Here is a 112,674-nt window from a genome sequence, read left to right on the forward strand (position 1 = left end):
GACGGCGCGCCGCCGCTGCCGGCCGTGGCGCCGGCGCAGTACGGCACGCTGTGGGCCTACGGTCCGGCGCGCACGCCGGCCATGGCCGCCATCCATGCCAGCAAGTGGGGCACCTTGTACCCGGCGGCGCCGGCGCTGGCGGCGCCGGCCTGGCCGGCGGCCGGGCCTTACCATGTGGCCAGCTACGGCACGGCGCCGCTCGGCGTGCCCGGGCGCAAGGAGCGGCGCCTGCTGCACGTGCCCCTGCTGGCGTGCCCGATCGCGGCCGGCACCCAGGTGCAGGGCACGGTGCTGGCGGTGGCGCGCTTCCTGCTGACCGCGCGCGCCTCGGCCAGCGCGGTGCCGGCGGAGTTCGCCGGCATCCTGGGCCCGGCCGAGACCGCGGCCCTGGCGACCGACGTGGAGCTGCTGCAATGAAGCGCCGCCGCTGCCGGGGCGTCGCCCTGATCGAGCTGGTGGCCGTGCTGGCGGTCTGCGTGCCGCTCTTGCTCGGCATCCTGTATTACGGGCGCATGGCGATGGATGGCGCGCTGCTGGACCGGGCGGCCAGCGACGCGGCGCGCTACCTGGCCACCCTGCCGCCCGAGGAGTTGCGCGACAGCGCGCGGCGCGCCGTGGTGCTGGCCAATGCCCAATCCATGCTGGAGCAGGCGCTGCAGGCGTCCGGCCTGGCGCTGCAGGACTTGCAGGTCGACTACCGTTGCGGCCTGAATAGCTGCAGCATGGTGACCCCGAGCAACCCCCTGGCGTCGATCACCGTGATCGCCGTCCTGCAGTACCGCGCCACTTTGTTCGGCATGCCGCAGGTGGTGGAACTGCGCGCGCAAGCGGAGGCCGGCCGTGACAACTAGCGCGCCGCGCCAGCACGGCGCCACCCTGCTCGAATTCGCGCTGGCGCTGCCGGTCTTCCTGCTGCTCATGCTGGGACTGATCGAGTACGGCCGCCTGATGTTCGTGTGGAACGCGCTGCAGGAGGTGAGCCGGCGCGCCGCGCGCGGCGCCGTGCTGAGCGATTTCAGCGACGCCGCCGCCATGCAGCAAGTGCGCCTGCGCGCGCTGCTGCGCGTGGACCAGGACGCGCTGCCGCTGGCGCCGGCTGTCAGCAGCGCCAATATCCGCATCGAGTACCTGTGGATGGACGCCGCCGGCAACCTGGCGCCGCTGCCGCTGCTGCCGGCCTGCCCGCTGGCCAACCGCATCAACTGCGCGCGCGACGCGCAGGGCCCCGCCTGCATCCGCTTCGTGCGCGTGCGCCTGTGCGGCGCCGGTCCCGCCTGCGCGCCGCTGCCGTACGCGGGGCTGCTGCCGGCACCCTATCTACCGGTGCCGCCCCACCTGCCGGCGGCGACCACGCTGGCGCCGGCCGAGTCGCTCGGCTATGTGCCGGGCCAGGCGCCGTGCCCTTGAACCCCGCCAGCAAAGGAGATCCCATGAAAGCCCTGTTGATCAGCCCTGACGAGCAGTTGCAGGCCGACCTGGCGGCGCAAGGCTCGGCGCGCCTGCCGGTGCTGCAGCTGGCGGCCACCCGGCACGACCTGCGCGACGCGCTGGCGCGCCTGCTGCCGCAGCCGCCCGAGCTGGTGCTGTTCGACGCCAGCCAGGTGGAGCCGGCGCAGGCCGAGCTGCTGGAACCGCTGGCGCGCCAGTACCCGGAGGCCTCCTTCATCCTGCTGACGCGGGCGCCGCAGCACGAACTGCTGATCCGCGCCATGCGGGTCGGCATGCGCGAGGTGCTGCCGCTGCCGCTGGTGCACCGCGCCCTGCACGAGGCGCTGGACCGGATCGAGGTGGAGCGCGGCGTGACCGCCATGCGCGAGGGCAAGGCGCTGGCCTTCATCGCCTGCAAGGGCGGCAGCGGCGCCACCTTCCTCGCCACCAATTTCGGCTATGCGCTGGCGGCGCTGGCCGGGCGCAAAGTGCTGCTGCTCGACCTGCACGGCCAGTTCGGCGACGCCACCTTGTATGTCTCCGACCAGAAGCCGGCCATGACCCTGTCCGACATCTGCAGCCAGATCGGGCGCCTGGACGCCGCCTTCCTGGAGTCGTGCCTGGTGCACGTGGCGCCCGGCTACGGCGTGCTGGCGGCGGCCGACGACCCGGCCCTGGCGACCCAGATGAAGCCGGAGCACATCGACGCCATCCTGCGCGTGGCGCGCCAGCACTACGACTACGTGCTGCTGGACGTGGGGCGCCAGATCGACGCCCTGTCGCTGCGCGCGCTGGACCAGTCGGACGCGATCTACCCGGTGCTGCAGCTGGCGCTGCCGGACATCCGCGACGGCCGCCGCCTGCTCGACATCTTTCGGTCGCTGGGCTATCCGGCCGGGCGCACGCGTCTGATCGTCAACCGCTACGAGAAGGGCGGCAAGCTGCGCCTGGCCGACCTGGAGCAGGCGCTGGGGGCGGAGGTGCTGCACACCGTGCCCAACGACTACCTGGCCGCCACCGACTCGGTCAACCAGGGCGTGCCCCTGCTGCAGCTGGCGCGCAGCAGCCCGCTGGCGCGCAGCCTGGCCGAGCTGGTGGAAGCGGTCACCGCGCGCCGCCTGCCCGAGAGCAAGGGCTTGTTCGACCGCCTGTTCGGGCGCGCCGAAACCGAACACTGAAAGGAGCTTGCCATGAGTTTGCGAGAAAGCCTGGCCCTGGCGCGCGACGAGCACGCCGCCGCCAGCGCGCCGGCGCTGGCCGACGGCGCCTACCAGGAGCTGAAGAAATCCATGCACCAGATGATCCTGGAGCGCATCGACCTGGAGCGCCTGAAGCGCCTGACCCCGGAGCAGTTCAAGCACGAGCTGGCGCTGCTGGTGGCGCGCATCGTGGACGACGAGCGCATCGCCTTGAACCAGGGCGAGCGCCACAAGCTGGTGCTGGACATCCAGAACGAGATGCTGGGCTTCGGCCCGCTGGAGCCGCTGCTGGCCGATCCCGGCGTGTCGGACATCCTGGTCAACACCCACGCCCAGGTCTATGTCGAGCGCACCGGGCGCCTGGAGCTGACCGGCATCACCTTCCACGACAACACGCACCTGATGAAGATCATCGAGAAGATCGTCTCGCGCGTCGGGCGCCGGGTCGACGAGTCGAGCCCGATGGTCGACGCACGCCTGCCGGACGGCTCGCGCGTCAACGCCATCATCCCGCCGCTGGCGGTGGACGGGCCGATCCTGTCGATCCGCCGCTTCGCGGCGCAGCCGCTGATGATGGACAAGCTGCTCGAGTTCAAGAGCCTGACGCCGCCCATGGCCGAGGTGCTGAAGGCGCTCGGCCAGGCGCGCCTGAACATCCTGATCTCGGGCGGCACCGGCAGCGGCAAGACCACCCTGCTCAACGTGCTGTCCGGCTTCATCCCGGCCAGCGAGCGCATCGTCACCATCGAGGACGCGGCCGAACTGCAGCTGCGCCAGCCGCACGTGGTGCGGCTGGAAACGCGCCTGCCCAACGTGGAGGGCAAGGGCGAGGTGACGCAGCGCGCCCTGGTGCGCAACGCGCTGCGCATGCGGCCCGACCGCATCATCCTGGGCGAGGTGCGCGGGGCGGAGGCGATCGACATGCTGCAGGCCATGAACACCGGCCACGAGGGCTCCTTCGCCACCATCCACGCCAACTCGCCGCGCGACGCGCTGTCGCGCCTGGAGAGCATGGTCGGCATGGCCGGCGCCAACCTGACGGCGCGCACGGCGCGCCAGCAGATCTGCTCCGCCATCACGGTGGTGATGCAGCTGTCGCGCCTGACCGACGGCACGCGCAAGCTGGTCAGCCTGCAGGAGGTGACCGGGATGGAGGGCGAGACGGTGGCCATGCACGAGATTTTCCGTTTCGAGCAGACCGGGGTCGACGCCCAGGGCCGCGTGCTGGGCCACTACTACGCCACCGGCGTGCGGCCGCGCTTTGCCGAGCGCCTGCGCATGTTCGGGGTGCCGGTGGCGGACACGCTGTTCGACCCGGGCCGGGTCTACGAGTAGGCGGGAGGCACCATGGAACTGGATCTTGCCTGGAGCGGTTTTGCCGTGCTGCTGTTCGCCGCCGTGATTTGCCTGTGCGAGGGGGCCTGGCTGTGGTGGAGCGGCAAGCATGGCAGCGGCGCGCGCCGCGTCGCGCTGCGCCTGCGCCTGATGTCGGGCCGCAGCGACACGGCGGGCGCACGCATCAGCATCCTCAAGGAGCGCCGCTATGCGGACACGCCGGCGCTGGAGCGCCTGCTGCAGCGGGTGCCGCGCATCGCCGCGCTGGACCGGCTGCTGCTGCAGGCCGGGCTGCGCTGGCAGGTGGCGCGCTTTCTGGCGCTGCAGGGCCTGGCCCTGCTGGCGGCGTGGCTGCTGCCGGCCATGCTGCGCCTGCCCGGCGCGGCCGCCGCCGTGCTGGGCGCGCTGTGCTGCGCGGCGCCGCTGGCCATGCTGCTGCGGGCGCGCGCGGCGCGCATCCGCCGCGTCGAGGCGCAGTTGCCGGAGATGGCCGACTTCCTGGCGCGCGCACTGCGCGCCGGCCACTCCTTCGCCAACGTGCTGCAGATGGCGGGCGACGAGGTGGCCGATCCCCTCGGCGGCGAGTTCCGTGCCACCTATGAGGAGATCAATTACGGCGTCACCATGCACGACGCCTTGCACCACCTGGCCGGGCGCGTGCCGCTGACGGATTTGCGCTACCTGGTGATCGCGGTGCTGATCCAGCGCGAATCGGGCGGCAACCTGGCCGAGCTGCTGGACAATGTATCGCGCATGACCCGCGCGCGCCTGCAGCTGCAGGCCCAGGTGCGGGTGCTGTCGGCGGAGGGCCGCATGTCGGCCTGGATCCTGACCCTGATGCCGCTGGTCATGCTGGCCGGCATGCACCTGACCAATCCCGCCTACAACGCCGTGCTGTGGCAGGACCCGGCCGGCCAGCGCCTGCTGTGGTACGGCGCCGGCGCCATCGCGCTGGGCGCGCTGTGGATGCGCACCATCGTCCGGGTGCGCGCATGAACGGCGTCGACCTCCTGTTGCTGCTGCTGGTGTTCGTGGTGGTGGCCTGCCTGGCGCTGTGGGCCATGCTGGCGCTTTCCAGCGGGCCGTTGCGCGAGCGCCTGAAGTCGTTTACCGCGCCGCCGCAGGCCGCGCCGCTGGCGGGGCCGGGCGAGTGGATCGAAAAGGTGGCGCGGGTGGCCGAGCCGTTCAGCCGCCTGTCGCTGCCGGAGGAGGGCTGGGAGCGCTCGGCGCTGCGCACGCGCTTCATGAACGCCGGCTGGCGCCACCCGTCGGCGCCGCGCCTGTACTTCGCGGCCAAGACCGTGCTGGCCCTGGGCTTGCCGGCCCTGGTGGCGCTGCTGCTGGCGGCCACGCCGCACAACAGCAAGCAGTGGCTGCTGCTCCTGTGCGCCGGCGCCGGCATCGGCTACTACCTGCCCAACGGCGTGCTGGCGCGGCGCGCGCAGCGCCGCCAGCGCGATATCTTCGAATGCCTGCCCGATGCGCTGGATTTGCTGACCATCTGCGTCGAGGCCGGCCTGAGCATGGAGCGCGCGCTGGCCAAGGTGGCGGGCGAGATCCACATCAAGAGCCTGGCGCTGGCGCAGGAGCTGCAGCTGGTGCTGATGGAGCTGCGCGGCGGCTTCTCCAAGGAGCGCGCCTTGCGCAACTTCGCCTTGCGCAGCGGGGTGGAGGACGTGGATGCGCTGGTGGCCATGCTGGTGCAGGCCGAGCGTTTCGGCACCAGCATGGGCGACTCGCTGCGGGTGCATGCCGACAACCTGCGCCGCAAGCGCGCGGTGGTGGCGCAGGAGGCGGCGGCCAAGGTGGCGCTCAAGCTGCTGTTCCCGTTGATCTTCTGTATTTTCCCGGCGCTGATGATCGTGTTGTTGGGACCGGCGTCGATCCAGCTCAAGACGGTGTTCAAGCCCGCGCTGCATGCCGGGCGTTAGGAGGCGATATGCGTACAACGATGGTGCTGGCCTGCGCGGGTGCGCTGGCGGCGTGCAGCTGGCCGGTGACGCCGCCGGCGCCGGACCCTGTGGTGGCGGCGCCGAGCGCGCCCGCGCTGCGGGCGCTGGCGGAGCAGGGCCGCTACGGCGCCGCCATCGCCTTGCTGGAGGCGCAGGCGGCGGGCGGCGGCGGGCGCCCGTCGGCAGCTTTGCTGGGCGACCTGGGTTACGCCTATTACCTTGACGGGCGCCTGCTGCCGGCGGTGGCGGCGCTGGAACGCGCTTGCCTGATGGAGCCGGGCAATGCGCTGGCGTGGGAGCGCCTGGCCGCGCTGCTGGAGGCCGGCGGCGAAACCGGGCGCGCGCTGGCGGCGATGCGCCATGCGCGGACGCTGCGCGAACTTGCGGCAGCGCCGGCGCCGGCGGATACAGCGGCGGCAGCGCAGGAGGCGGGCGCGCTGTGGCCGGTGGACATGGCGCGCGTCGAGGTGCGCCAGGTCGGCGCTGGGCTGGTCGCGGTGGCGCGGGTGGAAGCGCGGCCGGCTGCGGCCACTGCGCCGGCGGGCGGCCAGCGGCTGGAGGTCAGCAACGGCAACGGCGTGCGCGGCATGGCGGCGGCGGTGGCGCGCCGCTTGCGGGCGGAGGGCATGCAGGTGGTGCGGCTGACCAACACGCTGCCCTTCAATGTGGCCGAGACGCGGGTCGAGGTGGGCGGCAGTGGCAGTGCGCAGTTGCGCATCGTGCTGGGGCGCGACCTGGCGCCGGCCATGCCGGAAATAAAAAAGCCGCCTGCGGTTAGCAGGCGGCAAGCACCGTGAAACGAATCACGAGTTGGTGGGAAATCGTTGCATCAGTTCCAGGACACGCTGCCCAGGCCGCGCGCCGTCGACTGGCGGTTGGTCGGCTTGCCGTAGACCGTGGCCGAACCCATGCCGCTCAGGCGCAGGTTGGCGGAAGTTTTCGCGTTGAACGAGGCGCTGCCAAGGCCGGTCATGTCGGCGTCCACGTTCTCGCTGTGCAGCTGCCTGGCATCCAGGCTGCCGATGCCGCCCAGCTTGGCGTACAGGTTCTTGCTCTGGCCGGAGATCAGGATCTGCCCGGCGCCTTTCAAATTCAGGTCGACCGTTTCGGCCTGGGTCTCGCTCAGCGACAGGCTGCCCACGCCGGTCAGGCGCGCATCGACTTTCTTGAAGCGCGAGGCCACGTTCATGGCGCCGGCGCCTTCCAGGGAGAGGCGCACTTCGTCGCCGTCGAATCCCTTCACTTCCGCCGAGCCGACGCCGGCGGAGACCAGCTCACGCAGCTGCGGCAAGGACAGTTCCGCCTTCAGGTTGCGGCTGCCCAGGTGGATGCCGCGCATATTCTCGGTCCCGATGCGGATGGTGTCGCCGCTCTGGGTCACCGTAATCTTCTGGATGTAGCGCTTGTCGCCGGAAACCAGCAGCGCAGGCGCGCCTTGCTTCAGCTTCAGGTCGACGATGCCGTCCAGTACAACTTTCACGGCGCGGCCATCAACAGTGCGTGCTTCGGAGATGATCTCGTCCGCTTGGGCGGCGCCGCCGGTGGCGAGCAGGGCGGCGGTGATCATCGAGGCGGTGAAGAACTTTTTCATGTTGGGGCTCCGTGAGTAGGACGTTTGCTTCTGCTTACAGTGCAGCTTTTTCCGCTGCGGTCAGGCGCTTGGCTTTCACCGTCACCACCGGCATCTCGGCGACGTTCGCCTTGACGATAATGGCGGCCGGGGCCGGGGCGACGTTTTTCAGCGGGGCGGCAGCGGTTGCGAAGCCGGTTGCGCTGATCAGGGCGACTGCGCCAAGGAAGATGAATTCCATGTTTTTTGCGATGTTCATTTTGCTCTCCATTCGGTTGGGGTTAAGTTCATTTCGTCTTTCGATGGTTGAACTATAGAGGCGTGCCGCGTCAAGCACTATCGCCTTGCGACGAAATGCTGAAAACGCGACCTGAAATGCAAGAAACGGGGTTAAAGCAGGTTTACAGCAAGGCGGCGATGGCCATGCCCATCTCGGTGGTGGAGGCAGTCCCGCCCATGTCGGGCGTGCGCGGGCCCTGTACCAGCACGGTTTCAATGGCGTGCATGATGGCGTCGTGCGCCTGCACGTAGCGCGCGTCGCCCTTGCCGAGGAAGTCGAGCATCATGGCGCCGGACCAGACCATGGCGACCGGGTTGGCGATGTTCTGGCCGTAGATGTCGGGCGCCGAGCCATGCACCGGCTCGAACAGGGAGGGCAGGGTGCGCTCCGGGTTCAGGTTGGCGGAGGGGGCGATGCCGATGGTGCCGGCGCAGGCCGGCCCCAGGTCGCTCAGGATGTCGCCGAACAGGTTGGACGCGACTACCACATCGAAACGCTCGGGGCTCAGCACGAAGCGCGCCGCCAGGATGTCCACGTGGTACTGGTCCCAGCGCACGTCGGGGTAGTGCGCCGCCATCGCCTTCACCCGCTCGTCCCAGTAGGGCATGCTGATGGCGATGCCGTTGGACTTGGTGGCGGAGGTCAGGTGCTTTTTCGGGCGCGAGCGGGCCAGCTCGAAGGCGAATTGCAGGATGCGGTCGACGCCCTTGCGCGTGAAGACCGCCTCCTGCAGCACGAGCTCGCGCTCGGTGTGCTCGAACAGGCGGCCGCCGACTGCCGAGTATTCGCCCTCGGTATTCTCGCGCACCACATAGAAGTCGATATCGCCCGGCTTTTTCCCGGCCAGCGGGCAGGGCACGCCCGGCATCAGGCGCACCGGGCGCAGGTTGACGTACTGGTCGAACTCGCGCCGGAACTTGATCAGCGAGCCCCACAGTGAGATATGGTCGGGCACCGCGTCCGGCCAGCCCACCGCGCCGAAGTAAATCGCATCGAAACCCTTGAGCTGGTCGAACCAGTCGGCCGGCATCATCTGGCCGTGCTCCCGGTAGTAGTCGCAGTTGGCCCACGCGAAGGTGGTGAACTCGAGTTGCAGGCCAAAGCGCGCTGCGGCGGCGCGCAGGACGCGCAAGCCTTCCGGCATCACTTCCTTGCCGATACCGTCGCCGGCGATGACGGCAATGCGATGGGTGCTCATGCGGCGTCCATTTCCTCGACCGGCGCGGTGCGCATCCACTGCACCAGCGGCCAGGCGTCCTTAAAGGCGGCGGCGATCATGGGCAGCAGCTGTTCCGGTTGGTTGAGCGGCAGCTGGAGCTCCTGGTAGACGAAGAAGCTCTTCAGCTTGATGAACTCGATGTGCTGATGGGCGGGATCGAAGCCCTTGGGCGGGCGCTGCAGCTTGTGTTCGTCGGTGATGCTGCCGTAGCGCGCCTTGAGCGCCTTGTTGTGCAGGGCTTTCTTAAAGCCGGCCGCGTCGTTGACCATATGCTGGCGCAGCGCCTTCAGGCGGTGCGGCGGCGGCAGGTATTCGCCGGCGCCAATGCCCAGCACGCCGTCCGGGCTGATCTGGAAATACCAGGTCGGCCCGCCCGCCATGCTGGGGCGGCGCATATCGTTGGGCGCGATGGCGGCCGAGAAATGGGTCTTGTAGGGGCGCTTGTCGTGGGCAAAGCGCACGTCGCGGTTGATGCGGAACATGGCCTTCTTCGGGTTGCAGAACTTGACCTGGGCGTCGAACTTGCCCAGCTCCCCGATGACCTGGGTCACCAGTTCAAGGAATTCCTCGCGCAGGATGTCGTAGCGCGGCTTGTTCATCACGAACCAGGGGCGGTTGTTGTTGTCGGTCAGTTCCGCCAGGTAGCGGGTCAGGTCGCGCAGGTGCATAACTATTTCTTGGCGAGGGGGCGTTTGCCCACCGTGAGTTGGAGGTCGCTTTCGCGGCTTTTGCGCAGGATGCGCATGGTCGACTGGCCGCCCGGCGTGAGCTGGGCGATCAGGTTCAGCATTTCATTGGTGTCCTTGACCGGCTTGCCGTCCACCGACAGCAGGATGTCGCCCGGGCGCATGCCGGCCTTGTCGGCCGGGCCGTTGCGCACCACGCCGGCGATGATGGCGCCGGAGTCGCGCTGCAGGCCGAAGCTGTTGGCCAGTTCCGGTGTGATCTCCTGCGATTCGACGCCGATCCAGCCGCGCACCACATGGCCGTCCTTGATGATCGCTTCCAGCACATTGCGCGCCGTGCTGACCGGGATGGCGAAGCCGATGCCGACCGAGCCGCCGCTCTGCGAGTAAATGGCCGAGTTAATGCCGAGCAGCCTGCCCTGGGTGTCGATCAGGGCGCCGCCCGAGTTGCCGAAATTGATGGCGGCATCGGTCTGGATGAAATTTTCGAAATGGTTGATGTGCAGGTTGTTGCGGCCCAGGGCGGAAATGATGCCCATGGTGACGGTCTGTCCCACGCCGAAGGGGTTGCCGATGGCCAGCACCACATCGCCCACCTTGGCCTGTTCCACCTCGCCCAGGGTAACCGAGGGCAGCTTGTCCAGGGTGATGCGCACCACGGCCAGGTCGGTTTCGGGGTCGGTGCCGACCAGTTTGGCAGGCGCCTTGCGCCCGTCCGGCAGCACCACCTGGATTTCCTCGGCCGCCTCCACCACGTGGTAGTTGGTCAGGATATAGCCCTGCGGGCTGACGATGACGCCGGAGCCCAGGCTGTTCTGGTCATCCTCTTCCTCGCGCTCGAAGAAGCGCTTGAAAAACGGGTCGCGCGCCAGCGGGTGGCGCTTGCGCACGGCTTTCGTGGTCAGGATGTTAACAACGGCCGGCATGGCGCGGTCGGCGGCGGTGCGGAAGGAGCCGGGCGCCGGCGCGGCCGCTGCTGCGCTGACGGCTGGCGTGGCGGGGGCCAGGGCGGTACCGCGCCGCCCCACGGCCGTATACACAAAGTACAGTGCCAATGCGATGGTCACCGTTTGTGCAAACAATAACCAGAGTTTTCGCATGGCTGCTGTGCTACAAAATGGAGGTTAACTCCTATTTTCGCAAAGAATCGCGAATTTCGCGCAACAACACAATATCTTCCGCCGGCGGTGCCGGTTCGGCCGGTGCGCTGGCCGGGGCTTCGTCGCGGCGCAATTTCGCCACCAGACGCACCATTTGGAAAATAACAAAGGCCAAAATGATGAAATTCAGCAAAATCGTAAAGAAATTGCCGTAAGCCAATACCGCGCCCAGTTTTTTGGCTTCCACCAGGCTCAAACTGGCGGCCTGGCCGTTAAGCGGAACGTAATAATTGGCGAAATCGAGGCCGCCAAGCAACATACCAATCGGTGGCATGATGATATCGGCCACCAGCGAATCGACAATTTTGCCGAAGGCCGCGCCAATGATGACACCGACCGCAAGGTCGACCACATTGCCCTTCATTGCAAAGTCTTTAAATTCTTGCAACATTGCCATACCAGATTCTCCCGGAAAGTTCATGGATTTGGATCAACTTTGCTGGAAAAATATAGAACGCGCAAGGGGGCGCAAAATGGGGACGGCTTGGCGCATTGCAAGGTTTTGCTTTAAATCGTGACTTCACTCCTTTATAATTTAAGGTTGCTAGAAGCTTTGTTAACTGTCTAATAAAGATTTCAGATTTTTGACTGATTGGGGTTAGTATGAGTAACGAAAAGCAGGTCGATTCCAGCCGTCGCGGGCTGCTCGTCGCCACGTGTGCGGCGGGTGGTGTGGTCGGTTTGGGCGCTACTGGCGCCCTGGTAAGCACGTTCCAGCCTTCCGAGCGCGCTAAAGCGGCGGGTGCTCCAGTAGAAGTGGACATCTCCACGCTGCAACCCGGCGAAATGAGGACCGTCGAGTGGCGCGGCAAGCCAGTCTGGATCCTGAAGCGTACGCCCGAAATGGTCGAGTCGCTGAAGAAGACCGACAAGGACGTGGCCGACCCGAACTCCGAGCGTACTCCGGACATGCTGACGCCCGAATACGCCCGCAATCAGTACCGCTCCATCAAGCCAGAAATCCTGGTCGCGGTGGGCATCTGCTCCCACCTGGGCTGCTCCCCATCGACCAAATTCCAGACCGGCGCGCAGCCTTCGCTGCCGGATGACTGGGCCGGCGGCTTCCTCTGCCCATGCCATGGTTCCACCTTCGACATGGCCGGCCGCGTGTTCAAGAACAAACCTGCTCCTGACAACCTGGAGGTGCCGCGCCACATGTTCGTGGGCGACGCCAAGATCATCGTCGGCAAAGACGAGAAAGGCGAGGCGTAATTCATGGGCGCTTTCAAGGAAACCAAATTCCCGGCCGACGCACCTGCCGCGCAAAAAGCGCTGGGCTGGGTCGACGACCGTTTCCCGCTGACCAAACTGTGGAACGACCAGTGGGGCAAGTACTACGCTCCCAAGAACTTCAACTTCTGGTACATCTTCGGCTCGCTGGCCATGCTGGTGCTGGTGCTGCAGATCGTCACCGGCATCTTCCTGACCATGCACTACAAGCCGGACGCCAACCTGGCGTTCGCCTCGGTCGAATACATCATGCGCGAAGTGCCATGGGGCTGGCTGGTGCGCTATATGCACTCGACCGGCGCCTCGGCCTTCTTCATCATCGTCTACCTGCACATGACGCGCGGCCTGATGTACGGTTCCTACCGTAAGCCACGTGAGCTGATCTGGCTGTTCGGTTTCGCCATCTTCCTGTGCCTGATGGCCGAAGCCTTCTTCGGCTACCTGCTGCCATGGGGCCAGATGTCGTACTGGGGCGCACAGGTGATCGTCAACCTGTTCGGCGCGATTCCGCTGATCGGCCCTGACCTGTCCCTGTGGATCCGCGGCGACTACGTGGTGTCCGACGCGACCCTGAACCGCTTCTTCGCCTTCCACGTGATCGCCATCCCGCTGGTCCTGCTGGGCCTGGTGGCGGCGCACTTGATCGCGCTGCACGAAGTGGGCTCGTCCAACCCGGACGGCATCGAAGTCAAGGAAAACCTGGGCCCGGACGGCCACCCGGTCGATTCGATTCCTTCGCACCCTTACTACACCGTGCACGACCTGTTCGGCGTATCGGTCTTCCTGACCATCTTCTCGGCCGTGGTGTTCTTCGCGCCGGAAATGGGCGGTTACTTCCTGGAATACAACAACTTCCTGCCAGGTGACTCGCTGAAGACCCCGCCGCACATCGCGCCGACCTGGTACTTCACGCCGTTCTACTCGGTGCTGCGCGCCACCACCGCCGACTTCATGTGGGTGCTGATGGGCGCAACCGTTGCCTACGTGTCCTTCGTGTGGCTGAAATCGCGCCTGTCCTTCATGGTCAAGTCGGCAATCGCCGCGATTGGCCTGGTGGCCGTGGTCGGCATGTTCCCATGGGCGCTGGACGCCAAGTTCTGGGGCGTGGTGTTCTTCGGCGGTTCCGTGGTGATCCTGGCCTTCCTGCCATGGCTGGACCACTCGCCGGTGAAGTCGATCCGCTACCGTCCGCAAGGCCACAAGTACCTGTACCTGGGCCTGGGCGTGGCATTCGTGGCCCTGGGTTACCTGGGCGTGCAGGCACCGAGCCCGGTTGGCACCATCGTGTCGCAAGTGGCGACCCTGTACTACTTCGCGTTCTTCCTGCTGATGCCATGGTGGAGCACCATGGGCACGTTCAAGAAAGTGCCGGATCGCGTCACTTTCCATCCGCACTGATTGACCAAGCAGAACGCTAAGCAAAGGACTAATAAATGATCTTTTCCAAGAAACTGCTGGCCCTTCTGGCCCTGGTACCTGCGCTGGCCTTCGCCAGCGAAGGCGGCCACCCACTGGACAAAGCACCGGACCGTTCGACCAACATGGCTGCGCTGCAAAACGGCGCCAAGCTGTTCGTCAACTACTGCCTGAACTGCCATAATGCGTCGAGCATGCGCTACAACCGCCTGCGCGACCTGGGCCTGACCGAAGAGCAGATCAAGAACAACCTGCTGTTCACCGGCGAGAAAGTGGGCGAGTTGATGACCACCGCCATGCCGGCCAAGGACGCCAAGGCCTGGTTCGGCACCGTGCCGCCGGACCTGTCCGTGATCGCGCGCGCCAAGGCCGGTCCGGGCGGCAGCGGTAGCGACTACCTGTACACCTACCTGCGTACCTTCTACAAGGACGACACCCGTCCTACCGGTTTCAACAACCTGGTGCTGCCGAACGCTGCCATGCCTCACGTGCTGTGGGACTTGCAGGGCGTGCAGGAAGCCAAGTTCGTTGAAGTGGCTGATCCGCACGATAAGGCCAAGAAGATCCACAAGTTTGACGGCTTCACCATCGTCAAACCGGGCACCATGACCAAGCTGGAGTACGACACTGCGGTGGCCGACCTGGTCGGCTACATGGAGTGGATGGCCGAGCCAGCCGCACAGAAGCGCAAGCAGCTGGGCGTATGGGTCCTGATCTTCATGACTATCTTTGCTCTGCTGGCATGGCGCCTGAACGCGTCGTACTGGAAAGAAGTCAAATAATTGCTTGCGCCGGCTTGTCCGGCGCGTGTTTGCGCCGCCTGGCCTGTGCCGGCGGCCCAACTGGGGTGAACCGTTCGCGGCTTCGCCCCCTTTGTTTCTAAGGAACTGCAAAAAATGATGGTTCTCTATTCGGGCACCACTTGCCCATTCTCCCAGCGCTGCCGCCTGGTCCTGTTCGAAAAAGGCATGGACTTTGAAGTGCGCGATGTTGACCTGTTCAACAAGCCGGAAGATATTTCGACCATGAACCCGTACGGCCAGGTCCCGATCCTGGTCGAGCGCGAATTGATCCTGTACGAATCGAACATCATCAATGAGTACATCGATGAGCGCTTCCCGCATCCGCAGCTGATGCCGGCCGATCCGCTGATGCGCGCCCGTGCCCGCCTCATGCTGTTCAACTTCGAGAAAGAGCTGTTCGTGCACGTGCACACGCTGGAAAGCGAGCGCAACAAGGCGAACGACAAGAGCCATGACAAGGCCCGCGCGGAAATCCGCGACCGCCTGACCACCCTGGCGCCGCTGTTCCTGAAGAACAAGTACATGCTGGGCGACGAGTTCTCCATGCTGGACGTGGCCGTGGCCCCGCTGCTGTGGCGCCTGGACCACTACGGCATCGAGCTGTCGAAGACCGCCGCGCCATTGATGAAGTACGCCGAGCGCATCTTCTCGCGCCCGGCCTATATCGAAGCGCTGACTCCGTCCGAGAAAGTAATGCGCCGCTAAGGCGGCCCCTGCGGCGCGCCTTCCCGGCGCGCCGCAACTTATAGTTGTGAACATGGCAGAAATCTCCACCAAGCCCTACATGCTGCGCGCCATTTACGAATGGTGCACCGATTGCGGCTATACCCCCTACCTGGCCGTCAAAGTCGACGGCGCGACCCAGGTGCCGATGGAATACGTCAAGAAAGGCGAGATCGTCCTCAATATCAGCTTCGGCGCCACCTCCGGCCTGAAGATGGATAACGACGCGATCCATTTCCACGCCCGCTTCGGCGGCGTGTCGCGCGAAATCTACGTCCCGGTCAATAATGTGATGGCGATTTACGCCAACGAGAACGGCCAGGGCATGGCCTTCGAGCCACTGCTGGACCAGGCGCCCGCCCCGCGCGCGCCGACCGAGGTGGAAGAAACCGCGGCCCCGGCGCCGACCCTGGCCTCGGTGCCGACCGCGTCCGCCCCGCGCAGCGTGGACGACAACGATCCGGACGATGGCGGCGAGCCGCCAAAGAAAGGTGGCCGTCCTACACTGACCCGCATTAAATAGCGTATAATCGCGGCGAAAGTTTTACAGCCGGCTTAGCTCATCAGGTAGAGCAGTTGATTTGTAATCATCAGGTGGCGGGTTCGAGTCCTGCAGCCGGCACCAGCATCACGAAAGCCCAGCCCTTGCCGGCTGGGCTTTTTCATTTCCTGAGTGACTTTCACGATTTTCTATTTGTTGATTCAGCAAGCTCACCTTCCTTAAAATTGCTCGCCGACCAAAAGCGGCTTTTTCTCCAGACGAAGTACAACCTCAGAAAGGTGGGAACGAGAATGAAGAAGGCAGTTTTCGCAGTATTGGCAGTCGCGGCGATGGCCGCAGGGGCTTCCTATTCCTATGCGCGTCCAGCGTTCGGCCATGAGTACGATGTGGTCGATGCGGCCGGCAATGTAATCGGCGGCGCGGAGTTCACCTGCAGCGCGCGCTGGTATACCTGGGGTGACCAGAACGGCACCCGGGTGCTGGTGAATAGCTACGAGTGCTGATTACAGCTATAACAAGGGGAAACGAAATAAAAAAATCAGTTCTCGTAGCACTGGCCCGTGTTGAAGTGCTGCGCTTTCCCTGCTATTAAGCGGGGCAAGGTTGAGCGGAAGGCCCACCTTGGTGGGCCTTTTTTATTTCAGCGGCGACGTCCGGCGAGCAGCCGGTCGAGTGCGATGGGCCCGCCGCCCTGGGCGATGATGGGCAGCAGCAGGGCTGCCCATCCCAGGTGGGTCGGCCAGGCTTGGGGGTAGACGAAAAGCTGGATGACGGCGGTCATGCCGAGCAGGCCGAGGGCGGCGCTGCGCGTGAACAGGCCGACCAGCAGCAGCAAGGGCAGGGCGTGTTCGGCCAGCGTCGCGAGCTGGGCGGCGGCTTCGGGCGGGATCAGGGGCAGCATGTACTCGTAGCGGAATAGCTCGATCGTGGAGTCCTTGAGCGTGAACCAGCCTTCGACCTTGGTGCGGCCGGAGAGGAAGAAGATGGCGGCGACGGCGGCGCGCGCGGCCAGCAGTTGCAGCGATGCCGGCAGCAGGCGTGCTGCGATTGCGGGCAGGGCGGCGAGGCCGGTCCCGGCGGCATTGCCGGCTTCGGCCGGGGCGGGGGCGAAACGTGTGTTCATGGTGGTCTCCTTTGGAATGGTCAGGTGCGCCATTTGGCTTGGCGCACCAATTGGGCGGCGGCGTCGGCGATTTGCTGCGGTGTGGCGTGCTCGTCCAGCACGCGGCCAAGCACGCGCGTGGGGCGCAAAGCCAATGCGGCGTTGACTGCGGCGGCGGCGCCGCCGGTGCCGACGAAAACGGCTTCGGGTAGATGCAGGCGGTCGAGGAAGCTGAGCAGGTCGTGGCCGAGTTCCCGCGCGGCTGCCTCGCGCAATTGCGGCAGCAGGACGTGGAAGCCTTGCGCGGCAAGCAGGGTGGCGCTTGCGGCATGCTGCGCGAGGTGCTGGTTGTGGGCGAGGGCGATTACGATGGGGCGGCCCTCTTCAGGGCCGGTGGCGTGGTAGCCCGGGGCGGTGCCGGCGGCGGCGACGGCGCGCAGGGCGTCGGCGGCGCTGCCCAGCGGCAGCACTGCGCCGGCGAGGGCGGGCGCGAAGGCGAGGCTCGCGCTGCCGGCGATGCCGCTGAGGGCTGCAAGCAGGAAGAGGCGGCGTTTATCATTCATGGAAGACTCCGGTAATCAGTTCGCTGCCGAGCCAGTCGGCCAGCATGGCGCCTGCGGCGGCGATGCCTTGCTCTTCGCCCAGGCGGTCGACCAGCAGGAGGCACAGGCCGCCAAAGCTGCCATCGTGTTGCAGGTGGCGCAGCGCGGCGTACTCGATTGCGTCGAGCGCGCGCAGGCGCGTGACGAAGCCTTGCCGCCAGACGAGCAGGCCGCCGGGTGCCGGCAGCATTGCGCTTTCCGGCATCGGCCCGGGCGCTGCGGCGCTGAGGGCGAGCCAGAGGTCGGCGGCGTTGCTGCTGGCGGTACGCAGGTGCATGGTGGGCGTCGCTTGCAGGCGTGCGCGGTCCCAGTCGGTGCCGGCCAGCGCTGCTGCCGTGACGGGGGCGGCGTCGGGGCCGACGAAGGCCTGGCCCAGCGCGTGCTCGATCCAGGCCAGTTCGTGCAGGTCGGGGTTGTCGGGGAATAGCGCTTGCAGCGTGGCGCAGAAATCGTCGGCGTAGGCGTCCAGCGTCCAGGCGTGGGGCGGGTGCGCGCGGATGTGCGCCGCCGCCGCATGCAGGAAGGCTTGTTCGCCGATGAAGGCGCGCAGCAGCGGGTAGCTCTGTTCCAGGCAAGCAAGCAGCTGGGCGCGGTAGTTGTTCAGGTAGACGGCGTGGCCCGGCGCGTTTGCGGCAGCATCGCGCGTGAGCATGGCGTGAAACCCTTGCTGGAGATCGGCCAGGTTCATGCTGCCTCCCTGTGCGCAGCCAGGCGGCGCGCGATGTTCAATTCATCCAACAGGTCGGTCAGCGGCGGGATGTCGCCATCGCGTTCGATCATGGTGGCGACGCCGCTGCAGCGCTCGATGGTGTGCGCGTAGAGCGACCAGACGGCGTCGTTGACGGCGCTGTCGTGGGTATCGACCAGCAGGCCGTTGCCCTGGCTGTGGCCGGCCAGGTGGATTTGCCGTACGCGCTCCATCGGTATGCCGCGCAGGAAGTCGAGCGGGTCGAAACCGTGGTTGCTGGCGCTGACGAAGACGTTGTTCACATCCAGCAGCAGGCCGCAGCCGGTGCGCTTCGCCATGGCGGCGATGAACTCCCATTCGCGCATGGTCGATTCGGCATAGGCCAGGTAGCTCGAGGGGTTCTCGACCAGCATGCTGCGGCCCAGCGCCTCCTGCGCCTGGTCGATGTTGTCGCAGATGGCGTCCAGCGCCTCCCGCGTGTAGGGCAGGGGCAGCAGGTCATGCGAGTTGAAGCGGCCGATGCGCGACCAGCTCAGGTGGTCGGAGACGAACAGCGGTTCCACCTCGTCGACCAGGGCGCGCAGGCGTTCCAGGTAATCGGCGCGCAGGCCGTCGGCGGAGCCGAGCGACATCGACACACCATGCAGCGCCACCGGATAGCGCTCGCGCACGCGGCGCAGGATATCGCGCGGCTGGCCGCCAGCGACCATGAAGTTCTCCGAGATCACTTCGACGAAATCGACATCGACCTCGCCTTCCAGGAAATCGCGGTAGTGCTCGCGGCGCAGGCCGAGGCCAAAGCTAGGTGCTTGCATGGTGTGCCTCCGTCAACGGTTTACTTCTTCTCGGTCAGGGTGCCGCCCAGCGCCTTGCATTCGCTGGGCGTCTTCACCACGACGCCGTGGCCCTTGCATTCGTTGAGGCCTTTGCAGTCGTTCTTGGCGGTGGCGCACAGGCTGGTGCCCTTGCAGCTGTTGATGCCGTAGCAGCGGCCCGGCTCTTCCTTCGCTTTTTCTGCGGCGAAGGCGGGCGCGGACAAAGCGGCGGAAGCGAGGGCGATCAGGGCGGCGGCGCCGGCCAGGCTGGCGCGGGACTTGGTGGTGATGGTCATGGCATTTCTCCTTGGTTTAGTTGACGCTGAGCGCAGCGTCTTCGATGACTTTCGCAACCGCTTCCGGCTGCGAGACTTGCACTGCATGGCTTGCTGCGATTTCGGTGACCTTGGCGCCGGCACGCTGGTACATCCAGCGTTGCAGCTCCGGGCTTACCAGCCGGTCCTGCGTGGCGACGATGGCGTAGCTCGGCTTCTGGCGCCACGTGGCGAACCAGCTCGGCGTCCCCATCAGCACATTGCTGACCGGGACCTGCGCGGCCGCCATGAAGTTGACGCGGTTCGGCGTCAGGTCGGCTGCCAGGTCGGCTTGGAATGCCGCGCGGTCGTAGAACAGGAAGCCGGCGCGGTCCGGCCGCGCGCCTTCGCCGGCGGCGGGCATGGAGGCCAGCAGTTGCTGCGGGTTCTCGCCCACTTCGGGCATCAGCGCAGCCACATAGACCAGGGCCTTGACCTTGTCGCCGGTGGCGACATTCGACATCACGGCGCCGCCGATGCCGCTGCCCACCACCACCACCTTGCCGAACTGCTGGAAGATCGCTTTGCGGGCAATGGCAATGTCGTCGTCCAGCGAGGTATGCGGCAACTGGGCCACCGTGACGTTGAAGCCTTTCAGGCGCAGCGTGTCGTGCACCACGCGCCAGCTCGATGCGTCGAGGAAGGCGCCGGGCACGATGACGATGTTCTTTGCCGCTGGAGCTGGTTCCGGCGCCGTGGCCGGCGCGCCCGCCTGAGCGCCTGCGGTGAGGGCCAGCGCAACGGCTGCTGCGAGGGCGCACTTCATTGCTTCACCGGCTTCAGCGAGCCGTAGCCTTTAGGGGTCTTGATGCTGGTGCAGGTGCCTTTTTCGACCAGCGTCCAGGCGTCGCCCTGGAAATCGACTTTGGAGGTGCCAGCGCACGAGCTGCCGGGGCCGGCGGAGCAGTCGTTCTGGCCGGCTTTTGCCACGCCATAGCACTTCTCCATTTCCTTTTTCGGTTCAGCCGCGCTGGCCGTTGCGCACAAGGCGATAGCCAGGGTGGCTGCGATACTTGCGTAAGTGGTTTTCATAATCTTGGTCTCCTTGGTTAAGGTGTGACCAGATTACGGGGGCAGTGTGTATCGCTTGTGTCGGCCGGGTGGGCCGTGATGGCGCGGAATGTATCTGGCGCGCGGCCAGATACATTGGCATACAAAAATGTCCTACGGCAGGGTGCCGACGTCCACTGTTGGCGCCTGGCCGGTGGCTGGGCGCGTGAAGTATTGGCCGGTGGCGACGTTCGGGCTGAAGAAGCCGCCGTTGCGCAGGTAGAACTGGCCGTCCTGCAGGCCGCCCGCGTAATCCAGGCGTTGGGCGTTGTTGGCGGTGGCGTCCCCCGTGAAGCGCGCCGTCACCAGCTCGGTCCAGGCGCCGCTGGTGCTGCGCGCCCACTGGTTGTTGAGCAAGACGCGCCGTTCCAGGTAGCCCTTGGTGTCGAGGAAGTTCTCCAGGAAGGAGTAGACCCCCGCGTGGTAGGTCGTGGTGGCGGGGCGCTTCCAGGTGGCGATGAAGCGCCAGGCATTGGTCTCCGGCGCAAAGAACCAGGCCGAGAAGTCGGTGGCGCCGGCGCCGTCCGGAGCGGCGCGCGTGATGAAGCGGTAGGTGTTGCCGGCGACCCAGTTGTACAGCAGGTAGGATTGGCCGCCCGTGCCTTCGCCGCCGAAGCCATTGTCCACGACGTTCGGACCTTTGCGCACCAGGGTGGTCTTGGCGCCGTTGTCGGCGTCCCAGATCGAGAACAGCACGCGGCGCTCGGTCGGCGAGTTGACCTGGATGCCGAAGTAGCCGCCGTTAAAGCCGTTCGACATGAAGTAGGAGCCGATCTTGTCCTCCCCTGCCGGCACCGTCATCTCGTTGTAGAAGTACTCGGTGTTGGCGGGCACGGTATAGCCCATATGGACCGATGGGCCGCGGCGCGACCAGTAGTAGTTGGCGGCATCGTTGGCATAGTTCAGCGGCGCAGCTGTACTGACACGCAGCTCGGAAACGTCGCCGAAGTAGGCGCCGGATTTGCTGATGCCCTGCAGGTCCACACGCACATAGCCGGCGGCAGCCACGTTGATGGTGCCGATGGCGTAGGTCTTGGTATTGCCCTTGGTCAGGTTGAACTCGAATGGCGTGCCGTTGGCGGTGACGCGGATCCTGCTGCTATTGCTGCCGGACAGGCGCGCGTCGAGCGCGAGCGTGGCGCTGCCTGGCGCGGCCATGCGGAACCACAGGCTGGTAACCGTGCCGGTGCTGGTCCAGTTGGCCAGGCCGTTGCTGTTGATGGTTTCCGTGGCGCCGGGGCCGGCGCTGGTGACAAAGGCGTTGCCCGCCAGGGCCACCACGACGCCGCCGGCCGCCGGGGTGGTTTTTTTCAGCAGGGTATCGAAGCCGGCAGCTTGGGCGGTGGCTAGCGAAAACGCAAGAATGGCTAGTGAAATCCTTCGTTTCATCATGTGTCTCCTTTCAATTATCGGGTAAATCGAAAGGTAAACTACGACGACTCGAAAGTTAACGCAAGAACTGTGTGATCCGTGCGCTGTCGATCCGTTGCGCCAGCTTGCGGCCCTGGCCGCGCAGCCGTTCCAGCGCCTCGTCAATCTCCACCGGGCGCGGTTGCAGCGGTGCCAGCGCACGCGCCAGCTTGGGCAGCAGTTCGCGCTGCAGGAAGCGCTCGCCCATCTGGCTCAGTTGCCATGCCACCGCCCCCAGGCTGAGGAAGAAGGCGATGATAAAGCCGGTATCCATGTTTTCCGGCGCCTGCTGGCGCAGCGCCATCAGCACCACCACGCAAAAGGCGAAGGCGCCGCCGATGGCCCACCACACCTCGCGGTCGAGGCGGGTGGCCGACTCGTACTCGTCGAGCGCATCGGCCTGCAGGCGCAAGGCGGCATCGAGCTGGCGCCGGCGCTCGCCCTCGTCCATCAGCAGCGGCGCTTCGCGCATGCGTGCGGCGGCGGCCAGCGCATCGGCATGGCGGATCGACAGGTGGGGATTGGTGGTCTGTTCGAGCTGGGCCAGCGGCAGCTGTTCAGCGCTGAGCTGGCGGTAGTGCGCCACCTCCAGCGGCAACACCGTGCCGCAATCGCAGCAGGTGCGCTGGTAGCCCGCCAGTTCGCCCTTCGAGACGGTGACGTAGTACAGGTGCCAGGCCATACCGATGCGCTGCACGGCAAAAGCGCGCGTGGCGTGGCACACGGGGCAGAAGTCGGCCACGTAGCCGGCATGGGTGTAGACCGGCTTCTTGCCCCAAACGAAAATCATGCGGTATCTCCTGTGTCGGTTCGCCCGGCCATTATAGATGTGCGCCGCCTAGTGGTCCCCCAGCTCATGCGGCAACGCGCCGCTAATCATGATTTCGATCCACTGGGCCAGTTGCTCGGAAGAGGCCTGTTCAATGCGTTCTGCGACATTGCTGGGAACTGGTCCGCTATGGTGCGCGATTAATAGCTGCACGATGCGGCGCCTTTCCGCGAGCTTGGCGTCGGCCCGGCCCTGTGCGAGGCCTTGTTCGCGACCTTGTTCGAGACCTTGCTTGAGACCTTTAGCAAGGCCTCTTTCCACTGCCTGGAATTCGAGTAAGTGCTCGAAGTCCCTGAACTTGTGTTCGAACATCATATAAATTTCCTCCAGACTGCATTCGGGTGGAAGTCCCTGCATATCAAATGTGGTGCCGAGCTGGCGCTTGACCCAGCTCGCAATGGTGCGCGACAGGTCAGGGTTTTGCTAGCGGCGTGCCCAGATCGCAAGCGTGGCAAGCTGGGGCACAATCTGGAAAGTTCGCTCATCTGCCTGCTCGATTTCCAATATGGCACGCATCAGCGGTGACGCATTGTGTCGATCCACCATTTCGTATTTTAGTTCCGGTTGGAGCGCTTCCAAGTAGGGATCCGATTGCGGACGAAGCGGCGTGAGCTCGGTCGCGGCGGTCCACGGCGAGCGGCCGCTATACAGCACGACCGGCAGCAGCAGGCGTAGGAGATCATACGCAGCGCCATGAATCTCTCGGGCCGGGCCTGGAACTCTACCAACATGTAGATACTCGGTCGCGTGCTGCGATGGATGCACCAGACGATATCGTCATGGCGCTGCTTGCGCTCGCCGTTAATGTACCTGGCGTTGACGCGTTCCATGTCGCCAGGCCGGGGGGACTGCAGGGCGCAGCGCAGCAGTTCGCACGCCATCTCCGGGAAAGCGAACAGTTGTTTGAAATCGATATCGCTGCCAGTGGCCATGCCCCAGTCTAAGCCTGGGCGCCTGGCTGGACTTTGGCGCCGCGCAAAGGCGGCGCGTGTCAGGCGGCGGCTTTTTCCTCGCGCAGCTCGCGGCGCAGGATCTTGCCGACGTTCGACTTGGGTAGGGTGTCGCGGAACTCGATGTGCTTGGGCTTTTTGTAGGCGGTCAGCTGCTGCCTGCAATAGTCCATCAACTGTTCGCGGGTGAGGGCCGCGTCCTTGCGCACGACGAACAGCTTGACCGCCTCGCCCGAGCCGGCATCCGGCACGCCAATGCAGGCGCATTCGAGCACCATGGGGTGGGCGGCCACCACGCACTCCACCTCGGTCGGGTAGACGTTGAAGCCGGACACCAGGATCATGTCCTTCTTGCGGTCGACAATGCGCACATAGCCGCGTTCATCCATGATGCCGATATCGCCCGACTTGAAGTAGCCGGACGCCGTCATCACGGCCGCCGTTTCACTCGGCCTGCGCCAGTAGCCGGCCATGACCTGCGGGCCGCGGATGGCGATCTCGCCCGGCTGGCCGAATGGCAGCGGATTGCCATCATCGTCGAGGATTGCCACGTCGGTGGAAGGCACCGGCAAGCCAATGGTGCCGCTGAAGCCCCGCTGGTCGGTGCGGCACAGGGTGGCGGTGGGCGCGGTTTCGGACAGGCCGTAGCCCTCCAGGATCGGGCTGCCGGTCGCCTGCAGCCAGCGCTCGCTGACCACCTGCTGCACCGCCATGCCGCCGCCAAGCGTGATGCGCAGGCCGGAAAAATCGACCCGCTCCAGGCCCGGTTGGTTGAGCAGGGCATTGAACAGGGTATTCACGCCTGGGAAGAAGTGAACCCGGTAGCGCGCCAGCTCTTTGACGAAGCCCGCCATGTCGCGCGGGTTGGGCACCAACAGGTTCAGCGCGCCCCAGCGCGCGCCCATCAGCATGCAGGCGTTCAGCGCGAGGATGTGGTACAGCGGCAGCGCGCACACCGTCACCACTTGCCCCTGCGCGCGGATATCGGCCAGCGCCGGCGCGGCCCAGGCGTCGTTCTGCAGCATATTGGCGATGACGTTGCGATGCGTCAGCATGGCGCCTTTCGAGAGGCCGGTGGTGCCGCCGGTGTACTGCAGGAAGGCGATGTCATCGTGGCCCAGCTTCACGCTTTGCAACGCCTGGCCGCTGCCGGCGCGCAGGGCGGCGCGAAATGGCAGCGCGCCCGGCAGCGCAAACCGTGGCACCAGTTTCTTCACCCTACGCACCGCAAAGTTGACCAGCGCGCCTTTGCCGAAACCCAGCAGGTCGCCCATGCTGGCCACCACGATGTGTTTGATATGCGTGCGCGGCAGCACCTTTTCCAGGGTGGTGGCGAAGTTCTCCAGGATGAAGATCGCCTCCGCGCCGGAATCGATCAGCTGGTGTTCCAGCTCGCGTGCGGTGTAAAGCGGGTTGACGTTGACCACCGTATAGCCGGCGCGCAGCACGGCCGCCACGGCGACCGGGTATTGCAGCACGTTCGGCAGCATCACCGCGACGCGCGCGCCGCTGGCCAGGCCGCGCTGCTGCAGCCAGGCGGCCAGATGGCGCGAGTGCTGTTCCCACTCCCGGTAGCGCATGGTACTGCCCATGCAAGCGTAAGCGTTTTGCCCTGCGTAGCGGGCGAATGATTCCTCCAGCAGCGCCGGCAGCGAGGGGTATAGATCGGGGTCGATGGTGGCGGGAATGCCATCCGGGTAGGAATGCAGCCAGGCTTTTTCAGTGCTCATGCGGTCTCCTCTTTTATGCGCAGCAATGCGTGCGTCTTGTCATCGGCGCCGGGGCCGGCCAGCGTCGCGATCTGTTCCGGCGGCAGCGCGCGCCCATCGGCCGCCAGGATGGCGACGCCGGCCACCGGCAGGCCGGTTTTCTTCTCCACCAGCGACAGGCGCGCGCCCTGCGGATTGGGCGCCCATGCTTCGCCCCACAGCGTCAGCGCCGCCAGCACCGGCGCAAGCGCGCGGCCCTTGGCCGTCAGGCGGTAATGCACGATGCGCGCGTCGTCGGCCGCGGCCTGGCGCAGCAGGATGCCGTTGTCCACCAGCTTGCCCAGGCGCTGCGCCAGGACACTGGTGCTGATGCCCAGGTGCTGCTGGAATTCCTGGAAGCGGCTCATGCCGCAAAAGGCGTTGCGCAGGATGACAAAAGTCCACCATTCGCCGACCTGTTCCAGGGTCTGGGCGATGGGGCAGTTCATGCCTTCGAAGGAATTCTTGCTCATGCATTTACTTTATGGCAATTCACTTCGGTAAAGCAAGCGATTTTTTGCGAAAAATGGCGCCGCGCCGGCGCCAAGGGGCTTACTGCTTGAAGATTTTGCCGGCCGCCATGACGAACGGCACCTGCTTGAGCACTTTGACATCCTTGAGCGGGTCGCCATTGACAGCGATGATGTCGGCCGCCTTGCCCGCCTCCAGGGTGCCGGCCACGGCGGACACGCCCAGCAGGTCGGCGGCATTCACGGTGGCGGCCTTGATTGCTTCCGCCGGGGTCATGCCGAATTCCACCATGTACTCGAACTCGTCGGCATTGCGGCCGTGCTTGGAGACGCCGGCATCGGTGCCAAAGGCGATCTTCACGCCGCTCTTATGCGCCAGCTTGAACGACTTGCCGGTGATGCCGATGCGCCATTTGATCTTCTCCAGCACGTTCGGCTCGTAAGCGTTCGGGTTGGCGGCCAGGCGCTCCTTGTAGCCGTTCACGGTGGACATGGTGGACACGTAGTAGGCGCCGGATTTCAGGAACAGCTTCACGCTCTGCTCGTCCAGCAGGGTGCCGTGCTCGATCGAATCGGCGCCCATGGCCAGCGCCAGGTCGACGCCATCCTTGCCGTGCGCGTGCACCGCCACTTTCTTGCCGTACAGGTGGGCGGTCTCGATCAGGGCCTTGGCTTCGTCGTCGAACATCTGCTTGCCGACGCCGGCGCCGATCTTGCTGTTCACGCCGCCCGTGGTGGCGATCTTGATCACGTCCACGCCGCGGCCCACTTGCAGGCGCACCGCCTTGCGGCACTCTTCCACGCCGTCGCACACATTGTCGGTATGGATGCCTTCCTGCACCCAGTCGGCGTAGCCCAGGCGGCCGTCCATATGGCCGGAAGTGGCGGAAATCGAGGTGCCGGCATCGATGATGCGCGGGCCCTTGACCCAGCCCTTGTTGATGGCGTCGCGCAGCGCCAGGGTAATGCCGTCGCGGCTGTCGCCCAGGTTGCGCACGGTGGTGAAGCCGGCGTTCAGGGTCTTGCCGGCGTTCTGTTCCGCCTCGTAGGCCCAGGCGGCGGCATTGGTGGTGACATTGGCCAGCGCGCCTTCGGTGCCGGCGCGGTCGGACACCAGGTGCACATGGCTGTCGATCAGGCCTGGCAGCACGAACTGGCGGCGCAGGTCGATCACGCTGGCGCCCGGATAGCGCTCGGCGCCCACAAAGCCGTCCAGCACGGCCTGGATCTTGCCATTTTCCACCACCAGGGTGGAATTGCCGCGCGGCGCCTGGCCTGGTTTGTCGAGCAGGGTGCCGGCCTGGATCAGGGTCGGGGCGGCGGCGGCGGCGCCGCAGGCGAGGGAAAAGGCAGCGGCGAGCGCGGCGCGCACGGCAGTCGAAGTCGGCATGGCATTCCTATCAGGGTGAAAGTTCATGAATGTAGCACGCCGCCCGGCCCGTGTGTTCCGCAGCGCAACACGATGCTCTGTTGTCAATTCCGCTATTTATCGTTAGTCTGTTTGCACAATTACCAACTGTCTGTGGAGGACAAGAATGCAAAAACTGGGTGCGGAGTTTATCGGGACGTTCTGGCTGGTGCTGGGCGGTTGCGGCAGCGCGGTGCTGGCGGCGGCGTTTCCCGGCGTGGGCATCGGGCTGCACGGGGTGTCGCTGGCGTTCGGCCTGACGGTGCTGACCATGGCCTACGCGATTGGCCATATCTCGGGTTGCCACCTGAATCCGGCGGTGTCGGTGGGGCTGTGGCTGGGCGGGCGCTTCCCGGCCAAGGACCTGCCGGGCTATATCGTGGCGCAGGTGCTGGGCGCGATTGCGGCGGGCGGCGTGCTGTACCTGATCGCCAGCGGCAAGGCCGGTTTTGATGTGGCGGGCGGTTTCGCATCCAACGGCTATGCCGAGCATTCGCCGGGCGGCTATAGCCTGGTAGCGGCGCTGGTGACCGAGGTGGTGCTGACGGCCTTGTTCCTGGTGGTGATCCTGGGCGCGACCGATGCGCGCGCGCCGGCCGGGTTCGCGCCGATTGCGATTGGCTTGTGCCTGACCTTGATTCACCTGATTTCGATTCCGGTCACGAATACGTCGGTCAATCCGGCGCGCAGCACCGGCGTGGCGTTGTATGTTGGGGACTGGGCGGTGGCGCAGCTTTGGTTGTTCTGGGTGGCGCCGATTGTGGGGGCGGCCCTTGGCGCGGGGATGTATCGCGTTATTGGCCGCAAGTAAAAAATTCGGGGTCAAAATTCCTGACCCCTGCGGAGGCATTATGGCGCTACCACATGCAATTTCGGGACAGGCGGTGCGGGTTGGGCTGGCGGCGGGGGAGGGACTGTCGCAGTTTTCTTCGATCGCGCTGGCGAAGACGGAACACCTGGAGCTGATCCGGATGACGGTGCCGGCGGGGCGGGCGCTGCCGGCGCATGCCGTGCGCGGGCAGATCACCTTGCAGTGCCTGGTGGGGGAGGTGGCGTTCGATGCCCATGGGCGCACCACCATCCTGCGGACGGGCGAGTTGCTCTATCTGGAAGGCGGCGCGCCGCATGGCCTGCGGGCGAACGCCGACTCCCTGTTGCTGCTGACTATTTTGCTGTCGGATTAAAGCTTTCGTAGCGCGGGTCGCGCGCCAGCAGGCCTTGCACCAGCTCGGCCGGTTGCAGGCCGTCGAACAGCACGCTGGCGACGGCGTTGGTGATCGGCATTTCCACGCCCAGGCGGCGCGCCAGCTCGCGTACCGCTTTGGCGCAGGGCACGCCTTCGGCCACATGGCACAGTTCCTTGACCACCGTGTCCAGCGACTTGCCTTGCGCCAGGCCGAGGCCGACGCGCCGGTTGCGCGACAGGTCGCCGGTACAGGTCAGGATCAGGTCGCCCATGCCGGTCAGGCCCATGAAAGTTTCGATCTTGCCGCCCAGCGCAGTGCCGAGGCGGGTAATCTCGGCCAGGCCGCGCGTGATCAGCGCGGCGCGCGCGTTCAGGCCCAGGCCCATGCCGTCCGCCACGCCGGTGGCGATGGCCAGCACATTCTTCACCGCGCCGCCCACTTCCACGCCGACGATGTCTTCGCTGCAGTAGACGCGCATGGTGCCGCCATGCACGATGCCCACCACCAGCCCGCACAGGGCGGCGTCGGTGGAGGCGATGGTCAGGGCGCACGGCAGGCCTTTCGCCACTTCCTGCGCGAAGGAGGGGCCGGACAGGGCGCCGGCCGGCACGCCGTCGCCCAGCACTTCGCGCGCGATCTGGTGCGGCAGCATGCCGGTGTCGTATTCAAAGCCCTTGCACAGCCAGACGATGTTCGGGATGGCCTTGCCTTTCAGCGCCTGCAGCAGCGGGCGCAGGCCGGCCACCGGGCAGGCGGCGATCAGCAGGCCGTCCTGGCCCACGTGGGCCACGGCGGCGTCGAAATCGGCCGTCACCTGCAGCGCCGGCGGGAAAGGATAGCCCTTCAGGTAGTGGGTGTTGTCGCGCGCCGCCGCCATGTCGGCCATGGCGGCGCCATTGCGGCCCCACAGCAGCACGTCGTGGCGGGCGGCGACGGCGATGGCCACCGCCGTGCCCCAGGCGCCCGCGCCCAGCACGCTGATTTTGCGATTGTTCATTAATTGCCCCAGATTTCCGAGCTGCGCACGTAGCCCACCAGGCCGTCGCGGTGGCGCACCTTGGTCCAGCCGTTGCTGGCCGGTTCCGCCAGCTCCAGCAGCACGCCCTTGTCGGCGGTGAAGACGACAGGCGCGCTGTCCTCGGCGCTGCCGCGCACTTTGGTGTTGGCGCCGCGCACGATCACATTGCGCTGCTTGCTCAGGCCCTTGGCCTCAGTCCAGGCCAGGTCGCCGGCCACATCGCGCACCTTGACCCATTCGCCGTAGGTCAGCACGATTTCCAGCGGCGCGCCCGACGGCACGATGTACTGCTTGGCGGCGCGGGTGGACGGCGCGCCGTACAGCACGGCAGGATGGGCCCCCACCGACCGGAAGTCGAGCGCCTGGGCGCTGGCGCAGGCCAGCAGCGGCAAGGCAATGGCGACAATGCGGCTTAAATTCATGGAAAAGACTCTTAAAAATGCGCAAAGGCCCACGGGGGCCTTTGCATTTTTGAGGGGCCGTGCCCCCCAATAGTATCGCAGAACGATTACTGCACGGTTGCGGTGCCTTCGACCGGGGTCGCGGCGCCGTCAGCGGCTTGCTGCTGGGCGGCGATGGCGGCCAGGCGCTGCTGGTAGAACACTTCGAAGTTGATCTCGGCCAGGTGGATCGGCGGGAAGCCGGCACGGGTGATCATGTCGGCGATGTTCGAACGCAGGTACGGGTACACAATGTTCGGGCAGCCGATGCCCAGCAGTGGGTCCAGCTGTTCGGCTGGGATGTTGCGGGCTTCGAAGATACCGGCTTGCTTGCCTTCAACCAGGAAAGCGACTTTGTCGTTGACCTTGGCGGTCACGGTCACGGTCACGGTGGACTCGAAGATGCCTTCCGACAGCGGTTCGGCGCCAACATCCAGTGCCACTTCGATCGACGGGGCTTCTTGCTCCAGGAAGATCGCTGGGGAATTCGGCTGTTCCAGGGACATGTCTTTCAGGTAGACGCGTTGGATTTGGAACACGGGTTGCAGGTTTTCTTCAGACATGGAACGCTTTCGTATCAGTTATATAGTTAATGCTTGTCCAGGGACAGCCCAAGTCAAACGCGACGGCAATTGTAGCAAAAATGATTTATTTCCAAACGTTTTGCCGACCTGTTCGTTGTATTTGGGGACGTTTAACCTTTTAACAAGGGGTCCAGTCCGCCGGCCTGGTCCAAAGCATATAAATCGTCGAAACCGCCGACATGGGTGTCGCCAATATAAATTTGCGGCACGGTGCGGCGGCCAGTCTTTTCCATCATCAGCTGGCGCTGCGCCGGATCGAGGTCGACGCGGATCTTGTTGATCGCGGTCACGCCCTTGCTCTCCAGCAGGCGTTCGGCGCGCACGCAATACGGGCACACCAGGGTGCTGTACATGGTTACGTTGGCAGTCATGGCCGCTCCTTACTTAGTCAATGGCAGATTTTGTGCCTTCCAGGCGTTAATGCCACCTTCCATCACGACAACGTCGGAGAAACCGGACTTTTCCAGCATGCGGGCGGCGCTGAAGGCGCTGATCCCTTTATCGCACACCACCACCAGGGTCTTGTTCTTGAACTTGTCCAGTTCACCCATGCGGTTGCCCAGTTCGGCCAGCGGAATGTGCTTGGAATCGATGATACGGCTTTCCGCCTTGTCCTTGGCGCGCACATCGAGCACTCCGGCTTTGCCACGGTTGATGAGCAGGGTGACCTCGGTGGGCGAGGCCTTTTTACCGCGTTGCATCAGGGCTGGAAAGAGCAGGGCGCCGCCGGACAACAGGACGATGGCGATCAGAAAAATATTGTCGAGGAAGAATTTCACGGTAATCCAGTTATTGGAATGGTTGAATTGAATGCCAGCATTATAAAATAGATGCTTGTTCGTGGCTTCGGCGGCGATTTTCGCCACGCATTTACCAATTCCTCACTCTTTAGATATTGCTCTATGTACAAGATCGTTTTCATGCGTCATGGCGAGTCCACCTGGAACCTGGAAAATCGCTTCACCGGCTGGACCGACGTGGACTTGACTGAAAAAGGTGTCAACGAAGCTAAATCCGCTGGCAAAATCCTGAAAGACGCCGGCTTCTCCTTTGACCTGTGCTACACCTCCGTCCTCAAGCGCGCCATCCGCACCCTGTGGCTGACGCTGGACGAGATGGATGAAATGTACGTGCCGATCAAGCACGACTGGCGCCTGAACGAGCGCCATTACGGCGCCCTGCAAGGCCTGGACAAGGGCGAAACCGCCGCCAAGTTCGGCGATGCGCAAGTGCTGGTATGGCGCCGCAGCTACGATATCCCGCCGCCGGCGCTGGAAGCCGGCGACGACCGCGCCTCCTTCAACGACCCGCGCTACGCCGGCCTGCCGAAGGACGCCATCCCGCTGACCGAGTGCCTGAAAGACACCGTGGCGCGTGTGATGCCGGCCTGGAACGATGAGATTGCGCCGGCCATCAAGTCCGGCAAGCAAATCCTGATCTCGGCCCACGGCAACAGCCTGCGCGCCCTGATCAAGATGCTGGACGGTATCAGCGACGAGGAAATCGTCGGCCTGAACATCCCGAACGGCCAGCCCCTGGTGTACGAGCTGGATGCCGACCTGAAGCCGATCAAGTCCTACTACCTGGGCGACCCGGCCGCCATCGCCGCCGCGCAGGCAGCCGTGGCCAACCAGGGCAAGGCCAAGTAAGCCCCCATGGCAGTAGCTCCGACCCGCCGCGCGCGCGCGCGGCGCGCTGTGTCGTCTTCGGCGCTGGCCTTGCTGCTGGCGCTGGGCACCGTCTACGGCGTGCCGGCGGCGCACGCCGCGCCCAAGCCGACCGAACGCAGCAAGCAAAAAGCCGCTGCCGAGACGGAACGCGCGGCGCTGGCGCGCAAGCTGGCCAACCTGAAGGCTGAAATCGGCAAGACCGAGAGCGCCAAGGAGGACGCGGCCGACACCCTGGCCGAGTCGGAGGAAGCCATTTCCGACGCCAACCGCACCTTGCGCGAACTGGCGGCCGAGCAAAGCCAGTTGAACGGCAAGGTGGGCGAACTGGCCGCCGAGCAGCTGCGCCTGTCCGCCACCGTGGCGGCGCAGAAGCAGCAGCTGGCCAAGCTGCTGCGCGAGCAATACGTGGCCGGCAACGAAGACCGCATCAAGCTGCTGCTGTCCGGCGACAATCCCAACCGCATCAACCGCGAACTGCAACTGATGGCCTATGTGTCGCAGTCGCAGGCGCGCCTGCTGGAGTCCTTGCGCGCCAACCTGAAAAAGGTCGAGGACAACCAGGCCGCGGCGCAGAACGCCAAGCAGGAGCTGGACGAAATCGCCGAGGAAGAGCGCCAGCAGAAAATCAAGCTGGAACAGGAGAAGGGGCGCCGCGCCGCCACCCTGGCCACGCTGTCGAAAAAACTGGTCACCCAGCGCAAGGAAGCGGGCCGCATGGAGCAGGATGCCCAGCGCCTGGACAACCTGGTGGACCGCCTGAACAAACTGATTGAGGAGCAGGCGCGCATCGCCGCCGCCGAAAAAGCGCGCCAGGAAAAGCTGGCCGCGGAACGCGCCGCCAAGGCCAAAGCCGACGCCGAAGCGCGTGCCCTGGCCCGCGCCAAGGCGCAGGCCGAGCGCGAGCGCCTGGCGCAGGAAGCGAAAAAAGCCGGCAAGCCGGCGCCCAAGCCACTGCCGGTGGAGGAGGAGCCGAAGGTGGCCGCCAAGCCGGAGCCGGCCCAGGGTGGCGAGGTGCGCGACGAAAAATCGCCGCGCCCGTCCGAAGTGGCGCTGGCGCCGGTGGTGCCGGACGGCGTGTTCGCCAAGCTCAAGGGTCTGCTGCCGCTGCCGGTGGCCGGCAAGGTGGAAAAGCGCTTCGGCAGCAAGAATGCGGACGGCGTGGCCTGGAAAGGCATGGTGGTGAAGGCCGGCGGCGGCGCCGAAGTGCGCGCCGTGGCGGCGGGCCGCGTGGTGCATGCCAACTGGCTGCGCGGCTACGGCAACTTCATCATCGTCGACCATGGCGGCCAGTATTGGAGCGGCTACGGCTACAACGAGGCGCTGCTGAAGCGCGCGGGCGATGTGGTCAAGGCGGGCGAGGTGATCGCCACCGTCGGAAATACCGGCGGCTACGAAGAATCGGGTTTATACTTTGAAATGCGCCACCAGGGCAAGCCGATAGATCCGGCCGGGTGGGTCAAGTTCTAGCGGCGGAAAGCAATCAATGGGCAACAAAACAAAGAGTCTGGGCCTGGTTGGCCTTGGTATGGTGGCCGGCATCGCCGTCTCGATGCAGTTTTCCGCCCTGGCGCAAAGAGCCGGCACCCCCTTGCCGCTGGATGAATTGCGCACCCTGTCCGAGGTTTTCAGCCTGATCAAGTCCGACTACGTCGAGCAGGTGGACGACAAAAAGCTGCTGCAGGACGCCATCGCCGGCATGGTCTCCTCGCTCGATCCCCATTCCGTCTACCTCGATAAGACCGCCTTCAAGGAGATGCGCGAGTCGATCCACGGCAAGTTTGTCGGCATCGGCATCGAGGTCGGCATGGAGGACGGCTATATCAAGGTGGTGGCGCCGATCGAGGATTCGCCCGCCTGGCGCGCCGGCATCAAGGCCGGCGACCTGATCACCCGCCTCGACAGCCAGCCGCTGAAAGGCCTGTCGCTGGACGAGGCGATCAAGAAAATGCGCGGCGAGCCGCGCTCCAAAGTGGTGCTGACGGTGTCGCGCAAGAGCGAAGACAAGCCGCTGCTGATTCCCATCGTGCGCGAAGAAATTCGCGTGCAGAGCGTGAAACTGAAGATGGTGGAGCCGGGCTACGCCTGGCTGCGCATCTCACAGTTCCAGGAGCCGACCGTGGAGGACATGGCGAAGAAGCTGACCGCCCTGCATGCCAAGGAGCCGAACCTGAAAGGCCTGGTGCTGGACCTGCGCAACGATCCGGGCGGCGTGGTGCAGGGCGCGGTCGGTGTCTCGGCGGCGTTCCTGCCGAAGGACGCGCTGGTGGTGTCCACCGACGGCCAATTGGCCGATTCCAAGCACGCCTTCCACGCCTCGGCGCCAAATTACGCCAACCGCAGCGGCGCCGACCCGCTGGCCAAGCTGCCGGCTGCCTTCAAGACCGTGCCGATGGTGGTGCTGGTGAACGGCGGCTCCGCCTCCGCCTCCGAAATCGTAGCCGGCGCGCTGCAGGACTACAAGCGCGCCATCGTCATGGGCAGCCAGACGTTCGGCAAGGGTTCGGTGCAGACGCTGCGCCAGATCACGGCCGATTCGGCCGTCAAGCTGACCACGGCGCGCTACTTCACGCCGCACGGCCGCGCCATCCAGGCCAAGGGCATCGCGCCCGACGTGCTGGTGGATGAAACGGCGGAGGGCGACCCGCTCAACGCCCTGCGCCTGCGCGAGGCCGACCTGCAGAAGCACCTGGCCAACGGCGCCGGCGAGGAGGACGCGCCGGGCCGCATCCGCCGCGACGAGCTGGAAGAGGAACAGCGCCTGCTGGCGGCGGCGAAAAAGCAGAAACCGGTGGAATTCGGCAGCAAGGACGACTTCCAGCTGGCACAGGCGCTGCGCCACTTCAAAGGGCTGCCGGTGCAGACCGCCAAGCCCGAGCTGGCCGCCAAATAAATGAACGACCAGCAGCTGCTGCGCTACTCGCGCCACATCCTGCTCGATGAAATCGGCATCGAAGGCCAGCAAGCCCTCTTGCAGGGCAGGGCGCTGGTGATCGGCGCCGGCGGCCTGGGTTCGCCGGCCGCGCTCTACCTGGCGTCGGCCGGCATCGGCCACCTCACCATCGTCGACCACGACAGCGTCGACCTGACCAACCTGCAGCGCCAGATCGCCCACACCACCGAGCGCGTGGGCCAGCCCAAGGCCGAGTCGGCGCGCACCACCCTGAACGCCATCAATCCCGAATGCCATGTCAACGCGCTGGTGGAACGGATGGACGACGCGCGCCTGGCCACCCTGGTGGCGCAGCACGACGTGGTGCTGGACTGCACCGACAATTTCAGGACGCGCCATGCCGTCAACCGCGCCTGCGTGGCGCACGGCGTGCCGCTGGTCTCCGGCGCCGTGATCCGTTTCGACGGCCAGGTATCCGTGTTCGATCCGCGCCGCGCCGAGGGTCGCGCCCCCGGCCCTTGCTACTCCTGCCTGTTCCCGCAAGACCAGCCGTTCGAGGACGTGGCCTGCTCCACCATGGGCGTGTTCGCGCCGCTGGTGGGGGTGGTCGGCGCCATGCAGGCGGCCGAGGCGCTCAAGCTGCTGATGGGCGTGGGCGAATCGCTGGCCGGCCGCCTGCTGCTGCTGGACGGATTGCGCATGGAGTGGAACAGCATTAGCATCACCCGCAACGAGGCCTGTCCCGTCTGCGGGACATCACATTCATAACGAGGAGATCCATCAATGAAGCGCGTTTCCGCCGTCCTGGCGCTGGCCATTGCCAGCGCGTTTGCCCAAGCCGCCGTGACCCAGACCACGCGTTACGTCATCATTTCCGAGAACAACGGCAAGCAGATGGGCGAGCAAGTGGTGGAGAACCACGACGACGGCCTGACCAAGGTGCGCTTCATTTACAAGGACAACGGCCGCGGCCCGGAACTGACGGAAGAGTTCCGCCTGGGCGCCGACCGCACCATGACCGCCTACCACGTCAAGGGCAACTCGACCTTCGGCGCGGTGGTCGATGAAAAATTCGAGCGCAACGGCGGCCAGGCGTCCTGGGTCTCCACCACGGAAAAAGGCGCCAGGGAGGTGCGCGGCCCGGCCCTCTACGTGCCGCTCAACAGCAGCTTCGAAGTCGCCTCGCGCGCCATCTCGGCCCTGGCCGCCGCGCCGGGCCGCAGCCTGCCGCTGCTGCCGAGCGGCACCCTGACCCACAAGGTGCTGGACGAGATGGAAGTGAGCGGCCCGGGCGGCAAAAAGCAATCCGTCGAGCTGATCGCGCAGACCGGCATCGGCCTGAGCCCGCAGTTCATGTGGGCCACCAAGGGCGCCCAGCCGGAACTGTTCGCGGTGGTGGTGCCGGGCGTGTTCGTGGCCGCCGTCGACGGCTGGCAGGGCAACGGCAAGGCGCTGGCCGAGCGCCAGAAGAAGGCCGAAGCGCAGATGCTGAACGACCTGGCCGCCAAGCTGCAGCACCCGCTGCAAGGCCTGACCGTGGTGAAGAATGCGCGCATCTTCGACAGCAACAAGGGCAGCGTGGGCGCGCCGTCCGACGTGTACGTGCTGCGCGGCCGCATTTCCGCCATCCTGCCGGCCGGCGCGCCGGTGCGCGGCGCGGTCAACGAGATCGACGCCGCCGGCCGCATCATGCTGCCCGGCCTGTACGATATGCACGCCCACCTGGGCCGCTGGGAAGGCGCGCTGCACGTGGCGGCCGGCGTGACCACGCTGCGCGACCTGGGCAACGACAACGCCCAGCTGCAAATGATGATCGACGAGACCGCCGGCGGCAAGCTGCTGGCGCCGCAGATCGTGCCGACCGGCTTCCTGGAAGGCGAAAGCCAGTACTCGTCCAACGGCGGCTTCGTGGTCAAGACGCTGGAGCAGTCCAAGCGCGCCATCGACTGGTACGCCGGGCACGGCTACCCGCAGCTGAAGATCTACAACTCCTTCCCGAAAGAGATCCTGAAGGAGACCGTGGCCTACGCCCACCTGCGCGGCATGCGCGTGTCGGGCCACGTGCCGGCCGGCCTGCGCGCGCAGGAAGCGCTGGACGCCGGCTACGACGAGCTGCAGCACATCAACCAGGTGATGCTGAACTTCCTGTTCAAGCCGGGCGTGGAAACGCGCAGCCTGGAGCGCTTCTACCTGCCGGCAGAGAAGGTGGCGGGCCTGGACTTCAATTCCAAGGCGGTGAAGGACTTTGTCGCCACCCTCAAGAAAAAGCAGATCGTGGTCGACCCGACCCTGGCCACCTTCGCCTTCCTCAAGCAGAAGGACGGCGATGTCAACGAGCCATGGGCCGCCGTCAAGGACAATATGCCGCCGGACGTGGCGCGCGGCTTCCACGTCGGCACCATGAAGATTGCGGACGCCGCCACCCAGGCGCGCTACGAGAAGTCCTACGCCAAGATGGTGCAGTTCGTCGGCACCCTGCACAAGGCCGGCGTGCCGATCGTGGCCGGCACCGACGACCTGGCCGGCTTCACCCTGCATTCCGAACTGGCGCTGCTGGTCAAGGCCGGCCTGACCCCGGCCGAGGCGATCCAGGTGGCGACCCGCAACGGCGCGCGCTATACCCGCACCAGCGCCGACCGCGGCAGCATTGAAACCGGCAAGCTGGCAGATCTGGTGCTGGTGGACGGCGACCCGACCAAGAACATCGAGGACCTGCGCAAGGTGGCCGCCGTGATCACGCGCGGCCACATCATCTATCCTAAAGAGGTGGACCAGGCGCTCGGCATCAAGCCTTTCGTCGAGCAGGTGCCGCTGGTGAAGCCGCTGGAGGCGGTGCCGGCTAATATCGCCGGCTCCAACGAGGGCATGTTGCGCCAGATTGGCGCGATTGGCCGCAAGCACGATTGAATCACTTATACTGCCAGTTTAATTTTTCGTGAATCTTATGCAAAAACCAAGCCGAAAACCAAGCAAGCTCCGATCGGGCGGTTTTACCCTGATCGAAATCATGGTGGTGGTGGTCATCATGGGCGTGCTGGCGGCCCTGGTGCTGCCTAAGGTGCTGGACCGCGTTGGCCAGTCCAAGACGGCCGCCGCCAAAGTCGAGATTTCGACCGTGATGCAGGCGCTGAAGATGTATAAGCTGGACAACCAGCGCTACCCGACCACCGAGCAGGGCCTGCAAGCGCTGATGACCAAGCCGACCGCCGGCCCGGCCGCCAACGGCTGGAAGGCGCCGTACCTGGAAAAAATGCCGAAGGACCCATGGGGCAACCCGTACCAGTTCCTGTCCCCGGGCGTGAAGGGTGAAATCGATGTGTTCTCCTATGGCGCCGACGGCCAGCCAGGCGGTACCGGCGACGATGCTGATATCGGCTCCTGGGAAATCTAAGGCGCGCGGTTTCACGCTGATCGAGCTGCTGGTGGTGCTGGTCATCATCGGCCTCACGCTCGGCCTGACCGTGATGAGCGCCGCGCCGACCCAGGCGCAGGCCATGCAGAAGGAGGCGGCGCGCATCGCCCTGCTGCTGCAGCTGGCGCGCGATGAAGCCATCGTGCGCAACCGGCCCATTGCTTTCGAGGCGGGGCCGGACAGCTATCGCTTCCTGGTGCGCAACGAACGCAGCTGGGAAACCCTGCCGCAGGACGACCTGCTGCGCGAGCGTCCCTTCCAGGCCGGGCCGGTGACCCTGTTGCTCGACCCGCCGCCCAATGTGCCGGGCAGCATGCGCATTGTTTTCGGGCGCGAGCCGGTGGACCGTCCCTTTGTCCTGACCCTGGCCAGCGGCGACGCGCGGGCCACCATCCGCGCCGACGGCGTCGGCCATTTCACGGTGGACTGAAGAATGCGGCAACGAGGCTTTACCTTGCTGGAAGTGCTGGTGGCGCTGCTGATCGTCGGCACCGCGCTGGGCGCCGCCCTGCGCGCCATGGGCAGCCTGACCCAGAACAGCGAAGGCCTGCGCAGTGCCATGATGGCCACCTGGTCGGCCGAGAACCGCCTGGTGCAGGTGCGCCTGGCCAAGGGCTGGCCGGCGACCGGCAAGACCACCTTCGAGTGCCCGCAGGCCGACCTCAATTTCATTTGCGAAGAAGAAGTGATCGCCTCGCCCAACCCGCGCATGCGCCGGGTCGAGGTGAGCGTATTCGAAGCCAGCGCGCCGCAGCGGCGCATCATCAAGCTGGTGCAACTGGTGCTGCAAGAATGAAGAACGCGCGCGGCTTTACCCTGGTGGAACTGCTGGTGGCGATCACCGTGCTGGCGATCGTCGCCGTGATGGGCTGGCGCGGGCTGGACGGCATCGTGCGCTCGCGCGAGCAGCTGACGCAGAATATGGAGCAGACGCGCGGCATCCAGCTCACCTTCGCCCAGATGCAAAGCGACCTGGAACAGATCGCCGACAAGGGCCTGCTGCGCCAGCGCCCGAATATCATGGCCGACAGCGGCCGCCTGGTCTTCATCCGCACCGTGCTGGCGGAGAATGCGGCGTCGCAGTTGCAAGTGGTGAGCTACCTGATTCACGAGGGCGTGCTGGTGCGGCGCGAGTCGCGCCTGACGCGCGACCTGGTGCAGCTGCAAGCCTTGTGGCAGGCCGCCCTGGGTGATGCCAGCCCGCAGGGCGCGGTGGCGCTGCAGAGCGGCGTGACCAGCATGGACGTGCGCGTATGGGAGAGCGGCAGCTGGAAAGCGGCTGGCAATTCGTCGACCGCGTTCAGCGACGTTACGCCTGGCGGCGCCGGTGGCGCGGGCGGGGAGGGTGCGGATGGCGCCGTTGTGGGCGGCCCGGGCAGCGGCGGCATCGGAGGCGGCGGCCCCGGCGGCACCGGCACCTCTGGAGCGGTGCGGGCCCCGACCGAAGGCCCGACCGGCCTGGAAATGACGCTCCTGATCCGAGGCCAGTCCGTGCCCCTGACCAAAGTATTCCTGCTGGGGGCCGTATGAAACCACGCTTCCCGGCGCGCCAGCGCGGCGTGGCTGTTGTTACCGCGCTACTCCTGACCACCCTGGCCGTTTCCATCGTGGCCAGCTTGTTCTGGCAGCAGCAGGTGCAGGTACGCTCGATGGAAAACCAGCGCCTGCACTTCCAGACGCGCTGGATTCTGCGCGGCGGCCTTGATCTGGTGCGGCTTATCCTGCGCCAGGACCTGATGGACAACCGCATGGTCACGCGCGCCGACGGTATCTGGGCCACCCCGCTGGCGGAAACCCGGCTGGACCAGTTCGTGGAGCGCGAACGGATCGAGGGCGAAACCTTCGACGCTTCAATTTCAGGACAGACTTACGACGCGCAGTCGCGCTACAATCTTGCGAATCTTGCCATCGTGGGCGGGGCCGGCGGCATCAACCGCGCCCAGTTGGCGGTCTTCACGCGCCTGCTGCAGAACCTGCAGCTCAATCCAGCGCTGGCGCAGGTGGTGGCGACCCAGGTCGCGCGCAGCGAAGGCGCCGGCCTGCTGGCGCAATCCGGCCCGCCCCAGCCGAACGTGCTGCCGGTGCAGGCCGGCAATGGGCAACCGATGAAAATGCTGCGCCCGGAGGACCTGCTGTCGGTGGCCGGCTTCGACCAGAAGGCCATCGAGAAACTGCGGGAATTCGTGGTCGTGCTGCCGCAGGCGCAGACCCCGATCAATGTGAACACCGCCCCGGCCGAATTGCTGGGGGCACTGGCGCCGGGCATGGCGACGGCGGAAGGGCAGGCGCTGCTCGCGGCGCGCAAGCGCACGCCGTATATGAACAAGCAGGCGTTCGAGGCGCAAATGACGTCGCTGGGCAAGACCCTGCAGCCGGATGTCGAGGTGGACACGCGCAGCGACTACTTCCTGGTGCTGAGCCGGGTCAAGCTGGACCGGGCGGAGCTGATGTCCTGGTCGCTGGTGCACCGCGCGCAAAACGGCACGCAGATCGTCTGGATCCGGGAAATCTAAGGGAAATTAGGGAATAGGGAAGGCAAGCTTTGACAACACTCTACATTCGGTATCCGGCCCGCGCCGCAGCCGCCGACAGCGGCGTGCCGGCCAGCTGCCAGTTCGCCCTGGTGGGCGACGGCGGCAATGTGATGCAGCAGGGCGCCGGCGCCCTGGGCAACCTGGGCGAACTGGTGTCCGGCGCGCGCCGCGTGGTGCTGCTGCTGGCCGCCGCCGATGTCTCGCTGCTGAAGGTCAAAGTCCCGCCGCTGTCGGGCGCCAGGCTGAAATCGGCGCTGCCGCACCTGGTGGAAGAGCAGGTGCTGGGCGACCCCGCCGACTGCGTGCTGGCGCTGGCGCCTCCCGCCAACGGCGACAGCGACGAGCGCGTGGTGGCCGTGGCCAACCGCGCCTGGCTGGAAGTGCTGGTGAAAGCCCTGGTGGCGCAAGGCGCGCAAGGCGTATCCGCGCTGCCGGTGCAATTGTGCCTGCCGCTGGCGCCGGGCAGCGCTTCCGCCGCGCTGGGCCTGGACGACGCCGGCCTGGAACTGACCCTGCGCAGCGCCCCCTACGAGGGTCTCGGCCTGACCCTGCCGAACGCCCCCGAGCCGGCGCTGCACACCCTGCGCGCGCTGGCCGGCGACGCGCCGGTCACGCTGTACGTGGCGCCGGCGCAGCGCGCCGAGTATGCCGCCGCCGCGGCCAATGTGGCGGGCATCACCCTGGAAGAAGACAACTGGATACACCGCGTCGCCGCCGCCAAGGCCGTGACGCTCGACCTGGCGGCCAGCCTGGGCGCCGCCAGCGGCGCCACCGCCCGCGCCTGGGCGCGCTGGAAATGGCCGTATCGCATCGCCGTGGCCGTGGTCGTGGTCAATATCGTCGGCCTGAACTGGGAATTCATGCGCCTGAAACGCGAAGCTGCTACCGTGCGCCAGAACATGGTGCAGGTATTCCGCGCCGCCTACCCGAACCAGCCGGTGACGGACGACCCGGCGGCGCAGATGCGCCGCAATATCGCCGTTGCGCGCGCCGGCAGCGGCGGCGGCAATGCCGATGATTTCACCAATATAAGCGCCGCCCTGGGCGAAGCGCTGGCCGTGCTGCCCAACCGCGAAGTGGTAGCCGGCGTCGATTACAAGGACCGCAGCATGACCGTCAAATTCAAGCCGGGCAGCGTCGACGCCAATGCGCTGGCGCAGATGCAGGCGGCCCTGGCGCAGCGCAAGCTGTCCGCCAGCGAGAGCGGTCCCGGCGTGTGGCTGGTGAAAGCGGGAGGCAAGTAATGGCGAGCCTGAACGACACCCTCAACGGCTACCGCGCCCGTGCCGCGGCATGGTGGAGCGTGCGCACCGAGCAGGAGCAGCGCATGCTGTCGATCGGCGGCGCCGTGGTCGCCTTCGGCCTGGTCTACGGCATCTTGATCGACCCGGCGCTGACAGGCCGCGACAAGCTGCAACAGGAGCTGCCGAGACTGAACCAGCAAGTGGCGGAACTGCAGGCCCTGGCCGGCGAGGCGGCGCAATTGGCGGCCAACCCGCCGGTGCAGCCGCAGCCCCTCGCCAAGGACGGTGTGGCGGCCACGCTGCAAGCGAACGGCCTGACGCCGCAAAACCTTGCCGTCACCGGCGACTACATTAAAGTGGAATTCAAGGGCGTGCAGTTTGCCGCCCTGGTGGGCTGGCTCGACACCATGCGCCGCGAGCAGCGCGTCGCCGTGCAGGAAGGGCAGGTGACGCAGCAAGGCCCGGCCGGCCAGGTGGACGCCAACCTGACCCTGCGCCAGGAAACGGTTGCCCGATGAAGCGAGCGGTATTGTGGCTGCTGGCGATTGCCCTCAGCGCGGGCCTGACCGTGCTGGCCTTCCTGCCTGCGAGCTGGATGGGTCAACTGGTCGAAGCGCAGAGCGGCGGCCGTTTGACCCTGGGCGATGCGCAAGGTACGCTGTGGCGCGGCTCCGCCTTTATCGGCGGCGCCGCCAGCAAGGATGGCGCGGTCACCCCGCTGCTGCCGGGCCGTTTCAGCTGGCGCCTGTCGCCGCTGGTGGTGTTCGGCAGCGTCGACATGGAATTGCAGAACCCGGACGCGCTGACGCAGCCGGTGTCGCTGCGCGGCGGCTGGAGCAGCTGGGAAGTCAGTCCGGCGGCATTGATGCTGCCGGCCGACGGACTTGCCGGACTGGGCGCGCCGCTCAACACGCTGGCGCCAAGCGGCCGCATGAAGTTGTCCTGGACCTCGCTGCAGATCGAGCGCGCGGGCCAGGCGGTGGCGCTGCGCGGCCGCACCACGCTGGAAATGCAGGACATGGCGTCGCGCCTGTCGCCATTGAAACCGCTGGGCAGCTACCAACTGGCCTTCGACTGGCAGGGGCAGCAAGCCGCGCTGGCACTGAGTTCGCAACGCGGCCCGCTGCTGTTAAGCGGTGCCGGGAAATTCGAGCATGGCCGCTTGCAGTTCTCCGGCCAGGCGGAAGCCGCAACAGGATACGAAGACCAGCTGGTCGGCCTATTGAACATGCTGGGCCAGCGCAAGCCGAACAGCGTTAAAAACGTCATTGCACTAGAGTTCCGATAATGAAAAAACATACTGCAAGCCCAAAATCCTTCCCGGCGCTGCGCCGCCTGAGCGCCGCCGCGATGCTGTGCTGTGCGCTGGCGCCCGCCGCGGCCCCCGTCACGGCCTGGGCCCAGCCCAATGACGAAGCCGCGCTCAACTTTGTCGGCGCCGATATCGAATCGGTCATCAAGGCGGTCGGGCACTACACCAACATCACCTTCCTGATCGACCCGCGCGTCAAGGGCACCATCAGCCTGGTGTCGGAAAAATCGATCACCAAGTCGCAGGCCTTCTCGCTGCTGGCCTCCGCGCTGCGCCTGCAAGGCTATGCCATCGTCAGCGGCGACGGCTACGCCAAAGTGGTGCCGGAAGCGGAAGCCAAGCTGCAGGCCTCGCCGACCGTGGTGGGCGGCACCAAGAGCCCGCAAGGCGACCAGGTGGTGACCCAGATCTTCCACCTGAACCACGAGAACTCGGCCAACCTGGTGACGGTGCTGCGGCCCCTGATCACGCCCAACAACACCATCAACGCCAACCCGGGCAACAACACCCTGGTCATCACCGACTACGCCGACAACCTGAAGCGCCTGGCCAAGATCATCGCCTCGCTGGACGCGCCGTCGGCGGCCGACCTGGACGTGATCCCGGTGCGCTACGCCATCGCCAGCGACCTGGCGGCCATGATCAACAAGCTGCTGGAACCGGGCGCCGGCGGCGATTCCGGCCGCGTCAACCTGGTGCCGGACCCGCGCACCAATTCGCTGGTGGTGCGCGCGCCGTCGGCGGCGCGCGCCAACCTGGCCAAGTCGCTGATCGCCAAGCTGGACCAGCCGACCGCGCAGGCCGGCAATGTGCACGTGGTCTACCTGAAGAACGCGGAAGCGACCAAGCTGGCGGAAACCCTGCGCGCCGTGGTGTCCGGCGACACCAGCGCCGCCGGCGGCCAGGCGGGCGGCCTGGCATCGCTGGGCGGCGGCAATAGCGGCACCGGCCAGATAAACCAGTCCGGCATGGGCCAGACGAGCCAGGGCGGCAACCAGAGCGGCGGCCCGAGCAATCCGGCCCTGAGCGGCAGCGGCAACCGCAGCGGCGGGACGACATCAGGCGGCGGCGGCCAGGCCGGCTTCATCCAGGCCGACGCCACCACCAACACCCTGATCATCACCGCGCCGGAAGCGGTCTACCGCAACCTGCGCACCGTGATCGACCAGCTGGACGTGCGCCGCGCCCAGGTCTATATCGAATCCATGATCGTCGAGATCAATGCCAACAAGCTGTCCGAATTCGGCGTGCAGTGGGCTGGCCTGAGCGGCAACGACGGCAGTACTTACCGCGTCGGCGGCGGCACCACCTATACCCGGGCCGGCAACAGCAGCATGGTCAACCTGGCTGCCCTGATCGATGGCAAGTCTGGCGCGCAGCCGCCGAGCGGCGGCCTGACGCTGGGCATCTTCAAGCAGCTGGCGAACGGCAAACTGGGCCTGGGCGCCGTGGCGCACGCGCTGGGCACCGACGGCGACAGCAATATCCTGTCGACGCCGAACATGCTCACGCTGGACAACGAAGTGGCCACCATCAAGGTCGGCCAGAACGTGCCGATCGTGACCGGTTCGTTCACCACGACCTCGGGCACCAACAACAACCCGTTCCAGACCGTGGACCGCAAGGACATCGGCATCACCCTGAAAGTGCGGCCGCAGATTTCGGAAGGCGGCACCATCAAGCTGGCGATCTACAACGAAAGTTCGAGTATCGACGACGTCACCAATACCGCCGGCCTGATCCTGAAGAACCGCGTCATCGAAACCAATATCATCGCCGACGACGGCCAGGTGCTGGTGCTGGGCGGCTTGATCCAGGACGATGCCAACGACGGCGTCGACAAGGTACCCGGCCTGGGCGACCTGCCGCTGATCGGCCACCTGTTCAAGTACCAGAAACGCGAACGCAAGAAGACCAACCTGATGGTGTTCCTGCGCCCGGTGGTGGTGCGCAACCGTGAGCAGGGCATGAACCTGACCGCCGACCGCTACGACTACATGCGGGCCACCCAGCAGGCGGCCATGCCTGAACCGAGCATCACGGTGCAGAGCCTGGGCGCTGCCATGCTGCCGGAACTGCAGGACGGCAAACCAGTCGGCAGCGGCCAACTGGCCAAACCGATCGCGCCGGCCGCGCCGTCCGTGCCTGAACAGAAACAGCAACAGTAAAAGCGAGCAATGAGCAACCTCCTGCCTTACGCCTTTGCGCGCGACTTCCTGGTGCTGGCCCAGCCCAGCAGCGAAGCCGAGCACGCGGTCGATGTGATGATGTCGAATGCGACGCCGGCTTCCGCCATTGCGGAAGTGTCGCGCCGCTTCGGCCGCATCAACCTGAAACACCTGTCGCGCGCCGACCTGGAAGCGGCCATCGCCACGGCCTATGCCAGCGCTTCCGGCGATGCGTCGCAGGTGGCGGAGGAATTCGATGCCGACCTGGACCTCACCAAGCTGCTGCAGGATGTGCCGGCCATCGAGGATTTGCTGGAGTCGTCGGATGACGCGCCGGTGATCCGCATGATCAACGCGCTGCTGACGCAGGCGCTGCGCGACGGCGCATCCGACATCCATATCGAACCGTTCGAGCAAACCTCGGTGGTGCGCTTCCGCGTCGACGGCGCGCTGCGCGATGTGGTGCGCCCGCGCAAGGCGATCCACGGCTCGCTGATTTCGCGTATCAAGATCATGGCGCAGCTGGACATCGCCGAGAAGCGCCTGCCGCAGGACGGCCGCATCACGCTGCGCGTGGGCGGCAAGCCGGTCGACGTGCGCGTCTCGACCCTGCCGACCGGCCACGGCGAACGCGCCGTGCTGCGCCTGCTGGACAAGGAAGCGGGCCGGCTCGACCTGTCGCACCTGGGCATGAGCGAAAAGATGATGGGGCAGTTCAATAGCCTGATCAACCAGCCGCACGGCATCGTGCTGGTCACCGGGCCGACCGGTTCGGGCAAGACCACCACCCTGTACGCCGCGCTGTCCATGCTGAACAACACCTCCACCAACATCATGACGGTGGAAGACCCGGTCGAATACGACCTGCACGGCGTGGGCCAGACCCAGGTCAACGCGCGCATCGACATGACCTTCGCCAAGGCCCTGCGCGCCATCCTGCGCCAGGACCCGGACGTGATCATGATCGGCGAGATCCGCGACCTGGAAACGGCGCAGATCGCGGTGCAGGCATCGCTCACCGGCCACCTGGTGCTGGCGACCCTGCACACCAACGACGCCGCCGCCGCCGTGACCCGTTTGCTGGACATGGGTATTGAACCGTTCCTGCTGTCGTCCTCCCTGCTGGGCGTGCTGGCGCAGCGCCTGGTGCGCAAGCTGTGCCCGAGCTGCAAGAGCTTCGACGGCGCGCAATGGAAGGCGGTCGGCTGCGAACATTGCGGCCACACCGGCTACCAGGGCCGCGTCGGCATCTACGAGCTGCTGCAGACGGACGACAGCATCCGCGCCCAGATCCACGACCGCAGCTCGGAAGCGGAGATCCGCGCGGCGGCGCAAAAGCACGGCATGAGCACCATGCGCGAAGACGGCGAGCGCTGGCTGCAGCAGGGCGTCACCACGCAGGCCGAATTGCTGCGCGTGGCGAAGGACTAAGCGATGCCGGCTTTCCGTTATGAGGCCGTGGATGCGGCGGGCGCCAGCAAGAAGGGCGTGGTCAATGCCGACAGCGCCCGTTCCGCGCGTGCCGACCTGCGCTCGCAGGGCCTGGTGCCGATCAAGGTGGACGCCATCTCGGCCCAGGTGGACGCCAGCGGCGCCACCGCGCGCCGCGGCTTCGGCGAAAAGCTGAGCACCAACGAGCTGGCGCTGTTCACGCGCCAGCTAGCCAGCCTGCTGGAAGCCGGCCTGCCGCTGGAGCAGGCTTTCACCGCTTTGCTGGAGCAGGCCGAGCGTCCCTATGTGCGCGACCTGGTGGCCTCGATCCGCTCGGAAGTGATGGGCGGCGCCTCGATGTCGGACGCGCTGTCGCGCCACCCGCGCGACTTCCAGGAAATCTACCGCGCCCTGGTGGCGTCGGGCGAGCAGATCGGCCAGCTGTCGCGCGTCCTGTCGCGCCTGGCCGACTACATCGAGCGGCGCAACGCCCTGGTGCAGAAGGTCAAGCTGGCCTTCACCTACCCGGCCATCGTCACCGTGGTGGCCTTCCTGATCGTGATCTTCCTGCTCACCTATGTGGTGCCGCAGATCGTGTCGGTGTTCGCCAACACCAAGCAAAAGCTGCCGCTGCTGACCGTGATCATGCTGGCCATCTCCGACTTTGTGCGCAACTACGGCTTCGCCATGCTGGGCATTGCGGTGGCGGCCGGCGTAGTAGTGCGCAAGATGCTGCAGAACCCGGACGTCAAGCTGCGCTGGCATACCTGGCTGCTGACGGCGCCGCTGTACGGCAAGTTCGAGCGCAGCCTGAACACCTCGCGCTTCGCCAGCACACTGGCCATCACCACCGGCTCCGGGGTGCCGATCCTGCGCGCGCTGGAAACCAGCCGCGATACGCTGTCGAATGTGGCCATGCGCCAGCTGGTCGAGCAGGCCAGCGACTCGGTGCGCGAGGGCGCCAGCCTGGCGCGCTCGCTGTCGGCGCAAAAACACTTCCCGCCGATGCTGATCCACATGATCCGCGCCGGCGAAATCACGGGTGAATTGCCCGCCATGCTGGACCGCGCCGCCAGCGCGCAGGAAGCGGACCTGGAGCGCCGCACGCTGACCATTGCCGGCCTGCTGGAGCCGATGCTGATCCTGGCGATGGGCGTGGTGGTGCTGCTGATCGTGCTGGCCGTGCTGATGCCGATTATCGAAATCAACCAGCTGGTGCGCTGATACTGGAGAATTGAATTGAAACGTTTGCCTTTGATTAGCAGTGTGGCCGCGGTGGCGCTGTTGTCCGCCTCGCTGGCCTACTGGGGCATGCAGCTGTTTAAGCCGAAGCAGCGCCCGATCGCTGCGGTGCCCATGGCGCAGGCGCCGGAAGCGAGCCTGGATGCGGCGCGCGGGCTGTTCGGCGGGAATACGGCGGTGGCTGCGGTCAGCAATTTCCAGCTGCGCGGCGTGGTGGCCGATACGCGCGGGCGCGGCAGCGTGGCGATTATTTCGGCCGATGCGCAGCCGGCCAAGGCCTTCCCGGTCGGTGCGGAAGTGGCGCCCGGCGTGAGCGTGAAGGAGGTGCAGGCGCGCCATGTGATCCTGCTGGAGGGTGGGGTGCAGAAGCGCCTGGAGCTGATGGCGGATGCCGGCGGTAGCGCATCGCTGGCGATGCCGCCGCCGATGGAGCAGCCGCAACCCGTGCCGATGCCGCCGCCTCCGCCGCAGCAGATGGTGCCGGCGCCGCCGCCGGTGCAGATGGCGCCGGCCCAGCCGCCGACCACCTCGGCGCAACCGACGGGCGGGGCGCCGCAGACGCGATGAAGGGGCTGGCGCTAGCCTTGGTCCTTTGCGCGGGCTTTGCCGGCGCCGCCGAACCCCGGCAAACCGGGGTCGGACCCGAGGGTCCGACCCTTGGGTCTGACCCTGCAGTACCGGGTTCAGCCCGCCCCAAAGTCGCCCTGGTATTAAGCGGCGGCGGCGCGCGCGGTTTCGCCCACGTCGGCGTCCTGCGTGCCCTGCAGGAAATGCGCATCCCGATCGACCTGGTAGTCGGCACCTCGATGGGCAGCGTCATCGGCGGCGCCTGGGCCGCCGGCGCGTCGCTCAAAGACCTCGAAAAGATGGCCGCCACCACCGACTGGGACAGCGTGGTGGCCGACCGCCCGGCGCGCGACGAGCTGCACTTCCGCCGCCGCGACGAAGACATCCTTCTGCCATCGCGCATCGAATTCGGCATTACCCTGAAAGGCGTGCAAGGCCCGCCCGGCGCAGCCGGCAACGCCGCCCTGGAAATGGCCCTGCAACGCCTGCTGCCGCCCGGCACGCGCGACCTGCCGGTCAGCCAGCTCCCGCTGCCGTTCCGCTCGGTCGCCTCCGACCTGCTGACCGGCGAGCTGGTGGTGCTCGACAACACCCCCCTATTCCAGACCATGCGCGCCTCGCTCGCGGTGCCGGGCGTGTTCGCGCCGGTGCGCATCAAGGACCACCTGGTGGTGGATGGCGGCCTGGTGCGCAACCTGCCGGTCGACATGGCGCGCGCCATGGGCGCCGACATCGTCATCGCGGTCAATGTCGGCACCACCCTGGCGCCGGAAAAAGAACTGGGCAGCGCGCTGGGCGTCGCCAACCAGATGCTGCAGATCCTGACCGAGCAAAACGTGCAGCGCTCCCTGAGCGAATTGCGCAAGGACGACATCCTGATCGCGCCCAAGCTCGATGGCGTCAGCTTCCTCGACTTCTCCACCTGGGACAAGGCCATGAAAGCCGGCGAAGCCGCCGCGCGCGAACTGCAGCCGCGCCTGGCCGCGCTGGCGCTGCCGGAGCGCGAGTACGTCAGCCGGGAGAGCCTGCGCCTGGCCACGCCGGCCGATACCGACCGCGCGGTCAAGCTGGCGAAAGTGCAGGTGCAGGGCACGCGCGACGTGAACCCGGAAGTGCTGATCAGCCAGTCCGGCCTGGAACCCGGCCAGCCCACCACGCGCGAGCAGGTGCGGCAGGCGGCGGTGGCACTCTACGGGCGCGGCGATATGGCGCGCGTGGAAACGGATATCGACGACCTGGATGGCGAGCGCACCGTCACCATCCGCGCCACCGAGGCGGAATGGGCGCGCAGCCGCATGCGCGTGGGCCTGGAGCTGACCAGCGATTTCCGCGACTCGAACGATTTCGCGATCAAGGTGATGCATGTGCGCTCGGCGCTGAACAGCTGGGGCGGCGAGATCCGCACCGAAGGTCGGCTCGGTAATGAGCGCGGCCTGGGCGTGCAGTGGTGGCAGCCGCTGGGTGCGGGCGGCAAGTGGTTCTTCATGCCGTCGGCGCAGATCGGCAAGATTGCGGGCGATATCTTCGTCAAGCAGCAGCGCATGGCGCGCGTGTCGTACAGCGCGCGCAGCGCGTCGCTGGCGCTGGGGCGCCAGTTTGGCAACTGGGGCGAGCTCTCCTTCGGCGTGTCGCGCCAGGCCTACTCGGTGCGGCCGGTGATACCGCAGGACCCGACGGCGGAGGTGGCGCGCAAGTACGACAGCACCACCTTTGCGCGCTTCCGCGTCGATACGCTCGATTCGCTGGCGTTCCCGACGCGCGGGACGCTATTGACCATCGGGCGCCAGCGCACGCCGGGCAGCGGGCAGGGCGTGGGCACGGCGGCTTCCAATTGGAGCGCGACGGTGCTGCAGGCGTTCCGGGTCGATAACTGGGCGGGACATGTGTCGCTGGAGTGGGCCAAGGCGCAGGCGGGGGCGTCGCCGGTGGCGCTGGGCGGTTTCCTGCGCTTGTCGGGGACGCCGACCAATTCGATCCAGGACCCGACCCTGATGCTGGGGCGGGTGGTGCTGGCGCGCCGCATTGCTTCGCTGCCGAGTGCTTTCGGCGGGACCATGCGGGCCGGCTTCTCGCTGGAGGCGGGCGGCGGATTCGACCGCGCGTCGGATGCGACGGGACGGGCTTTGAAGCAGGCCGGGAGTGCGTTCTTGTCGGTGGAGACCAGGTTTGGGCCGCTGTTCCTGGGGGCGGGCGCGACGCGCGAGGGGGAGCAGACGCTGTATTTGTTCCTGGGGCCGGTTTGGTAGAAACCCGGCACACCAGGGTCAGACACAAGTGTCTGACCCTGTCTAAGCAACGGTTGGTGGTGCGGGTTGAGGTCTTTGACGTTCAGCGAAGATCAACAGCGCACAACCGGAACCATCGGCCGCCGAACTGACAGGGTCTGACCCTGCGGGTCAGACCTTGGTTTACCGGTTATCGTCCTCATCCCCACGCAGCTTCTTTTCAATCAGCTGCTTGCCAGCCTGCCGCTCCGCCGTAGTCCGGCTCTTATCATGCGGCCCGGCCGCGCGCGCCTTGGCCAGTGCCGCAATCGGATTGCGCGGCTTGCCAAAGTTTTGCGACGGCTCGACGCGGATCCGCATCTTCTGCCGCGTGGCCAGTGCCTTGTTTGCCATTACAGTACGTAGCGCGACAAATCTTCGTTGACCGCCAGCGCATCCAGCCGCTGGTTCACATACGCCGCATCGATCACCACCTGCTGCGCGCCGCTCTCGGTGGCGGAATAGGAGATCTCCTCCAGCAGCTTCTCCATCACGGTGTACAAGCGGCGCGCGCCGATATTCTCGGTGCGCTCGTTGACCTGGTAGGCAATCTCCGCCAAACGGTTGATGCCATCCGGCGCAAAGTCCAGCTGCACGCCTTCGGTGGCCAGCAGCGCCTCGTACTGCTTGGTCAGGCAGGCATCGGTGCTGGTCAGGATGCGCTCGAAGTCGGCAATCGACAGCGACTCCAGCTCGACCCGGATCGGGAAGCGGCCCTGCAGCTCCGGGATCAGGTCCGACGGCTTGGCCAGGTGGAAGGCGCCCGACGCAATGAACAGGATATGGTCGGTGCGCACCATGCCGTACTTGGTGTTGACGGTGGTGCCCTCCACCAGCGGCAGCAGGTCGCGCTGCACGCCGGCGCGCGAGACGTCGGCGCCGCCCACTTCCGAGCGGGTGGCGATCTTGTCCACCTCATCGAGGAAGACGATGCCGTTCTGCTCCACATTGGACAGCGCGATCTTCTTCATCTCGTCTTCGTTCACCAGCTTGGCCGCTTCCTCGTCGAGCAGCAGCTTCATGGCTTCCTTGATCTTGATCTTGCGCGCCTTCTTGCGGCCGCCGCCCATGCCGGAGAACATGGACTTGATCTGTTCCGTCATTTCCTCCATGCCGGGCGGCGCCATGATTTCCATGGTCGGGCTTTGCTCGGCCAGCTCGATCTCGATTTCCTTGTCATCCAGCTCGCCCTGGCGCAGGCGCTTGCGGAAGGTCTGGCGCGTGGTGTCGTCGCTGCGCGGCTCGGTGCCGGTGGCGGCGAAGCCGAAGTCGCGCGGCGGCGGCAGCAGGATGTCGAGCACGCGGTCTTCCGCCGCGTCCTCGGCGCGCGCGCGCACCTTGGCCATTTCGCTCTGGCGGGTCTGCTTTACGCCGATTTCGATCAGGTCGCGGATGATGGTATCGACATCGCGCCCCACGTAGCCCACTTCGGTGAACTTGGTCGCTTCCACCTTGATGAAAGGCGCGTCGGCCAGCTTGGCCAGGCGGCGCGCGATCTCGGTCTTGCCGACGCCGGTCGGGCCGATCATCAGGATGTTTTTCGGGGTGATCTCGTGGCGCAGCGGCTCTTCCACCTGCTGGCGGCGCCAGCGGTTGCGCAGCGCGATGGCGACGGCCTTCTTGGCCTTGCCCTGGCCGACCACATGCTTGTCGAGTTCGCCGACGATTTCTTGAGGGGTCATGTTCATGCTGGGTCCAGGGTTTCGATGATGTGGTTCAGGTTGGTGTAGATGCACAGCTCGCCGGCGATGGTCAGCGACTTTTTCACGATCTCGGCCGGGGAAAGGTCGGTGTTCTGCGCCAGGGCCAGGGCGGCCGACTGGGCATAGCTGCCGCCCGAGCCGATGGCGCCGATGCCGCCCTCCGGCTCCAGCACGTCGCCGTTGCCGGTGATCACCAGGGTGGCCTCCTTGTCGGCCACCAGCAGCATCGCCTCCAGGCGGCGCAGCACGCGGTCGGTGCGCCAGTCCTTGGCCATTTCAACCGAGGCGCGCAGCAGGTGGCCCTGGTGTTTTTCCAGTTTCGCTTCAAAACGGTCGAGCAGGGTAAAGGCATCGGCGGTGCCGCCGGCAAAGCCGCACAGCACCTTGTTCTGGTACAGCTTGCGCACCTTGCGCGCGGTGCCCTTCATGACGATATTGCCAAGCGTAACCTGGCCATCGCCGCCAATCGCGACCTCGTTGCCGCGACGCACGCACAGGATGGTGGTGCCGTGAAATTGTTCCATATGTTAATGCCTTTGAATGGGAATTAACGCGGCATTTTGGGGCGCGAGCCCCAAAATTCAATATTTCCGACCAAATGGGGACGAATCAGTACTTGTGCGGGAACAGCCGCGCTATATCAGCATAGCCCAGTAAACGCATCAGCGCCGCCACCAGGTGGTTCAGGTCGCGGAACTCGATGCGGCGCTCGCCGCCGTTGGAGAGCTCGGCAATCTTCGATTGCAGGGCGCTGGCGGCGCCGAACTCCATGCGCGCCAGGCGGCTGCAGTCGAACACCAGCACCGGGTACTGGCCGGCGTATTCGTCAATGGCGGCCAGCAGCTTGCCGGCGTCGCCTTCGATCACGGCCGGCAGCATGAAGCGGTCGGAGGCGCCGGCCGTGGCCTGGCGCGGGGCGTTGGCGACCTTGCTCGGGGCGACGAAGGGCGGCGGCGACACCTCGAACGTGACGCAGTAGTCCATCGAGGATTCCTCGAAGTCTTTTTCGCGGTTGAGCAGGCGCAGCAGCTCAAGATAGAGCAGCCAGGGCGCTTCGCCGTCGTCGCGCTTGCCGATGGTGAGGATGGCGCGCACCTGGTCGGCCAGCTCGGTGGCGCCCACCACCAGCAGTTCGCGTTCGCCGCCCTGGACTTTCTTGAGGGCGGCCAGCAGCAGGGCGCAGCCTTCCGGATCGACGCCGTTGACGCGCGAGAAATCTAGGCGCAGCGGCAACTTTTGGTTCATGCTGTCCAGGCGCTCCAGCTGCGGTGCGGCCGCGGCGTTCAGGATGCCGGCCAGGGCCAGGGTCGGGGCCACGCCGGAATAGCCGGTGGCCACCGGCGCTTCGCTGGCGGCGCCGGCCGGGGGCACCCAGGAGGGCGGCGAGGTTTCGTACTGGCTGGCGTAGTCGATCGAGATGTTCTCGAACGATTCCTGCCGGCCCAGCACCTGGTACAGGTCGAACAGCATCCACCACACGGTGCGGTCCTGCGCCGCGTCCGGCAGGCTGCCCAGCAGCATCTGCTCGGCCACTTCGGCCTGGCCGTTCGAGTACAGGATGGCGATCTCTTCCACGATGGGCGCGCTTTCGGCGGCGGCCGCTTCCAGCGGCACGTCCTCGTCGCCCAGCAGTTCGGTGGTGTACTGGTCCAGCATGGGCAGCGTGGCGCCGTCGTTGCTGGCGGCAGCCGGCTGCAGCGGGCGTGGGCGGCGGGCCCAGACCGGTTCCGGTTCATTGAAGATGTCGGCCGCCATCGCCGCCTCAATGGCGTCGATCTTCATGGCGGTGGCGCGCGCGATCTCGCGCTGCAAATCCGACTGCTGGGCGCGCTGGCGCTCCAGTTCGCTGTTCGCGGCCAGGCGTGCAGCGCTATCGTCCTCATCTGAGACGACTTCGTCGGCTTTGCCTTTTTTGAAAATGGAGAACAGTCCCATAGGATCACTAGTGTAGCCCAAGGGAAAAAAATAAGGGCGTCCCGTAGGAGAGAGGTGCAAGAAAAAAGCACGCCGCGGCGTGCTTTTTTCCGCTTGCGCCTGAATCAGTCGCCGTACAGCTTCTGTTTCAGTTCGCGGCGTTGCTGGGCTTCCAGCGACAGGGTCGCGGTTGGCCGGGCGATCAGGCGTGGGATGCCGATCGGCTCGCCGGTTTCTTCGCAATAACCATAGTCGTTATTGTCAATCGCCTGGATCGACTGCTGCACTTTCTTCAGCAGCTTGCGCTCGCGGTCGCGGGTACGCAGTTCCAGTGCGTGTTCTTCCTCGATGGTGGCGCGGTCGGCAGGGTCTGGCACCAGCACGGTTTCGCGCAGGTGTTCGGTGGTTTCGCCAGCGTTCTTCAGCAATTCTTTTTCAAGGTTTTGCAGCTTGTTCTTGAAAAACGCCATCTGGGCCGGGTTCATATAGTCCTTCTCGCTCATTTTCAGAATTTCTTCTTCGGTGAGCAGGACTTCTGCGGCAGGGGTCGATTTATTTGCTTTTGTCATGACTTCGCTTACCTTCGATACGACAGGGTTTTCAGATTTGCAGCGCTGTGGTGCTTCAAAAAGCGCCCTAGTTTATACCAAACACTGTTCAAGGCCAGTAATAAAGATGTCTTTTGGCAGATTTTTACCAATAAACACCATTTTGCTGGCGCGTGTCTCGTTTTCGCCCCATTTGGCGCCCAGGTCGCTGCCCATCAGCTGGTGCACGCCCTGGAACACGACCTTGCGTTCGGCGCCCTGCATCAACAATACGCCTTTGTAACGCAACATGCGAGGACCGTACACATCAACGAGACCGCCCAGGAATTCATCGAGTTTGGCCGGGTCGAACGGGCGCTCGCTCTTGAACACGAAGGCCGCGATATCGTCGCTGTGATGGGAGTGGTGGTGGTCGTGGCTGCAGTGCTCGCCATGCGCATGGTCATGGCCGTGTCCATGGTCATGGCCGCAGTGCTCGTCGTGCACATGTTCTTCCTCGGCCAGGAAGTCGGGGTCGATCTCCAGCTTTTCATTCAGGTTGAAGCCGCGCAGGTCCAGCACCTCGCTCAGCGGCGCCTTGCCGAAATCGGAGCGGCTGATCGGCGCGCGCGGGTTGATGCGCTTCAGGCGCGCGCTCAGGGCGTCGACAGCGGCGGCGTCCACCAGGTCGGTCTTGGACAGCAGGATCTTGTCGGCGAAGCCAACCTGGCGCTGGGCTTCCTCGTGCTGGTCGAGCTGCTGCATGGCGTGGCGCGCATCCACCACCGTGACCACGGCGTCGAGCATGTAGTTAGCGCCCACTTCCTCGTCGACGAAGAAGGTCTGCGCCACCGGGCCCGGATTGGCCAGGCCGGTGGTTTCAATCACCACGCGGTCGAACTGGATTTCGCCGGCGGCGCGCCGTTTGGCCAGCTCGGATAAGCCGATAATCAAATCGCCGCGCACGGTGCAGCAAATGCAGCCGTTATTCATTTCCACGATTTGCTCGCGCGATTCCTGCACCAGGATTTCGTTGTCGATATTCTCCTGGCCGAATTCGTTTTCGATGACGGCGATTTTCATGCCGTGCTCTTCGCGCAGGATGCGGTTCAGCAGCGTGGTTTTGCCGGCGCCCAGAAAGCCGGTCAGGATAGTGGTGGGAATCATTGCCATATTCGTACTCGCTGCATTTGGAATCGGTCGATTATGCCGGAAATTTTTTTATTGTGGCAAATGCGGTTCGTGAGCCAGATCAAGCTTGCGCCTATTTAATTTTAGCCCGTGGATGGGCCTTGTCATAGACCAGGGCCAGGTGCTGGAAATCCAGGGCGGTGTACACCTGGGTCGAGGTGATGCTGGCGTGGCCCAGCATCTCCTGCACGGCGCGCAAGTCGCCCGAGGATTGCAGCACGTGCGAGGCGAAGGAGTGGCGCAGCATGTGCGGGTGCACCGGCACCGGCGCGCCGGCCTGGATGCCGTGCGCCTTCAGCCGCAGCTGCACCACGCGCGGCGTGACCCGCTTGCCGCGTTCGTTGACGAAGAGGGCGCTGCTGCCGTCGGCCGGGGCCGGGCGCACCGCCAGCCAGGCCTGCAGGGCGTCCAGGGCGGCGCTGCCGACCGGCACCCGGCGCATCTTGCCGCCTTTGCCGGTGACCACCACTTCGGCGTTGTCCAGCTCCAGCCAGCCGAGCGAGGCGGGCTGGCCGGCGCCGGCCTTGCGGAATTCGCGGTCCAGGCCGGCCAGCTCGGAGACCCGCAGGCCGCTTGAATACAGCAGTTCGAACATGGCGCGGTTGCACAGCTGGGCCGGCGCGTTGGCGCCGGCGCTGGGCGTGGCCGGAGCCACCAGCTGCACCGCGTCGTCCACCGACAGGGCCTTGGGCAGGGTCTTGGCGCGCTTGGGGGCGCGCACGCCTTCCACCGGGTTGAGCGGCAGGGCGCTATGCTGGCCGAGCCAGGCGAAAAAGCCGCGCCAGCCGGACAGCTTGCGCGCGATGCTGCGCGCGTCCAGGCCGCGGCTATGCAGCTGGGCCGCGTAGCGGCGGATATCGAAATGGGTCAGGGCGTCCCAGGCTTTGCCGTCGGACAGGGTGGCCAGCTCGCGCAGGTCGCGGCCATAGGCGGCGACCGTGTGCGCGGACAGCTTGCGCTGGCTGGCCAGGTGGGCCAGGTAGGCGTCGGCCTGCTGCAGTTTGCCGTCGCCCGTGCTGCCCATGGCGGCTTAGGCCAGCACCGGCGCCAGCGCGACGCTGGCGGTTTCGCCGATATGCACCAGGAAGTCGGTCGCCATCAGCGAGGTGAAACGTTCCGGGTCCGGCGAACCCATGATCAGCAGGCCGAAGGCGGCGCCTTTGCTGCCCGGCTTGCGCAGCGGCAGGATCACGGTCGACTTGATGTGCTCGGCGTCGTCGAGCCAGCGCACGGCTTCGAAATCGTTGTTGCTGCCGCAGTAAGGCGCTTGCAGGCTGTTGGCGAACAGGCGCGCATCTTCCGACACGCCGCTGGCGAACCATTCGTCGGCGAATTCCGGCGCCACATTGAACAGGCGCAGGGTGGCGGCCGGCACGTGGAAGCTGTCGACCAGGCCTTGCGCCACGGCGCGCGGCACTTCGGCATCGCGGCGCACTTGCAGCAGCGCCTGGTTCCAGCTGTGGAAGCGGTTGGCGATGGTGGCGTTTTCCTGGGCGTGGCGGGTCAGGTCGGACAGGCGCAGCTCCAGCGCCTTGTACTTGTCGCGCATGACTTCCATCTGGCGTTCTTGCAGCGATACCGCGCGGCCGGTCAGGGGACTGGACAGTTTGACGTCACCCAGCAGGTTGGCGTGTTCTTCGAAGAAGTGGGGATTGTCGGCCAGGTACTGCGCGACGATTGCGGAATCCAGGGTGTCGGTCATTGTTGATGTCACATCGAATGTTGCAGGCGCGGACATTTTAACCGGGAAACCGAGCAACCGGGGTCAGAGCCCAAGGGTCTGGCCCCGGTTTCGCGGTTTAGAAGTTGTGATGAATCCCCAGCGCGTAATGGTTCTGGTTCATATTGCTGCTGGCCGGCGCCGTGCTAGTCGGCACCTTCTTCTGCGACAGATCCAGGTAGAGGTAGGTGCGCGGCGAAATATTGTGCTCGTAGCCGACCGAGATTTCCTTGGTCTTCACCTCACCATCGGTATCGCGCTGACCATAACCGAAGCGCACCAGGCCCACGCCCACGTTGTAGTTGGCGCCCAGCACCCACGACTTCATGGTGTCGTTGATGGCGCGGATATGGCTCATATCCTGGCGGCCATAGCTGCCCATCAGTTTCAGGGCCGGGATCGGGCGGTAGTATGCGCCGACCGAATGCCATTTCACCTCGGTCGAGTTGCGCTCGGAGCCGGCGTACACCGCGTACTGCGGCATGGTGCCCGGCGCGGAATAAGTGGCGCTGACCGAGTAAGGGTAGGCCTGGGCGCGCGAGCCGGCCGGATACTGCGGCGCCACGGTCGTGCCGCGGCCGACGATGGCGGTGGCCAGGCCGTTGTTTTCCTTGCTGCCCAGGTTGAGGTTGAGCTGGAAGCCGTTGAAGACCGGCGAGTTGTACCAGAGCGCATTGGCAAAACGGTTGCCCGAGTTGCCGGCGGCGCCCAGCGGGTCGGAACCGCTGCCCGAGACGGCGGCGCGGTAGCCGGCCACCATCAGGTCGGTCTGGAAGCCGGCCACGTTCGGCATGCCGGACCATGGCTCGAACTGGGTGGTGGTTTCCTGCAGCGAGGTCAAGGCACGGCCCAGGCGCACGGTCCCGAAGCCGCCTTGCAGGCCGACCCGGCTTTGACCCTGGAACAGGGGACGCGTGCTGCGTTCGATATTGCCGGTATCCACCTCGTAGCGGATTTCCAGGTGGAACAGGGCTTTCAGTCCATTGCCCAGGTCTTCCTGGCCACGGAAACCGAGTTTGCTGTTGTCGCGTCCACCTTCCTGGATGGCGGTGTTGGCGGAATTGCTGGTCTTGTGAATCCCGGCATCCAGGGTGCCGTAAATAACCACGTTGGATTGCGCAAAGGCAGCACCGCTGAAAGCACCCATCAAGGCCATGGCCAATAACGATTTCTTCATGTGTTCGTCCTTTTTATCAATGAGACCGGGGATATGCATGGTTATACGATAAGTGCATAAAGCGCCCAGTTCCGGGGACTTGGTCATTTATCCGCACTAAAAAGGGTCAAAACCGTCCAAAGCGGGGCGCGTTGTTGTATTTTTGAAACGCTTGCTACCCTGCTCATAGAGTGTAAGGAAGCCGCAAGGAAGGGCTGTCACATTTGCGCTATATCAAAAAGTCTGGGAGTTGTGCGCCTGCAATTTGGCGCACCGCTACACTGGGCAAGCAGCTTTTTCCTTGGAAACCGGATAGATCGATGGCAAATCGAGAAGAGCTGGTGATTATCAGGGGAGCGCGGTCAGGAGACGCCGCCGCCCAGTTGGCGCTGGGCAAACTCTACCTGTTTGGCGGGGCCAGCCTGCCACAGAACGTGCCGACTGCTTTGCATTGGCTAAGCCGCGCCGCGGACCAGGGCGAGGCCGAGGCCTGGCACCTGATCGGCGCCTACATTCCCTTTGAGGTCGCGCACGCCGCGCGCGCCCAGGCCTTGCCGTGGCTCGTCCGCGCCGCGCAGGCGGGCGTGCCGGATGCCGCGCAGACCTTGGCGCAGCTGCGTGCCGCCGAGCCGGCGCCGATGCCGGCCGTGCCGCCTGTGGCCAAGGCCGGGGCGGTGCCGGGCGCGGCGTGGCCGGCCGGGGCACACAGCGCGGCAGCCCTGCCGGGCAATTCGGCTGGCGGGCAGGCGCGCGAAACCGCTGCGCCGCACGTTGCCGCGCCTGGCCCGGATGGCGTGCCGGACGCTGGCGAACTGCTGCGCCAGCGCACAGTGGCGGCGCAAGCTGGCGATCGCGCTGCCCAGCTGGCGCTGGGCCTGCACCTGGCGCGCATGAATAGCGAAGGCGACCGCGTGGAACCGGGGAATGGCACCGTCAATTTCAAGCGCGCCCTGCGCTGGCTGGCGCAGGCCGGCGAGCAGGGCCTGGCCGACGCCTGGTTCGCCATGTCGCGCATTTACATCCGTCCCGAGTTTTCCCAGCGCAGCGCGAGCGAGGCGCATGCCTGCCTGGAGCGCGCGGCGGATATGGGGCATAGTGCCGCCCAGCTGGAATGCGGCATCCATGCCTGGCGCGCCCGCCGTGGCGCGCAGGACAATGATGTGCGCGCGCTGTACTGGCTGCAGAAAGCCGCGGCGCAAGGCAGCGCGGAAGCGCAACAGGCGCTGGAGCGCATTGCGCCGTCCTTGCCGCCTGCCAGTTGGGCCGATCCGTTGCTGCCCATGCTGACGCGCGAGCTGCTCGGCAGCCAGCCTTTGCTGGCGGCGCGGATCGAGCTGGCGGCCATGTTCCGCCTGACCCGGGCCGAGGCCTTGCTATTGGATGTGAAGGCGGCCGACCAGGGCCATTGCCTGGTGGTGGATATCCGCGCCAGCTATGGGCGCAGCAAGCGCCGGCTTGTGCTGGTGCGCACGGCGGCTGAGCGGCAGAAGCTGGACCGCATCGTGCGCGTGTTCGAGCAGGTGGGGGCGGATGTGGAGGGGAATTACCGGCAGCGCTTGTATCGGCTGAAGAGCTGGCTGGGGGCGGGGTTGATGGCGGCTGCCTGAAACCCGGTAAACCGGGGTCAGACCCATAGGGTCAGACCCCTGACGGTCTCGGGGCCTGTGGCATGGAAAGGGTCTGACCCTTCGGGTCAGACCCTGGTTTACCGGGTTTAAACGGTGATCTCGCCTTCGAACACGGTGACGGCGGGGCCGGTCAGGTACACCGGCTGCCCCTCGCCCGCCCACGCAATCGACAGCTGCCCGCCGCGCGCATCGACCCGCACTGGCGAATCCAGCAGGCCGCGACGGATGCCGGCCACCGCCGCCGCGCAGGCGCCGGTGCCGCAGGCCAGGGTTTCCCCGGCGCCGCGCTCGAACACGCGCAGTTTGACGTGCTGGCGGTTCACCAGCTGCATGAAGCCGGCATTGACGCGGCGCGGAAAACGCACATGGTGCTCGATCAGCGGCCCCATCAGCTCAACCGGCGCGGTATCCACATCGGCCACCACCTGCACCGCGTGCGGGTTGCCCATCGACACCACCGACACCTGCACCGTCTCGCGCTGGCCGCCCAGTTCCAGCACCAGCGGCCACAAGGTTTCGCGCCCTTCCGGCTGGCCCTGCAGGCCTTCCGCATCGAACGGCACCAGGGCCGGCTCCAGCACCGGCGCCCCCATATCGACAGTGACGCTGCCGTCATCCTCCAGGCGCGGCGAGATGATGCCGGCCAGGGTTTCCACCGTGATCTGGCGCGCGGCGGTCAGGCCCTTTTCCACCACGAATTTGACGAAGGCGCGCGAGCCGTTGCCGCACTGCTCCACTTCGCCGCCATCGTTGTTGAAGATGCGGTAGCGGAAATCGCAGCCCGGCACACTGGACTTCTCCACCACCAGCATCTGGTCGGCGCCCACGCCAAAGCGGCGGTCGGCCAGCGCCTGCCATTGGGCGGGCGTGAAGTCGACCTGCTGGTTGATGGCGTCGATGACCACGAAGTCATTGCCGGCGCCGTGCATCTTGGTGAATTTCAGTTTCATCGTTTGTTGGTATAGAAGGAAGGTTCGCCTTCCGGACGCGTCTTGAAGCGCTTGTGGGTCCAGAAGTATTCGGCAGGCGCTTCTTTGATGCGTTCTTCAATAAATGCATTCATACGGCGCGTTGCCGCGACCATATCGGTTCCCGGGTAATTCTCCCACACCGGGTAAAACTTCACACGGTAGCCGGCGTAATCGGGCAGGAAGGTGGCGATCACCGGCATCACCTGGCCGCCGGTGGCCGCGGCAATGCGGGCGGTGGCGGTCAGGGTGGCGGCGGGCACGCCGAAGAAGGGCACGAACTCGGCATCCTTGTCGCCAAAATCCATGTCCGGCAGCATGAAATAGGGCAGCTTTTCCTTCAGCGCACGCAGGATCGGCTTGATGCCGTCCTGGCGCGTGAACAGGCGGACCGGCTTGAAGCGCGCACGGCCCATGCGCAGCACTTCATCGAACACCTTGTTTTTCTGCGCCACATACATCGACGAGGCCGACGCTTCCATCGCGATCGCGGCGCCCCCCACGTCAAGGCAGACAAAGTGCGGGCACAGCAGGATGGTCGGCTGGTCGGTCATGGCGGCCACCGGGATCTGGCCCGGCGGCATGCCGGCGCTGGTCTCCACCCGGATCAGCTTGCGCAGGCGCGCCTCCGGCGCCCACCACAGGATCGAGCGCTCCAGCACGCTGCGCGAATAGGCCTGGAAATGCTGGCGCGCCAGGGCGCGGCGCTGCTGTTCGCTGAGTTCCGGCATGGTCAGGCGCAGGTTGGTGAGGGCGATTTCGCGGCGCGCGCCCATCACCATGAAGAGCAGGCTGCCGACCGCCTTGCCGATACGGCCCAGCACCGGCAGCGGCAGCCAGTGCAGCAGCCACATAAAGCCAAGCAGGAACCTCATGCGGCCTCCTGCGCGCCGGGCGCGGCCACGCCGGCCGGCACCTTGTAGCGGTTATAGCTCCAGTAATACTGGGCCGGGCAACGGGCGATCAGCTTTTCCATTTCACGGTTGATGGCACGCGCCTGGGCGGCGGTGTCGCCGTCCAGCGAGCCCTCGAACGGCACGAAGCGCACCACGTAGCCTTTGCCGCCCGGCAAGCGTTCGGCGTACACGATCAGGACGACCGCGTCCCCCAGCTGGGCCATCTTGGCGGGCAGGGTCATGGTGTAGGCGCTGCGGCCGAAGAAGTCGGCCCACACCCCTTCACCTTCCTGCGGCACCTGGTCGGGCAGCAGGCCGATCGGCTGGCCTTTCTTCAGGAACTTGGCCAGCATGCGCACGCCGCTCATGGTGGCCGGCGCCAGCAGCAGGTTCTTGCGCGCGCGGGCGCCTTCGATCAGGGGCTTCATCGCTTCCTTGCGCGGCGGGCGGTACATGACCATCAGCTCGGTGCGGTGAGCGATTTCCTGGGCGGTGATTTCAAAGCAGCCCAGGTGCGGGGTCAGGAAGACGATGCCTTTTCCCTGGTCGAGGTATTGTTGCACCAGCTCCCAGTTTTCCACCGTGGCGCGCTGGGTCACGCGCTGCGGGTCGGCGCACCAGATGAAGGGCAGCTCGGCAATCGCTTTGCCCGCCTCACCCACGGCCGCGCCGAGGTGGGGGCCGAAGCCGGCCTGGGTCATATTGTCGCGCATGCGGCGCCGGTAGGATGGCGACAGCAGGTAGACCAGCCAACCCAGCCCGACACCCAGGGCGTGCAAAATTGGCAAGGGGAAAACGGAGAAAAAGCGGAATATTCTTAACAGCATTTATAAGTTTATAAGAGCAATTTATACGTTGCCCTGCACAAAAATTTTTTAAGAAGCGTAAAATACCACGTTAGAAGCAGCCGCTGAGTTAACAGACAACTTGCGAAGCGGGATATAAGAGTCGCTAAAGCGTCGCAAGCTGCATTGGTTTTGCGACAACAATTTTTTTTGAAACCAAGTAGGAGCTTGCGATGTCCAACGATTTCCTTTTCACCTCTGAATCCGTGTCCGAAGGCCACCCAGACAAGGTTGCCGACCAGATTTCCGATTCCATCCTCGACGCCATCCTGGCCCAGGACCCGCGCGCCCGTGTCGCAGCGGAAACCCTGTGCAATACCGGCCTGGTCGTGCTGGCAGGTGAGATCACCACGTTCGCCAACGTGGATTATATTCAAGTCGCCCGCGATACCATCAAGCGTATCGGTTACGACAATACCGAATACGGTATCGATTACAAGGGTTGCGCCGTGCTGGTTGCTTACGACAAGCAATCGCCCGACATCGCCCAGGGCGTTGACGAAGGTGCCGGCCTGGACCTGGACCAGGGTGCCGGCGACCAGGGCCTGATGTTCGGCTACGCCTGCGATGAAACCCCGGAACTGATGCCAGCGCCGATTTACTACTCGCACCGCCTGGTCGAGCGCCAGTCGCAGCTGCGCAAGGACGGCCGCCTGCCTTGGCTGCGCCCGGATGCCAAATCGCAGGTCACCCTGCGCTACGTCGACGGCCGCCCGGTGGCGGTGGACACCGTGGTGCTGTCGACCCAGCACGCGCCGGAAATGAGCCACTCGCAGATCGAAGAAGCGGTGATCGAAGAGATCATCAAGCCGGTGCTGCCGACCGCGTGGATCAAGGACACCAAATTCCTGGTCAACCCGACCGGCCGTTTCGTTATCGGCGGCCCGCAGGGCGACTGCGGCCTGACCGGCCGTAAGATCATCGTCGACACCTACGGCGGCGCGGCCCCGCACGGCGGCGGCGCGTTCTCCGGCAAGGATCCGTCGAAAGTTGACCGTTCCGCCGCCTACGCGGCGCGCTACGTGGCCAAGAACGTGGTGGCCGCCGGCCTGGCGCGCCAATGCCAGGTGCAGGTGTCGTACGCCATCGGCGTGGCACGCCCGATCAACATCACCGTGTACACCGAAGGCACCGGCGTGATTTCGGACGACAAGATCGCCGCGCTGGTGGCGGAGCACTTCGACCTGCGCCCGAAAGGCATCGTGCAGATGCTGGACCTGCTGCGCCCGATCTACGCCAAGACCGCCGCCTACGGCCACTTCGGCCGCGAAGAGCCGGAGTTCACCTGGGAACGCACCGACAAAGCCGCCATCCTGCGCGCCGCCGCCGGCCTGTAATCCCACAGCCGGGCCCGTGTCCACCATGGGGTCAGACCCCAAGGTGGACACGGACTCGGCCAGTAGTGCTACAATTTCCCCCTCTCCGAGGAGCGCTGCGACCAGCTAGCCTGGCCAGGCTCGGAACATCAACACCGCGCTCACGTTTCTTTTTTCAACACACTGAAAGGAGGGCGTGATGAACGCCGTACTCAAAGACTCCAAAGACTACATCATCGCTGACATCGGCCTGGCCGCATGGGGCGAAAAAGAGATCAAGATCGCCGAAACGGAAATGCCGGGTCTGATGGCAATCCGTGAGGAATTCGCCGCTGCGCAGCCGCTGAAAGGCGCCCGCATCACCGGTTCGCTGCACATGACCATCCAGACCGCCGTCCTGATCCGCACCCTGGAAGCCCTGGGCGCGCAAGTGCGCTGGGCCTCCTGCAATATCTACTCGACCCAGGACCACGCCGCCGCCGCCATCGCAGCCGTCGGCACCCCGGTCTTCGCCGTCAAAGGCGAAACCCTGGACGAATACTGGGACTACACGCACCGCATCTTCGAATGGCCGGGTGAAGGCGTGTACTCCAACATGATCCTGGACGACGGCGGCGATGCTACCCTGCTGCTGCACCTGGGCGCGCGCGCCGAGAAGGATATCTCCGTGCTGGCCAACCCGGGCTCGGAAGAAGAGATCTGCCTGTTCAACTCCATCAAGGCCCACCTGGCCAAGGACGCGACCTGGTACTCCAAGCGCCTGCCGCACATCCTGGGCGTGACCGAGGAAACCACCACCGGCGTGCACCGCCTGTACCAGATGCACAAGGACGGCAAGCTGGCCTTCCCGGCGATCAACGTGAACGACTCCGTCACCAAGTCCAAGTTCGACAACCTGTATGGCTGCCGCGAGTCCCTGGTGGACGGCATCAAGCGCGCTACCGACGTGATGGTGGCCGGTAAGATCGCCGTCATCGCCGGCTACGGCGACGTGGGCAAGGGCTCGGCGCAAGCCATGCGCGCCCTGTCGGCGCAAGTCTGGGTGACCGAGATCGACCCGATCTGCGCCCTGCAGGCGGCGATGGAAGGCTACCGCGTGGTGACCATGGATTACGCCGCTGAACACGGCGATATCTTCGTGACCTGCACCGGCAACTACCACATCCTGACCGAAGCGCACATGCTGAAGATGAAGGACCAGGCGATTGTCTGCAACATCGGCCACTTCGACAACGAGATCGACGTTGCGGCGCTGAAGAAGTACCAGTGGGAGAACATCAAGCCGCAGGTGGACCACGTGATCTTCCCATCCGGTAAGCGCATCATCCTGCTGGCCGAAGGCCGCCTGGTGAACCTGGGCTGCGGCACCGGCCACCCTTCGTACGTGATGTCGTCCTCGTTCGCCAACCAGACCATTGCGCAGATCGAGCTGTTCGCCAACACCAAGGCCTATCCGGTCGGCGTGTACACCCTGCCGAAACACCTGGACGAGAAAGTGGCGCGCCTGCAGCTGAAGAAGCTGAACGCGCAACTGACCACGTTGACCGAAGAGCAGGCGGCGTACATCAACGTGAAAGTCGAAGGCCCTTACAAGCCTGATCACTACCGCTACTAAAACCCTGTAAACCGGGGTCAGACCCAAGGGTCAGACCCTGTTTGCGGCACCGGTAATGGATGGGTCAGACCCTTGGGTCTGACCCGGATTTGCCGGGTTATCAAATCGAGCAAACACCCATGCGTTTAGTCCTCACCTGGCTCATCAATGCCGCCGCCCTGCTGGCGGTGCCTTACCTGATGCACTCGATCGACGTCACCAGCATCGGCGCCGCCTTGGTGGCCGCCCTGGTGCTAGGCCTGGTCAACACCCTGGTGCGCCCCGTGCTGCTGTTGCTGACATTGCCCGTCACCATGCTGTCGCTCGGCCTGTTCATCTTCGTCATCAACGGCTTCATGTTCTGGCTGGTGGCGAAAGTGGTGGACGGCTTCCATGTGGACAGCTTCGGCTACGCCATCCTCGGCGCCTTGCTGTACAGCGTGATCTCCTGGGCCTTGTCTACCCTCCTGTTGAAAGACAAAGATGGCTAACCATAATTTCAGTATCGAGTTCTTCCCGCCCAAGACGGCGGAAGGGGCGGAGAAGCTGCGCGTCACGCGCGCCAAACTGTCCGAGCTGCATCCCAAGTACTTCTCCGTGACCTTCGGCGCCGGCGGTTCGACCCAGCAGGGCACGCTCGACACCGTGCTGGAGATCATGGCGGCCGGCGAAGAAGCCGCGCCCCATCTGTCCTGCGTGGGCGGCACGCGCGAATCGATCCGCGCCATCCTGCAGCAGTACAAGTCGCACGGCATCAAGCGCCTGGTGGCGCTGCGCGGCGACCTGCCGTCCGGTTACGGCATGTCGGGCGAATTCCGCTATGCCAATGAGCTGGTGGAGTTCGTGCGCGCGGAAACGGGCGACTGGTTCCATATCGAAGTGGCGGCCTATCCCGAGGTGCATCCGCAGGCGCGTTCGTCGCAGGACGATATGAACGCCTTCGTGCGCAAGGTGAAGGCGGGCGCGGACGCGGCGATTACCCAGTATTTCTATAACGCCGACGCCTACTTCCACTTTGTCGATGCGGCGCAAAAGGCGGGTGTGGATGTGCCGATCGTGGCGGGCATTATGCCGATCACCAATTACACGCAGCTGATGCGCTTCTCGGATATGTGCGGGGCGGAGATTCCGCGTTGGGTGCGCTTGAAGCTGGCGTCGTTCGGCGATGATTCGGCCTCGATCAAGGCCTTCGGGCTGGATGTGGTCAGCGACTTGTGCGAACGGCTGCTGGCCGGCGGCGCACCGGGCTTGCATTTCTACTCGATGAACCAGGCTGTCGCGACGACGGCCTTGTGGCAGCGGCTGGTCTAAAACCGGAAAACCAGTGTCAGGCACAAGTGCCTGACACTCAAGTGTCTGACCCCGTGGGTCAGACACTGGTTTACCGGTTCTAGTCCTCAGTAATAATCCGGTCCAGCGCCACATCGTGCCCATCGCTGCCGAAATCGGCAGCCAGGCAACGATACGCCACCCCAACCGTGGCCGGCCGCGGCGCGCGCGCCAGGGTGCGGTCATAAAACCCCCCGCCATAGCCCAGCCGATACCCCTGCAAGTTATACCCCAGGCACGGCACCAGCAGCGCCGGCGGATATTCCGCCGCCAGCCGCAAGTGCGCCGGCACCGCCACCCCCATCTTATCCTTCACCATCGGCTCGCCGATGTCCCATTCCGCGAACGCCAGCGGCGCATGCTTCTCCAGCACCACCGGCAGCAGCAGCTTCACCCCAAGGCCAGCCAGCTCAGCATAACACGCGTGCAAGTCAGGTTCATCGCGCAGCGGCCAGTACACGCCCACCGCGCCAACACCGGTTTCACGCCACCACTGCACCACCTTCGCACCAATTTCCCGGTCCCACTGCGCGCGGGTTTCCGGCGCCAATGCGCGGCGTATGGAATGCAGATGCTGGCGCAGTTCTGCCTTGCCTGAGGCTGGCTGGCCGTCGGGGTTGCGTGGTATGCTACTTGGGCTGGTCATATCGTGAATTACCTTGAGAGTCGTACATTGATTTCCACCTCGAAATGGATAGCCGGCGCACTGATGGTCGCAGCATGCGCCGCCTCGCCACTGGCCTGGTCGCAGGATAACGCAAGCAACAGCCGCAAGGAAGATGATGCGTTCCTGCTGCTGCGCGACGCCGTGCGGCGCGACGACGCTGCCAAGGCGGAGTTCTACGCTGCGCGCCTTGCCGACTACCCGATTCCTTCCTACGTCGATTACTACCGCCTGAAGGCCCGCTTCAGGGACGTGTCGAACGCCGAGGTGCGCGCCTTCCTGAAAACCTATGACGGCAGCGCGATCGCCGACCGCATGCGTAACGACTGGCTGCTGGAGCTGGGCCGCAAGCGCGAATGGGCCACCTTCGATGAAGTGTTCCCGCAATTCGTGCTGCAGGACGACACCCAGGTCAAATGCTACAACCTGCTGTCGCGCCTGACCAAAGGCCAGAACGTGGCCGCCGAAGCGCGCGTGCTGCTGATCTATCCGCCCAGTTACGGCGAAGGCTGCGGCGCGCTGATCGCATCGCTGGCGCAGACCGGCCAGTTCACGCAGGAAGACTTGTGGCACCAGGTGCGCCTGGCCGGCGAGACCAATGCCACTGGCCCCGCCAAGCGCACCATCATCCTGCTCAACGGCTCGGACGTGAAAATGGGCCAGGCGGTGGATTTGCCGACGCTGGCGCTGGCCAAGGGCCCCGGCGTGACGCGCGCCGACCACGAAACCTTCCTGGTGGCGGTCGGGCGCGGCGCCCGCTCCAGCATGAAGATCGCCAAAATGGCGCTGGAAAAAGCGGAACCGAAACTCACGCCGCAGGAACGCGCCATCGGCTGGGCCAACCTGGCCCTGGTGGCGGGCTACTCGGTGGCGCCGGAGACGGCGCAGTACTGGGCCAAGTCGGCCGGCGCCCCGCTGACCAACGATCAGATGCAGTGGAAGACCCGCATCGCCCTGCGTGAGCGCGACTGGAAAACCGTCAAGGCCACCATCGCGGGCATGCCGCAGCATTTGCGGCGCGACCCGGCCTGGGTGTATTGGAGCGCGCGCGCCACTGCCGCCGAAGCAGGCCACAATACGCCGGAAGTGCTGGCCGCCTACCGCAGCATTGCCGACCAGTCCAGCTACTACGGCATCCTGGCCGGCGAGGAAGTGGGCCAGCTGGTGACCATCCCGCCGCCGGGCGTCGCGCCGACGCCGGCCGAAATGGCCGCCATCGCCGCCAACCCCGGCCTGCAGCGCGCCCTCAAATTCTTCGACATGCGCCTGCGTTTTGAAGGCACGCGCGAGTGGAACTGGGAAACGCGCCGCCTGAACGAGCGCGAACTGATCGCCGCCGCCGAATTCGCGCGCGAGAAGCATGTGCTGGACCGCATGGTGTACACCTCCGAGAAGACGCGCGTGCAGGCCGACTACACGCACCGCTACCCGGTGCCGCACGACGACATCATGCAGCCCACCACCAGCACCCTGGGCCTGGACCGGGCCTGGGTGTATGGCCTGATCCGCCAGGAATCGCGCTTTATCATGGACGCTCAATCGTCGGCCGGTGCCTCCGGCCTGATGCAGGTGATGCCGTCCACCGGGCGCTGGGTGGCGCGCAAGATCGGCCTGTCCGACTTCGTGCACGGCATGCTGACCGACGTGAAGACCAATATCCTGCTGGGCGCGAACTACATGAACATGGTGCTGGGCAGCATGGACGGCTCGCAGGTGCTGGCCACCGCCGCCTACAACGCCGGACCGGGCCGCTTGCGCTCCTGGCGCACCCAGTTGAGCAAGCCGATGGACAGCACCATCTTCATCGAATCGATTCCATTCTTCGAAACGCGCGGCTACGTGAAAAACGTGATGGTCAACGCCACTTATTACGCAGCCCTGTTCGAAGGCAAACCGCAATCGCTGAAAGCGCGCCTGGGCCCGACCGTGACGCCCAAAGGCTACACCGAGCAGGAACAACAGGAAGCCACTTACGGCGGACGATAGAGGAGACCGAAGGAAGCCATGCACACCACAGAACTCGACCCGAAACTCGCAGAGACCCTGGCCGCCGCGCGCGAACCCGGCCTGACCCTGGTGATCGGCAACAAGAACTACTCCTCGTGGTCGATGCGCCCGTGGGTGGCGATGAAAGCCTTTAACATCCCGTTCACCGAAGTGCGCGTGCTGCTCGACCAGCCCGACACCTCGCACAATCTCTCGCTGTACAGCGCCAGTGGCCGCGTGCCGGTCCTGCTGGCGGGCGATATGACGATCTGGGACAGCCTGGCCATCTGCGAATACCTGGCCGAGCAATTCCCCGACAAGCCGCTGTGGCCGCGCGACGTGGCGGCGCGCGCGCTGGCGCGCTCGGTGTGCGCCGAGATGCACAGCTCCTTCAGCAGCCTGCGCAGCACCATGTCCATGAATATCAAGGGCAGCTACCCGGGCAAGGGTCGCACCCCGGCCACCCAGGCCGACATCGGCCGCATCAGCGAAATGTGGGAAGAATGCCTGAGCCGCTTCGGCCACAACGAATTCCTGTTCGGCGAATTCTCGATCGCCGACGCCTTCTTTGCGCCGGTGGTGTGCCGCTTCAAGACATACGGCGTGGTGCTGCCGCCCGCGCTGTCGGCCTACTGCGAGCGCATGCGCAGCCATCCAGCGGTCGACGCCTGGATCGCCGGCGCCCTGGCCGAAACCGAAACCGCGCCCCTGCACGACGCGGAGATGCCGGACGATTGATGGGTATGAAGACATACGTGGTTGGCGGCGCGGTACGCGATGCTTTGCTTGGCTTGCCCGTCCAGGACCACGACCATGTGGTGGTCGGCGCCACGCCGGAAGAGATGGTGAAGGCCGGCTACCGCCCGGTGGGCAAGGATTTCCCGGTCTTCCTGCACCCGCAGACGCAAGAGGAATATGCGCTGGCGCGCACCGAGCGCAAGACGGCGCCCGGCTATAAAGGCTTTGTCTTCCACACCTCCAGCGACGTGACGCTGGAAGAAGACCTGGTGCGGCGCGACCTGACCATCAACGCCATCGCGCGCGGCGACGACGGCGTGCTGGTCGACCCCTACCACGGCCAGCAAGACCTGAAAGACCGCATCTTCCGCCACGTCTCCGACGCCTTTGCTGAAGACCCGGTGCGCATCCTGCGCCTGGCGCGTTTTGCGGCGCGCTTCCCCGACTTTAGCGTTGCGCCGGAAACCAATGCGCTGATGCAGCGCATGGTGGAGCAGGGCGAGGTCGATGCCCTGGTGCCGGAGCGCGTGTGGCAGGAAGTCGCGCGCGGCCTGATGGAGCAGAAGCCATCGCGCATGCTGCAGGTGCTGCGCGAGTGCGGCGCGCTGTCGCATGTCATCCCCGAAATCGACGACGGCAGCGCCATCGCGCCAATCATCGACCGCGCCGCCTCGCCGCAGCGGGAGCCGGAGCTTGGCTTGCCGGAACGCTTCGCCGTGCTGCTGTACGACCAGCCCCTGCCGCAAGTCGAGCAAGCCAGCAAACGCTTGAAGGTGCCGACCGAATGCCGCGACCTGGCTGTGATGACGGCGCGCGATCATGCCGCTGTGGCACAGGCGCTTGCACTCGACGCAGCCGCCATGGTCGCCCTGTTCGAGCGCTGCGACGGCTATCGCAAGCCGGCCCGCTTCGCGCAATTCCTGGCTGCGGCCGAATGCGCCGGTCCTGGCCTGGCGCCGCAGCGCGCCTTGCTGGCCCGGGCGCTGGAAGCCGCACGCGGCGTCAATGCCGGCGAGATCGCCCAGCGCGCCGCCGGCCAGCCGCAGCAAATCCCCGAGCTGGTGCGCGCCGCGCGCGTGGCCGCCGTGCGCGCGACGCTGGACGCCAAGGAGCAAGCCGATGACCAGCCTTAATTTCTTCCGCAACCCGCTGCGCGGCCTGTTCGGCGGCGCAGACCGGCCCACCATCCCGATCAAGGAACTGCGCGAGCGCGACCGGCGCCGCATGCTGAAGCACTTCCTGGCGCTGGAGCGGCACGACCGCCTGCTGCGCTTCGGCACCCCGGTAAACGACGAACAGATCACGCGCTACGTCGGCAGCATCGACTTCGACCGCGACCTGATATTCGGCGTGTACAACCGCGTCTTCAAGCTGGTCGCGGTGGGCCACCTGGCCTTCGCCGAGCGCGATGCCGACAAGCACAAGTCCACCGAGAAGGACCAGGTGGCCGAGTTCGGCATATCCGTGCTGAAGTCGGCGCGCGGCCTTGGCATCGGCTCCAGGATGTTCGAACGTGCCAACATCGCCTGCCGCAACAACGACGTCGACACGTTGTATATGCACTGCCTGTCGTCCAACGCCACCATGATGCACATCGCCAAAAAGGCAGGCATGGAGATCCACCGCGACCACGGCGAAGCCGACGCCTACCTCAAGCTCGGCCCGGCCGACCCGGCCAGCGTGCTGCAGGAAGCGATGGAAGAACAGCTGGCATCCCTCGACTACGCGCTGAAAGCCAACGTGCGCGCCGCCAGCAAATGGCTGGATAAGCTGCCTGGGGTAAAATCGGACGATTAACCGGGGAGGCAGCCATGCCGCGCGCCATGCTGACAATTGCGGTCGTCCTGGCCCTGGCTGCGGCAAGGGCCGGTGCCGCGCCGCTCAACTTCTGCATGGAAGACATACCGCAGGCGCCATGGACCATGCCGGACGGCAGCGGCCTGAATATCGAGCTGCTCAAGCGCGTCGCCAAGTTGACCGGCGAGCAGTTCAACTACGTGGCGCGGCCATGGAAACGCTGCGAGGCAGAGACCCGCAGCGGCATCATGGATGGCATGATCGGTCCCTCCGACAACCCGCGTCGCCGCGCCTTCAGCCGTCCGCCGCTCAAGGCCGACGGCACGCAAGACCCGTCGCGCGCCATGTACCACGACCACGTCGACCTGTACCTGCGCGTGGACAGCGGCGCTAGCTGGGACGGCAAGAACCTGCACAACCCACGCAAGATGGTGGTGGCCCAGCGCGGCTACTATATTGTGGAGATACTGCAGGCGCGCGGCCAGACCGTGATCGATACGGCCAAGGCGGCCGAAGACGGGCTAAGGCTGCTGGCCGCCGGCAGCGCCGACGTGGCCGTGCTGATGGGGCGCGATGCGGAAGCCCTGCTGCGCGACGATCCGCGCTACCTGGGCAAGGTGGTGCTGGCGAAGCAGCCCTTCGCCAGCTTCGACTTCCACCTGATGGTGGGCCGCAAGGCGTACGACAAGGACCCCAAGCGTTTCGAGGCGATCTGGAACGCGATCGCCAAGGTGCGCGCGACTACCGAGTACCAGCGCCTGGAGCAGTCGCAGGTGCGCCAGCACGATCACGACTGAGCACCGAACGCATGCCGTAGGCGAAGGCCAGGCCGCTCACATACATCAACACCCCGTACAGCGCGCCGGGCAGGGCGTAGGCGTCGTTCTGCAGCACGCTGCTGCCGATGACCATGGCCAGGGTGCCGTTCTGGATGGCGGTCTCGATGCCGAGCGTGACGGACTGCTGGCGCGACAGGCGGGCCAGCCAGGCCACGCCAAAGCCGCAGGCCAGCATGATCACATTGAGCGCCAGCGCAAACGGCGCCAGGGTGGTGAAGTTGGCGGTCAACAGCGCCCAGTTCTTGGCCACGGCCGCGATCACGATAAGGATGAACAGCACGGAGGCGATCTTGGTGCACACGCCCTCGATGCGCTGGCCGACGACGGGTTTCAGGTGGCGCAGGGTCATGCCGATGGCGACCGGCAGGCCAAGCATCAGCACCATTTGCTTCATCATGGCGCCGACCGGGGCTTGCACCACTTGCTCGCTACCGGCGAAGTGGCCGAGGGCGAAGGAGACCAGCAGCGGCAAGGTGAAAATGGTCAGCACGCTGGCTACGGCGGTGAAGCTCAATGCCAGTGCCACGTCGCCGCGTGCGATGTAGGTGAGCAGGTTGGAGGTGGTGCCGGTAGGGCAGGCGGCCAGGATCATGAAGCCGACCGCGAAGGCGCCGCCGATGCCGGCCACCTTCAGCATGGCGAAGCAGGCCAGCGGCAGCAGCACGAAGTGGCACAACACGCCGACCAGCAGCGCGCGCGGCTGCTTGACGATGCGGCCAAAGTCGGCCGGGGTCAGGCCCAGGCCGAGGGAAAACATGATGAACGCGAGTGCGGCGGGCAGCAGCAGCGATGAAACGATGTCACCTTGCATTACGAAGTCTCCTTAATATAGTAGTCTTGCGTTTTCTACCATACCTCAAACTTCGCGGATGAAGCCATTTTTCTTGATGCACAGTACCAAGCGCCACCCGTCGGCGGTGCTGCTTTTGACCCAACTGGCGGGCATGCTGCTCTACCCATTCCTGGAAACCATGCGCGGCGGCCACACGATCTTCAACCTGTTCGGTATTGTGGTGCTGGTGGTGGCGACGCGCATGGTGCGCCGCACGCCGGGCCATGCGTGGATCAGCGCCAGTATCGCCGGGCCGGTGGTGGTGCTGCTTTGCCTGCAGATGCTGTTTGACATGCCATGGCTGCTGCCCTGGTCGTCGGGGCTGGAGGCGGCCTTCTACTTTTATGCCGCGGTGAGCCTGGTGGCGTACATGATGGAAGACCGCGAGGCGACCACCGACGAACTGTTCGCCGCCGGCGCCGCATTTACCTTGCTGGCCTGGGCTTTCACCCACATTTTTGTGCTGCTGCAGGCGCTGCAGCCGGGCACTTTCGGTTCCGCCGTCAACCCGGCCGACCCGCGCACCTGGACGGAGTTGAACTACCTGAGCTTCGCGCTGCTGTCGAGCACCGGCATCGGCGACGTGATTCCCCTCACGCCCCACGCCCGCGCCATCGCCAGCGTCGAAATGCTGGTGGGGCTGATGTACCTGGCCGCCGTGGTCTCGCGCCTGATCGGCTTTACGCTGCAGTCCAACAAACAGTAGGTTTTATACCAGCGGCAAGGCGGTGGTGTCCTTGATGCGCTGCAGGGCGAAGGAGGATTTCACGTCCAGCACGGCGGGGTGGCGCAGCAGGGTGGCCATCATGAAGCGCGAGAAGTGGTCCATGTCTTCCACGTGCACGCGCAGCAGGTAGTCCATTTCGCCGGTCATGGCGTAGCAAGCCACCACTTCCGGCCATTGCTCCACGGCCACCGCGAAGTCGGCGCGCGGCGAGGTGCCGGTCGGGTTCACACCGAGGGCGCGCGCGTTGCTGTGGGCGGCGGCGTCGCTGTGCTTTTCCAGGCGCACGTTGACGTAGGCCAGCAGGCCGAGGCCGATTTTGTCCGGGTCGAGCAGCGCCACGTACTGGCGGATCACGCCTTCCTCTTCCAGGCGCTTGATGCGGCGCAGGCAGGGGGAGGGGGAGAGGTTGACTTGCTCTGCGACATCCTGGTTCGACAGGCGGCCATCCGTTTGCAATATGGACAAAATCTTGCGGTCAGTTTTATCCAGCGCAATCTTGGTCATAAATTCCTCTTTCAATCGATGTTCTGGCAATATTATTGCTCAATGCGATCGTTGTTGGGAAATGTTTGCAATTAAATGTCGCAGCCCGGGGACTATACTGTGCGCAATTCTAATAGGGAGACGCACCATGAAATTCACCCCATGGGAAAACCCAATGGGCACCGACGGTTTCGAATTCGTCGAGTTCGCCGCACCAGATCCCAAAGCCCTCGGTAAGTTGTTCGAAAACATGGGCTTTACCGCTATCGCCCGTCACCGCCACAAGGACGTGACGCTGTACCGCCAGGGCGATATCAACTTCATTATTAACGCTGAGCAAGATTCCTTCGCCCAGCGCTTCGCGCGCCAGCACGGTCCGTCCGTGTGCGCGATTGCCATCCGCGTCAACGATGCGGCCTTTGCTTACCAGCGCGCGCTGGAATTGGGCGCGTGGGGTTTTGACAACAAAACCGGTCCGATGGAGCTGAACATCCCGGCCATCAAGGGCGTGGGCGACTCCCTGCTGTACCTGGTGGACCGCTGGCGCGGCAAGAATGCGGCCGACGGCAAGCCGACCGGCGCAATTGGCGATATCTCGATTTATGACGCGGACTTCGTGGCCATCGAGGGCGCGAACCCGAACCCGGTCGGCAATGGCCTGACCTATATCGACCACCTGACCCACAATGTGCACCGTGGCCGCATGAAGGAATGGGCGGATTTCTATGAGCGCCTGTTTAACTTCCGCGAGGTGCGCTACTTCGATATCGAAGGCAAGCTGACCGGCCTGAAGTCGAAGGCCATGACTTCGCCTTGCGGCAAGATCCGCATCCCGATCAATGAGTCGTCGGATGACAAGTCGCAGATCGCCGAGTACCTGAACGAGTACCACGGTGAAGGCATCCAGCACATTGCATTGGGGACCGACGGCATTTATCAGTCGGTGCAGGGGCTGCGCGACCAGGGCATCGTGTTCCAGGACACGATCGAGACCTACTATGAATTGGTCAACCGCCGCTTGCCGAACCATGGCGAGAATGTTGAGGAGCTGCGCCGCTTGCGCATCCTGATCGACGGTCATTCGAACGAGTCGGAGCGTGAGCTGCTGCTGCAGATCTTTACCCAGAATGTGATTGGGCCGATCTTCTTTGAGATCATCCAGCGTAAGGGCGACCAGGGCTTCGGCGAGGGCAACTTCCGCGCGCTGTTCGAATCGATTGAGCTGGACCAGATTCGACGCGGCGTGCTGGAAGATCCTTCCAAGTCGGCTGCGTAACCCCGGTAAACCAGGGTCAGACCCAAGGGTCAGACCCTGACACGCGACCGCCGCAGACCGGGGTCAGACCCTCGGGTCTGACCCCGCCTTACCGGGTTAAAAGTATTCCCGGCAACCCCGCATCAAGACGGGGCGCCGTTCACAATTTAAGAAGTTTTGGAGACAACCCTGATGAACGCACCCGTCAAGAGTGGCGAGCTATCGCCAGCGCACGACATCACCCTCGACGATAAGTGGACCCTGGAGCGCGGCCGCGCCTTCATGACCGGCACCCAGGCGCTGATCCGCCTGCCGATGATGCAGCGCGAGCGCGACCTGAAAGCCGGCCTGAACACCGCCGGCTACATCACCGGCTACCGCGGTTCCCCTGTCACCTCGGTCGACCAGACCGCGATGAAGGCCAAGAAGCACCTCGACGCGCACCACGTCAAATTCCACCCCGGTATGAACGAAGACCTGGCGGCGACCGCCGTCTGGGGCACCCAGCAAACCAACCTGTTCGAAGACGCCAAGTACGACGGCGTATTCGCCATGTGGTACGGCAAGGGCCCGGGCGTTGACCGCTGCGGCGACGTCTTCAAGCACGGCAACAACGCCGGCTCCGCCAAGCATGGCGGCGTGCTGGTGCTGGCCGGCGACGACCACGCGGCCAAGTCCTCCTCCACCGCGCACCAGTCGGACCATATCCTGAACGCCTGCGGCATCCCGGTGCTGTACCCGTCCTCGGTGCAGGAATACATCGACTACGGCCTGCACGCCTGGGCCATGAGCCGCTACACCGGCCTGTGGGTGTCCATGAAATGCGTCACCGACATCATCGAATCGGGCGCCGTGGTGGACTTCGACCCGGACCGCGTGCAGATCCAGATGCCGGACGACTTCGAGCTGCCGGCCGGCGGCCTGAATATCCGCTGGCCGGACACCGTGCTGGACATGGAAGTCCGCATGAACACCTACAAGTGGTACGCCGCCCTGGCCTACTGCCGCGCCAATAAGCTGAACAAGATCATCTGGGATGCGCCCAAGCCGAAGATCGGCATCATCACTGCCGGCAAATCCTACCTGGACACGCGCCAGGCGTTGGCCGACCTGGGCATCGACGAGCAAGCCGCCGCCGATATCGGCATCCGCCTGTACAAGATCGGCATGACCTGGCCGCTGGAAGCGGACGGCGTGCACGAATTCGCCAAAGGCCTGGACGAGATCCTGGTGGTGGAAGAAAAGCGCCAGATCCTGGAATACGCGCTGAAGGAAGAGCTGTACAACCTGCCGGACGGCGAGCGTCCGCGCGTGGTCGGCAAATTCGACGACACCGGCGAATGGAGCAACCACGGCAAGACCGGCCACGGCGACTGGCTGCTGCCGGCCACCTATGAGCTGAACCCGGCCCAGATCGCGCGCGCCATCGCCTCGCGTATTGAGCACTACTGCAAAGACCATCCGGTGGCGGCGCGCGTGAAAGAGCGTATCGCCTTCCTGGAAGCGAAAGAGCTGGCGCTGAAAAACCTGCCGGCCAAGGCCAATCCGGAAACCGACCGCATTCCTTACTTCTGCTCCGGCTGCCCGCACAACTCGTCGACCAAGGTGCCGGAAGGCTCGCGCGCCCTGGCCGGTATCGGCTGCCACTACATGGTGCTGTGGATGGACCGCGAAACGTCCACCTTCACCCATATGGGCGCGGAAGGCGTGACCTGGGTCGGCCAGGCGCCGTTCACCAACGAGAAGCACGTCTTCACCAACCTGGGCGACGGCACCTATTTCCACTCCGGCATCCTGGCCATCCGCGCGGCCGTGGCGGCCAAGGTCAACATCACCTACAAGATCCTCTACAACGACGCCGTGGCAATGACCGGCGGCCAGAACGTGGACGGCCCGCTCGACCCTGGCATGATCTCGCGCCAGATCGCAGCGGAAGGCGTGACCCCGATCATCGTTGTCACCGACGAGCCGGAAAAGTACCCGGACGACTACAACTGGGCGCCCGGCGTCACCGTGCGCCACCGCTCCGAGCTGATGGACGTGCAGCGCGAGCTGCGCGACAAGCCGGGCGTGTCGGCCATGATCTACGACCAGACCTGCGCCTCCGAGAAGCGCCGCCGCCGCAAAAAAGGCGAGTTCCCCGACCCGGCCAAGCGCGCCGTGATCAATGAAGCCGTGTGCGAAGGCTGCGGCGACTGCTCCGTGCAGTCCAACTGCCTGTCGGTGGAGCCGCTGGAAACTGAACTGGGCCGCAAGCGCCAGATCAACCAGTCCAGCTGCAACAAGGACTTCTCCTGCGTCAACGGTTTCTGCCCGTCCTTTGTGACGGTGGAGGGCGGCGGCCTGAAGAAACCGAAAAAGGCGGCAGCAGCGGGCGGCGGCGAAGTGCCGGCCCTGCCATCGCCAGTGCTGCCTTCGACTGAGAACCCGTACGGCATCCTGATCACCGGCATCGGCGGCACCGGCGTGGTGACCGTGGGCCAGATCCTGGCCGTGGCGGCCCACGTGGAAGGCAAGGGCGCTATTGTGCTGGACATGTCCGGCCTGGCCCAGAAGGGCGGCCCGGTGATGTCGCACGTGCGCCTGGCGGACAAGCAGTCCGACCTGCACTCGACCCGCGTCGGCACCGGCAGCGCCGACCTGGTGGTGGGGTGTGACCAGATCGTGACTGCCTCGAAGGACGCCTTGTCGCGCATGGGCGAGGGCCGGACCTGGGCCGCCATCAACTCGACCGGCGCCACCACGGCGGCCTTCGTGAAGAACCCGGACTGGCAATTCCCTGGCAACTCGTCGCAAGCCGAGATCAAACGCGCCTGCGGCGAAGCCAACGTGGAATTCGTCGATGCGGGCAAGATCGCCACCGCGCTGATGGGCGACTCCATCGCCACCAATATGTTCATGCTGGGCTACGCCTTCCAGAAGGGCAAAGTGCCGCTCAGCGAAGAAGCGCTGATGAAGGCGATCGAGCTGAATGGCGTGCAAGTGGGCTTCAACAAGTCGGCCTTCAACTGGGGCCGCTACTGCGCGCACGACCCCGCCGCCGTGGCCAAGCTGGCCACCCCGGCCACCGTGATCGAATTCAAGCGCACCCAGACGCTGGAAGAGATCATCGCCAAGCGCGTGGAACTGCTGACCGCCTACCAGGACGCGGCCTACGCCAAGCAGTACAGCGACTTCGTGGCGCAGGTGCAGGCGGCGGAAAGCGCCTTCGGCAGCAAGAAGTTGACCGAAGCGGTGGCCCGCTACATGTACAAGCTGATGGCCTACAAGGACGAGTACGAAGTGGCGCGCCTGCACAGCGACCCGGCCTTCCGCGCGAAGATCGCCAATATGTTCGAAGGCGATTACAAGGTGAAGTTCCACCTGGCGCCGCCGCTGCTGGCGAAGAAGGACAAGGACGGCCACCTGGTCAAGCAGGAATTCGGCCCGTGGATGCTGACGGCCTTCGGCGTGCTGGCCAAGTTCAAAGGCCTGCGCGGTACCGCCCTTGACGTATTCGGCTACACCGCAGAGCGCAAGATGGAGCGCGCCCTGATCGGCGAATACCGCAACACCGTCACCGGCCTGCTGGGCAAGCTGGACGCCGACAACCTGGCCACCGCCGTTGCCATCGCCCGCATTCCGGAAGACATCCGCGGCTACGGCCACGTCAAGGAGCGCCATCTGAAAGCAGCCAAGCAGAAGGAAGCCACGCTGCTGGCCGAGTTCAGCAAGCCGAAGCTCGCATCGCACGCCGCTTAAAAAATGGGGACGTACCCCATTTAATTTGCAACAAAAGCCGGGGAGCAATTCTGTCCCCGGCTTTTTCATAAGCATCTGCGAATTCATTCGTTCAGTAATGAATGTGGAATTGCTAAGGTGGCGCCTCGTCATCAGAGGACCACTTCAATGCAACCACAATACAAACCGAACTCGCTGGCAGCAGGCGTCCTCGCCTTGCTGTGCGGCGTCACGCAGGCCCAGGAAGCCATCACCTCGGCCGTCGTGATTACCGGCTCGCGCATCCCGCGCGCCAGCCTGGAGGGCCCATCACCGGTCACCGTACTGACCGGCGAGGACATCACCAAACAAGGCTACAAGAACGTCTTCGACGCGCTGACCAGCCAGTCGCAGAACAGCGGCTTTGTGCAGGGCGCCGACTTTGGCAACACCTTCACCCCATCGGCCAACGCCATCAGCCTGCGCGGCCTGGGCCCGAACCACACGCTGGTGCTGCTGAACGGTCGCCGCATGGCCGACTTCCCGATTGCCTACGAAGGCACGGTCAACTTCACCAACCTGGCCAACATCCCGTCCAGCATCGTGGAGCGCATTGAGATCCTGAACGGCGGCGCATCGTCGGTGTACGGCTCGGACGCGATCGCGGGCGTGGTCAACATCATCCTGAAAAAGCAGGCCAAGGGCTTCGACATCAATGCCAAGGCCGGCACCACCACGCGCGGCGGCGGCGGCGACAAGCGGCTGCAGTTCAGCGGCGGCCAGAGCTGGGACAAGTTGAACACCGTATTCAGCGTCGAGCTGTCGGAACGCGACCCGCTGTGGAGCGCGGACCGCGACTTCATGGCCAGCCGCACCGGTGTGGCGCCGAGCAGCATCCTGTCGCGCAAGAATGTCAGCACCGGCAAATTCGTCGACCCGGGCGAGACCTGCGCCTCGCTCAGTGATTTGTTTGGCGGCAGCACCGTGAAGTACACCGCCAAGGCCGGCAGCTACTGCGCCAGCCCGAAAGTTGGCCCGACCTACTGGACCACCCAGACCAAGAACAGCAGCCAGAACCTGTTCGGCAGCGCCAATTACGAGCTGTCCGACAGCGCCACCCTGTTCGCCGAGGCGCTGTACGGCCAGAACCGCAGCAGCAACAACACGCGCGGCCCGTCCTGGACTTCGCGCTCGGCCACCGACAGCTACTTCTATAACCAGAACACCAAGACCAACGAAGCCTGGACCCGCTACATCTCGCCGGAAGAGATGGGCGGCGTGGGGCGCTATAACCGCCACTGGGAAGATCAGGTCAGCTCGCTCTCCGTCGGCGTGCGCGGCCAGATCCCGAACTCCACCTGGAACTACGAGGCCGGCTACAGCGCATCGCTGTACAAGAGCCAGAACCACACCCAGCGCGCGCTGGCCAATATCGACACCTTCTTCCTCGGTCCGCAACTGGGCGTGACGGCCGCCGGCATCGCCATCTTCGCGCCCGATCCGGCGCGCCTGGCCAAGCGCCTGACGCCGCAGGAATTCAACAGCATCACCGGCGCTGCGGTCAGCGACGACAAGGCCTGGACCAACACCCTGAGCCTGACCGCCAACGGCGAAGCCTTCCAGCTGCCGGCCGGCCCGGTCAAGGTGGCCGTGGTGGCGGAGCTGGGCAAGCAGGGCTTCGCCAACCGCCCCGATGAGCGCATCAACCAGGGCTACTTCAATACCGTCACGCCGACCGAGATCACGGCCGGCCTGCGCAAGCGCTACGCCGTCGGCGCCGAGGCCGGCATCCCCATCGTGAAAGGGCTGGATGCCACCGTGGCCGGCCGCTACGACCATTACAGCTTCGCCGGCCGCGGCGATGGTCGCTTCACCTACAATGGCGGCCTGGAATGGCGCCCGGCGACGCAGCTGCTGGTACGCGGCAACTACGCCACCAGCTTCCGCGCACCGGACATGAACTACATCTACAAGGCGCGCGGCACCGGCTACTACTCGTCCACCACCGACTACTACCGCTGCGCCAAGGCCGGCCAGCCGCTGGCCGACTGCGACTACGCCGGCTACTCGCCGGGCGCTGACTATGTGCAGACCGGCAGCAGGGACTTGCGCTCTGAGCGCGGCCGCTCGGCCGGCCTGGGCGTGGTATGGTCGCCGAGCGCCGATTTCGACGCCACGCTGGACTACTGGAAAGTGCGCATCGACGACCTGGTCACCAACCTGAGCGCCGATAAGCTGCTGCGCGACGAATCGGATTGCCGCATCAAGGGCGACCTGACCTCGCCCACCTGCGCCGACGCGATCCGCCGCATCGTGCGCTACGCCGACAATGCGCTGACCCGCCCGGGCGAGATCAAGACCATCCACGTCAACCCGATCAACGCGGCATCGACCGAGACCACCGGCATCGACATCAGCGCCAAGTACACCTTGCGCACGGCGGCCTACGGCAACTTCACCGCCAAGGTGAACGCGTCGAAGACGCTGACGCAGGAATCGCGCCAGTTTGTCGGCGACCCGCTGAACGACGACAAGAACGACATCGGCAACAGCGACTGGCGCGACAAGGTCAACACCAGCCTGACCTGGAACGTGGGCGACTGGTCCAGCACCGTGCTGCTGCGCCGCTACGGCAAGATCCCGCGCGGCGACGGCAAGGACTGGCTGACCCCAACCACCTTGGTCAATGCCAGCGTGGTATATAAACTTAGCAAGGCCACCACAGTCTCCGTCGCGGTCAACAACGTACTTGACCGCATCAAACGCGACGACACTGGCGGCTGGCCGTACTACCCGGTCGGTAGTTACAGCCCGGCAGGCCGCCAGGTCTGGCTGGAGCTGAACCACCACTTCGGTGGCTGAGCGGTGAAATAGCCTGTTACAAAATCGGCGCTCCCCGGGGGCGCCGAATCTTATTGCTTACGCTTTATAATGGCACGATGTCCAAGAAGTTTCCCCTGCTGGCCCTAAGTGCCATCCTGGCTGCCTGCGGCAGCGATTCCTCGCCTCCACCTGTCGTGCCGGATCCGCCCACGCCTGAGCCGCCGCCGCCGGTCGTGGTGGAGCCCTCGATGAAATACTTTAACAAGTGCGAGCACCCGCGCACCGGTTCGCCGGACGGGTTCCTGCCTTATCCGGACATGCCGGGCACCCTGGCCGACGAGAAGCGCTTCATCCGCCTGTACCAGGACGAAAACTATCTTTGGTACCGCGAGCTGCCCAAGCTGAATGAGGCCAGCTATACCAATGTCATCGACTACTTCAATGACCTCAAGACCACGGCCGTTACCGCGTCCGGCGCGCCGAAAGACCGTTTCCACTTCACCTATCCAAGCGAGCAGTGGGACGCCATGCAGAAGGGCGCCAACCTTGGCTACGGCATGTCCTGGTCGCGCAATGCCGACGGCAAGCCGCCCCGCACCTGGCGCGTGAGTTACGTCGTGCCCGGCACCCCGGCCGCGCTGGCCGGCATGCAGCGTGGCGACCAATTGCTGGAAGTGGACGGCATCGACTTTGTCAATGCCGGCACGACCGAAGCGGTGGCCAAGCTGAATGCCGCCATTACCCCGGCCAAGGCCGGCGAACAGCACACCATGCGTGTGCTGCGCGGCGCCCAGACGCTGGACTTCACGCTTATTTCCGCGACCATGAATGTGAGTCCGGTGCTGCAGTCGCAGGTGCTCGACACGCCGGGCGGCAAGGTCGGCTACCTGGTGTTCAACTCGCATAACCTGGTGGCGGAGAAGGCCCTGATCGACGCCTTCACGCAGTTCCGCCAGGAGCAGGTGAAAGAGCTGGTACTCGACCTGCGCTACAACGGCGGCGGTTTGCTCAGCATCGCCAGCGAGCTGGCCTATATGATCGCCGGGCCGGCGGTCACCGAAGGCAAGGTCTTCGAGCAGACGCTGGCCAACGACAAGTTCCCGCCACCGACGCCGTTCCTGTTCCAGTCCAAGAGCTATGGCTATGCCGGCGCGCCACGCAACCAGCCCTTGCCCTACCTGGCGCTGCCGCGCGTCGTGGTGCTGGCGGGGCCGGGTACCTGTTCGGCCAGCGAATCCATCGTCAATGGCTTGCGCGGCATCGACTTCAAGGTCGACCTGGTCGGCGGCCAGACGTGCGGCAAGCCCTATGCCTTCACCCCGGCGCCCAACTGCGGCACCACCTACTTCTCGATCCAGTACCAGGGCGTGAACCAGAAGGGCTGGGGCGACTACAGCGACGGCTTTGCCCCGACCTGCGCAGCGACCGACGATTTTGGCCACGCGCTGGGCGACAGGTCCGAAGGCCAGCTGGCCGCTGCGCTGGGCCTGATCGCCAGCGGCGCTTGTCCGGCGCCTGCCGCCGCACGCATGCGCAGTGCGGCGCCAGCGCCGCAAATGGTGCCGGTGCGGCCGGAAGTTACGGAGTTGAAGATTTTGCGATAGGATTCCCGGCATCTTTCAAATTGCCGGAGTCTGTTGATGCTGCGACCTGTACTGTTGCTGTCCCTTTTTGCCGCTTTCCCGCTGGCCCATGCCGCCGCGCCCGACCTGAGCACCGTGGCCGAGCGCTCCGGCTACCAGGCTACCGGCCGCTACGACGAAGTCGAGCGCCTGTGCGCGGCCTACCAGAAGGCCTATCCGAAAGCGGTGCGCTGTTTTTCTTTCGGTGAGACGCCGGAAGGGCGCCCGATGCTGGCCATGGCGGTGTCGCGCGGCGGCGCGCTGACGGCCACGGCGGCGCAGCAGCGCAAGCTGCCGGTGCTGCTGGTGCAGGGCGGCATCCACGCCGGTGAAATCGACGGCAAGGACGCTGGTTTCTGGGCGCTGCGCGAGGCGCTGGACGGCAAGGCTGCCGCCGGCGCGCTGGAAAAACAGGTGGTGCTGTTCGTCCCGGTCTTCAATGTGGACGGCCACGAGCGCTTCGGCAAGAACAACCGCCCCAACCAGCGCGGCCCGGTGGAAATGGGCTGGCGCGTCACCGCCCAGAACTATAACCTGAACCGCGACTACGTGAAAGCCGATGCGCCGGAGATGCAGGCCATGCTGAAGCTGGTGAGCGAGTGGGACCCGCTGGCCTACATCGACCTGCACGTCACCGACGGCGCCAAGTTCCAGCCCGATGTGTCGATCCAGGTGGAGCCGGTGCACGGCGGCGACCCGGCGCTGCAGCCGCTCGGCAAGGCGCTGCGCGATAATGTGATCGCCGACTTGCGCAAGCAGGGCTCCGACCCGCGCCACTTCTATATCTCCTTCGACAAGACCGACCAGCCGGATTCCGGCTTCGTGGACAGCATGTCCACCGCGCGCTTCTCAACCGGCTACTTCCCGCTACGGAACCGCTTCGCCATGCTGGTGGAAACCCACTCCTGGCGCGACTACCCGCACCGCGTCAAGGTCACGCGCAACACCATCGTCTCGCTGATGGAGCAGTTCGCGCAGCACGGCGCGGCCTGGGCCAAGGCAGCGGCGGAGGCCGACGTGCGCGCCGCCAAACTGGCCGAGATGCCGGTCAGCTACAAGACCACCGAGCGCAGCGCGATGATCGACTTCCCGGGCTATGAATACACGCGCACCCCGTCCGAGGTATCGGGCGGCGTGTGGACGCGCTACGACGAAAGCAAGCCGCAGAAATGGACCGTGCCGCTGCGCGAGGAAGTGGTGCCGGACCTGGTGGTGCAAGCGCCGGCCGGCGGCTACCTGGTGCCGGCCGCGCAGGCCGCGCTGCTGGAGCCCAAGCTGAAAGTGCACGGCATCACCTACAAGCGCCTGGCGACGGCGCCCGGCAAGGTGGCGCTGGAAACCTTCCGCGCCGACGAAGCCAAGCTGACCGCCACGTCCTTTGAAGGCCACCAGCTGGCGAGCTGGAAGGGCAGTTGGAAGGCGGAGCAGCGCGAGGTGGGCAAGGGCGCCCTGTTCGTGCCGATCGCGCAGCCGAAATCGCGCCTGGTGATGACCATGCTGGAGCCGCATAACGCCGATTCGCTGGCGGGCTGGGGCTTCTTCAACAACCACCTGGAGCGCAAGGAATACATGGAGGAGTACGTGGCCGAGGAAGTTGCGCGCGAAATGCTGGCGGCCGATCCGGCGCTGGCAGCCGCCTTCAAAGCGCGCCTGGACAGCGACGCTAACTTTGCCAAAAACCCGCGCGCACGGTTGGACTTCTTCGCCCGCCGCCACGCCACCTGGGACGAGCGCCACAACCTCTACCCGGTTTACCGAACGGGAATCGCTTACTAAGAAATCCAAACAAACGGAGTCGGACATCCGGGGGCGGCGCTATGCGCCGCCTTTTTTTTGTCCGCCGCCGCCGCGCTGGCGCTTTCTGAGCAACAGAAAATGCAGATGTGCAAATTCTATTCCGATATTCTTTCTATAACACATTCTCCAACTTTGGCCAACTGATAACAATGGCAGTTGGTCAACCCCATCCCTTCAGTGTCTACTGTTCTTTCCCTTGGCGTTTGTTGGTGATCCCAACGCTGGCAAGGGAAGTGTGCCGACCGTTTTGCCGATTAATGAACTTATCGTGGAAATGCCGGAATCGAATATGTCGCAAACCCTGGATGACGTACGGAAAATCGAAGTCGTGCTGAAGGTGGCCGAGCGCTGCAATATCAATTGCTCGTACTGCTACATGTTCAACAAGGGCAACGAAGAATTTTCCGACCTGCCCGCCTATATCCGGCAGTCGACGGTTGAAGAGATCGCGCACTTCCTCGCCAACGGCGCCCGCGAACTGAATTGCAAGGACGTCAGCATCGGCCTGCATGGCGGCGAACCGCTGATGATCAAGAAAGAGCGCTACGTCGAAATCTGCGAGACCTTTATCCGCATTATTTCACCGGTCGCCAAAATCGACTTCACGATGCAGACCAACGCCGTCCTGGTGGACGACGAATGGATGGAGATCTTCAAGAAATACAAGATCCAGATCGGCGTCAGCATCGACGGCCCGCGCGAATACAACGACCGTGCCCGCCTCGACCACCGGGGCCGGAGCACCTACGACGGCACCTTGCGCGGCATCCGCATGCTGCAGGACGAAGGCACGCACCTGAAGGCCGGGGTGGGCGGGCTGGCCGTGATCGATCCCCATGTCGACGCGAAGAAGATCTATCGCCACATGGTCGACGTGCTGGGGATCCGGAAGTTCGACTTCCTGCTGCCGATCGAGACCCACGATACGTTCGACGAGTCGACCCTGCCGCTGTACGCCAAATACCTGTGCGATGCCTTTGACGAATGGGTTGCCGACGACGATACCAGCATCCGCATCCGGATGTTTACCAATATGCTGTCCTACTTCACGCGCGGCAAGGAGTTCGCGGCGCGTGAGAACCATTACATCTTCAACCGCTGGATCCTGATGACCATCGACAGCAACGGCGGGATCGGTCCGGATGACGCGCTGAAGCCGCTCAACGGCGGCCTGTTCGCCCAGAATGTGCGCGACGTGAGCCTGAAGGAGTTCGTCATGTCGCCGCTGATGCAGGACCTGCGCGCAGCGGAAATGGCCCTGCCGGAAGCCTGCAGCGATTGCGCCTGGCAGACCTACTGCAAGGGCGGCGGCCATTATGGCCGTTTCGCCAACCGATTCAGCCGTCGCAATGGTTTCGACAACCCGACAATTTTCTGCGGCGCGCTGAAGCAGCTCTACGCGCATGCCGCCAAGCGCCTGATCGAGTCCGGCGTCGCCTACGAGCGCGTGGTGGCGTCGCTGGAATACTCGGGCGCACGCCAGCAGTTCGCGCCGGCAGCGATTCGCACCGCCAACGCATCCTTCGGCGGGCGAAAGACGATCCCCATCCACATGGCGTGACGCCGCACGGTGTCGCGCCATCCTGTAGGGCCGGCCTATTCTTCTTGGGTGGTAAGCCGGTTGGTATGTCAACACCCAATTTTTCACTAAGGACTTGAAATGACTGACAAGATCAAATCTGAAGAAGTGGTCAAGGCTGAGCTGGAAATCTCCGGCGCGATCAAAGACCTGGAAAGCCAGAAGGAAGGCTTCCTGGCCCGCCTGTCCGATGACCTGCTGGAGGACGTCAACGGCGGCTCCGTGCACCTGAACGGCCACGGCAACGTCGTAGTGACCTAATAGCTCGACCTCTGGTGGATGGCCGGCACGCCGGCACCGCGCCGCTGCCTGCCAGCCGCCAGAACTCAGCGACAGCATTTGTACTGGATTTTTCCGCCTACTGGAGTAGCGTATGGATCGCAGCAACGTGGACTATAGCCGGGTCATGCAGCCGCAGGAAGACGGCTACGATGTCGAAGCCTTCCTCGCGTTGAAGCAGGCCGACGGTTTCGCCAGGCAAGAGGTGCCCGGCATGTTCCGCGTGTTCGGCCAGCAGGTCGTGGCGGGGCGCTGGCGCCCCCGGCAATTTGAAAACGAAGTGCCGTGCGAAACGGTTTCCCATTATGCGGTGCTGGACGTGGCGACGCGGCAGGCCGCGCCGGCCATGCATACTTCCATTAGCGGACTGCTGGATGTCCTGACCGGCGTCGAGCTGCGCAACAACACCGAGGTGTCCACCCTGTGCCCCACCGCGCGCTATCCCGGCGCCTGGATCGTGCTGACCTCCATTTGCGCCGATCCCGCCGTGGCCTTGCGCGGCATCATCCATGAAATGATGCACCAGAAGCTGATCACCCTTGGCCTGGGTTCGCATCGCTCGTTCCTGGACGGCGGCGAAGCGTTCATCCTGAACGACAAGGAGCAACTGCACCGCTCCATCGTCAACAGCTACGCCGACACCATGCAGCCCTACATGCCGGGGCCGATCGGGCGCCCGATGCTGGCCTGCATCCACGGCTATGCCTCCTTCCTGTCCGCCGCCGCCGCCACGCTCAAGCTGGTGCCGCACGATGCCGGCCGCGCCGCCGCCTATATGCGCTATGTCGGCAAATGGTCGGAACGGCTGGACGACTGCTGGAATGCCATCCGCGACGGCGCGCAAACCACCGAACAGGGCGCGCAGCTGTTGCAAGGGCTGGAAAACTGGACCAGCGAACACCTGCGCGAATACCGCGCCGCGCTGCGCCTGTACGGCGCTGGCACCGAAGTCCAGGCAGCCTAGGAGCCCGCCCGATGCCTAGCCACGCAGCCAATCGCCAGCGGGATCCGGAGCAGGCAGCCAGCCGCCACGTGCTGTGGCTGCGCATCAGCATCTTGCTGGTGATGGTGATCGCCCTGGTGCTGGTACTGATCTCCTACCTCAATTATTCGAACTACCGCAAAGCCTTCCTGGAACAGAACCTGACGCGCAACCTGATCGTCGCCAAGGACGTGCGCCAGACCGTGCTGGGCGGCTTGAATGTGGGGCTGGACCCGGGCGCCAATATGCGCCTGCTGCCGGCCATCGGGGAAGCGGCGCGCGATGGCAGCGGCATCCGCTACATCGGCGTGATCGACGATGCCGGCGCCGTCATCGGCGATGGCGACATCCGCGCCCGCGCCGCCGAGTGGCGCTCGCGCCTGGCGCGCACCGCGGCCGACGCCTACTGGCAGTCCAGCGATGCCGACAGCATGGAGGTGGGTGTCCCGTTTGAGAACAATTTCCACATCAAGTCCGGCGCCGTGGTGGTCGGCTACGACCGGCTGGCGATCGAGGCGGCCGTCAGCGATATGCAGCGCAAGCTGGCGGTCAACGTGGCGATTACCCTGCTGTGCGTGGTGCTGCTGACCTTTGGCGGCGTCTACCTGGTGACGCGCAAGCTGGCCAGCGCGCTGGCCGGCGCCGCCACCACCATCGACGCCGTGGCGGGCAGCAGCGCGCCGGCGCTGCTGGCGGGCGATGTGCTGGGCGCCGAAGCGGCGCAGGAGATCAATGAGTTTGCGGAACTGAGCCAGCGCGTGGTGGGCGGCATCGCCGTGCTCGAGAATGAACTGGCTGCGCGGCGGGCGCTGGCCGCCCTGGGCGACAAGGAGGAGGCATGAAGCAACTGCAGCTGCGCCTGGTGATCCTGTCGGCCACCCTGCTGGTGCTGTCGGCATTGCTGCTGTCGTGGTTTGCCTGGCGTGATTTTTCGCAGGGCCTGCCGCCCGAGATGGCGCGCACGGTGACCACCGTCAGCCATTCGGTGGCGCATGTGATGCAGAAGGCGCATGCCAACGGGGTGCCATTCCATGCCATGACCGGTGTCGAGGAATACCTCGGCCAGGTGCGCGAGAATAACCCCAGCATCGTCTACATGCAGGTCAGCGGCCAGGCCGGCCAGCCGCTGTACCGCAGCGGCTTCGACGCCCTGGCCGAGCAGCCCGCGCTGCACGCCGCTGGCGCCAGCCCCACCGACGCGGTCACCGAGCGCCTTGGTCCCTATTTCAATACCGCGGTGCCGCTGGTGTTCGGCCAGGTGCGGGTCGGCACCCTGCACCTGGGCCAGCGCGCCAGCTTCGTCGAGCAGCAGATGCGCGAAGTCAGCTACGACGTCCTGACCACGCTGGTGGTGGCGGGCCTCATTGCGCTGGAGCTGATGCGCTTCGTGCTGACCTTCGCCATCGCCACCCCGGCCGATGTGATCCGCGTGTTCGTGGCGCGCGTGCGCGAGGGCGATTACTCGCACTACCTGCCGCCCGACCGCCTGGGCGGCATCGGCCAGCTCAATGCCCATTTCAACCGTATCGTGGCCGAGATCAATGTGCGCTGCCAGCGCTTGCCGGCAGCGGCGCGCGCCAGCCTGGCCAAGCTTACGCTGCATGAGCCGGGGGCGCGCCAGACCCTGCATGCGTCGGCGCTGGCACATATCCGCTGGCCATTTTTCCTGCTGATCTTTGCCGATTCGCTGTCGCTGTCCTTCTTCCCGGTCTACGTCGGCCAATTCTATGCGCCGGACATGGGTCTGTCGAAGAGTGTGGTGGTGGGCTTGCCGATTTCCATCTTCATGTTCACCTGGGCGCTGTCGATGCCGTGGGCCGGCATGTGGAGCGACCGTGTCGGCCACCGCAAGGCCTTCGTGGTGGGGGCGGCCATCACCACGGCCGGCCTGGTGCTGACCGCCTTCGCCCAAAGCCTGTACGACCTGCTGCTGTGGCGCTGCCTGACCGCGCTCGGCTACGGGCTGGTATTCATCACGGCGCAAGGCTATGTTGCCAACAATACGCCACCGGCCCAGCGCACGCGCGGCATGGCGGTGTTCCTGTCGAGCTTCTTTGCCGGCTCGCTGTCCGGTTCGGCCATCGGCGGCATCCTGTCGGACCGCCTGGGGCACGGGCCGACCATCCTGCTGTCGGCGCTGCTGAGCGCAGCGGCGGCGCTGTTCGTGCTGCGCTTCCTGTCGCCGGCCAAGCCCGGCGGGGCGGCGCGCCGTTCGCTGGCGCTGGCCGATGTGCAGCGCCTGCTGCGCAATAAGAAATTTGCCGCCATCACCTTCCTGGCGGCGGTGCCGGCCAAGATTGCGCTGACCGGTTTCCTGTACTACACGGTGCCGTTGTACCTGAGCCTGCTTGGCAACAGCCAGTCCACCACCGGGCGCGTGATGATGGCGTACGGCCTGGCCATCATCGTGCTGTCGCCGCTGGCTGCCAAGCTGGCCGACCGCATCGGCCACCTGCGCTGGTTCGTCACCGTGGGCGGCTATGCGGCGGCGCTGGCCATGCTGGTCATCTATGTCAACGACAGCACGCTGGGCCTGCTGATCAGTATCACCCTGCTGGGCATTGCGCATGCGATCGGGGTCTCGCCGCAACTGGCGCTGATCAATGACTTTTGCAAGGAAGTGGTGGCGGAAGTGGGCGCCGGCACCGCCACCGGCATCTTCCGCCTGGTCGAGCGGCTCGGCAACGTGCTGGGGCCGGTGATTGCCGCGCTGCTGATTTCCCACTATGGCTATCGCGGCGCCTTCCTGGGCATCGGCCTGCTGTGCTTCGTCTGCATCACCAGCTTTACTGCGATGTTTTTCTGGTTTGAACGTAACCCATCCCGTGCCGCCAGCGTTGCGGGATAAAGTGTGAAGAGGACCGTCAATGCGTTTGCGTCAACTGTTGTTGCTGGCATTTGTATGTGCAACCGCGGCCGCCAAGGCCGCGCCGGAACCGACGGCGCCTGCCGCGCGGCCGTATCGCATCATGATGATGTTGTACCGGGGCGAGACCGATGCCGAAAAAGGCTTCATGGACTACTTCAAGCGGCGCAAGATCCCGGCCGAGTTCATCATCCGCGACGCCCAGGCCGACCCGGCCCGGATCGCCGAGTTCGTGCTCGAGGCCCGGCAGTCGAAGCCTGACCTGATCTACACCTTCGGCACCACGGTGACGGCCGCGGTGGCCGGGCTGGAAGGCGCCACCGATGCGGCGCGCCACATCACCGACATCCCGATCGTGTTCGACATCGTGGCCGACCCGGTGGGCGCCGGCCTGGTCAGCAGCTTGCAATCGTCGGGCCGCAACCTGACCGGGGCGTCGCACATGGTGCCGCTGCGCGCCCAGTTGCAGGCGCTGGACGCGATGCGCCGCACCCGTTCGCTGGGCGTGATCTACAACCCGAATGAACGCAACTCGGTGCTGGCGGTGCGCGAGTTGGAGAAGACGGCGCCGTCGCTGTCGCTCTCGCTGCAACTGATGCCGCTCAAGGTGGACGGCGCCAAGCAGCCGACCGTGGACGACATCGGGGTGGCGATGCGCGCCCTGGTGGCGCGCAAGCCGGAGTTCATCTATATCCCGTCGGACTCATTCCTGATCAAGCATGCCGGGGTGGCCGTGCGCGCCGCGCATGGCGCCGGCATCCCGGTGTTTGCCGCCACCGAGGCGCCGATCCGCGAGGAGGGCGCGCTGTTCGGGCTGGTCAGCACCTATGCCAACGTCGGCGAGCTGGCGGCCTACAAGGCGGACCAGATCCTGTCGAAGAAGATGGCGCCGGCCCAGATCCCGATTGATTCGCTCAAGCGCTTCACCTATCTGGTGAACATGAACGCCGCCAAGTCGCTCGGCATCTATCCGCCGCTGTCGGTCATGAAGTTCGCCGAGCTGATCACGCCGGCGGCCACCATCGACGCCCGCGAATAGCGCAGGCCGCGCGCCGCCCAGGGCGGCCGCCCCTCTCCCAGATTGAGCTGATCCATGGAACGACCTGATCGCAAGCGGCGCGGCGTGTGCGCCGCGCTGGCAATGGCGCTGGCCGGCAGCCCGGCCGCCTACGCCGCGGCGCCGCCGCTGCGGCTGGTGGACGCGCTGCACCGGGCCTTGTCGGCCAACCCCGACCTGCAAGTGCAGCAGGCGGCCACGGAAGCGGCGCGCGGCCAGCTGCAGCAGGCCACCGGCCAGTTCGATACGGTGCTGGGCGCCGGCGCCGAATATGCGCGCCAGCAGGTGCCCAGCCCCTTGCCCGGCGCCCTGCAGGGCACCACCTATAGCGCCGGCTACCGGGCCGGCGCCCGCAAGCAGTTGCGCAGCGGCCCCACGCTGGGCGCGTCGCTGGACGCCAAGTCCTACCAGGACAGCGCGCTGCCAGGGGCGCAGGCGCCCGCCACGGTGACCCTGGGCGTGACGCTGAACCTGCCCCTGCTGCGCGGGCGCGGCGGGCGCGAGGTGGCGGCCATCGAGGACGCCGCCAGCCTGCAGCTGCAGGCTAGTGAGCTGGCGCTGCGCGACAGCGCGGCGCAGGCCCTGCACCGCACGCTGTCGGCCTACTGGGCCTACGCCATCCAGTTTGCGCTGGAGCAGGTGGCGCGCGACAGCGAGCAGCGCAGCCGCGAGCTGCTGGCCTCCACCCAAAAGCTGGTCGACGCGGCGGAAAAGCCGCGCGGCGACCTGGTGCTGCTGCAAGCCGACCTGGCCGACCGCGTCGCCAGCCGCCAGGCTGCCGCGCTGGCGCTGAGCGAGGCGCGCATTGCGCTGGGCCGCCTGCTGGGCATGGACGGCGCCGCCATCGCCGCCCTGGCCGCGCCGGCCGATGCGCTGCCGGCCATCCTGGCCATCGGCATGCCGGCCGAGGCGCAGCTGATTCAGCTGCGCACAGCCGCCCGGCAGCGCCGCCCGGACCTGGCGGCGCTGGGCGCGCAGGTGGCGGCGGCCCAGCGCCAGACCGAGGCGGCGCAGCACCGCCTGCTGCCCGACCTGAACCTGCAGCTGGGCGTCGGGTATGCCAAGGCGCACGACGGCAGCAACCGCTATCCCTGGTGGGGCGAAGCGGGCCGGGTGCAGCACGGGGCGTCGCTCTCGGCGCGCCTGGTCTACGAATTCCCGCTGCAAAACAATGCGGCGCGCGGTACCTTGCGCGAACGGGCCGCCCAGCTCGAACAGGCGGCGCTGCGGCAGCGCGACCTGGAGGCGGCCGTGGCGGCCGGCATCGACAGTGCGGTCGCCAGCCTGGCCACCCGCTCCGCCCAGCTGCAGGTGGCGCAGCAGGCGCTGGCCCTGTACGAGCGCGCCGTGGGCCAGGAAATGGTGAAGCAGAAGAACGGCATTGCCACCCTGATCGACGTGATCAATGTGGAGAGCCGCTTCATCAACGCGCGCACCAGTTACCTGCAGACCTACCTGGCGTATGCGCAAGCGATGGCGCGCCTGCGCTACGAGAGCGGCACCCTGCTGCCCGTGGCGGGCACCCGCTTCGAACTCGACCCGGCCGAGCTGGCCGGACTGGGCCCGCTGGCCAGCCAGCTGGCGCCGCCTCCCTGATGCAACGGAACCGACCATGACCAACAAAACCATCTTCCGCCAGGTCGCGCTGAACCGCCTGTCGTCCCCCGAAGAACTCGACTGCCTGCTGCAGGTGACCTCGGCCAAGGGCTGGCTGGCGCTGGCCGGCATCGGCTTGCTGCTGGCGACCGTGAGCGTGTGGAGCGTGTTCGGGCGCCTGCCGACCAAGCTGACGGCGCAGCAATGCATCCTGCTCAAGAGCGGCGGCGTCAACCTGTTGACGACGGCGGCCAGCGGCCGCCTGTCCGACCTGTCGGTGGCGGTCGGCGACCAGGTGGCGCGCGGCCAGATCATCGGCCGCGTCGAGCTGCCGGACCTGCTGCCGAAAATCCTGGCCAGCGAGGCGCGCCTGAAAGAGGCGGCGGAACGGCATGCCCAGGTGCGGTCGGTGGCGGCGCAGGCGGCGCTGCTGCGGCAGGCCAGCACGCTGCAGCAGACCCGCAACCTGGAGCAGCAATTGCAGTCGGTGGCGCAGCGCCTGGCGCTGGTCAAGGAACGCATCGAGTCGCAGGGCAACCTGTACCAGCAGGGTCTGATCACCAAGCAGACCCTGCTGGCATCGCAGCTGGAGCAGGCGGCCATCGAAGTCGAGGCGCAGACTCTGCGCGGCCAGCTCAAACAGCTGGAAGTGTCGCGCCTGGAGGCGCAGCGCCAGAGCGACAACGAGGTGGCGCAGGCCGCCAATGCGCTGGAAGATGCCCGGCGCGCGACCGGCCTGCTGGTGCGCGACGCCGAACACCTGACCGCCATCGTCAGCCCGTATTCCGGGCGCGTGCTGGAGGTCAAGGCCAATGAGGGCCAGCTGGTCGAGCGCGGCACCGACATCCTGACCATCGAATCGTCCGGCCTCGACGTCAATGAGCTGGAAGCCTATGTGTACCTGCCGGCCGCCGACGGCAAGAAAGTCCGCGGCGGCATGAAGGTGGAGATCAGCCCCAGCACCGCCAAGCGCGAGGAGTTCGGCTACCTGCCGGCCTTCGTGACTGCCGTGGCCAGCTATCCGTCGACCCAGCAGGGCCTGATGCGGGTGTTCGGCAACGACAAGCTGGTGCAGCAGCTGTCGGGCACCCAGGCGCCGATCCAGATCATGGCCGCGCTCAAGCCGGCCGCCGCCAATGTCAGCCGCTATGAATGGTCGACCCGCAGCGGGCCGCCGTTCGCCCTGCAGAGCAATACGGCCTGTTCGGCGGCGATCACGCTGGCCGAACAACGTCCGGTGGCGCTGGTGATCCCCTTCCTGAAGAAAGTGGCCGGGCTCGAATGAAGGCGCTGCTCGCAACCCTGCAGCGCGCCTGGCGCCGGCTGGCCAGCGCCGGCAAGCGCGGCGTGCACACCCCGTCCGTGCTGCAGATGGAGGCGGTGGAATGCGGCGCCGCCTCGCTGTCCATGGTGCTCAGCTATTACAAGAAGTACATCGCCCTCGAGCAGCTGCGCATCGCCTGCGGCGTGTCGCGCGACGGCAGCAAGGCCAACAACATCCTGGCGGCGGCGCGCCAGTTCGGCCTGCAGGCGCAGGGCTTCCGCGCCGAACCGCAGGGCTTGCGCGCGGTCAGGCTGCCGGCCATCATCTTCTGGAACTTCAACCATTACGTGGTGCTGGACGGGTTCGACGGCGACCAGGTCTACATCAACGATCCCGGCTACGGCCGGCGCACCGTGTCGGCCGCGGAATTCGACCAGTCCTTCACCGGCGTCGTGCTGACCTTCGAACCGGGGCCGCAGTTCCAGCCCTCGGGCCAGCCGCCCAGCCTGTTCGACGGGTTGCGCCGGCGCCTGGTCGGGGCGCGCACGGCGGTCAGTTACCTGGTGCTGGTGGGGCTGGCCCTGGTGCTGCCCGGCCTGGTGATCCCGGCCTTCACTTCGGTCTTCATCGACCAGGTGCTGGTGGGCGGCCTCGACACCTGGGCGCTGCCGCTGATTGCCGGCATGCTGGCCACGGCGGCCGTGCTGGCGGCGCTGACCTGGCTGCAGCGCTACTACCTGCTGAAGCTGGAAATGCGCATCGGCCTGACCACGGCCGCGTCCTTCTTCTGGCACGTGCTGCGCCTGCCGCTCTCGTTCTATAACCAGCGTTCGGCCGGCGACATCGGCGCGCGCGTCGGCATCAACGACGAAGTGGCCAAGATCCTGTCGGCCGACCTGGCCGGCGGCGTGCTGAGCGTGCTGACCGCGCTGTTCTTTGCCGCCATCATGCTGTTCTACGACGTGACGATGAGCCTGCTGACCATCGCCATCGTGATCGTCAATATGCTGGTGTTGCGCTACGTCTCGCAGCGCCGGGTCGAACTGACGCAAAAGCTGGCCATCGACCAGGGCAAGGTGTCCGGCACCTCGCTGAACGGGCTGGCGCTGATCGAGTCGCTGAAGGCATCGGGGGCGGAGTCGGACTTCTTCAGCCGCTGGGCCGGCTACCAGGCGCGCTTGATGAATTCGACCCAGGCCATGTTCCGCAGCTCGATCGCGCTCGACCTGCTGCCCAAGTTCCTGACCGCCGTCAACGGCGCGCTCCTGCTGGGGATGGGCGGCATGCGCGTGATGGACGGCGTCATGACCATCGGCACGCTGGTGGCGTTCCAGGCGCTGGTGGCCAGCTTTACGCTTCCGGTCAACAACCTGGTGGCGCTGGGCGGCAAGATCCAGTCGTTCCAGGGCGATATGGGCCGGCTCGACGACGTGATGCGCTATCCCTGCGAAGACATTGCCGCCATGGACCGCCAGCAGCAGACCGTGGCCAGCGCCAAGCTGGAAGGCTGCCTGGAACTGCGCAACGTCACCTTCGGCTACAGCCGCCTGGGCCCGCCGCTGCTGAAGGATTTCAACCTGCTGGTCAAGCCTGGCCAGCGGGTGGCGCTGGTGGGCGGTTCCGGCTGCGGCAAGTCGACCATTGCCAAACTGGTGCTGGGCCTGTACGAGCTGTGGGACGGCGCGGTGCTGTTCGACGGCAAGCCGCGCCAGGAGTGGCCGCGCTGGCAGCTGCTGAATTCGATGGCGGCGGTGGACCAGGATATCGCGCTGTTCTCGGGCACCGTGCGCGACAACCTGACCATGTGGGACAGCACGGTAGCGCATGCCGTCATGGTGGAGGCGGCCAAGGATGCCTGCATCCACGATGTCATCTCGGCGCGCGCCGGCGGCTATGACGGCGTGGTCGGCGAAGGCGGCGCCAACTTCAGCGGCGGCCAGCGGCAGCGCCTGGAAATTGCGCGCGCGCTGACCGCCAACCCGCGCCTGGTGATCCTGGACGAGGCGACCAGCGCCCTCGACCCGCTGACCGAACAACTGGTCGACGCCAACCTGCGCCGGCGCGGCTGCGCCTGCCTGATCGTGGCGCATCGCCTGAGCTCGATCCGCGACTGCGATGAAATCATTGTGCTCGAGCGTGGCCAGGTGGTCGAGCGCGGCACCCACGACACATTGCTGGCCCTGGATCGCCACTACGCGAGGCTGATGGCAAATGAATAAGCGACACGATCCCAGCCTGGACCAGCAGCTCTTGCAGCGCGGCTGCGAAGGCAGCGCGCGCGGCCTGCAGCTGGTCGGCCCCGGCTTTCCGGCCTGGTTCATCGAATATGGCCGCGTCGACGTGTTCCTGGTGCGCACCGGCGACCATGGCGGCGCGGGCGCGCGCACCCTGCTGTTCTCGGTGGAAGCGGGGCAGTTGCTGTGGCTGCCCGACGATTGCGGCCATGCCAGCCTGCCGCTGGCCCTGATGCCTGCCGCCGACGCCCGTTACCGCTGCATCGCGCGCGATGAGGTGCAGGCGTTGCTGGCTGAGCCGTCGCTGCGCGCCGGCGCGCTGGCGCAGCTTGACTGGCTGGCCGCCAGCATCGCCAGCGGCCTGGCGCCGCGCACCGGCGCGCCGGCCGGGCTGCTGGAGGCGGGCCCCTGCCGCGCAGACCAGGCGCAGGAAATGGCGCCGGCCGCGCCGGGCCTGTGGCTGTGGCCGCAAGCGGGCGCCCTGCGCTATGGCGGCGGCGAGGCGCTGCCGCTGGCGCGCGCGGTACCGCTGCCGCCCAACAGCCGTCTGGCCATGGACGCCGGCAGCGCGCTGGCGGCCGGACCGATCGACACACTGGCGCCGGAGCTGCCGTGCAGCGCGCTGCTGGAGGGCGTGGCCGTGCTGGCGCACCACCTGCACCGCAGCGCCATCGCACAGGCCGAGCAAGCCGATAGCGCCGAGCTGGAGCGGCTGCACACCAAGCGCGCGCGCAGCAGCCGCGCCATGAGCGATGCGCTGGGTTCGCTGGTCACCTTGTTCCACCAGCAGGCACCCGGCATGGCGCCGCTGGAGGGCCGCAACCTGATCCTGGCCGAGTGCAAGCTGATCGGCCAGCGCCAGGGCATCGACTTCAAGCCGGCCGCGGCGCCGCTCGACACCCGCTTCAGCGACCCGGTCAAGGCCATTGCCCAGGCGTCGGGCGTGCGCAACCGCAAGGTGACGCTGAAGGGCGACTGGTGGCTGCAGGACAATGGCCCGCTGCTGGCGTTCAACGACGCCACCTGCATTCCCCATGCGCTGCTGCCGTCGCGCGGCGGACGCTATACCTGGATCGACCCCGGCAGCGGGGAAGAGCGCCCGGTGACGGCGGAGTTCGCCCAAGCGCTGAAGCCGTTTGCCTTTGTGTTCTACACCGGCCTGCCGCCGCAGGCGCTGGCGCTGCGCGACATCGTGCGCTTCCTGCTGCGCAGCGTGCGGCCCGACATCGCCGTGGTGGCGGCCATCGCGCTGGCCAGCGCCTTGCTTGGCATGGCCATGCCGCTGGCCAGCGGCTACCTGTTCGACAGCGTGTTCCCGGCCGCCGACGGCCCGGGCATGGTGCAGGTGGTGCTGATGCTGTTCGTGGCCAGCCTGGCCACGCTGCTGCTGGAAGCGACGCGCGCCCTGACCATGCTGCGCATCGAGGGCAAGGCCAGCAGCGACTTGCAGGCCGCGGTCTGGGACCGCGTGCTGAGTTTGCCGGTGCCGTTCTTCCGCGACTACAGCGCGGGCGACCTGTCGACCCGCATCAACGGCATCAACGAGATCCGCCAGGCGCTGTCGGGCACGGTGATCGCCACCGCCATCAACAGCGCCTTTGCCGCCCTCAACATCTTCCTGCTGTTCTACTACAGCAGCAAGCTGGCCCTGGTGGCGCTGGGCCTGCTGCTGCTGGCGGTGGGCGTCAACCTGCTGATCGGCTATGCAAGTGCCGGCGTCAGCCGCCAGGCGGCCGATGCGCACGGCAAGGTGGCCGGCCTGGTGTTCGAGTACCTGGGCGGCGTGGCCAAGCTGCGCATCACGGGCGCGGAAGCGCGCGCCTTTGCCAACTGGGCCGCCAGCTTCGGCCGCCAGAAATGGCTGGCGCTGCGCGCCGGCAGCCTGGCCAATTGTTCCGCCGTGTTCAATGCCGCCTTCCCGCTGCTGTCGAATGCCCTGCTGTTCGCCTGCATCGGGCTGGCCGATGCCAAGGCCGAGATGGCGCGCCTGTCGACCGGCGACTTCATTGCCTTCAGCGTGGCCTGGACCATCTTCCTCAACGCCGCGTTGGCGCTGGTCAAGACCGGCATCGACCTGCTGCCGCTGGCGGCCACCTACGAACGCACCAAGCCGATCCTGGCGGCGCTGCCGGAGGTCGACGCCAGCAAGCCTTACCCCGGCGCGCTGAGCGGGGCGATCGAGTTGAGCAAGGTGCGCTTCGCCTATGCGGCCGACGCCCCGCCGGTGATCGAGGACGTCTCGCTGTCGATTGCGCCCGGCCAGTTCGTGGCCCTGGTCGGCTCGTCGGGGTCCGGCAAATCGACCCTGCTGCGCCTGATGCTCGGCTTCGAGCAGCCCAGCAATGGCGGGCTGTATGTCGATGGGCAGAACCTGAATGAGATCGATATCGGCGCGGTGCGGCGCCAGATGGGCGTGGTGCTGCAGAGCGGCCGCCTGATGAGCGGCGACATCTTCACCAACATCATCGGCGCCAGCAACCTGACCCTGGAGGATGCCTGGGCCGCGGCGCGCGCCTGCGGCCTGGACCGCGATATCGAAGCCATGCCGATGGGCATGCACACCCTGGTCAGCGAAGGCGGTGCCACGCTGTCGGGCGGGCAGCGGCAGCGCCTCTTGATCGCACGCGCCATCGTGACGCAGCCCAAGATCGTGTTCTTTGACGAGGCGACCAGTGCGCTCGACAACCAGAGCCAGGCCATCGTCAGTGCCAGCCTGGAACAGCTGAAGGCGACGCGGGTGGTGATCGCCCACCGCCTGAGCACGATCATGAACGCCGACTGCATCTACGTGCTCGACAAGGGCAAGCTGGTGCAGTCGGGCACGTACCAAGAATTGATGGCCCAGGACGGCTTGTTCGCCGAACTGGCCAAACGCCAGCTAGCCTGAAGGAGTGCCATGAAGACCGTGCTTGTCCTGTTGTTGACCCTGTTTACCCTGAGCGCGTGCGACCAGGCCTCGCTGGCGCAGCAGCGCAGCGAGCAGCTGGCCGCGCAAAGCGGCGAGATCACGGTGGCGGTGGCCTGGCCGCTGACGTCGAGCAAGGCGACCCTGGCCAAGGGCGTGCAGCTGGCGGCCGATGAAATCAACAGCGGCGGCGGCATCCTCGGCGGACGCAAGCTCAAGCTGCTGTTCAAGGACGATGCCGGATCGCTGAGTACCGGCCGCCAGGTGGCGCAGGAAATTGCCAACGACCCCGGCGTGGCGGCCGTGATCGGCCACCTGAACAGCTACATCACGGCGCCGGCCTCGCTGATCTACGAACGGGCCGGTTTGCTGATGATCACGCCCGGCGCCAGCGGCCAGAAGGTGACCGAGCAAGGCGGCAAGCTGGTGTTCCGCAGCCTGCCCGGCAACCGCGACCAGGGACGCCAGATCGGCGACTACGCGGCGGCCCAGGGTTACCGGCGCGTGGCCATCTATTACATCAAGAACGATTACGGGGTCGACCTGGCCAACTGTTTTGAGCAGCGCGCGCATGAGCTTGGCATGACCGTGGTCGACCGCCAGTCGTACGACATGGGGGGCGGCGACCGCAGCATCACCTTGCGCAACTGGGCCGCGTTCCTGAAGATCGATGCCATTTTCTTTGTCGGCTCGCTGCCGGAGGGCGGCCAGATCATGCGCGACATGCGCGCCGCAGGCCTGCAGATGCCCGTGTTTGGCGGCGCCGGCCTGGACTCGCCGGACCTGATCAAACTGGGCGGCCCGAGTGTCAACGGCACGGTGGTGTTTTCGCTGTTTAACCAGAACGATCCGCATCCGGACGTGCTGGCGTTCGGCCAGCGCTACCAGGCGCGCTACGGCAAGCTGCCCGACGCCACGGCGGCGCAGGGCTATGACACGCTGAAGCTGCTGGCCCATGCCATGACGGCTGCGCGCAGCACGGCGCCGATCGAGGTGGCTGCCGCCTTGCGCGCCACGCGCGACTGGCGCGGGGTCACCGGCCTGCACACGTTCGACCTCAAGGGCGACCTGATCGCCAAGCAGCTGGCCAAGGTGGTGGTCAACAACGGCAAGTTCGAACCGTTCGCCTCGCAACCGCCGGTCAGCTACCGGCCGTAGGCAAAGGGGAGCCGCATGCCGAAGGACCAGTTTTCGCCGCAGCCGAGCGCCGCCCTAGCGCAAGCCGCCGCCGGCGTGCGGCTGCTGCATCCGCATATGGTGCTGCGGGTCGCCGGCGAGCCGTGCGCCGACTGGCAGCACTTGCATGATGGCGCGACGGCTGCCAGCCTGGCGCACATGCAGGCCTTGCGCGAGCGGCTGGCGCACTTGGCGCACGCGGCCTGCCGCGCCATCGAGCACGCGGTATTCCTGGCCGGCGAGGAGCGGGCGGCGCGGCGCGATCTGCTGGCGGCCAAGCGCGCGGCCTTCAACGGCCAGCCCTTCCACCTCGGCGAGCGCTTGCTGTGCGACTGGTTTGCGCCGGCGCAGCGCGCGCTACTGGGCGAGGTGGCGCAGTTGGCGGGGCAGTTGCAAGCGGCCGAGCAAGGATTTGCCGCCGTCTTCGAAGCGGAGGCCGGGCGTGCGCTGCAGCGCCTGCGCGCCGCGGCCAGCCAGGCGCCGGCCCTGATGGGCGGCATCCATTACAGCAATCCCGCGTTGTACCGCTTGCTGCAGCGCTGGCTGCATGAGCCGCAGCCCGGCGACAGCAAGTCGGAGCGCCGCCTGCAGGCCACCTTGCTTGATTTCGCCATGCGCGCCGCGTTCAAGACCAGCCCGCTGTCCTCCTTCACCCTGGTCGCCGTGGCGCGCTGGCAGGAAGGGGCCGGGGCTGGCTGCGACCTTGGCGCCCGGACGGCGCGCCTGGCACTGCGCTTCAACCACAGCCTGCTGTTGCATGTGCTGGAAGCGGTGTGGCGCAGCCCGCAGTCTCTGGGCGACGCTTTCCCGCTGGTTCTGAATCCCACCATCCGCCGCGAAGACGGCGTCCTGCACTGGCAGCAGTTGGCCCGGACGGACGCCGGCCACGGCAAATTCTGGGGCGCCGGCCACCCGCAGCGCAGCGTGCCGCTCAGCGCGCCGCTGCAGGCCTTCCTGTCGACCGTGGCGGCGCTGGATGCGCCGTTCACCCTGGCCTCGGCGACGCAGGCGCTGGCGCGCGTGCTGCCGGCCCAGCACGCAGCGGAGGCCCGGCAATTCGTCGAGACCATGCTGGCGCTTAACCTGCTGCACCCGCAGTGGCCGCGCTACCAGCAGGACGACGCGCTGAGCGACTTGTTGCGGCTGGCCCCCGCGCTGGCCGCGCCGGGCGGCGCCGCGCTGCTGGCGGCCGGCGCGCAGATGCAGGCGCAGGCCCGGCCATACGAGCAGGCCGACCTGGCGCAGCGGGTCGCACTGAGGCAGGGCATCGAAACGGCCGCCGCCGATATGGCCGGCGCGCTGGGCGCCAGCCTGCCGCGCGCACCGCTTTTCTTTGAAGACTGCAGCATCGGCGGGGCGCCGCTGCAGGCGTGCCCGCAACGCTGGTCCGCCGTACTGGACGACCTGCAGGCATGGCTGGCCCTGCAGCCGCTATTCGATCCGGATACGGCGGCCCAATCCTGGCTGGCGCAACGCTTCATCGCGCGTTATGGCGCCGAGGGCGTGTGCGGCGATATCGAAGGCTTCCTGTGCGGCCTGGAGACGGGGCCGCTGTCGCCGACGCCCGCCATGCAGGCCCTGAAGCATCAGGTGCTGGACACGATGCTGGCCAATGGCGGCCGGCTCGACCCATCCTGGTGCCGGGCGCAGGCCGAGCACCTGCCGGCGCCGGTGCGGCGGCGCGGCGTATCGCAGGTGTTCTTTGGCCAGCGCACCGACAACGATGCGGCGCCGCGCGGTTTCGTGCTCAACCGCGTGTACGGCGGCAGCTCAATGCTGCTGTCGCGCTTCCTGGACGAGCTGCCGGAGGACGAACTGGACGGCGTGCGGCGCTATATCGGCCGCCGCGCGCCGCATGGCAAGTACCTGGAATTGCCGGGCGTGTTCGGTTTCAACGGCAACCTGCACCCGCGCCTGTCCGACGGCGAAGTGCTGCTGCCAGGCGCGCAGCCGGGCCGCGCCGGCGTTGCGCGCCACAGCCTGGCTGCGCTGCGCCTGGTCTACAACGCTGCCACCGACCGTCTCGACGTGCTGGATGCGGGCGGCGTTGCGCACGAGCTGTATTACTTCGGCTTCCTGCAAGTGCGGAACCTGCCCGCGCCTTACCGATGGCTGGCGCGCAACGCCAGCCCGGTGCCGGAACTGTGGCAACTACTGCACCAGCACGTGGCAGGCAGCGACAGCGAGGTCGTGCAGCTGCCGCGCGTTGCGAGCGGCACCGTGGTCGTCGCGCGCCGCACCTGGATCATCCCGCGCACCTGCTGGCCCGACCCGCACGGCCCGCTGCCGGCCTTTGCGCGCGCCGTGCATGCGCTGCGCTGCCGGCAGGGCTTGCCCAACCAGGTATTCGCCCGCTTCGACGGCAAACCGTTCTACCTGGACCTGGGCAGCCCGCCGCATCTGCGCCTGCTGGCGGCCGCCTTGCGCTCCAGCAGCGCGGCGGCCTGTATCCAGGAGGCGCTGCCGGCGCCCGGCAGCGGCACGGTGCGCTGGCAGGGCCGCGACCACGTCGCGGAAATGCAGATCGAAATGACGCTTCCGGGCACATGAATCACGAGGACAACACCATGGGCTGGCGCTCCATCCACCTGTTCCTGGCCGATCCGGCCCAGGCTGATGCATTCCTGCTGCAGGTCATTGCACCGGAGATGGCCGCGCTGCGCGGCGGCGGGCAGCTGGAGAGCTGGTTCTACATCCGCTATTGGGAACAGGGGCCGCACCTCCGGCTGCGCCTGCAGCATGTGCGGGAAGAGATCTATGCGCCGCTGCGGGAGCGCTTGCGTGCGCAACTGGCGCGCTACGTGCGCGCTGGCGCGCAGTGGCCGCAGGCCTATCCGGACGACATGGTGTTCGAACGCCCCGACGTGGATGCCGAGGCGCGTCGCTGGCTGCCGCAGGGCACGGTGCGTGCGATCGCCTACGTGCCGGAACTGCAGCGCTATGGCGGTGCGCATGCGCTGGCGGTCAGCGAGCGCCTGTTCGCCTTTTCCAGCGCCCTGGCGCTGCGGGTCGTCGAGGCGGCGCCCGATGCCGACGCGCGCCGCAGCCGGGGCCTGCTGCTGACCTGCGTGGCGCTGGCGGCTGCCACCAGCGACCGCGCCGGCTTGCTGGGGTTCCTGCAGCAGATGCAAGGCACCTGGCAGGCCATCCTCGGCGAGGTCGGCAGCCTGCAGGCGGCGGCGCAACTTGTCTCGCCCATACAACGCAGGGACTACCTTGCATTGATCGGGCACCTGCAGCAAGGCGGCGCGCCACCGCAGGGCTTCGCTCGCGAATGGTGGGCGCAATTGCAGCAGGCCAGCGCCGCATGGCGCGCGTTGGCCTGCCGCGGTTTGTTGCAGTGTCCCCTAAGCGGCCAAGTGGTTATTGATGTTCCGGGCCAGGCGCGCGCGATTGCAGCGCTGCTTGATTCGCACATCCACATGATGAACAACCGCCTTGGCTTGTCGCCCGAAATTGAGTTTTGGTACGCGCACATGCTCGAGCACGCAGCTTGCACTGAGGAAGTTACATATTGATTACTGTTGATGAAAAGGTAAGTATGTTTTACTTTTCGAAGACGCGGTGAATCACCGCTTAACCCAACCCAGCAGCGAGGAGCCCCGAGTGCACTGCGACACAGATGCTTACTTGCCGGATGACGCTTATGACACCATCGCCCACGCCGGCGACTGGGCCAGCTTGCGCGCGCGCGCCAGCGCATGCCTGGAGCCATTGGGCGCCACCGACTTCATGCTCAAGCTGGAACACGGCCGTCCGCTCGGCGCCAGTACCCATCTCACCGGTACGCTGGACGACACCGTGCTGCAGATGTTCGGCGACCAGGAGGGCGCGGCCGCCGATCCGGTCACCCGGCACTTGCGTTCGCCCGCGATTCCGCACGAATGGCAGCCGGTGCAACTGTCGCAATCGGCAGCGCCGCCGGTCTACCAGCTGCTGAGCAAGGCCGGCATCAAGCACGGCCTGAGCTTGAGCATGCGCGGCACCAATAGCGCCAGCCGGATCGACTTTTATGGCAAAGCCGACAGCCGCCTGGCGGCCTCGCCGGCGCTGCGCGCCACCTTTGTGCTGCTGGGCGCCCATTTGCATTGCCGGGCCGACGGCCTGCTCAGCCAGCAAAGCCGCGCCCCGGCGCCGCAGCTGTCCAAGCGCGAACTCGAATGCATCAAATGGAGTGCGGCTGGCAAGACCTGCGCCGAAATTGGCCTGATCCTGGGAATCGGACGACGCACAGCCTACTTCCACCTGAATAATGTGGCGGCCAAGCTGGAGGTGTATTCGACGCGCCACGCCATCGGCCGCGCTGCCGAATTGGGGCTGCTCGATTAGCGGGCGCCCCCGGGATCTAGTTTACCGAACGGGACTTGTTTACTAAACAATCTAAACTAACGGTGTTTCCACCACTTTCGATTGCAGGGGGAAATCGGGTGCGGCTATAACAGCAGCACCATAAAAGGAGACACCATGGGTCAACGTCCGTTCGCGGTGTTTTGTACCGCGTTGCTGTTCGCCGCCGCCGGCTCGCCGGCGCTGGCCGCTCCCCCCGGCAGCCCCGCCGCCGCCGTCAATGTGTTTATCGGCACCGGCGGCGACGGCCACACCTTCCCCGGCGCCAGCCGCCCCTTCGGCATGGTGCAGTTAAGCCCGGACACGCAGGTGCGGCACTTCCGCCAGAGCTACCCCTGGGCCGCCGGCTACCGCTACGAGGACAACTCCATCCTCGGCTTCTCCCACACGCACTTTTCCGGCAGCGGCCACTCCGACCTGGGCGACATCCTGCTCATGCCGTACAGCGGCGAGACCAAGCTGGAACCCGGCTATCCCGAACGTCCGTTCAGCGGCTACCGCTCGCGCTTCAGCCACGCCGAAGAGCGCGCGGAGCCGGGCTACTACGCGGTGCGCCTGCAGGACCATGAGGTCGATGTCGAGCTGACCGCCAGCGGACGCGTCGGCCTGCACCGCTACCGCTACGCCAAGGGGGCCACGGCCAAGGTGGTCCTGGACCTGCGCCAGAGCATTTACGATTACGCCAACAAGAACCTGTGGTCCTCGCTGCGCGTGCGCGACGGCAGCACCATCACCGGCATGCGCATCACGCGCGGCTGGGCGCCCGGCCGCCAGCTCTATTTCGCGATGAAGTTCTCGCGCCCGATCGCCGGCCGCACCCTGCTGAACCGCGAGGAAGCGGTCGAGTACAAAGGCTTCGCCGGGCCGGGCAAGACGCCGGCCGACAAGATCCACCTGGAAGGCAAAGCCCTGGTCGGCGCGCTGGAATTCGGCGTGCCGGATGACGGCACCTTGCTGGTCAAAGTCGCCCTGTCCGGCGTGAGCGAAGACGGCGCCCTGGCCAACCTGGAAGAGATGCCGGGCTGGGACTTCGACGCCGAACGCCAGCGCGCCAGCAGCGCCTGGAACCAGGCCCTGTCCGCTGTGGCGATCGAGGCGCCCGCCGACATGCGCACCATGGTGTATACAAGCCTGTACCACGCCATGCTGGCGCCGAGCCTGTTCATGGACCGCGACGGCAAGTACCGCGGCCCGGACAACCAGGTGCACCAGGCCCAAGGCTTCCGCTACCACTCCACGTTCTCGCTGTGGGACACCTACCGCGCCCTGCATCCCCTGCTTACGCTGGTGCAGCCCGAGCAGCGCAATGCCGATTTCGTGAACTCGCTGGTGGCCTCGCGCCAGCATAGCCCGCACGGCATCCTGCCGGTATGGTCCTTCCATGGCCAGGAGACCTGGTGCATGATCGGCTACCATGCGGTGCCGGTGATCGCCGACGCCTACATGAAAGGCATCAAGGGCATCAACGCCGAGGAGGCGCTCGCAGCCATGACCGCCAGCGCGGAGTACGGCCCATACGGCGGCCTGGAACACTATATGAAGCTGGGCTATGTGCCGATCGACCGCGAGCCGGAAGCCGCGTCCAAAACCGTGGAATACGCCTTCGACGACTGGGCCATCGCGCGCATGGCCGAGAAGATGGGCAAGAAGGATATCGCGGCCCGCTATTACAAGCGCGCCCAGAACTACCGCAATGTGTTCGACACCAAGACCGGCTTTATCCGCGCCCGCAAGACGACGGGCGAGTTCCGCGAGCCGTTCAACCCGGTGCAGTCCAACTTCGGCAGCGACTACACCGAGGGCAGCGCCTGGCAGTACTCCTGGTATATGCCGCACGATAACGCGGGCCTGGTGTCCCTGCTGGGCGGCGATGCTGGCATGGCCGCCAAAATCGACCAGGTGTTCGACGCCAAGGTGGAAGACAATGTCTACGCACACATGGAAGACATCTCCGGCCTGATCGGCCACTACGCGCACGGCAACGAGCCCTCGCACCATGTGGCCTACCTGTACAACTACGCCGGCGCGCCGTGGAAGACGCAGGCCCGCGTCAGCCAGATCGTCGCCAGCCAGTACCACAACAAGCCAGACGGCCTGGCGGGCAACGACGACCTGGGGCAGATGTCGGCCTGGCTCACGTTCACCGCGCTCGGGTTCTACCCGGTGGCGCCGGGCAGCAATGAGTACGTGATCGGCCGTCCGTTCGTGGACAAGGCGGTGCTCAATCTCCCGAACGGCAAACGCTTCACCATCCGCGCCGAAGGGCTGTCGGCCGCCAACGGATTCGTCGGCAGCGTCGCGCTGAACGGCAAAGCGCTGGCGCGCAGCTTCCTGCGCCACGAAGACATCATGGCCGGCGGCGAACTGCTGTTCCGCATGCAGGCCGCGCCTAACAAAGAATGGGGCCGCGAACGCAGCGCCCGCCCATACAGCCAAACGGAGTACCAGCAATGAGCACGACCAACGCCTTCCGCCGCGTCCTCGGCGCCATCGTCCTCGCCGCCGCCGCACCAGCCGCGCTGGCGCAGTTTGTCGGCAAAGTGAGCGACCCGGTCGAATGGGTGAATCCCCTGATGGGCACCGCCAGCAAGCCCGAAATGTCGAACGGGAACACTTACCCCGCCGTCACCGTCCCCTGGGGCATGAACCTGTGGACGCCGCAAACCGGCAAGATGGGCAACGGCTGGACCTACCAGTACGACGCCGACAAGATGCGCGGCCTGAAACAGACGCACCAGCCATCGCCCTGGATGAACGACTACGGCCAGTTCTCTGTCATGCCGGTTACCGGCAGCAAGCGCTTCACGGAAGACGAACGCGCCAGCTGGTTCTCGCACAAATCCGAAACCGCCAAGCCTTACTACTACAGCGTGTACCTGGCCGATTCCGACGTGACGGCCGAACTCACCCCCACCGAACGCGCCGCCCAGTTCCGCTTCACGTTCCCGCAATCGGAGCACAGCTACGTGGTGGTGGACGCTTTCGACAAAGGCTCCTACGTCAAGATCATCCCGGAACAGCGCAAGGTTATCGGCTACAGCACGCGCTACGCGCGCGGCCCGCTGCCAGCCAACTTCCGCCACTACTTCGTGATGGTGTTCGACAAGCCGTTCACCTCCAGCGACGTGTGGCGCGGCAAGGAACTGGTGGCCGGCGCGCTCGAAATGGAGAGCGCGCACAGCGGCGCCATCGTCGGCTTTAAAACCGCGCGCGGCGAGAAGGTGCATATGAAGGTCGCCTCGTCCTTCATCAGCCACGAGCAGGCCGAGTTGAACCTGCAGCGCGAACTGGCCAGCGACGACTTCGACACCACCCGCGCCCGCGCCAAGGCCGCCTGGAACCGCGTGTTGGGCAAAGTGGAAGTGGAGGGCGGCAGCATCGACCATATGCGCACTTTCTATTCCAGCCTGTACCGCATGGTGCAGTTCCCGAACAAGCTGTATGAGCTGGACGCCGCCGGCAGTCCGGTGCACTGGAGCCCTTACAACGGCAAGGTGCTGCCAGGCTACCTGTACGGCGGCACCGGCTTCTGGGACACCTTCCGCGCCCTGTACCCCTTCCTCAACCTGGTCTACCCCGCCATCAACCGCGAAATGCAGGCCGGCCTGGCCAACGCCTACCGCGAAGGCGGCTGGCTGCCCGAGTGGTCCAGCCCAGGCTACGCCGACATCATGGTCGGCAACAACTCCGCCTCCGTGGTGGCCGACGCCTGGATCAAAGGCGCGCGCAGCAACGCCGATATCGAAACCCTGTGGGCCGCGCTGAAGAACGGCGCCAACAACGAAGGCCCGATGAGCGCCGTCGGCCGCAAGGGTGTGAAGTACTACAACGAAATTGGCTACGTGCCCTACGACGTCAAGATCAACGAGAACGCCGCCCGCACGCTGGAATACGCCTACGACGACTTCACGATCTACCAGTTGGGCAAAGCGCTCGGCAAGCCGGAATCGGAAATCGGCATCTACGCCCAGCGCGCCATGAACTACAAAAAGCTGTTCGACCCCGAGACCGGTCTGATGCGCGGCCGCAACCAGGACGGCAGCTTCCAGAAGCCCTTCAACCCCTTCAAATGGGGCGACGCCTTCACCGAAGGGAACAGCTGGCACTACACCTGGTCCGTGTTCCATGATATCGACGGCCTGGTGAACCTGATGGGCGGCCGCCAGGCTTTCGTCGGCAAGCTCGATACCGTGTTAAGCCTGCCGCCCACCTACGACGAAAGCTACTACGGTTCCGTGATCCACGAGATCCGCGAAATGCAGGTCGCGAACATGGGCCAGTACGCGCACGGCAACCAACCGATCCAGCACATGCTCTACCTGTACAACTACGCCGGCGCGCCGTGGAAGTCGCAATACTGGGTCCGCGAAACGCTGAACCGCATGTACCAGCCCACGCCGGACGGCTACTGCGGCGATGAAGACAACGGCCAGACCTCGGCCTGGTACGTCTTCTCCGCCCTTGGTTTCTATCCGGTCACGCCGGCGGTCGGCCAGTATGTGGTGGGGGCACCGCTGTTCCAGCGCGCCACGCTGCACCTGGAGAACGGCAAGCAAGTGCGCATCAACGCGCCCGGCAACGGCGCCGACAAACGCTACATCCGCGCCGCGCGCCTGAACGGCAAGGCCTTGCAGCGCAACTGGCTGGGCCACGACGAACTGCTGCGCGGCGCCACCTTCGACGTGGAGATGTCGGCCAAGCCGAACCACCAGCGCGGCATCAAGCCGGACGACGCGCCGTACTCGTTCTCGCGCGAGGGCAGGCAGTGAGCGTTACCATCCGCATGATCGCCGAGCAAACCGGGCGCTCGATCGGCACCGTCTCGCGCGCCCTGAAGAACCAGGACGGCCTGGGCGAAGATACGCGCGCCCTGATCGTCGCCGCGGCACGCGACATGGGCTACGACTTCGGCAACCTGCGCGGCGGCCGCATCCGCCGCATCGCCTTCCTGCTGCACGCCCAGCACAGCACCTTGCTCTCCAGCCCCTTCTACCTGCCGGTGTTGAACGGCGCCGAAGAAGCCTGCCGCAAGCAGGGCATCGCGCTTTCGCTGCTCACCGTGAACCCCGCCGAGCCAGTGGCCGAACTGATCCGCCTGCACCAGCCGGACGCCATCCTGTGCGCCGGCTTCTTTGAAGCGGAGGTGCTGGCCGCGCTGCGCGCCAGCGGCAAGCCCATGGTGCTGGTGGACATGCGCCTGGCCGGCTACACCTCGGCCAACGCCGACCATCGCCTGGGCGGCTACCTTGCCACGCGCCACCTGGTGGAGACGGGCCGCAAGCGCATCGCCATGCTGTCCGGCCCCCTGTCGCACTACAGCATCCAGGAACGCATGCGCGGCTTCCGCAAAGCGCTGTATGACGCGCGCCGCCTGGCCGACCCGGACCTGGAAATCATCCTGCCCAGCGTGGGCGACCGCGACCTCGCCGTGCGCGAGGCGGTGGCCGCGCTGCTGGCCATGACCCAGCGCCCGGATGCGCTATTCTGT

Annotated in this window: 106 protein-coding genes, 1 tRNA gene, 1 pseudogene and 1 riboswitch (1 of these 109 only partly in view); of the genes and pseudogenes, 68 read left to right on the plus strand and 40 right to left on the minus strand. The window is 65.8% G+C overall.

Translation table 11 applies throughout. From position 1 onward, the window contains the following. From GTP41_RS18540 to GTP41_RS18575, 8 genes and pseudogenes are all read left to right on the plus strand, one after another. Positions 1-417 (plus strand): annotated as a pseudogene (locus tag GTP41_RS18540) (pilus assembly protein TadG-related protein); the annotation flags it as partial. Continuing rightward, a complete protein-coding gene (locus GTP41_RS18545; RefSeq protein ID WP_161027069.1) occupies positions 414-851 on the plus strand; it encodes a TadE/TadG family type IV pilus assembly protein in 438 nt (145 codons plus the stop codon). The pseudogene GTP41_RS18540 and the gene GTP41_RS18545, both read left to right, overlap by 4 nt. Then, positions 841-1,407, plus strand: coding sequence for a TadE/TadG family type IV pilus assembly protein (locus tag GTP41_RS18550; protein ID WP_161027070.1), 567 nt, complete (start codon positions 841-843; stop codon positions 1,405-1,407). Before GTP41_RS18545 ends, GTP41_RS18550 begins: the two co-directional genes overlap by 11 nt. Positions 1,408-1,430: 23 nt before the next feature. After that, entirely contained in the window at positions 1,431-2,606 is a 1,176-nt protein-coding gene (locus GTP41_RS18555) for a CpaE/TadZ family protein (protein WP_161027071.1), read from the plus strand. Positions 2,607-2,618: 12 nt separating this feature from the next. Next, positions 2,619-3,962, plus strand: a complete 1,344-nt coding sequence (locus GTP41_RS18560) for a TadA family conjugal transfer-associated ATPase (protein WP_161027072.1) — start codon at positions 2,619-2,621, stop codon at positions 3,960-3,962. Between the two features lie 12 nt (positions 3,963-3,974). Beyond that, positions 3,975-4,958: a type II secretion system F family protein gene (locus GTP41_RS18565; RefSeq protein ID WP_308700867.1), complete on the plus strand. Its 984-nt coding sequence runs from the start codon at positions 3,975-3,977 to the stop codon at positions 4,956-4,958. Continuing rightward, positions 4,955-5,893, plus strand: a complete 939-nt coding sequence (locus tag GTP41_RS18570) for a type II secretion system F family protein (RefSeq protein WP_161027073.1) — start codon at positions 4,955-4,957, stop codon at positions 5,891-5,893. Before GTP41_RS18565 ends, GTP41_RS18570 begins: the two co-directional genes overlap by 4 nt. A gap of 8 nt (positions 5,894-5,901) precedes the next feature. Beyond that, complete coding sequence (locus tag GTP41_RS18575) at positions 5,902-6,711, plus strand: LytR C-terminal domain-containing protein (RefSeq protein WP_161027074.1); 810 nt, start codon at positions 5,902-5,904, stop codon at positions 6,709-6,711. 32 nt (positions 6,712-6,743) lie between these two features. On the opposite strand, the gene GTP41_RS18580 is transcribed toward GTP41_RS18575, so the two are convergent. The 6 genes from GTP41_RS18580 to mscL form a co-directional block, all read right to left on the minus strand. Next, entirely contained in the window at positions 6,744-7,505 is a 762-nt protein-coding gene (locus tag GTP41_RS18580; protein WP_161027075.1) for a GIN domain-containing protein, read from the minus strand. Positions 7,506-7,539: 34 nt separating this feature from the next. Next, entirely contained in the window at positions 7,540-7,743 is a 204-nt protein-coding gene (locus tag GTP41_RS18585; RefSeq protein WP_161027076.1) for a hypothetical protein, read from the minus strand. Between the two features lie 142 nt (positions 7,744-7,885). Then, the gene (locus tag GTP41_RS18590) at positions 7,886-8,962 is read right to left on the minus strand and encodes a tartrate dehydrogenase (RefSeq protein WP_161027077.1); all 1,077 of its coding nucleotides are present in this window, start codon (positions 8,960-8,962) and stop codon (positions 7,886-7,888) included. After that, positions 8,959-9,651: a DUF2461 domain-containing protein gene (locus GTP41_RS18595; protein WP_161027078.1), complete on the minus strand. Its 693-nt coding sequence runs from the start codon at positions 9,649-9,651 to the stop codon at positions 8,959-8,961. Before GTP41_RS18595 ends, GTP41_RS18590 begins: the two co-directional genes overlap by 4 nt. Positions 9,652-9,653: 2 nt before the next feature. After that, positions 9,654-10,769 carry a Do family serine endopeptidase gene (locus tag GTP41_RS18600; RefSeq protein WP_161027079.1) on the minus strand — a complete coding sequence of 372 codons (1,116 nt, stop codon included), beginning with the start codon at positions 10,767-10,769 and terminating at the stop codon, positions 9,654-9,656. Between the two features lie 31 nt (positions 10,770-10,800). Further along, on the minus strand, positions 10,801-11,226 hold the full coding sequence (gene mscL, locus GTP41_RS18605) for a large conductance mechanosensitive channel protein MscL (RefSeq protein ID WP_161027080.1): 426 nt from the start codon (positions 11,224-11,226) through the stop codon (positions 10,801-10,803). Positions 11,227-11,432: 206 nt separating this feature from the next. Between mscL and petA the strand changes: the two genes are divergently transcribed. The 7 genes from petA (at position 11,433) to GTP41_RS18640 (ending at position 16,006) form a co-directional block, all read left to right on the plus strand. Further along, positions 11,433-12,041, plus strand: coding sequence for a ubiquinol-cytochrome c reductase iron-sulfur subunit (petA, locus tag GTP41_RS18610; protein WP_161027081.1), 609 nt, complete (start codon positions 11,433-11,435; stop codon positions 12,039-12,041). A gap of 3 nt (positions 12,042-12,044) precedes the next feature. Continuing rightward, on the plus strand, positions 12,045-13,457 hold the full coding sequence (locus GTP41_RS18615; RefSeq protein WP_161027082.1) for a cytochrome b: 1,413 nt from the start codon (positions 12,045-12,047) through the stop codon (positions 13,455-13,457). Between the two features lie 35 nt (positions 13,458-13,492). After that, positions 13,493-14,257, plus strand: a complete 765-nt coding sequence (locus GTP41_RS18620) for a cytochrome c1 (RefSeq protein ID WP_161027083.1) — start codon at positions 13,493-13,495, stop codon at positions 14,255-14,257. 114 nt (positions 14,258-14,371) lie between these two features. Next, positions 14,372-14,983 (plus strand): glutathione S-transferase N-terminal domain-containing protein, encoded by a 612-nt coding sequence (locus GTP41_RS18625; protein ID WP_130316072.1) that lies wholly within the window; start codon positions 14,372-14,374, stop codon positions 14,981-14,983. Positions 14,984-15,035: 52 nt separating this feature from the next. After that, positions 15,036-15,524, plus strand: a complete 489-nt coding sequence (locus GTP41_RS18630) for a ClpXP protease specificity-enhancing factor (RefSeq protein ID WP_161027084.1) — start codon at positions 15,036-15,038, stop codon at positions 15,522-15,524. A 26-nt stretch (positions 15,525-15,550) separates the two neighbouring features. Continuing rightward, positions 15,551-15,626: transfer RNA gene (locus tag GTP41_RS18635), tRNA-Thr, on the plus strand. Between the two features lie 167 nt (positions 15,627-15,793). After that, positions 15,794-16,006 carry a hypothetical protein gene (locus GTP41_RS18640; protein WP_161027085.1) on the plus strand — a complete coding sequence of 71 codons (213 nt, stop codon included), beginning with the start codon at positions 15,794-15,796 and terminating at the stop codon, positions 16,004-16,006. Positions 16,007-16,143: 137 nt separating this feature from the next. On the opposite strand, the gene GTP41_RS18645 is transcribed toward GTP41_RS18640, so the two are convergent. The 14 genes from GTP41_RS18645 to GTP41_RS18710 form a co-directional block, all read right to left on the minus strand. Continuing rightward, positions 16,144-16,626 (minus strand): DoxX family protein, encoded by a 483-nt coding sequence (locus GTP41_RS18645; RefSeq protein ID WP_161027086.1) that lies wholly within the window; start codon positions 16,624-16,626, stop codon positions 16,144-16,146. A gap of 20 nt (positions 16,627-16,646) precedes the next feature. Next, positions 16,647-17,168: a hypothetical protein gene (locus GTP41_RS18650; RefSeq protein WP_161027087.1), complete on the minus strand. Its 522-nt coding sequence runs from the start codon at positions 17,166-17,168 to the stop codon at positions 16,647-16,649. Beyond that, the gene (locus GTP41_RS18655; RefSeq protein ID WP_161027088.1) at positions 17,161-17,895 is read right to left on the minus strand and encodes an HvfC/BufC family peptide modification chaperone; all 735 of its coding nucleotides are present in this window, start codon (positions 17,893-17,895) and stop codon (positions 17,161-17,163) included. Before GTP41_RS18655 ends, GTP41_RS18650 begins: the two co-directional genes overlap by 8 nt. Further along, on the minus strand, positions 17,892-18,710 hold the full coding sequence (gene bufB, locus GTP41_RS18660) for an MNIO family bufferin maturase (protein WP_161027089.1): 819 nt from the start codon (positions 18,708-18,710) through the stop codon (positions 17,892-17,894). The genes GTP41_RS18655 and bufB overlap by 4 nt, the downstream gene beginning before the upstream one ends. Positions 18,711-18,730: 20 nt before the next feature. Next, positions 18,731-19,006 (minus strand): BufA2 family periplasmic bufferin-type metallophore, encoded by a 276-nt coding sequence (gene bufA2 / locus GTP41_RS18665; RefSeq protein ID WP_161027090.1) that lies wholly within the window; start codon positions 19,004-19,006, stop codon positions 18,731-18,733. Between the two features lie 16 nt (positions 19,007-19,022). Next, positions 19,023-19,790 (minus strand): alpha/beta fold hydrolase, encoded by a 768-nt coding sequence (locus GTP41_RS18670; protein WP_161027091.1) that lies wholly within the window; start codon positions 19,788-19,790, stop codon positions 19,023-19,025. Further along, the gene (locus GTP41_RS18675) at positions 19,787-20,056 is read right to left on the minus strand and encodes a BufA1 family periplasmic bufferin-type metallophore (protein WP_161027092.1); all 270 of its coding nucleotides are present in this window, start codon (positions 20,054-20,056) and stop codon (positions 19,787-19,789) included. Before GTP41_RS18675 ends, GTP41_RS18670 begins: the two co-directional genes overlap by 4 nt. 132 nt (positions 20,057-20,188) lie before the next feature. Then, the gene (locus GTP41_RS18680; protein ID WP_161027093.1) at positions 20,189-21,466 is read right to left on the minus strand and encodes a DUF3472 domain-containing protein; all 1,278 of its coding nucleotides are present in this window, start codon (positions 21,464-21,466) and stop codon (positions 20,189-20,191) included. A gap of 55 nt (positions 21,467-21,521) precedes the next feature. Further along, positions 21,522-22,274 carry a hypothetical protein gene (locus tag GTP41_RS18685; RefSeq protein WP_161027094.1) on the minus strand — a complete coding sequence of 251 codons (753 nt, stop codon included), beginning with the start codon at positions 22,272-22,274 and terminating at the stop codon, positions 21,522-21,524. 48 nt (positions 22,275-22,322) lie between these two features. Further along, on the minus strand, positions 22,323-22,628 hold the full coding sequence (locus GTP41_RS18690; protein ID WP_161027095.1) for a hypothetical protein: 306 nt from the start codon (positions 22,626-22,628) through the stop codon (positions 22,323-22,325). A gap of 239 nt (positions 22,629-22,867) precedes the next feature. Further along, positions 22,868-23,245 (minus strand): Rpn family recombination-promoting nuclease/putative transposase, encoded by a 378-nt coding sequence (locus GTP41_RS28005; protein WP_161027096.1) that lies wholly within the window; start codon positions 23,243-23,245, stop codon positions 22,868-22,870. A 59-nt stretch (positions 23,246-23,304) separates the two neighbouring features. Further along, positions 23,305-24,993, minus strand: coding sequence for a long-chain-fatty-acid--CoA ligase (locus GTP41_RS18700; RefSeq protein WP_161027097.1), 1,689 nt, complete (start codon positions 24,991-24,993; stop codon positions 23,305-23,307). Continuing rightward, entirely contained in the window at positions 24,990-25,484 is a 495-nt protein-coding gene (locus GTP41_RS18705) for a winged helix-turn-helix transcriptional regulator (protein WP_161027098.1), read from the minus strand. The genes GTP41_RS18700 and GTP41_RS18705 overlap by 4 nt, the downstream gene beginning before the upstream one ends. 79 nt (positions 25,485-25,563) lie before the next feature. After that, positions 25,564-26,871, minus strand: a complete 1,308-nt coding sequence (locus GTP41_RS18710; protein ID WP_161027099.1) for a metal-dependent hydrolase family protein — start codon at positions 26,869-26,871, stop codon at positions 25,564-25,566. A 145-nt stretch (positions 26,872-27,016) separates the two neighbouring features. Here GTP41_RS18710 and aqpZ point away from each other — a divergent pair, with 145 nt between their 5' ends. Together aqpZ and GTP41_RS18720 are read left to right on the plus strand one after the other, a co-directional pair. Next, the gene (gene aqpZ / locus GTP41_RS18715) at positions 27,017-27,700 is read left to right on the plus strand and encodes an aquaporin Z (RefSeq protein WP_161027100.1); all 684 of its coding nucleotides are present in this window, start codon (positions 27,017-27,019) and stop codon (positions 27,698-27,700) included. A gap of 40 nt (positions 27,701-27,740) precedes the next feature. Further along, a complete protein-coding gene (locus tag GTP41_RS18720; protein ID WP_161027101.1) occupies positions 27,741-28,073 on the plus strand; it encodes a cupin domain-containing protein in 333 nt (110 codons plus the stop codon). On the opposite strand, the gene GTP41_RS18725 is transcribed toward GTP41_RS18720, so the two are convergent. From GTP41_RS18725 to GTP41_RS18745, 5 genes are all read right to left on the minus strand, one after another. After that, positions 28,054-29,073, minus strand: coding sequence for an NAD(P)H-dependent glycerol-3-phosphate dehydrogenase (locus GTP41_RS18725; RefSeq protein ID WP_161027102.1), 1,020 nt, complete (start codon positions 29,071-29,073; stop codon positions 28,054-28,056). The two genes, GTP41_RS18720 and GTP41_RS18725, sit on opposite strands and share 20 nt — an antisense overlap. Beyond that, positions 29,073-29,516, minus strand: coding sequence for an SH3 domain-containing protein (locus GTP41_RS18730; RefSeq protein ID WP_161027103.1), 444 nt, complete (start codon positions 29,514-29,516; stop codon positions 29,073-29,075). The genes GTP41_RS18725 and GTP41_RS18730 overlap by 1 nt, the downstream gene beginning before the upstream one ends. A gap of 86 nt (positions 29,517-29,602) precedes the next feature. Beyond that, positions 29,603-30,097 (minus strand): protein-export chaperone SecB, encoded by a 495-nt coding sequence (gene secB, locus GTP41_RS18735; protein ID WP_161027104.1) that lies wholly within the window; start codon positions 30,095-30,097, stop codon positions 29,603-29,605. Between the two features lie 131 nt (positions 30,098-30,228). Beyond that, complete coding sequence (gene grxC / locus GTP41_RS18740) at positions 30,229-30,489, minus strand: glutaredoxin 3 (protein WP_057265991.1); 261 nt, start codon at positions 30,487-30,489, stop codon at positions 30,229-30,231. 9 nt (positions 30,490-30,498) lie between these two features. Then, positions 30,499-30,984 carry a rhodanese-like domain-containing protein gene (locus GTP41_RS18745; protein ID WP_371867376.1) on the minus strand — a complete coding sequence of 162 codons (486 nt, stop codon included), beginning with the start codon at positions 30,982-30,984 and terminating at the stop codon, positions 30,499-30,501. Positions 30,985-31,020: 36 nt separating this feature from the next. On the opposite strand from GTP41_RS18745, the gene gpmA reads away from it, so the two are divergent. The 18 genes from gpmA to GTP41_RS18835 are packed head-to-tail and all read left to right on the plus strand — an operon-like array spanning position 31,021 to position 50,834. Next, a complete protein-coding gene (gene gpmA / locus GTP41_RS18750) occupies positions 31,021-31,767 on the plus strand; it encodes a 2,3-diphosphoglycerate-dependent phosphoglycerate mutase (protein WP_161027105.1) in 747 nt (248 codons plus the stop codon). A gap of 6 nt (positions 31,768-31,773) precedes the next feature. After that, positions 31,774-33,255 carry a murein hydrolase activator EnvC family protein gene (locus GTP41_RS18755; RefSeq protein ID WP_161027106.1) on the plus strand — a complete coding sequence of 494 codons (1,482 nt, stop codon included), beginning with the start codon at positions 31,774-31,776 and terminating at the stop codon, positions 33,253-33,255. 16 nt (positions 33,256-33,271) lie between these two features. Next, the gene (locus GTP41_RS18760; protein WP_161027107.1) at positions 33,272-34,678 is read left to right on the plus strand and encodes a S41 family peptidase; all 1,407 of its coding nucleotides are present in this window, start codon (positions 33,272-33,274) and stop codon (positions 34,676-34,678) included. Then, positions 34,679-35,446, plus strand: coding sequence for a HesA/MoeB/ThiF family protein (locus tag GTP41_RS18765; protein WP_161027108.1), 768 nt, complete (start codon positions 34,679-34,681; stop codon positions 35,444-35,446). 15 nt (positions 35,447-35,461) lie between these two features. Next, positions 35,462-37,585, plus strand: a complete 2,124-nt coding sequence (locus GTP41_RS18770) for an amidohydrolase family protein (protein WP_161027109.1) — start codon at positions 35,462-35,464, stop codon at positions 37,583-37,585. Between the two features lie 37 nt (positions 37,586-37,622). After that, positions 37,623-38,069: a type II secretion system major pseudopilin GspG gene (gene gspG / locus GTP41_RS18775; protein WP_161027110.1), complete on the plus strand. Its 447-nt coding sequence runs from the start codon at positions 37,623-37,625 to the stop codon at positions 38,067-38,069. After that, a complete protein-coding gene (gene gspH / locus GTP41_RS18780; RefSeq protein WP_161027111.1) occupies positions 38,041-38,520 on the plus strand; it encodes a type II secretion system minor pseudopilin GspH in 480 nt (159 codons plus the stop codon). Before gspG ends, gspH begins: the two co-directional genes overlap by 29 nt. Before the next feature lie 3 nt (positions 38,521-38,523). After that, positions 38,524-38,886, plus strand: a complete 363-nt coding sequence (gene gspI, locus GTP41_RS18785) for a type II secretion system minor pseudopilin GspI (RefSeq protein WP_161027112.1) — start codon at positions 38,524-38,526, stop codon at positions 38,884-38,886. Then, entirely contained in the window at positions 38,883-39,620 is a 738-nt protein-coding gene (locus GTP41_RS18790) for a PulJ/GspJ family protein (RefSeq protein WP_161027113.1), read from the plus strand. The genes gspI and GTP41_RS18790 overlap by 4 nt, the downstream gene beginning before the upstream one ends. Beyond that, positions 39,617-40,603: a type II secretion system minor pseudopilin GspK gene (gene gspK, locus GTP41_RS18795; RefSeq protein WP_161027114.1), complete on the plus strand. Its 987-nt coding sequence runs from the start codon at positions 39,617-39,619 to the stop codon at positions 40,601-40,603. The genes GTP41_RS18790 and gspK overlap by 4 nt, the downstream gene beginning before the upstream one ends. 29 nt (positions 40,604-40,632) lie before the next feature. Next, the gene (gspL, locus tag GTP41_RS18800) at positions 40,633-41,868 is read left to right on the plus strand and encodes a type II secretion system protein GspL (protein ID WP_161027115.1); all 1,236 of its coding nucleotides are present in this window, start codon (positions 40,633-40,635) and stop codon (positions 41,866-41,868) included. Then, complete coding sequence (locus GTP41_RS18805) at positions 41,868-42,386, plus strand: type II secretion system protein M (protein WP_161027116.1); 519 nt, start codon at positions 41,868-41,870, stop codon at positions 42,384-42,386. The genes gspL and GTP41_RS18805 overlap by 1 nt, the downstream gene beginning before the upstream one ends. Next, positions 42,383-43,156 (plus strand): type II secretion system protein N, encoded by a 774-nt coding sequence (gene gspN, locus GTP41_RS18810; RefSeq protein WP_161027117.1) that lies wholly within the window; start codon positions 42,383-42,385, stop codon positions 43,154-43,156. The genes GTP41_RS18805 and gspN overlap by 4 nt, the downstream gene beginning before the upstream one ends. Further along, complete coding sequence (gene gspD / locus GTP41_RS18815; protein WP_161027118.1) at positions 43,156-45,348, plus strand: type II secretion system secretin GspD; 2,193 nt, start codon at positions 43,156-43,158, stop codon at positions 45,346-45,348. Before gspN ends, gspD begins: the two co-directional genes overlap by 1 nt. Positions 45,349-45,357: 9 nt before the next feature. Further along, positions 45,358-46,779, plus strand: coding sequence for a type II secretion system ATPase GspE (gspE, locus tag GTP41_RS18820; protein ID WP_161027119.1), 1,422 nt, complete (start codon positions 45,358-45,360; stop codon positions 46,777-46,779). 3 nt (positions 46,780-46,782) lie between these two features. Further along, positions 46,783-48,003: a type II secretion system inner membrane protein GspF gene (gene gspF, locus GTP41_RS18825; RefSeq protein ID WP_161027120.1), complete on the plus strand. Its 1,221-nt coding sequence runs from the start codon at positions 46,783-46,785 to the stop codon at positions 48,001-48,003. Between the two features lie 15 nt (positions 48,004-48,018). Next, positions 48,019-48,588, plus strand: a complete 570-nt coding sequence (locus GTP41_RS18830; protein WP_161027121.1) for a type II secretion system protein N — start codon at positions 48,019-48,021, stop codon at positions 48,586-48,588. Between the two features lie 17 nt (positions 48,589-48,605). After that, on the plus strand, positions 48,606-50,834 hold the full coding sequence (locus GTP41_RS18835; protein WP_229502963.1) for a patatin-like phospholipase family protein: 2,229 nt from the start codon (positions 48,606-48,608) through the stop codon (positions 50,832-50,834). Between the two features lie 162 nt (positions 50,835-50,996). Here the strand turns inward: GTP41_RS18835 and GTP41_RS18840 are convergent, their stop codons facing one another. The 9 genes from GTP41_RS18840 to GTP41_RS18880 all read right to left on the minus strand — a co-directional run bounded on the left by GTP41_RS18840 (position 50,997) and on the right by GTP41_RS18880 (position 59,084). Beyond that, complete coding sequence (locus GTP41_RS18840; RefSeq protein ID WP_161027123.1) at positions 50,997-51,206, minus strand: hypothetical protein; 210 nt, start codon at positions 51,204-51,206, stop codon at positions 50,997-50,999. Beyond that, complete coding sequence (gene hslU / locus GTP41_RS18845; RefSeq protein WP_161027124.1) at positions 51,206-52,540, minus strand: ATP-dependent protease ATPase subunit HslU; 1,335 nt, start codon at positions 52,538-52,540, stop codon at positions 51,206-51,208. The genes GTP41_RS18840 and hslU overlap by 1 nt, the downstream gene beginning before the upstream one ends. Further along, positions 52,537-53,079, minus strand: coding sequence for an ATP-dependent protease subunit HslV (hslV, locus tag GTP41_RS18850; protein WP_161027125.1), 543 nt, complete (start codon positions 53,077-53,079; stop codon positions 52,537-52,539). Before hslV ends, hslU begins: the two co-directional genes overlap by 4 nt. Before the next feature lie 85 nt (positions 53,080-53,164). Further along, entirely contained in the window at positions 53,165-54,490 is a 1,326-nt protein-coding gene (locus GTP41_RS18855; RefSeq protein ID WP_161027126.1) for an STAS domain-containing protein, read from the minus strand. Between the two features lie 104 nt (positions 54,491-54,594). After that, positions 54,595-55,038 (minus strand): RNA polymerase-binding protein DksA, encoded by a 444-nt coding sequence (gene dksA / locus GTP41_RS18860; protein WP_161027127.1) that lies wholly within the window; start codon positions 55,036-55,038, stop codon positions 54,595-54,597. A gap of 72 nt (positions 55,039-55,110) precedes the next feature. Then, on the minus strand, positions 55,111-56,169 hold the full coding sequence (locus tag GTP41_RS18865; protein ID WP_161027128.1) for a CobW family GTP-binding protein: 1,059 nt from the start codon (positions 56,167-56,169) through the stop codon (positions 55,111-55,113). Positions 56,170-56,260: 91 nt separating this feature from the next. Next, entirely contained in the window at positions 56,261-57,211 is a 951-nt protein-coding gene (locus GTP41_RS18870) for a tyrosine recombinase XerC (protein ID WP_161027129.1), read from the minus strand. A 6-nt stretch (positions 57,212-57,217) separates the two neighbouring features. Then, entirely contained in the window at positions 57,218-57,889 is a 672-nt protein-coding gene (locus GTP41_RS18875; RefSeq protein ID WP_161027130.1) for a DUF484 family protein, read from the minus strand. A gap of 97 nt (positions 57,890-57,986) precedes the next feature. Further along, positions 57,987-59,084, minus strand: a complete 1,098-nt coding sequence (locus tag GTP41_RS18880) for a porin (protein WP_161027131.1) — start codon at positions 59,082-59,084, stop codon at positions 57,987-57,989. Positions 59,085-59,383: 299 nt separating this feature from the next. On the opposite strand from GTP41_RS18880, the gene GTP41_RS18885 reads away from it, so the two are divergent. Continuing rightward, positions 59,384-60,670: an SEL1-like repeat protein gene (locus GTP41_RS18885; RefSeq protein ID WP_161027132.1), complete on the plus strand. Its 1,287-nt coding sequence runs from the start codon at positions 59,384-59,386 to the stop codon at positions 60,668-60,670. Positions 60,671-60,777: 107 nt separating this feature from the next. Here the strand turns inward: GTP41_RS18885 and dapF are convergent, their stop codons facing one another. Genes dapF through GTP41_RS18900 form a run of 3 tightly spaced genes read right to left on the minus strand, consistent with a single transcriptional unit; the run spans position 60,778 to position 63,382 of the window. Then, positions 60,778-61,641 (minus strand): diaminopimelate epimerase, encoded by an 864-nt coding sequence (gene dapF, locus GTP41_RS18890; protein ID WP_161027133.1) that lies wholly within the window; start codon positions 61,639-61,641, stop codon positions 60,778-60,780. Beyond that, positions 61,638-62,534, minus strand: coding sequence for an LpxL/LpxP family acyltransferase (locus GTP41_RS18895; RefSeq protein ID WP_161027134.1), 897 nt, complete (start codon positions 62,532-62,534; stop codon positions 61,638-61,640). The genes dapF and GTP41_RS18895 overlap by 4 nt, the downstream gene beginning before the upstream one ends. After that, positions 62,531-63,382 carry a lysophospholipid acyltransferase family protein gene (locus GTP41_RS18900; RefSeq protein ID WP_161027135.1) on the minus strand — a complete coding sequence of 284 codons (852 nt, stop codon included), beginning with the start codon at positions 63,380-63,382 and terminating at the stop codon, positions 62,531-62,533. Before GTP41_RS18900 ends, GTP41_RS18895 begins: the two co-directional genes overlap by 4 nt. A 191-nt stretch (positions 63,383-63,573) precedes the next feature. Between GTP41_RS18900 and metK the strand changes: the two genes are divergently transcribed. From metK to metF, 4 genes are all read left to right on the plus strand, one after another. Beyond that, complete coding sequence (metK, locus tag GTP41_RS18905; protein ID WP_161027136.1) at positions 63,574-64,737, plus strand: methionine adenosyltransferase; 1,164 nt, start codon at positions 63,574-63,576, stop codon at positions 64,735-64,737. A gap of 81 nt (positions 64,738-64,818) precedes the next feature. Continuing rightward, positions 64,819-64,886, plus strand: a riboswitch (S-adenosyl-L-homocysteine riboswitch). Positions 64,887-64,915: 29 nt separating this feature from the next. After that, entirely contained in the window at positions 64,916-66,331 is a 1,416-nt protein-coding gene (ahcY, locus tag GTP41_RS18910; protein ID WP_161027137.1) for an adenosylhomocysteinase, read from the plus strand. A 119-nt stretch (positions 66,332-66,450) separates the two neighbouring features. Beyond that, positions 66,451-66,801, plus strand: a complete 351-nt coding sequence (locus GTP41_RS18915) for a phage holin family protein (protein ID WP_161027138.1) — start codon at positions 66,451-66,453, stop codon at positions 66,799-66,801. Continuing rightward, positions 66,794-67,621 (plus strand): methylenetetrahydrofolate reductase [NAD(P)H], encoded by an 828-nt coding sequence (gene metF / locus GTP41_RS18920; RefSeq protein WP_161027139.1) that lies wholly within the window; start codon positions 66,794-66,796, stop codon positions 67,619-67,621. Before GTP41_RS18915 ends, metF begins: the two co-directional genes overlap by 8 nt. A 79-nt stretch (positions 67,622-67,700) precedes the next feature. On the opposite strand, the gene GTP41_RS18925 is transcribed toward metF, so the two are convergent. Next, on the minus strand, positions 67,701-68,285 hold the full coding sequence (locus tag GTP41_RS18925) for a 5-formyltetrahydrofolate cyclo-ligase (RefSeq protein WP_161027140.1): 585 nt from the start codon (positions 68,283-68,285) through the stop codon (positions 67,701-67,703). Positions 68,286-68,348: 63 nt separating this feature from the next. Between GTP41_RS18925 and GTP41_RS18930 the strand changes: the two genes are divergently transcribed. The 5 genes from GTP41_RS18930 to GTP41_RS18950 are packed head-to-tail and all read left to right on the plus strand — an operon-like array spanning position 68,349 to position 73,621. Next, entirely contained in the window at positions 68,349-70,289 is a 1,941-nt protein-coding gene (locus tag GTP41_RS18930; RefSeq protein ID WP_229502964.1) for a lytic transglycosylase domain-containing protein, read from the plus strand. Between the two features lie 18 nt (positions 70,290-70,307). Next, positions 70,308-71,027 (plus strand): glutathione S-transferase family protein, encoded by a 720-nt coding sequence (locus tag GTP41_RS18935; protein ID WP_161027142.1) that lies wholly within the window; start codon positions 70,308-70,310, stop codon positions 71,025-71,027. 5 nt (positions 71,028-71,032) lie between these two features. Further along, positions 71,033-72,160 carry a tRNA nucleotidyltransferase/poly(A) polymerase-related protein gene (locus tag GTP41_RS18940; protein ID WP_161027143.1) on the plus strand — a complete coding sequence of 376 codons (1,128 nt, stop codon included), beginning with the start codon at positions 71,033-71,035 and terminating at the stop codon, positions 72,158-72,160. Then, positions 72,147-72,824 (plus strand): GNAT family N-acetyltransferase, encoded by a 678-nt coding sequence (locus GTP41_RS18945; RefSeq protein WP_161027144.1) that lies wholly within the window; start codon positions 72,147-72,149, stop codon positions 72,822-72,824. The genes GTP41_RS18940 and GTP41_RS18945 overlap by 14 nt, the downstream gene beginning before the upstream one ends. A gap of 14 nt (positions 72,825-72,838) precedes the next feature. Beyond that, positions 72,839-73,621 carry a substrate-binding periplasmic protein gene (locus GTP41_RS18950; protein WP_161027145.1) on the plus strand — a complete coding sequence of 261 codons (783 nt, stop codon included), beginning with the start codon at positions 72,839-72,841 and terminating at the stop codon, positions 73,619-73,621. Here GTP41_RS18950 and GTP41_RS18955 read toward each other — a convergent pair. Then, positions 73,566-74,474 (minus strand): bile acid:sodium symporter family protein, encoded by a 909-nt coding sequence (locus GTP41_RS18955; protein ID WP_161027146.1) that lies wholly within the window; start codon positions 74,472-74,474, stop codon positions 73,566-73,568. The genes GTP41_RS18950 and GTP41_RS18955 overlap by 56 nt on opposite strands. A 76-nt stretch (positions 74,475-74,550) precedes the next feature. Between GTP41_RS18955 and GTP41_RS18960 the strand changes: the two genes are divergently transcribed. Beyond that, on the plus strand, positions 74,551-75,201 hold the full coding sequence (locus GTP41_RS18960; RefSeq protein WP_229502965.1) for an ion channel: 651 nt from the start codon (positions 74,551-74,553) through the stop codon (positions 75,199-75,201). 3 nt (positions 75,202-75,204) lie between these two features. Here the strand turns inward: GTP41_RS18960 and GTP41_RS18965 are convergent, their stop codons facing one another. Then, on the minus strand, positions 75,205-75,726 hold the full coding sequence (locus GTP41_RS18965) for an Lrp/AsnC family transcriptional regulator (protein WP_028103119.1): 522 nt from the start codon (positions 75,724-75,726) through the stop codon (positions 75,205-75,207). A 127-nt stretch (positions 75,727-75,853) separates the two neighbouring features. Here GTP41_RS18965 and hppD point away from each other — a divergent pair, with 127 nt between their 5' ends. The 22 genes from hppD to GTP41_RS19075 form a co-directional block, all read left to right on the plus strand. Next, positions 75,854-76,981 (plus strand): 4-hydroxyphenylpyruvate dioxygenase, encoded by a 1,128-nt coding sequence (gene hppD / locus GTP41_RS18970; RefSeq protein ID WP_161027148.1) that lies wholly within the window; start codon positions 75,854-75,856, stop codon positions 76,979-76,981. Positions 76,982-77,152: 171 nt separating this feature from the next. Then, a complete protein-coding gene (locus GTP41_RS18975) occupies positions 77,153-80,701 on the plus strand; it encodes an indolepyruvate ferredoxin oxidoreductase family protein (RefSeq protein WP_161027149.1) in 3,549 nt (1,182 codons plus the stop codon). 147 nt (positions 80,702-80,848) lie between these two features. Next, positions 80,849-83,521 (plus strand): TonB-dependent receptor plug domain-containing protein, encoded by a 2,673-nt coding sequence (locus GTP41_RS18980; RefSeq protein WP_161027150.1) that lies wholly within the window; start codon positions 80,849-80,851, stop codon positions 83,519-83,521. 77 nt (positions 83,522-83,598) lie between these two features. Beyond that, positions 83,599-85,086, plus strand: a complete 1,488-nt coding sequence (locus GTP41_RS18985; RefSeq protein WP_161027151.1) for a S41 family peptidase — start codon at positions 83,599-83,601, stop codon at positions 85,084-85,086. A gap of 36 nt (positions 85,087-85,122) precedes the next feature. Next, a complete protein-coding gene (locus tag GTP41_RS18990) occupies positions 85,123-86,880 on the plus strand; it encodes a M14 family metallopeptidase (RefSeq protein ID WP_161027152.1) in 1,758 nt (585 codons plus the stop codon). A 310-nt stretch (positions 86,881-87,190) separates the two neighbouring features. Continuing rightward, positions 87,191-88,462, plus strand: a complete 1,272-nt coding sequence (locus tag GTP41_RS18995) for a radical SAM protein (protein ID WP_161027153.1) — start codon at positions 87,191-87,193, stop codon at positions 88,460-88,462. A 99-nt stretch (positions 88,463-88,561) separates the two neighbouring features. Next, positions 88,562-88,741, plus strand: coding sequence for a hypothetical protein (locus tag GTP41_RS19000; protein ID WP_161027154.1), 180 nt, complete (start codon positions 88,562-88,564; stop codon positions 88,739-88,741). Between the two features lie 112 nt (positions 88,742-88,853). Beyond that, positions 88,854-89,723, plus strand: coding sequence for a hypothetical protein (locus GTP41_RS19005; protein WP_161027155.1), 870 nt, complete (start codon positions 88,854-88,856; stop codon positions 89,721-89,723). An 11-nt stretch (positions 89,724-89,734) separates the two neighbouring features. Further along, positions 89,735-90,583: a hypothetical protein gene (locus GTP41_RS19010; RefSeq protein ID WP_161027156.1), complete on the plus strand. Its 849-nt coding sequence runs from the start codon at positions 89,735-89,737 to the stop codon at positions 90,581-90,583. Continuing rightward, positions 90,580-92,589, plus strand: coding sequence for an MFS transporter (locus GTP41_RS19015; protein ID WP_161027157.1), 2,010 nt, complete (start codon positions 90,580-90,582; stop codon positions 92,587-92,589). Before GTP41_RS19010 ends, GTP41_RS19015 begins: the two co-directional genes overlap by 4 nt. Before the next feature lie 19 nt (positions 92,590-92,608). Beyond that, positions 92,609-93,646 (plus strand): ABC transporter substrate-binding protein, encoded by a 1,038-nt coding sequence (locus GTP41_RS19020; protein WP_161027158.1) that lies wholly within the window; start codon positions 92,609-92,611, stop codon positions 93,644-93,646. 54 nt (positions 93,647-93,700) lie between these two features. After that, positions 93,701-95,260 carry a TolC family protein gene (locus tag GTP41_RS19025; protein ID WP_161027159.1) on the plus strand — a complete coding sequence of 520 codons (1,560 nt, stop codon included), beginning with the start codon at positions 93,701-93,703 and terminating at the stop codon, positions 95,258-95,260. Positions 95,261-95,276: 16 nt separating this feature from the next. Continuing rightward, the gene (locus GTP41_RS19030; RefSeq protein WP_161027160.1) at positions 95,277-96,545 is read left to right on the plus strand and encodes an NHLP bacteriocin system secretion protein; all 1,269 of its coding nucleotides are present in this window, start codon (positions 95,277-95,279) and stop codon (positions 96,543-96,545) included. Continuing rightward, positions 96,542-98,743, plus strand: coding sequence for an NHLP family bacteriocin export ABC transporter peptidase/permease/ATPase subunit (locus tag GTP41_RS19035; RefSeq protein ID WP_161027161.1), 2,202 nt, complete (start codon positions 96,542-96,544; stop codon positions 98,741-98,743). Before GTP41_RS19030 ends, GTP41_RS19035 begins: the two co-directional genes overlap by 4 nt. Next, positions 98,736-101,645: an NHLP bacteriocin export ABC transporter permease/ATPase subunit gene (locus tag GTP41_RS19040; protein ID WP_161027162.1), complete on the plus strand. Its 2,910-nt coding sequence runs from the start codon at positions 98,736-98,738 to the stop codon at positions 101,643-101,645. Before GTP41_RS19035 ends, GTP41_RS19040 begins: the two co-directional genes overlap by 8 nt. Positions 101,646-101,654: 9 nt before the next feature. Next, positions 101,655-102,821, plus strand: coding sequence for an ABC transporter substrate-binding protein (locus tag GTP41_RS19045; protein WP_161027163.1), 1,167 nt, complete (start codon positions 101,655-101,657; stop codon positions 102,819-102,821). A 15-nt stretch (positions 102,822-102,836) separates the two neighbouring features. Continuing rightward, positions 102,837-105,389, plus strand: a complete 2,553-nt coding sequence (locus tag GTP41_RS19050) for a lantibiotic dehydratase (RefSeq protein WP_161027164.1) — start codon at positions 102,837-102,839, stop codon at positions 105,387-105,389. Next, on the plus strand, positions 105,386-106,357 hold the full coding sequence (locus GTP41_RS19055) for a thiopeptide-type bacteriocin biosynthesis protein (RefSeq protein WP_161027165.1): 972 nt from the start codon (positions 105,386-105,388) through the stop codon (positions 106,355-106,357). Before GTP41_RS19050 ends, GTP41_RS19055 begins: the two co-directional genes overlap by 4 nt. A gap of 88 nt (positions 106,358-106,445) precedes the next feature. Further along, positions 106,446-107,168 carry a helix-turn-helix transcriptional regulator gene (locus GTP41_RS19060; RefSeq protein ID WP_161027166.1) on the plus strand — a complete coding sequence of 241 codons (723 nt, stop codon included), beginning with the start codon at positions 106,446-106,448 and terminating at the stop codon, positions 107,166-107,168. A 135-nt stretch (positions 107,169-107,303) separates the two neighbouring features. Beyond that, positions 107,304-109,640 carry a GH92 family glycosyl hydrolase gene (locus tag GTP41_RS19065; RefSeq protein WP_161027167.1) on the plus strand — a complete coding sequence of 779 codons (2,337 nt, stop codon included), beginning with the start codon at positions 107,304-107,306 and terminating at the stop codon, positions 109,638-109,640. Next, positions 109,637-111,955, plus strand: a complete 2,319-nt coding sequence (locus GTP41_RS19070) for a GH92 family glycosyl hydrolase (protein WP_161027168.1) — start codon at positions 109,637-109,639, stop codon at positions 111,953-111,955. Before GTP41_RS19065 ends, GTP41_RS19070 begins: the two co-directional genes overlap by 4 nt. Then, positions 111,952-112,674, plus strand: partial view of a LacI family DNA-binding transcriptional regulator gene (locus tag GTP41_RS19075; RefSeq protein WP_161027169.1) — the 5' portion only. Its footprint extends 261 nt past the window's final position; the window shows 723 of its 984 coding nt (coding positions 1-723); its start codon is at positions 111,952-111,954; its stop codon lies off the right edge, out of view. Before GTP41_RS19070 ends, GTP41_RS19075 begins: the two co-directional genes overlap by 4 nt.

Source organism: Pseudoduganella guangdongensis, assembly GCF_009857475.1.
GTDB lineage: Bacteria > Pseudomonadota > Gammaproteobacteria > Burkholderiales > Burkholderiaceae_D > Rugamonas > Rugamonas guangdongensis.

Bases quoted from the DNA above. Each gene is read 5' to 3' on its own strand.
- GTP41_RS18545 (WP_161027069.1), top strand. From the start codon at position 414: ATGAAGCGCCGCCGCTGCCGGGGCGTCGCCCTGATCGAGCTGGTGGCC.
- GTP41_RS18555 (WP_161027071.1), top strand. From the start codon at position 1,431: ATGAAAGCCCTGTTGATCAGCCCTGACGAGCAGTTGCAGGCCGACCTG.
- GTP41_RS18560 (WP_161027072.1), top strand. From the start codon at position 2,619: ATGAGTTTGCGAGAAAGCCTGGCCCTGGCGCGCGACGAGCACGCCGCC.
- GTP41_RS18565 (WP_308700867.1), top strand. From the start codon at position 3,975: ATGGAACTGGATCTTGCCTGGAGCGGTTTTGCCGTGCTGCTGTTCGCC.
- GTP41_RS18570 (WP_161027073.1), top strand. From the start codon at position 4,955: ATGAACGGCGTCGACCTCCTGTTGCTGCTGCTGGTGTTCGTGGTGGTG.
- GTP41_RS18575 (WP_161027074.1), top strand. From the start codon at position 5,902: ATGCGTACAACGATGGTGCTGGCCTGCGCGGGTGCGCTGGCGGCGTGC.
- GTP41_RS18580 (WP_161027075.1), bottom strand. From the start codon at position 7,505: ATGAAAAAGTTCTTCACCGCCTCGATGATCACCGCCGCCCTGCTCGCC.
- GTP41_RS18585 (WP_161027076.1), bottom strand. From the start codon at position 7,743: ATGAACATCGCAAAAAACATGGAATTCATCTTCCTTGGCGCAGTCGCC.
- GTP41_RS18590 (WP_161027077.1), bottom strand. From the start codon at position 8,962: ATGAGCACCCATCGCATTGCCGTCATCGCCGGCGACGGTATCGGCAAG.
- GTP41_RS18595 (WP_161027078.1), bottom strand. From the start codon at position 9,651: ATGCACCTGCGCGACCTGACCCGCTACCTGGCGGAACTGACCGACAAC.
- GTP41_RS18600 (WP_161027079.1), bottom strand. From the start codon at position 10,769: ATGCGAAAACTCTGGTTATTGTTTGCACAAACGGTGACCATCGCATTG.
- mscL (WP_161027080.1), bottom strand. From the start codon at position 11,226: ATGGCAATGTTGCAAGAATTTAAAGACTTTGCAATGAAGGGCAATGTG.
- petA (WP_161027081.1), top strand. From the start codon at position 11,433: ATGAGTAACGAAAAGCAGGTCGATTCCAGCCGTCGCGGGCTGCTCGTC.
- GTP41_RS18615 (WP_161027082.1), top strand. From the start codon at position 12,045: ATGGGCGCTTTCAAGGAAACCAAATTCCCGGCCGACGCACCTGCCGCG.
- GTP41_RS18620 (WP_161027083.1), top strand. From the start codon at position 13,493: ATGATCTTTTCCAAGAAACTGCTGGCCCTTCTGGCCCTGGTACCTGCG.
- GTP41_RS18625 (WP_130316072.1), top strand. From the start codon at position 14,372: ATGATGGTTCTCTATTCGGGCACCACTTGCCCATTCTCCCAGCGCTGC.
- GTP41_RS18630 (WP_161027084.1), top strand. From the start codon at position 15,036: ATGGCAGAAATCTCCACCAAGCCCTACATGCTGCGCGCCATTTACGAA.
- GTP41_RS18640 (WP_161027085.1), top strand. From the start codon at position 15,794: ATGAAGAAGGCAGTTTTCGCAGTATTGGCAGTCGCGGCGATGGCCGCA.
- GTP41_RS18645 (WP_161027086.1), bottom strand. From the start codon at position 16,626: ATGAACACACGTTTCGCCCCCGCCCCGGCCGAAGCCGGCAATGCCGCC.
- GTP41_RS18650 (WP_161027087.1), bottom strand. From the start codon at position 17,168: ATGAATGATAAACGCCGCCTCTTCCTGCTTGCAGCCCTCAGCGGCATC.
- GTP41_RS18655 (WP_161027088.1), bottom strand. From the start codon at position 17,895: ATGAACCTGGCCGATCTCCAGCAAGGGTTTCACGCCATGCTCACGCGC.
- bufB (WP_161027089.1), bottom strand. From the start codon at position 18,710: ATGCAAGCACCTAGCTTTGGCCTCGGCCTGCGCCGCGAGCACTACCGC.
- bufA2 (WP_161027090.1), bottom strand. From the start codon at position 19,006: ATGACCATCACCACCAAGTCCCGCGCCAGCCTGGCCGGCGCCGCCGCC.
- GTP41_RS18670 (WP_161027091.1), bottom strand. From the start codon at position 19,790: ATGAAGTGCGCCCTCGCAGCAGCCGTTGCGCTGGCCCTCACCGCAGGC.
- GTP41_RS18675 (WP_161027092.1), bottom strand. From the start codon at position 20,056: ATGAAAACCACTTACGCAAGTATCGCAGCCACCCTGGCTATCGCCTTG.
- GTP41_RS18680 (WP_161027093.1), bottom strand. From the start codon at position 21,466: ATGATGAAACGAAGGATTTCACTAGCCATTCTTGCGTTTTCGCTAGCC.
- GTP41_RS18685 (WP_161027094.1), bottom strand. From the start codon at position 22,274: ATGATTTTCGTTTGGGGCAAGAAGCCGGTCTACACCCATGCCGGCTAC.
- GTP41_RS18690 (WP_161027095.1), bottom strand. From the start codon at position 22,628: ATGATGTTCGAACACAAGTTCAGGGACTTCGAGCACTTACTCGAATTC.
- GTP41_RS28005 (WP_161027096.1), bottom strand. From the start codon at position 23,245: ATGGCCACTGGCAGCGATATCGATTTCAAACAACTGTTCGCTTTCCCG.
- GTP41_RS18700 (WP_161027097.1), bottom strand. From the start codon at position 24,993: ATGAGCACTGAAAAAGCCTGGCTGCATTCCTACCCGGATGGCATTCCC.
- GTP41_RS18705 (WP_161027098.1), bottom strand. From the start codon at position 25,484: ATGAGCAAGAATTCCTTCGAAGGCATGAACTGCCCCATCGCCCAGACC.
- GTP41_RS18710 (WP_161027099.1), bottom strand. From the start codon at position 26,871: ATGCCGACTTCGACTGCCGTGCGCGCCGCGCTCGCCGCTGCCTTTTCC.
- aqpZ (WP_161027100.1), top strand. From the start codon at position 27,017: ATGCAAAAACTGGGTGCGGAGTTTATCGGGACGTTCTGGCTGGTGCTG.
- GTP41_RS18720 (WP_161027101.1), top strand. From the start codon at position 27,741: ATGGCGCTACCACATGCAATTTCGGGACAGGCGGTGCGGGTTGGGCTG.
- GTP41_RS18725 (WP_161027102.1), bottom strand. From the start codon at position 29,073: ATGAACAATCGCAAAATCAGCGTGCTGGGCGCGGGCGCCTGGGGCACG.
- GTP41_RS18730 (WP_161027103.1), bottom strand. From the start codon at position 29,516: ATGAATTTAAGCCGCATTGTCGCCATTGCCTTGCCGCTGCTGGCCTGC.
- secB (WP_161027104.1), bottom strand. From the start codon at position 30,097: ATGTCTGAAGAAAACCTGCAACCCGTGTTCCAAATCCAACGCGTCTAC.
- grxC (WP_057265991.1), bottom strand. From the start codon at position 30,489: ATGACTGCCAACGTAACCATGTACAGCACCCTGGTGTGCCCGTATTGC.
- gpmA (WP_161027105.1), top strand. From the start codon at position 31,021: ATGTACAAGATCGTTTTCATGCGTCATGGCGAGTCCACCTGGAACCTG.
- GTP41_RS18755 (WP_161027106.1), top strand. From the start codon at position 31,774: ATGGCAGTAGCTCCGACCCGCCGCGCGCGCGCGCGGCGCGCTGTGTCG.
- GTP41_RS18760 (WP_161027107.1), top strand. From the start codon at position 33,272: ATGGGCAACAAAACAAAGAGTCTGGGCCTGGTTGGCCTTGGTATGGTG.
- GTP41_RS18765 (WP_161027108.1), top strand. From the start codon at position 34,679: ATGAACGACCAGCAGCTGCTGCGCTACTCGCGCCACATCCTGCTCGAT.
- GTP41_RS18770 (WP_161027109.1), top strand. From the start codon at position 35,462: ATGAAGCGCGTTTCCGCCGTCCTGGCGCTGGCCATTGCCAGCGCGTTT.
- gspG (WP_161027110.1), top strand. From the start codon at position 37,623: ATGCAAAAACCAAGCCGAAAACCAAGCAAGCTCCGATCGGGCGGTTTT.
- gspH (WP_161027111.1), top strand. From the start codon at position 38,041: ATGCTGATATCGGCTCCTGGGAAATCTAAGGCGCGCGGTTTCACGCTG.
- gspI (WP_161027112.1), top strand. From the start codon at position 38,524: ATGCGGCAACGAGGCTTTACCTTGCTGGAAGTGCTGGTGGCGCTGCTG.
- GTP41_RS18790 (WP_161027113.1), top strand. From the start codon at position 38,883: ATGAAGAACGCGCGCGGCTTTACCCTGGTGGAACTGCTGGTGGCGATC.
- gspK (WP_161027114.1), top strand. From the start codon at position 39,617: ATGAAACCACGCTTCCCGGCGCGCCAGCGCGGCGTGGCTGTTGTTACC.
- GTP41_RS18805 (WP_161027116.1), top strand. From the start codon at position 41,868: ATGGCGAGCCTGAACGACACCCTCAACGGCTACCGCGCCCGTGCCGCG.
- gspN (WP_161027117.1), top strand. From the start codon at position 42,383: ATGAAGCGAGCGGTATTGTGGCTGCTGGCGATTGCCCTCAGCGCGGGC.
- gspD (WP_161027118.1), top strand. From the start codon at position 43,156: ATGAAAAAACATACTGCAAGCCCAAAATCCTTCCCGGCGCTGCGCCGC.
- gspE (WP_161027119.1), top strand. From the start codon at position 45,358: ATGAGCAACCTCCTGCCTTACGCCTTTGCGCGCGACTTCCTGGTGCTG.
- gspF (WP_161027120.1), top strand. From the start codon at position 46,783: ATGCCGGCTTTCCGTTATGAGGCCGTGGATGCGGCGGGCGCCAGCAAG.
- GTP41_RS18840 (WP_161027123.1), bottom strand. From the start codon at position 51,206: ATGGCAAACAAGGCACTGGCCACGCGGCAGAAGATGCGGATCCGCGTC.
- hslU (WP_161027124.1), bottom strand. From the start codon at position 52,540: ATGAACATGACCCCTCAAGAAATCGTCGGCGAACTCGACAAGCATGTG.
- hslV (WP_161027125.1), bottom strand. From the start codon at position 53,079: ATGGAACAATTTCACGGCACCACCATCCTGTGCGTGCGTCGCGGCAAC.
- GTP41_RS18855 (WP_161027126.1), bottom strand. From the start codon at position 54,490: ATGGGACTGTTCTCCATTTTCAAAAAAGGCAAAGCCGACGAAGTCGTC.
- dksA (WP_161027127.1), bottom strand. From the start codon at position 55,038: ATGACAAAAGCAAATAAATCGACCCCTGCCGCAGAAGTCCTGCTCACC.
- GTP41_RS18865 (WP_161027128.1), bottom strand. From the start codon at position 56,169: ATGGCAATGATTCCCACCACTATCCTGACCGGCTTTCTGGGCGCCGGC.
- GTP41_RS18870 (WP_161027129.1), bottom strand. From the start codon at position 57,211: ATGGGCAGCACGGGCGACGGCAAACTGCAGCAGGCCGACGCCTACCTG.
- GTP41_RS18875 (WP_161027130.1), bottom strand. From the start codon at position 57,889: ATGACCGACACCCTGGATTCCGCAATCGTCGCGCAGTACCTGGCCGAC.
- GTP41_RS18880 (WP_161027131.1), bottom strand. From the start codon at position 59,084: ATGAAGAAATCGTTATTGGCCATGGCCTTGATGGGTGCTTTCAGCGGT.
- GTP41_RS18885 (WP_161027132.1), top strand. From the start codon at position 59,384: ATGGCAAATCGAGAAGAGCTGGTGATTATCAGGGGAGCGCGGTCAGGA.
- dapF (WP_161027133.1), bottom strand. From the start codon at position 61,641: ATGAAACTGAAATTCACCAAGATGCACGGCGCCGGCAATGACTTCGTG.
- GTP41_RS18895 (WP_161027134.1), bottom strand. From the start codon at position 62,534: ATGAGGTTCCTGCTTGGCTTTATGTGGCTGCTGCACTGGCTGCCGCTG.
- GTP41_RS18900 (WP_161027135.1), bottom strand. From the start codon at position 63,382: ATGCTGTTAAGAATATTCCGCTTTTTCTCCGTTTTCCCCTTGCCAATT.
- metK (WP_161027136.1), top strand. From the start codon at position 63,574: ATGTCCAACGATTTCCTTTTCACCTCTGAATCCGTGTCCGAAGGCCAC.
- ahcY (WP_161027137.1), top strand. From the start codon at position 64,916: ATGAACGCCGTACTCAAAGACTCCAAAGACTACATCATCGCTGACATC.
- GTP41_RS18915 (WP_161027138.1), top strand. From the start codon at position 66,451: ATGCGTTTAGTCCTCACCTGGCTCATCAATGCCGCCGCCCTGCTGGCG.
- metF (WP_161027139.1), top strand. From the start codon at position 66,794: ATGGCTAACCATAATTTCAGTATCGAGTTCTTCCCGCCCAAGACGGCG.
- GTP41_RS18925 (WP_161027140.1), bottom strand. From the start codon at position 68,285: ATGACCAGCCCAAGTAGCATACCACGCAACCCCGACGGCCAGCCAGCC.
- GTP41_RS18930 (WP_229502964.1), top strand. From the start codon at position 68,349: ATGGTCGCAGCATGCGCCGCCTCGCCACTGGCCTGGTCGCAGGATAAC.
- GTP41_RS18935 (WP_161027142.1), top strand. From the start codon at position 70,308: ATGCACACCACAGAACTCGACCCGAAACTCGCAGAGACCCTGGCCGCC.
- GTP41_RS18940 (WP_161027143.1), top strand. From the start codon at position 71,033: ATGAAGACATACGTGGTTGGCGGCGCGGTACGCGATGCTTTGCTTGGC.
- GTP41_RS18945 (WP_161027144.1), top strand. From the start codon at position 72,147: ATGACCAGCCTTAATTTCTTCCGCAACCCGCTGCGCGGCCTGTTCGGC.
- GTP41_RS18950 (WP_161027145.1), top strand. From the start codon at position 72,839: ATGCCGCGCGCCATGCTGACAATTGCGGTCGTCCTGGCCCTGGCTGCG.
- GTP41_RS18955 (WP_161027146.1), bottom strand. From the start codon at position 74,474: ATGCAAGGTGACATCGTTTCATCGCTGCTGCTGCCCGCCGCACTCGCG.
- GTP41_RS18960 (WP_229502965.1), top strand. From the start codon at position 74,551: ATGCACAGTACCAAGCGCCACCCGTCGGCGGTGCTGCTTTTGACCCAA.
- GTP41_RS18965 (WP_028103119.1), bottom strand. From the start codon at position 75,726: ATGACCAAGATTGCGCTGGATAAAACTGACCGCAAGATTTTGTCCATA.
- hppD (WP_161027148.1), top strand. From the start codon at position 75,854: ATGAAATTCACCCCATGGGAAAACCCAATGGGCACCGACGGTTTCGAA.
- GTP41_RS18975 (WP_161027149.1), top strand. From the start codon at position 77,153: ATGAACGCACCCGTCAAGAGTGGCGAGCTATCGCCAGCGCACGACATC.
- GTP41_RS18980 (WP_161027150.1), top strand. From the start codon at position 80,849: ATGCAACCACAATACAAACCGAACTCGCTGGCAGCAGGCGTCCTCGCC.
- GTP41_RS18985 (WP_161027151.1), top strand. From the start codon at position 83,599: ATGTCCAAGAAGTTTCCCCTGCTGGCCCTAAGTGCCATCCTGGCTGCC.
- GTP41_RS18990 (WP_161027152.1), top strand. From the start codon at position 85,123: ATGCTGCGACCTGTACTGTTGCTGTCCCTTTTTGCCGCTTTCCCGCTG.
- GTP41_RS18995 (WP_161027153.1), top strand. From the start codon at position 87,191: ATGTCGCAAACCCTGGATGACGTACGGAAAATCGAAGTCGTGCTGAAG.
- GTP41_RS19000 (WP_161027154.1), top strand. From the start codon at position 88,562: ATGACTGACAAGATCAAATCTGAAGAAGTGGTCAAGGCTGAGCTGGAA.
- GTP41_RS19005 (WP_161027155.1), top strand. From the start codon at position 88,854: ATGGATCGCAGCAACGTGGACTATAGCCGGGTCATGCAGCCGCAGGAA.
- GTP41_RS19010 (WP_161027156.1), top strand. From the start codon at position 89,735: ATGCCTAGCCACGCAGCCAATCGCCAGCGGGATCCGGAGCAGGCAGCC.
- GTP41_RS19015 (WP_161027157.1), top strand. From the start codon at position 90,580: ATGAAGCAACTGCAGCTGCGCCTGGTGATCCTGTCGGCCACCCTGCTG.
- GTP41_RS19020 (WP_161027158.1), top strand. From the start codon at position 92,609: ATGCGTTTGCGTCAACTGTTGTTGCTGGCATTTGTATGTGCAACCGCG.
- GTP41_RS19025 (WP_161027159.1), top strand. From the start codon at position 93,701: ATGGAACGACCTGATCGCAAGCGGCGCGGCGTGTGCGCCGCGCTGGCA.
- GTP41_RS19030 (WP_161027160.1), top strand. From the start codon at position 95,277: ATGACCAACAAAACCATCTTCCGCCAGGTCGCGCTGAACCGCCTGTCG.
- GTP41_RS19035 (WP_161027161.1), top strand. From the start codon at position 96,542: ATGAAGGCGCTGCTCGCAACCCTGCAGCGCGCCTGGCGCCGGCTGGCC.
- GTP41_RS19040 (WP_161027162.1), top strand. From the start codon at position 98,736: ATGAATAAGCGACACGATCCCAGCCTGGACCAGCAGCTCTTGCAGCGC.
- GTP41_RS19045 (WP_161027163.1), top strand. From the start codon at position 101,655: ATGAAGACCGTGCTTGTCCTGTTGTTGACCCTGTTTACCCTGAGCGCG.
- GTP41_RS19050 (WP_161027164.1), top strand. From the start codon at position 102,837: ATGCCGAAGGACCAGTTTTCGCCGCAGCCGAGCGCCGCCCTAGCGCAA.
- GTP41_RS19055 (WP_161027165.1), top strand. From the start codon at position 105,386: ATGAATCACGAGGACAACACCATGGGCTGGCGCTCCATCCACCTGTTC.
- GTP41_RS19065 (WP_161027167.1), top strand. From the start codon at position 107,304: ATGGGTCAACGTCCGTTCGCGGTGTTTTGTACCGCGTTGCTGTTCGCC.
- GTP41_RS19070 (WP_161027168.1), top strand. From the start codon at position 109,637: ATGAGCACGACCAACGCCTTCCGCCGCGTCCTCGGCGCCATCGTCCTC.